Origin of the sequence: Bradyrhizobium sp. URHD0069, from assembly GCF_000701345.1 — a bacterium.
GTDB lineage: Bacteria > Pseudomonadota > Alphaproteobacteria > Rhizobiales > Xanthobacteraceae > Bradyrhizobium.
The window spans coordinates 1-110,224 of sequence record NZ_JNIJ01000017.1 but is presented as its reverse complement, the minus strand read 5'-3'; the positions used below and the strand labels follow the sequence as shown (position 1 = coordinate 110,224).

Genomic DNA, 110,224 nt, shown 5'->3' with positions numbered 1-110,224 from the left:
AAAAAGCCGGTGAGGCCGCCCACGCATACGGGCAGCCACGCCGAAGCGATGGGATGCATCAACTCAGCCTTGCTCAAATCCTCAGTTACTTTCGACAAAACGTAGAGCAGAAAGCCTGCTCCCACGCCACTTAAAACCATCTTTTGCACGCCGCCGAAGCGGAAGAACCGCAGGCTGACGGCGGCGGCCAGCATGACCATTGCAGCCAGCAAAAATGGCTGTGCAATCAGCTTGTGGTACTGCAACCGATACCCAGCAGTGGCGAATCCGGAGCTTTCTGAGGATCGGATATAGCTCGGGAGTTGCCAAAAAGACACAGTTTCCGGCGTGGAGAAGCTGTTGCGGACCTGCGCTGGCGTCAGGCTGGTCGTGAGGGAGAAGCTGTCCTGGTCAACCGGCGGTCCGTCCAGAGAGTAACGGCGTGCGTTTTTGAACAGCCAGTGTCCTTCCTCAAGGGTCGCCTCGCGCGCTTCGATTCGTTCCTTGAACTGGTAGTCGGTATCGAATCGGAACACGGTCAGCCCGGTCAGCCGCACGCCCTGCTGCTCGCTGCGGGCGGCATTGATGATGGCCTGGCCATCGCTGTTCACCTGATTGATCCAGAAGCCGGATGCGTCCTGAATGCCGCCGCCGGGAGCGGAGCCGAACAGCTCCGCCTCCATCCGCTTGGAGAGTTCGCGCAAGTTGGCGGAGATCGGGTTGTAAGCGGTCGTTGCCAGGATTCCGAGTACGAGCGCGCTTGCCAGCGCCGGCGCGATGAACTGCCAGGCGGATACGCCCGCGGCGCGCGCCACCACGAGTTCCAACCGCCGCGAGAGCGCCAGATAGCAGGTCATCGCCCCGATCAGAATGCAAAACGGCATCATCTTTTCGAGCAATTGCGGCACACGGAACAGCGAGGTCTCCGCGACCGTGATGGCCGAGGCCGAAACCAGCCCCGAAGTCTTCCGGACCATTTCGATGTAATCGACGAGCACCAGCAGGACGAAAATGCTGGCAAACACGCCCACCGCCGAGACCACGAAGCGGCCGGCGAAGTATCGCCCAAGCGTGTTGGTCATCATGCTCATGCTGTGGCGGGCCGCCCGAAAAGCCGCAAAAGACGCGCGTTCGATTTGTTGATCGCTTCCATCAGCGCAGCCGGCGGTTCGACCACGACGCTGCCGAGGATGATCCAAAGGCTTGCGCCGATGGCAAATGCCAGCATGAGATATTGAACGAGGGGAGCGAGCGGCGATTTCACCGCCACGACGGAGCAGGCGAAACCCGCCATGCGCAGCCCGAACACGGCGAGGATGGCAGTAGAGATCGAAAAGTTGCGGCTCTGGCGCGTCGTGCGCGGCGCGCCGAGAAAGGCAAAGGTGAGCGCCGCGAATGCAAACGGGTAGATTGGCGCCATGAAACGGTCATGCAGCTCGGCGCGGAACTGTCCGGGCAACTGGGCGTAGACCGCATCATCGGCAGGCGGCGAAAGCAACTCCCAAAGGTAGCGTTCGCGAATGCCCAACGTGACGTCGCGGCCTTGATTCGAGAATTTCGACATGTCGAATGCATAACGGCCGAACGCCACCAGCGCGGGGTCGCGCTTGCCGACTTCGAAGCGTTGGAGATTTCCGTCCTCGAGGATCAGAAACGAGCCGGTCTCGTTCTTCATGACCGTTCCGTGGTCGGCGATGATGCTGACACGTTCCTTGGGATCGCGGCGGTCGTCGACAAAGATGCCGACAAGCACGCCGCCGGGTTGCCGCTCTCGAATGCGGATGGTCAGGTTCTGATCGAGCTGAGCGAAGCGGCCGGGCTGCAGGATATTGGCCAGCACATCCGCGGTGATTTCGGCATCCCATTGCTTCAGGCGGCGCATGCCATCGGGCGCAAGATAAGAGGCGATGAAGGCAACCATGATCGCCACCACCAAGGTGGCATAGAGAAACGGACGGAACAGCCGGAATGGCGAGAAGCCGGCCGCGTTCATCACGATGATCTCAGAGTCGGTCGCGAGCTTGTTCAGCGTGTGCGAGATCGCGATCATCAGGGCGATGGGCGAGATGATCAGCACCAGCGCCGGAATGACCAGACTGGTGACGCCGAGGAAGGTGAGGATGGTCTGACCCTGGCTGGTCATCAGGTCGATGCCGCGCAACGCCTGCGTAATCCAGATCACCCCCGTCAGGCTGACCAGAACCAGCGCAAACGACGCGAGCGTCGTGCGAAAGATATACCTGTCGATCGACCCCATCGTTACCGCACGATCCCCGCCCCCTGCGAGCTGAAGCTGCGGCTGGCGACCAATCCCGAATTGGGGATCCCCCTTGGTCGCGCCGCCATTCGTCCAGCCCGCTCCGTCTATCACTAGCATCCCTTTGATCCATCAACAAAATGGCTGGGCCATGGCGCCCGCCGGATATGGTTAATATTCGAGCTATGTGGCCCCCCGGCCACGACCGGCGCTTGGCAGGGCAGCCGCCGACAGGTCATAGTGTCCGGGACCTGCTCTGGACGGACGTGAATCACAGCCGAAGAGAACATTCAAAGCCGCCCGCCGGGTTCCCGACCAGCGACAGCCCTGATTTTGGAGGATTGCCTATGCCCGACGCCGTCAAGGTCGGATTCGTTCCGTTTTCCACCGCCCCGCGTGGGGTTCTGGTGGTATTCTGCGACGATACGTTGAAGTTCGGTGCGGCGACCCGCGAGACGCTGGGCGGGGCGGCCAATCTGGTCAAGCGCGCCGCCGACACCAACCAGTTCAAGGGAAAGAGCGGGTCCACGCTCGATATTCTGGCGCCGGAGGGCCTCAAGGCCTCGCGACTGATCGTGATCGGCGCTGGCAAGCTTTCGGCCATCAAGGACAATGATTTTCTCAAGTTTGGCGGCGCGGCGGCCGGCAAGCTGCGCGCCGGCAACGGTGTCGTGACGATCATTGCGGAATTGCCGACAGGGGCGATGACGGCCGATCAGGCGGCCGCGGTCGCATCGGGCATACGGCTGCGCGCCTATAAGTTCGACCGTTACAAAACCAAAAAGAAGGACGGCGATGAGGCCGCATTGCGCGCGGACGTTTCGCTCGCGGTCGATGATGTGGCGGCTGCGCGAAAGGCGTTCGCCCCTCACGCTCACATCGTCGATGGCGTCGTCATGGCGCGCGAACTGGTGAACGAGCCTCCGAACGTCCTTTATCCGGAGGAATTCGCGCGCCGCGCCAGCCAGCTGCGCAAGCTCGGCGTCGATGTCGAGGTACTCGACGTCAAGGCCATGACCAAACTCGGAATGGGCGCGCTGCTCGGTGTCGCCCAAGGCTCGACGCGGCCCGGCCGCACCGTGATCATGCGCTGGAATGGCGGCAAGCGCGGCGATCAGCCGGTTGCTTTTGTCGGCAAGGGCGTTTGTTTCGATACCGGCGGCATTTCCATCAAGCCCGCAGGAAGCATGGAGGATATGAAGGGCGACATGGGCGGCGCAGCTTGCGTCGTCGGACTGATGCATGCGCTGGCCGCGCGGAAGGCCAAGGTCAACGCGGTTGGCGCCATCGGCCTTGTCGAGAACATGCCCGACGGCAACGCGCAACGTCCCGGCGACATCGTGACGTCGATGTCCGGGCAGACCATCGAGATCATCAACACCGACGCCGAGGGTCGATTGGTGCTGGCGGACGTGCTCTGGTATGTGGCGAAAAAGTTCAAGCCGAAATTCATGGTCGATCTGGCAACGCTGACCGGTGCGATCATGGTCGCGCTCGGCACCGAATATGCCGGCTTGTTCTCCAATAACGATGAACTGGCCGAACGCTTGACCAAGATCGGGCTTGCAACGGGAGAGCGGGTCTGGCGCATGCCACTTGGCCCGGAATACGACAAGCAGATCGATTCGCAGTTCGCCGACATGAAGAACACCGGCACCCGTCATGGCGGTTCGATCACCGCCGCGCAGTTCCTGCAGCGCTTCGTCGACGACACCCCGTGGGCGCATCTAGATATCGCGGGAACCGCGATGGGCGCGCCGAAATCCGACATCAATCACAGCTGGGGTTCGGGTTACGGTGTTCGCCTGCTGGAGCGGCTGGTCGCGGAGTACTATGAAGCCAAGCGATGACCGAAGTTCTGTTTTACCACCTGCAAAACATGTCGCTTGAAAACGTTTTGCCTTCCTTGCTCGAAAAATCGCTGGAGCGTGGCTGGCGGGTCGTGGTGCAGTCGACATCGCAGGAGCGCACCGATGCGCTCGACGCTCATTTGTGGACCTATCGCGACGATTCGTTCTTGCCGCATGCCACCTGGCGCGCCGGCGATGCGCAGGATCAGCCGATCGTGCTAGCGGTGGAAGAGGGCAACCCGAATGGGGCCAATGTCAGGTTTCTGATCGACAATGCCGGCTTGCCCGCGGATTCGCACGCCTATGATCGGATGGTTTTGGTCTTTAACGGCGACGATGGCGAGGCGCTGGCCGCCGCGCGGGGCGCCTGGACGGATTGCAAGGCGCGCGGATTCGAGGTCACCTATTGGCAGGCCGACGAGCGCGGCCGGTGGCAGCGGCGGGAATAGCAATGTCCGGCAATTAACGATAATTTGCAGTTTCGGTCCATGCACTTGCAGCTAGCCACGGTCGTGCCGCAAAGTGATGGTGGGACAAGCGCTTAGGCGACGGGGTGGGAACTTAAGTAATCGTGCGAGACAAAAACTCTCATCGAAAACAACTGTTTGCGTTGCTTCTGCTTGCCCCTGCCGTCGTGGGCTGTTCAGGCGCGTCCGACCTTATGTCGAAAGATGCGGAATGGTTTTCGCGCTCCGGCAGGCTATTCATCCGAAACGTTTCGATTGAAACTCCGCCGCTAAGCCCCAGCAAGGCGGTTACTGCGGAAGATATGGTCAGTGCCGATGGGCTTTGCCCGGGGATGACGCCTGCCGGCGGAGCCGCAGACGCGTTGACCGACGGCGCCGCTGGTGCGCCACCCCCATCGACATCGGGATCGGTGGCACTTGGTCATACCGAATGCGACGTCGTGCGCGGCATCGGCGCACCTGACAGCGTCAATCTCTCCACCAACCCCCGCGGCGATCGGGTGGCGGTGATCAATTACTCGAAGGGGCAGCGCGCCGGAATCTACACCTTCACATCCGGACGGCTGAGCTCGATCGAGCGTGCACCTGAGCCGGTCGCGCAGCCCAAGACTGCAAAGCCCAGGAAGAGGCAGGACGCGACGTAGCCGTTCCCTGCATTCTTGCAGTGAAATTCGCTTAGCCCGCCGCTTCGTCATATTGCGAACTTGCCGCCAGCCATTCTTCCTCGGCCCGCTGCAAGGCGCTCGCCGCACCGGCCCGCGCCTTGCTGAGCTGGGCCGCCTGCTTCGGGTCCCGCTTGAACAGATCCGGCAGCGCGAGCGCCGTGTCGATTTTCGAGATAATGCCGTTGATGCGCGCGATCTCGGCCTCGGCCTCTGAGATTTTCTGCTTCAGCGGAACCCGCTTTTCACCCTTGTTGCGCGCGGCCTTGTCGCGGCCGTTGCCGCGTTCGCGGTCGCGCGAATTCGTGCGCATGCCGCGGGCCGACAATACCATGCGCCTGTAATCGTCGAGGTCGCCGTCATAGGTCGTGACGGCATGGTCGGCTACGACCCACAATTGATCGGCGCAGGCTTCGATCAGATAGCGATCGTGCGAGACCATGATGACCGCGCCGGGAAATTCATTGATCGCCTCCGCCAGCGCCGCGCGGCTGTCAATGTCCAGATGGTTGGTCGGCTCGTCGAGAATGATCATGTTGGGACCGAAGAAGGTCGCAAGGCCCAGCAGCAGCCGCGCCTTTTCGCCGCCCGACAGGCTTTTCACGAGAGTGTCGCCGGCCTTGCCCGAGAAGCCGATCGCCCCGGTGCGGCCGCGCACCTTGGTTTCGGGAGCGTCCGGCATCAGCTTGCGGACGTGATCGTAGGGCGAGCCGTCTTCGCGCAATTCGTCGAGCTGGTGTTGCGCAAAATAGGCGATAGAAATCTTCTCGGCGCGCGTGATCGTGCCCGAAAAAGGCGCCAGCCGGTTGGCAAGCAGTTTGACCAGCGTCGATTTGCCGTTGCCGTTGGAGCCGAGCAACGCGATGCGGTCGTCGGTATCGATCCGCAAGGTGACGCGGTTCAGCACCGGGCTTTTCGGATCGTAACCGACCGAAACATCGTCGACCGCAATGATCGGCGGCGACAGCATCTTTTCCGGTGCAGGGAAGGTGATCTCCCGCACGTCTTGCGTGACTAGCGCTGCGATCGGCTTCATCTTTTCCAGCATTTTCACGCGGGACTGGGCTTGGCGCGCTTTCGACGCCTTGGCTTTGAAGCGGTCGACAAAGGCCTGCAGGCGCTTGCGCTCCGCGTCCTGGCGCTTGGCGTGCTTGGCGTCGAGCATCTCGCGCGTGGCGCGTTGCTCCTCGAACGAAGAGTAGGTTCCGCGGTAGAGCGTTAGTTTGCCGCGGTCCAGATGAAGGATCTGGTCCACCGACGTATCCAGTAGATCGCGGTCATGACTGATGACAATGACCGTGCGCGGATAGTTCGCGAGATGGTCTTCAAGCCACAGCGTGCCTTCGAGATCCAGATAGTTGGTCGGCTCATCCAGCAGCAGCAGATCGGGAGCTGCAAACAGCGTCGCGGCGAGCGCCACGCGCATCCGCCAGCCGCCGGAAAATTCCGAACATGGCCGCGCCTGATCTGCGGTCGAGAACCCGAGGCCGCTCAGGATCGCCGCGGCACGGGCGGGCGCCGAATGGGCGTCAATGTCGACAAGCCGTGTCTGGATTTCCGCGATCCGGTGAGGATCATGGGCGGTGTCGGCTTCGCGTAGCAGGGCATCGCGCTCTAGGTCCGCCTTGAGCACGACCTCAAGCAGGCTTTCCGGCCCGTTGGGTGCTTCCTGTGCCAGACTGCCCACGCGCCAGCGAGGAGGGATGGTGATGGTGCCGGTCTCTGTCGGCAGTTCGCCGCGAATGGCGTGGAACAGCGTCGATTTACCGGCGCCGTTGCGACCGATCAAACCAACGCGCGCGCCGGGGACGATCTGCGCGGAGCCATGATCGATCAGAAGCCGTCCGGCAATCCGGACCGATATGTCGGTGATTGAAAGCATGCGGGGTTGTCACCGGACCCGGCGCCAAACGCAACCCGTTTATGAGCGAAATTTGCCCCCGCCGATCGCCTATGCCGAAAATTCAGTCAGCTAATCCCAGCATCGGTCTTCGCCGTCCCGCCTGCGCAATTCGTCCATCAGACCCTGCAAATGCGGTGACAGGCGCGAAGTTTCGGGGCGCAGATCTTGCTGCAGCCGTTCACCTATCGCGTCGCAGATCGATCGAGTCGTCCTGTGATCCATTTGTTCGCTGTCGTCGGTGATTCGGCTGTTCATCACGCTTCCGTGCACTTCCGCTTCAAGGAGATCGCACCGGACCAAGTTACTAGGATGCAAATTGTTTCCCCTTGGTGGTCAATTGCCTGCCTTTTCCAGCCAGAATGGAACGAAGGATGCCGGATGGTTCCTCCTTAATGACTAAAAGGAAAGCCCCGGCCACAAGTGGGCCAGGGCCTTTTGACTTCGGAGCGCTTTTGACTTCGGAGGGCCTTTGACTTCGGATGGGGAGTTCAGATCAATAACAGCGATTTACCGAGCGCCATCTGGGCCCCCACGGGGTTGGGACCAATCGCCGCATATAGCAGCCGCCGTTACCATAGCCATAGGCCGGGCCGCCGACGAAGAAGCGGGGACCGCCCCAGCCATGATGCCATCCGCCCCGCCAACCGTGACCGCCCCAGGCGGAGGCGGAGGTCGGCGCCAGCGCCGCCGCACCCAGCGATGCCGCGGCAACTGCAACAAGCGAGAGTTTGCGTAACATGGTCGTCTCCTCAAGGTTCGGCGCTGTGTCGGCGCCTTCGGAAAGTGCTGCCGTCCCCCCAATCCGCGAGGCGTTCGGCTGATTGAAGCCTATCCTTGAGAAGGTGAACGAGATCGGGATGTTGGTTTCAGAGAAGGTTCATCTTTGTGAAATTGTTGCAATTCGAAGGCTTCGGTTGGCCGCCGAGACAGCCCGAGTCTTTCGCTGATCGCTTGCCGTTCGCCGACAGCGCCGATATAAGCGCCGCAACTCCCATCCAGCCCTGTTCAAGGACGAAATCATGGCGATTGAGCGCACCTTTTCGATTATCAAGCCCGACGCAACCGCGCGTAACATAACGGGCGCGATCAATGCGCTGATCGAGAAGGCGGGGCTTCGGATCGTTGCCCAGAAGCGCATTCGCATGACCCGCGAACAAGCCGAAACCTTCTACGCCGTCCACAAGGAGCGTCCGTTCTTTGGCGAGCTGGTGGATTTCATGACTTCCGGTCCCGTCGTGGTGCAAGTTCTCGAAGGCGAAAACGCCGTGCTTAGGCATCGCGAAGTCATGGGCGCGACCGATCCTGCCAAGGCGGCCGATGGTACGATCCGCAAGCTGCACGCGAAATCGATCGGTGAAAACTCGGTGCATGGATCGGATGCGCCTGAGACCGCCGCAATCGAAATCGCACAATTTTTCTCAGGCAACGAAATCGTCAGCTGATTGATACGGGCAGCGGCAAGCAAGCCGCGCGGAAACGGCCTCCGGCCGAGGGGAATTCACTGTGAATTGGGTGCTGCAAATTTTCGATCCGGCGACGATCACAACATTCATCGCGCAATTTCAAAGCGAGATGCAGCAGCCCGCTTTTTGGGTCGCGCTCGGCAAGATCATGTGGATCAACATCCTGCTGTCAGGTGACAACGCGCTTGTCATCGCGATGGCATGCCGCGGCCTGCCGCCGCGCCAGCGGTTCTGGGGCATGATCCTTGGCGCCGGCGTCGCCGTTTTCCTGCGCATCATTTTCACGGGCATCGTCGTGACGTTGATGGCGCTGCCGTTCCTCAAGCTGGTCGGTGGATTGGCACTGCTGGTGATCGCGGCAAAGCTGCTGGTACCTGAACACGAGGGCGAGGGCGACGTGGACGCGGCTGCGCATCTGTGGGCGGCCGTGCAGATCGTGGCGATCGCCGACATCGTAATGAGCCTCGATAACGTAATCGCAGTCGCCGCGGCCGCCAATGGCAGCATTCCCCTGCTTGTCATCGGGCTTGCCATCAGCGTTCCCCTGATCGTCGCCGGAGCTGCGCTGATCATGGCGCTGCTCACGCGCTTGCCCGCCCTGGTATGGGCCGGCGCCGGCTTATTGGGCTGGGTCGCCGGCGAGGTGATGGCGACCGATCCCGCGATTGTTCCGCATCTGCAGGCGTTCTTTAACGGCCCGGTCGGCGTTACGCTCGACGCATTATTCGCGCCGCTCGGCGTGATGCCGCACTTTGCCAATGACGGTCATGGCGGCGAGGTGGTCTTCGGGATCCTCGGCATCATCATCGTGCTGGTGGCGGGATCGGTCTGGCGGAAGCGCAAGCTTTCGCAGATCGGCCAGCATGCAGCACCCGCGGCTTAGCCTCTAACGCCGCACGATCGATCCGGAGCGGCCGACCAGCCGTGCCAGCTGCTTGAAACGGCTGCCGACGCGATCCGCAACGAGATCGACCATCCGGTGCTCGAACACCAGCATCAGCTTGCGGTCGCGGCTTCGAAAGTGGGTTGCCGGCAAAACACCCGGCCGCGCCGCCGATATCAGATGGGCGACGCGGAACGCCGCCCCGAGCACGCGGGCACGCTCGACCATGGATGGCGGCACCAGCTTTTGAATAATCGCCGGCGGTTCATTCTGTTCGTTCAAACCCGCATAGCGATAATATACCGACAGCGCGACAAACGCCCGGCCTTGATGGCTGATCGCGCCGAAATTTCCGTTGGTGATGAGATTGAGTGTCTGCTCGCCGCGGTAATCGGGATGTACCCGCCATCCGATGTCCGACAACAGGCACGCGGCATGGCGCAGGCGGCGATCTTCCTCGGTTTCCCGCAATCTTACGACCCGCACCAAACGATCGGTCCATTCGATCAGTTCTTCGGCATGGCGCGCGGATCGCGACAGCAACTCGTTGAGCGTCTGCGCGGCGCAAATCAATCCATCCTTGGAGCGCTCGGCCTGCGGCAACATCGAGTAAAGCAGGCCTTCGCGCACCCCGAAGGTCGAAAACACAATGGTCTTCGGTTTGGCGACACGAATGATGTATTCGAGAACAAGCGCTGCATAGGTCAGTAACGGCCGTCGTGCATCGGCGACGACTTCGATATTGGCCAACATGTTCGCCGAGACGAGGCGGCGCAGGCGCTGTGCGAAATCGAGCGCGTCCGCTGCCGGTATCGAATAGCCGTGCATCACCCGCAACGGATAGCCGCTTTGGACGATGTGGATGCGCGCCAGCGCCCGCCATGTCCCCCCGACCGCATAAAACGCGCGGCCGCGGCCGGCCCTGAGCTGGGCAACTCCGGAAAGATCGGTTTTGACCATCCGCTCGGCGCGCTTCAGCGATTTCTGCGATGCGTCCTGTAACGCCAGACTGCCGAGCGGCAGCGTCACGCCGCGGCGAACGCGGTTGCCCTGAACGTCAATCAGTTCCAGCGAGCCGCCGCCGAGATCGCCGACGATGCCGTCGGGCTTGTGAAGGCCTGACACAACGCCCAGCGCGGATAGTGCCGCTTCGCGCGGACCCGACAGAATCTCGATTGCGACGCCGCAGATGCGTTCGGCCTTGGCGATGAAATCGGGACCGTTGGTGGCGTCGCGGCACGCGGCGGTGGCGATCGCGTGCACGCGGCCGACTTTCATGATCCTGCACAACGCGCGAAAACGCCGCAACGACGTCAAGGCCTTGGCGACGGCGTCGGGCGCCAAAAGCCCCGTGGTCTGAACCTCGCGCCCGAGACCGCAAAGGGTTTTCTCGTTGAAGATCGAGACCAGGCTCCGCGCCATCGATTCATAGACGACGAGACGCACCGAGTTCGAACCGATGTCGATGACCGCGACGCTGGATGGGCGTTTGCGCGGCCGCTTCACCGGAAAGCTTCCTTATGACGAATGCTGACGCTCGGTGCGGCGTGTGAGGCGGCGCGGCGAAGATTCCTTAAGCGACTTTCCACGGCCTGACAGACTCGGATTCGTCATGAAGTAATCATGCAGGTTGAAGGGCTCTTCGCCCTGAACGGTCTTCATACGCGTTGACGTCCCGTCCGGCAATAACCGCCAGCTTTGCTCTGTATCCTTGAGATTCGCGACCATGATTTGTTCGAGAACCTGCTGATGCACCGTAGGATTTTGCAGCGGACAAAGGATTTCGACCCGCCGATCGAGGTTGCGCGGCATCATGTCGGCGGACGAGATATACACAGCAGCTTTTGAGCTTGGCAGGCCTTGGCCCATCCCGAAGCAGTAGATGCGGCCATGCTCGAGAAAACGGCCAATGATCGATTTGACGCGGATGTTCTCGGAAAGTCCGGGAACGCCGGGCCGCAGGCAGCAGATTCCGCGCACCACCAGCTCGATCGACACGCCGGCCTGCGAGGCTTCATACAACGCATCGATGATATCCGGATCGACCAGCGAGTTCATCTTCATCCAGATCGCGCCCGGCCTGCCGTGCCGGATGTGGTTGGTCTCGCCGCGAATATGCTCGATGATGCGCTTGCGCAAAGTGAGCGGCGATACCGCCATCTTCTCGATATCGCTCGGCTCGGCATAGCCGGTGATGTAGTTGAAAACCCGCGCGGCGTCGCGTCCGATGATTGGATCTGACGTGAAGTAGGAAAGGTCGGTGTAGATGCGGGCCGTGACCGGATGATAGTTTCCGGTGCCGGTGTGGACATAGCTCGTGAGACTGCCGCCCTCACGGCGCACGATCAGCGACAGTTTGGCGTGGGTCTTCAGTTCGAGAAATCCGTACACCACCTGCACGCCGGCGCGTTCGAGATCTCGCGCCCAGCGGATATTGGCTTCCTCATCGAACCGCGCCTTGAGCTCGACCAGCGCGGTCACGGATTTTCCGGCCTCGGCGGCCTCCGCGAGCGCCCGCACGATCGGCGAGTTGTTCGAGGTGCGATAGAGCGTCTGCTTGATTGCGACGACATCGGGATCGCGGGCGGCCTGTTGCAGGAACTGCACGACGACGTCGAATGATTCATAGGGGTGATGAACGATCAGGTCCTTTTGTCGGATCGCAGCGAAGATATCGCCGCCATGATCGCGCACGCGTTCGGGATGACGGGGCACGAAGGGCGCGAATTCGAGGTCGGGCCGGTCGAGCCGGGTCAACTGCGACAGCTCGTTCATCGCCAGCACGCCGTCGACCAGCAGGACCTCGTCGTCGGCGGTCGAAAGCGCCCGCTGCACGAAGGCGCGGAGTTCTTCCGGCATCTTGGCTTCGATTTCGAGCCGGATCACCGAGCCCCGCCGCCGCCGCTTCAGCGCGGTTTCAAACACCCGCACCAGATCTTCCGCCTCTTCTTCGATTTCGATTTCAGAATCGCGGATGATGCGAAACGCACCCTGACCCTTGACGGTATAGCCGGGGAACAGCCGACCGATGAACAACCCGGTGGCTTGTTCGAGCGTAATCAATCGCACGGCGGAATCCTTGCCCGCGGGCAGGCGGATGAAGCGATCGATCTTGCCGGGCATACGGATGAGCGCGTTCATCGGTTTGCCGTCGGAAATCCGTGCGAGATGCAGCGCGACGGTAAAGCCGAGGCTCGGGATGAACGGGAAGGGATGCGCGGGATCGATCGCGAGCGGCGTCAGCAGCGGGAAAATGTTATGGAGGAAATGATCCTCGATCCAGGCTCGCTCGGTCTTGCTGACATCGCGGCCGTCGACCAGAATGATGCCGACCTCGGACAGGATGCCGCGCAGATCGCGCCAGATGGACTGCTGGTCGTTGGCGAGTTTTGAAACGGTCTCGTTGATGAGGACGAGCTGTTCCGCAGGGGTCAGCCCGTCCGGACTGCGCTCGGCAATGCCCTCCCGCACCTGGGCCTTGATGCCGGCGACGCGGACCATGAAGAACTCATCAAGGTTATTGGCGGAAATCGACAGAAATCGCACCCGCTCAAGCGCGGGATGGCCGGAATTGACCGATTCCTCGAGCACCCGGCGATTGAAATGCAGCCAGGAAAGTTCGCGGTTAATGAAGCGTTCGGGGCTGGCGCCGATGCTTGGGCGGGTCTCGGCTTCCGATTCTTTTTCTTTAATTACAACGGCTTGCGCGGATTCCATCAGAGTTTGATCCATCCCAAAATTAGACACGGCACCATCCGGCTGAGAGGGCACGAAGCATGTGTTATCGCGATGACGTTTCAATGACATTGATGTTCCCAGCGCTTGCGCCGTCAAGATGCGAGACGGGCCGCGGGATCAGGCATTGCGCAGCAATTCAGCCGCCAGCGCCCGGGTAACCGGCCGGCCCAGCCGCAAGGCCTCGGTGTCCAGGAGCTCAACGGCTTGCCGCGCGGCAGCATAAGAGCGCTCGATCCGGGTTGCGAGATAGCTCACCACGGTTTCATCGACAGCCAATTGGCGGTCTGCGCAAAACTTGACAACCAGGGCGCGAAACAGCTGATCGTCAGGCGGCAACAGCGACACCGTCGGTGCCGCGCGCAGACGTGACCGGAGATCGCGCAGCTCGATCTGAAACGCCGACGGCGGCTCGCGCGCGGTGATCAAAACGAAAGCTCCATCCTCCCGCGCCAGATTCATCAGGTGGAACAGCGCCCGTTCATCAAAGTCCGCGGGCTTCAAATCTTCCACGACCAGCGCCCCGGTCGCCAGCGCGCCCGGCACTGCGTCAGCGGTCAGCGCATGCGCTGATGTCGAGCGTGCACCGGCGTGTTCGGCCCAGATGGCGGCGAGGTGGCTCTTTCCGCAGCCCTCCGGTCCCACCAGCAGCATGATGCGGTTTGGCCATTCGGGCCAGCTGTCGACCAGCACCAGGCCTGCCGCATTGGCCGGTCCCTCGAGAAAATCGTCGCGGCCAAGGCTCTCTGCATGCGGAAGAGCAAATGCAAGCTGACGAGGGTGAACGCGGGTCGCCACGCAGTTACTCCATGCCGGGACGGCGCACGATCTATCTTGCTTCGATCGTGCTCATGTGCCGCACCCACTCCACGAGATAGAGCGATACGGAAACCAAAGTAAAGACCGTGACAAAACCCATCAGGATCAGATCATACGGCGCTGGCTTGAAGCCGAAGCCGAGTGCCGCAAGCACCAATGCCGCGAACGCCACCTGTGCCACCGTATTGAGCTTCGACACCATCAACGGCTTCATCGGGATCGGCCTGTCAAACAGCCATGATACGATCACGGCGGCTACAATCATGATGTCGCGGGAAACCACAAGGATGACGAGCCACCGCGGCACCGCCCCCCAGATCCCGAGCGCCACGTAGATCGAGACCAGCAGCGCCTTGTCGGCCAGTGGATCGAGCAGCGCGCCCAATTCACTGGCCATGTTGAACCGCTTGGCGAGAAAGCCGTCGACCGCGTCGCTGACGCCGGCGATGACGAAGATCGCGAACGCGATTTCCATCTGGCTGGAGGCAATCGCCCATACGATGAACGGCACCAGCAGGATGCGGCCGAGGGTAATGATGTTCGGAATACTCACGGGGCGCTTCCCGGCTACCGGCCTGATTTCGCGAACGATCCGGCCCTTGGCAGGGTGAACCGGTTCCTGTCTACATAGTTTATTCTGAAAGCCGTTTCGTAGGCTCTCACCGAACTTCACAGAATTTCAGAAACGTAGGCATTGCAGGTATTTCTTGCATTTTTCCTCTCCATTGCATCTCATCGGCTATCGCTCAATCTCCGACAAAATGATGCCCCGGTGATGCCCCGAGATGCCCGGATAGGTTCATATATAGTTTCCAGACAGGAACGATAGCAGATGCCCCGCCAACCTGAAAAAGCCCTGACCGACCGCAAGGTCCTATCCCTCAAAGCCGCCCCTAAAGGCAAGCGCTATCAGGTCATGGATGCCTTGGTCCCCGGCTTCGGGGTCCGCGTCACCGACACGGGCGTCAAGACCTACATCTTCCAAGCCCGCTTCCCCGGCTCGACCTTCCTGTCCCGCCGGGAGATCGCCAAAACCACCCTGGAGGCGGCCCGCCAGACCGCGCGCGAATGGTCGGACCTTATCAAGCAAGGGGTCGACCCAAAACAGGTCGAGGACAAGGCGAGGGAGGAGCAGGCGCAGATTCGCGCCAATACGTTCGGCGGCATCGCAGGCGACTATTTCGACCGCAAGTTGGCCAGGCAGCGCTCGGGCAGGGCGGTCAAGAAGCGGATCGAAAACAACCTGTTCCCGATCTTCAAGGACACACCGATTGCCGAGATCACCGATCTGGATATTCTCGGGAAGGTCGTGAACCCGAGGGCCATCGAGACGCCAGCGATGGGCCGGCAACTGTTCAACGATTTGGGCGGGTTCTTCTCGTGGGTGATCGATCAGCGCATCTATGGCCTCAAGATCAGCCCGTGCGCCACCATCAAGATATCGAAGATCGTCGGCAAGATCGAGCCGCGCCAACGAATCCTCAATGACGACGAACTGCGTGCGCTGTGGATCGCGGCAACGCGGCTGCCGTATCCGATTGGCCCGCTGTACCGTGGCCTTGTGCTCTCGGCATTGCGGGTTCGCGAACTGTCGAATACCGACCGCCCCGAATGGAATATGCGCGGCAATTCTTGGGAGTGGACGATCCCGGCATCGAGGATGAAGGGCAAGATCGCCCATGTGGTTCCGATTACTGCCGACCTGCGCAAGATTTACGACGCCTGCCCGAAGCGAGGCAAGTTCCTGTTTTCGTTCGACGGCGGCGAAACCGCCGTCAAGGTGGCCGGGCGGATGAAGAAGCAGATCGACGCGGAGATGCTCAAGGTGCTGCGCGAGATCGCGGTCGAGCGCGGCGATGATCCCGATGAGGTGGTGCTGGCGCACTGGACTAACCACGACATCCGCCGCAGCGTGCGCTCGCGCATGTCACGGCTGAAAGGAATTTCACTGGACGCCCGCGAGGCGGTCCTCGCCCATGTGAAACCGGGTATCCAAAGGGTCTATGATTTATACGAATACTTCGACGAAAAGCGCGAAGCCTTGGAGTTGTGGGCTGGTTATCTGCAGCAGATCGTCGAGCCGCCAGCGGCACCTAACGTGGTGCCGATCCGCGCGAGCGCCTAACGCTGGTCGGGAAGAAAGCGGGCTGGGTCGGGCGTTTTTCCGTTCGCACGAGATGACGAACGACCGATCAATTCGGCGATATCATCACCGTTCAGAACCGGACGGCTCAGAAGCGCTTTGGCTACCGTGTCAATCGCGGTCCAATGCTCATCAACGAGGTTGCGAGCCTTCTCGCTGCAATGCTGGAACAGGTCTGCCGCAAACTCAGCCTGATAGGCGGTTAGGCAGCACTCGAAGTTTTCATCGAGCCGGCGCAGATCGATTCCGGTTGCGACGAGCCCTGCGCGCGCCGCTAAACCGCTTGCCGTCTCGATATCGTCTTTCCACTCGTCAGGTTCTTTCTTTTTTGGCCGGCGGTGCTTTGCCTGACTGTGGGGACCCGCCAAACAGACGATGACGTCTTTCCTGATCGCCTCGAGTTGCGCCGGATGATCGGCATCCCGGGCCAAATACGTCGCGCTGTGGGTCAGCGCGGCTGAAGCATCCTCAAGCGTCGTGACATATTTCACCGCAATGCCGAGCGCATGAGCGATCACAGCATGTCCGGCCTCGTGATAAGCCAACACAAGTTCTTTTTGTTCTTTTTGCATCCTTGCCGCTCCAATTGCCGCGCCACCCACTTGATTTGGTTCTATCTGCCCCGCATGGCGCTTCTCCCCGCGCTATGCCGCCTTCGGCTTCTCGTTGGTCTCTCAGTTCGTGGCACCGGCGTCGCGTTCGGCGACCCGCGCGGCGATGTAATCGTCGATCTCCGCTTCGACGTAGGCATAGCGGGCAGGGCCGATGGGCACGCGCTTGGGGAATTTGCCTGCTCGCTCCAGCCGCCACAGGTGGGGCTTGGAATACGGCACGCCCTTGGCCTTCAGATCACGGTAGGGAATCAAAACCTGCGCTTGTGGCATGGGAATTCTCCGTTACGCACGAATACAAAGCTCATCGTAGGTTATCGTCTCACGTTCGGAGAATTTGTCGCGAAGCAATTTCGTTCCTTGGTGTTATCCACACCCGTGTTCACAACGCTGGTCATAGCGCAACATTATGCGACGGTTTTTCCGGCGAGCCGTGTCTCGGATTGAACACCGTGCGCATTTATTTTTCAGCAGCGAGTCCCATCGCTGCGCGAAAATTTCCGCTTTAAGTTTTACTTGCCGCGCACGATCAACTGCTGGTCAATGCGCACGATGCTTGCAAAAAATAATCTGGCGACATGTAACGCCGCGCGCCAGGACGCGCGGCTTTCCGGTCGCCGTTGCAAGTTACGGCCGGATTTTCGCGGAAACTGAGCCTTTGAATCCTGCGTTACAGGTGCTTGCAAATTCTGCAGGAAATGACTGCGGCGCTGGCGCTTCTATCATCGCGCGCGGCGTGGCCCTTGCATCGATCGTCGGCTTGCATCAATTTTGGCTGGAAAAACGAGAAGGCCACCCCGGAATAAACCGAGGTGGCCGCGCCGGCTAGAGCAATACCCGCCCCGCAAAGGCGGAACGATCCCAATGGAGCACCAAGGAGAACGTGCTGTGAGTAGTAATGCCCAGCATACTGAACCGCAAGCGCCATCAGCATCCCCAATTGCACATGTGACCGTCGTCGATCTCAGGACGCGCGACCGATTCATGATCGCGGCCAGCGAGGCCGGCATGCCCGACAATGTGTATCGAACCGCAACCCGGCTTGCTCTGCATTTCAATTGCAAGACCCGCCAATGCAATCCCGGCTACGCGATGCTGGCCGACAAGCTCGGCGTTTCACTCCGCACGATCATGCGCTGCATTGCCGCGCTCGAAGACGAAGGCTGGCTCCGGCGCAAGCGCGGCGGAACCTATGATGCGGTCAGCTTCACGCTCAGCATTCCGGCCGCGCCGGCAACCACGGAAGACACCTCCATAGATGACATAACTGTGTCACCTATGAATGGTGATCCATACGTGACAAAAACCGCATCCATAGGTGACAAAAACGGCATCCGTACATGCCACCACGCTGTCAGACATAACACAGGAACAGAGGAACAGAGTAGCGCGCCTCCGGCGCGCGCTCCTCGACTCGTTGATAGTCCTGTACCTGTAATCATCGACGCCAGAGCGCGCGCTTACAGCGCGCTGGTCCAAGCCTATCCGAAATACCCTCCCGACTGCTCCGACGACGACTGCCGAGAAATATTTGACCTAAACCTGCACCCCTGCCAAGCCTCTTGACTTAATGGGGTGTGTCGCAAAATCGGCGTGTGCGTGCCCGCGATCCGATCTCGCGGTATTGTCCGGAGCATGAACGAGACAACGTCAACATCTGATCGTGGCGATCACCGCGATCAACACGGCCGTTTCTTCGCGGGCAGTACCGGAAACGGCGGGCGGCGTCGGGGAAGGGGCAGCAGTCTGTCTAAGAGGCACCGCTATGACCGCGCGGAGCGCCTTGCGTTGAGCGGCAGGGATGTCAGGCGGGGAAGTGTGACGGCTAAGGCAAACGCACCATCGGCCTCCGGGGGCGAGTTGGGCGAGATCGAACCGGCACCGGTTCGCTTGCGCAGGAGAAACTCCCGGAGGTCAAGTAAGGAAGCCTGAGGTGGTGTGGGTCATTCCGGCGATCAGGCCACCATGTAATTCGCGTTGCTAACTTCCACCACTAAATTCTGGGCGGTGATCTGCAGCCCCGCGACGTCACGGCGCTCGCCACGACGCAAGTTAATTAGCCGCGGCAACATAGTTGCCCACCTCCGTTGTATGCTTGTGGCGGCCAATCGGCGCGCTCTCGACGTATGCTTAGAACCAATGCGCGGGATATATTGATCCAAATTAACCCCAACAACGACATCAACAGGTCGATCCCGCAATGACGAGCGCCGGTCTGACGCCGTGTGATCCGCGGTCGGTCGTATCAAATCATTCTTCGCAGAGACGCTAGTTTCCGCGGCTGCACTAAATCGTTGTGCGCGCCTCAAGTGGCAACGCATTTTTTGATGCAAAAAAATTGTTCTCTACCTGCCGAATCCAAGAGTCCAAGTTGTGCCTGTGCCGCAGTCGTTTGTTGGTGCTCGCTCTTTGTTGGTGTTCTCTTTTGAACACGTTGACATCTGGAAATGAACAGATCAGGTTTCATCGCGACTATTCAGCAGCCTATCGACACCAAGCATTGAGGATCAATCGCATGGCCTCCATGAAAGAGGGCGAAGTTGTTATTTCCGCTCGGACACGCGAAAATATTGACGGCTGGTTTGAGAAGCGGGCTCGCTATAGCGGGTCGACTGTTCCGGCAGAGATCAGCAGCGCCGTCCTCAAGAAAAATGGGCAGGAGTGGGAAGCACGGGCGGCCAAGCAGCCCGCGCTCGCACCCGCCGGGGCGTGACTCCAATGGAATTTCATCCGCTTGCGAATATTTTCCCGATGATGATCGACGAAGAACTCAACGATCTCGGCGATGATATGGTCGCGCATGGTCAGCGCGAGCCAATCTGGAGTTATGAGAGCAAAATTCTCGATGGCAGGAACCGCTACCGTGCGGGCCTGCTGAAAGGAATCGAACCTCGCATCGTGGAATATCTGGGTATCGATCCCCTCGGCTTCGTGATCAGCATGAATCTCAAGCGTCGTCACCTGGATGCAAGCCAGCGGGCGATGGTGGTGGCGGGTATAGCAAACCTGCCGAAGGGGTCTCATCCGCCAATTGGCGGATCATCTGCGACGCAGCAAGTCGCATCAAAGCTCTTGAACGTCAGCGTTCGCAGCGCCCAGCGAGCTCGTTATGTCAAAGATCACGGCGTACCTGGTCTGGTACACGCTGTGGAACAGGGAGACGTGAAGGTTGCTGCCGCAGCGGAGTTTACGAAGGCCATCCCACCGCAGGATCAGGCCCGGTTGATCGATGAATATGGATCACCTGCATCTGCCGTGAAGGCCGCTGTGAAGGCCAAGGCTGACAGAGCCTCTGTCTGGAAGCCAAGGCCGGTCCCTGATCCCAAAGCGGCCGCCGATCGAGCTGAGCGCCGGAGTCAGCGCCACCGCGAGAGATACATGCAGCTCAAGAGATTGCTTGAGGCATGCTGGGCTTTGTCTCAGAGCGGAAATCCCGCCCAAGTAGCGCGGTCTATGCTTCTTCTCGAAGCTCGCGAGGCAAAAAGTATTATCTCCCGTCTGCGGGAGGTCGCAACGTTCGCGAACGACGTCGCGATCTGGATGGAAGGTGCGGACACCAGTGCAGTACTTCCACAAAATCCAGACGCACACCACGCAGAGGGTGATGTGACCCCATAAGCCTTGCTGACGTCCCATCTCGAATTGAATTCGAACAACCAACCTGAACAGGACAGGCAGATGACGACCGTCGTAAACAAAGAACAAGCACCAGAGTTGGCCACCGAAGAATGGCTCGCGATCCGAAAGGAGGCCGGTTTTCGAATTGACCCTGCGACCGCTAAGGTGACCTGGTGGTGGGCACGAGTAATGGACCCCTACGGTGTCCTGCCGCATTGCCCGGAAGCCGACTGTGTTGGGAGACAGTATTTCGCTCGCTCTCCGGACGGAGATGTTTGGGTCAGCTTCCACGATATTCCCCAGGCGACGGTAGATGCCCTGAGGGAAAGAGCAGACGCCATCGATGATGATCACGATCTGCCTTTCTAGCGTCCGAGTAACCCTTGCGCCGCACGTTCAGTATTGAGCGCCAGCGCCTCAGCATGAGGTGCCCATCTATGCAGCCCACCAACGGAAACTCCACACCCAACGAGCCGGCTCAATATCTCACATTGGGCTGGCAGTTTCTCAAGGTCGCCCGCCATCGTCGCGACGGCTCCGGGCCCTCCCTCATCAAGCTGACGCGCGCCGTTCGCTATGGGCGGTCGGCATTGGACGTCTGGATGGCGGTGCACGACCATGCAGCGACGCAGCACGCGAAGTAACAGTAGCCGAGGTGCATCATGTCCAATTCAATCAAGATGTCACAGAGGGCCAAGCTCATTGTTGATCGTTGCCACGACGACGGCCAACGATTGTGCAAGTCCTTCCGCATCAAGACCACTGGCGACGCCGAGGTCATGTACGTGCTGGAGCCGAGCGGCAAGAGAGTCGGGCCGAAAGGTGCGCAGGAAGCTATCGATACGGGACTCTTGAAGGCACTTGATGACGGCTTGTTCGGTGCGTTGACCGCGCAGACGTGGATCGCATGAACGTCACTTCTGGAGGTTCGTGCGCACGCAGCACCGCGATGAGGATGATGGAGGACTGATCGTGCACCTAAGTCGAAAAGCATGGCACCGGCAGCAGCTCGAAATTCTCATCAACGAGGCCGAGACCCTTGATGATCTGAAGGTGCAGCAGCTTCCTTCGTACCGCTTAATCAAATGTTCAAGCTGCGGTCACGTCGGTCGCGCAAGCATCCCGCACCAAACCAAGGCGCCGTCGTTCAGGTGTTCACGGTGTGCGCGGCGAACTTAAACACGCGTAAACGCTTACGCGCGAAGTGTATGGAGGTCTAGATTGCCCATCGATCAACCAGACTCGCGCGTGACCTTCGGCGCCGTGCAGTCCGGCACCGTCATTCCATTCCCGCAGCACACCGCCGTGCCTTCATTGATCGTCATGCCCGCCTCATCGCGACGATGAGACCGGAGGTCGGCGAACGTTACCTGGATCGTCAGCTCCAGGTCCAATTCGAAACCCTGCAGCGCCGTGGCATCGATCTCGAGATCATCAACCGGGAGATCGTCGCGATGGATGCTGCTATTCGCGCAGCGCTCTGGCGCGCCGTCATTACGCGGGGACAACGCTGATGCCCCGCAAAGATAGCCCGAGGGAACGCGGGCCTCGTCACATCCGGCTGCTGGAATACATGCTCGATTCCGAGGCGTGGCAATCGCTCGATCCGGTAGCGCGCGCATTGTATATCGAAATCACCCGCCGGTACCGGGGGCCAAATTCAAACAATGGAAAGATACCTTACAGCGTCCGGGAAGCAGCAACCGCTTTGAATGTCAGTCGGAACACGGCAGCCCGCGCATTCCATCATCTTGTCGAGCGCGGTTTTATCGTCGCCAAGAAGCGCAGCGGCTTTAACGTCAAGGGTCGCACCTCGACCGAATGGCTGTTGACGGAGTTTCCCGATGACACGCTGGCCAGCGTCAACACCGCGACCAAGACCTTCATGAGTTGGACGCCAGCACCGCCGGTGCGAAGTCCCACCAGGGAGACGCAAAATTCATTCAACAGTCCCACAGGAGAGACGCACAGTCCCATGAGAGAGCCAGTCGTGGCTCCGAGGCGGGACCATGTTGCTCGATAGCAACGTTTATGGCGCTCTGGTGGGACTGTGGAGGCCCTCAAATTCATTTCACAGTCCCAAGAGAGTGACACTATACAGTATGCCATACCCCCTGCGTATTGAGCGGCACCCAGACGACCGCGCCGTGCCGGATGAGACCAAGACGTTCGGGGCAGTCATCGACCCTGGCGTTGCGCCGGAGCATGTCGAATTCGCCGACAGCATTAGCCGGCGCGGCCAGCCCGCTGCCATTCACCGAGCCAAGTCAAGGTATCGGCTGAGGAGCCGTCGCGCTTCTTCGCTGCAGCTTTGCTGGACATTAGACGCGCGCTCGTTGCCGGCGCGTCTGGGCGCTTCATCGATCACGACGACTTGTCGATGTCGAGACCCAACAACGACACATGCTTCACCTCTATCGAGAGCAAGAGAGCAGGCCCCCGACCAACCTGAAAGGACACTCAGATGAAGACGGTTGAAAACAAAGAACAGACTCCAGAAATGACGACCGAAGAATGGCTCGCGATCCGCAAGGAGGCCGGTCTAACAATCGATCCCGACACCGCCGAGGTATGCTGCTGGTATGCACAAATGGTAGACCCCTATGGTGTGTTCCCGGAGCTTGCGAAAGAATACGACTGCATTGGAAGAGAATACTTCGCTCGCTCTCGGGAAAGTCACGTTTGGGTCTGCTTCTCCGACCTTCCCGAGGCCACGCGAAACGCGTTGTGGCAAAACCGCGAGCAAAAAGGCGAAACGATTGATGAGGACATTCCGTTCTGATCGCCAGCAACAACGCGCGCCGGTAACGCGGGCCGGCGTGCATGGCGCACCAGGCCAAAGCGGCGCGATTTAGGTGCTCCCGGTGTGGGCGGCGCACCGGCAGCACTTGCCGCGACTTACGTCGTTCGCTTTTCTCTGCAATGTCGGTTATCGTTCCAAATGTGCTCGTGAAGAATCTCCGCGAGCAATCGTGCAATTGGCCATCCAAGCTTAAGCCAACGCGTGCCAGGCAACCGGATAGTACCCTGCAGCCCATGCCAGCACTCGCCAACGTCAGACATGAACGTTTCGCCCGCGCTTACATCAAGAGCGGCAACGCTGCAGCGTCTTACCTCAAAGCCGGCTATGCGCCATCAACGCGGGAAAGTCTGGACCCGGCCGCGTCGAAGCTCACAAGATTGCACAAGGTCGCAAGCCGAATACGGGAACTACAGAAGCAAATGGCCGCGAGAAACCGGATATCGGTGGACACGCTGCTGGAAGACCTCGCAGCCGACCGCGCACTCGCCCGCAGGCTTGGCCAGCCGAGCGCGGCCATCGCGGCGACGCAACTGAAAGCAAGAATCTGCGGCTTGCTCGTCGACCGCAAGGAGACTGGCCAGCCGAGAGACTTCGTGGGACTACAGTCCGAGGCCGAGGTGCTAGCGCTGATCCGGCGCGAGCTGGGAGAAGAGGCGGCAGCAGCCCTGGCTACCGCGCTGGCGCAGCAGGACGCCGCGCCAGTAACAGAGCGGAAATCTTCCAAAAATTAGACCGGTGATCCTGCAACAACCCGCTGCACAACACTGGTGCCGACACCAACTGTGCGGCCGATCCTCAAGACGCCCATGCCGCCGGCCCTGAGCTCGCGTATGCGCGCTTCCACTGAGGGCTTCACTCTGTTGCGACCGAGCTTCGTACCCGTCGCTCTGGCCCGCGCTAGCCCGGCGTTGATACGTTCGCGGATGATGCCGCGCTCGAATTCAGCGAATACGCCAAGCATCTGGAACATGGCCTTGCCGGCGGTGGTCGACGTATCGAGCCCTTGCTGGTGCAGGAACAGATCAACGCCTTTATCGTGCAGGCCCTGCAGGATGCCGAGCAAGTCGGTAAGTGATCGGCCTAAACGATCCACCGACCAGGCGGCAACCATATCGAACTCGCGTGCATTGACGGCCTTCAGCATAGCGTCGAGCCCAGGCCGCTTGTCACGACCTTTAGCGCCGCTGATGCCCGCATCCTCGTAGACCTTGACCACGTCCCAGCCCGAGCGAGCGGCCACCGCCACCAGCTCCCGGCGCTGGTTGTCCGTATCCTGTTTCGATGTGCTGACTCGCAGATAGATTGCGACGCGTTTCATTTTGAAGCCCCGTTGCTCGATTACCTCATCAAGCATCCTACGGGAAACATCTGATTGCCGTATAATTTATATGCGCTCAGAAAGCCCAGCAAACGCGCGCTTTGTGATCGGCGAATCCGAATAGGTTTTCGGTATAGGTCGGGCAAACTTGCCGGATTGCCAACTTGGCGGCAGTGTTATCCGTCGTGACGCTGGGCGATGGCGGTAGCGCGCTATGCTGAGACAGCTATGGCGCAGGACTTCGCGGCGTGGCCGAAACTGTAACGGACCCTATCACCCCCCGGGGGGGCCGGGATCGGCCTGGGCTTTATTTTAATTCAAACGCCCTTCGTCTCGTATCTACAAAAATTTTTTCGGGAATTTTTTCGAACCGGCAGCGGACTATTCGCGCCATCGCGGCTGGATGGGCCGTTAAACCGTGCGCGGGGCACCAAGGTAGCGTCGCGTCCACGGACAGGTTGACAGAGCGGCACGTCCTTCCGCGCGTTTCCTAGTCGCCCAACTACCGGCCCCACCGCCCCGGGTTCGCGTCCTTCACACCAGCAAATAGACCTTCCGGTTTCCAAGGGTAATATGTCCAGAAAGAGAACCAACCTCCCAGAATATGAGATAATTTGCCCACCCGCTATAGGCCCCTCCCGCTGTTGGCGCACGGACGCGTGCAGGCCGTCGTGATCACGCCGGGTTATCGACTACATGCCGCATCTGAATGACGCTTGAGCGCCGTCGCCGAATACCATGCTGCCGTGTGAGGCAGAAGGGACGGATGATGGCCACGACGATTGCAGACCCTGTTGGAAGTCACGACAACGGCTGGACGTCTGCAGAGACTGCTGCCGGGCGCAACGTCGGCCTCTCCCTTTGGAGGGGCGTTCGAGGAAGGTGCCCGCGCTGCGGGCGCGGTCGCCTGTTTTGTGCGTTCCTTAAAGTCGACGACCACTGCTCTGTCTGCCGCCTCGATTTTACCAGCCACCGGGCCGACGATCTGCCGGCCTACTTAGTGATCGTCATCGTCGGACACGTCTTGGTTCCGGTAATTCTCTGGGTCGAGGTGGACTATGCACCGTCGCTAGCGTTTCAGCTTGGCGTCTACCTTCCGATTACGGCCTTGGCCTCGATAGCTCTCCTGCAGCCGGTCAAGGGCGCCGTCGTGGCGCTGCAATGGTCGCTCAGGATGCACGGCTTCGGCGCGCATCCGCCCGACGAATTTCAGGCTTGAGGCGGAAGGTGCCTCAACAGAACGGCGGCCGAGAAGCGGGCGCAAGCGCCAGCAATTTCATTCGCAGCATCATAGCGTCGGACGTCGAGGCCGGCCGCACGCGTATCGTAGTCACGCGCTTTCCACCCGAGCCGAACGGCTTCCTCCATCTGGGGCACGCGAAGTCGATCGTGCTGAATTACGAGCTCGCGAAGGAATTTGGCGGCCGCTGCAACCTGCGCCTTGATGACACGAACCCGGCAAAGGAGAGGGTGGAGTACATCGATGCGATCAAGCGCGACGTGCAGTGGCTCGGATTCGACTGGGCACAGGGCCTGCGCTTTGCCTCCGACTACTTCGAGCAGCTCTACGCCTGGGCCTGCCATCTTGTCCGCATCGGCAAGGCATACGTGGACGACCAGTCCGTCCACGATATTAGAGAGGGCAGGGGGACATTGACGAGCCCGGGCCGGAACAGCCCGTTCCGCGACCGCAGCGTGGAGGAAAACGCCGAGCTGTTTGCGCGGATGCGCGCAGGCGAGTTCAGGAACGGCGAGCGGGTGCTCCGCGCGAAAATCGACATGGCGTCAGCGAACCTCAACCTGCGCGACCCCGTCATCTACCGTATTCTCAACGCCAGCCATCCGCGCACCGGCGCGGCCTGGCACATCTACCCGAGCTATGACTTCGCGCACGGCCAGTGCGACGCGATCGAAGAGGTGAGCCACTCGCTCTGCACTCTCGAGTTCGAGGACCACCGACCTCTGTACGACTGGTTCCTCGACAACCTCCCGGTGCCATCGCGACCCCGACAGTACGAGTTCGCTCGCCTGGGCATTACGCATACCGTCCTCTCAAAACGCGCGCTGACGGAGCTAGTGCGCGACGGCCACGTGGCGGGCTGGGACGATCCGAGGATGCCGACGCTTGCGGGCCTGCGCCGACGCGGCGTGCCTCCCGAGGCGGTGCGCCGGTTCATACGCGGCGTCGGTGTTTCGAAGGCCAACAGCACGGTCGACGACGGCGTCCTAGACGCAGCGATCCGGGATGTCCTCAATGTGCGGGCTCCGCGACGAATGGCGGTGCTCAAGCCTCTCAAAGTGACAATCGAGAACTACCCTGCGGGCCGGATAGAGGAGTTCGACGCACCAAACCACCCGGCGGACCCGGCCTTCGGGACGAGAGTCGTCCGGTTCTCCCGCGAGGTGTACATCGAGCAAGACGACTTCCACGAGGCGCCACCACACAGTTTCCGGCGCCTCGCGCCGGGCCGCGAGGTGAGGCTCCGCTACGCCTACCTCGTCACTTGCCATGATGTCGTGAAGGACGCAGCAGGCCGTGTGGTCGAGCTACGCTGCGCCTACGACCCCGACAGCAGGGGTGGCGCCGGCGCTGGCGGGCGAAAAGTCGGGGCGACAATCCACTGGGTGAGCGCCGTCGGCGCGTTGCCGGCCGAGGTCAGGCTCTACGGCCGGCTCTTCTCAGCAGCGATTCCGAGCCCGACGGACCTCGCACCCGACCTCGACCCGCATTCCATGCATACGCTACGCGGCTGCCTCGTCGAGCGCGCAACCGCCTCTGATCCCCATGGCCAGGCATTGCAGTTTGAGCGCCAAGGCTACTTCAGCCACGACGATGATTCCCGCCCCGAACGGCTGGTCTTCAATCGAACCGCCTTGTTGCGCGACAGCCCGGGAAAGCCGCCGACAGCGCACCCCGACCTTCTCAGGAAATGAGACGGTGCTTTCCGAAAGCACGCGATTATCTGAAGAAGCGAAAGCCCGTACTTCCACTCACGAGCATCGAGGTCACGTGGAGGCTACAATGAATAGCGTTTGTCGTTGCGGAAACGCTGAGAATAGTCAGTCGGCTTGCGCGAGGCGCGGCAGCGCAGGCTCGTCGAGCGGTGGCAGGCGGCGGCGACCTCGGATCGATCGCGCAAACGAATGCCACAGTTTACCACGACGCACCAAGGGCGAGCTGAGCTTCAGCCGTTCGGCCGCACTGCGTCGCTACTATTGAAACCCACGCGCAGCGTGCGTCAAAACCACGGTCCCCGGGACGCCAGCTTCTCGCGTAGCAGGGCGTTCTCGGCCTTGAGCGCTTCCATCTCTCGCTTCAGACGCGAGTGCTCCGGCCGGCTTCATTCTGTCGGGCGCGACCTCGGAGATCGTCACCAGGACGCTCCCCGGTTCGAAGTCGGCAGCGCTCGCCACCGCAGAGGCGACGGCGTCGCGTAGCGCCGGCCCGCGGGAATGCCCCGCGTCGGCAGCGACGAAGCCATGGACGAAGATCTGGTGGCACTCCAGCGGCGTGCCGTGCAGCCAGAGCATGCCGACGAGATCTCAAGCACGGTTGCTTGCGTGAGGTCGCGGGGCGCACCGGTCGTTTTCGCGTGCGCGTCCTTGACCGCCTCCGGAAGCGCGGCCTTGCGCTCATCGGAAAGCTGGCCTCCCGGAATCTGTATCGTGTAAGTCGCCATCCGTCCTCTCAATCCTCTGTGGAGGTCTCAGGTCCGCTCGTCCCGCGGGCGGGGGGTCCACCCGGTGCGCATAAGCATCCTGGCTGACCGCCTCGTCGACGATCCGCCCGATGCAGGCCTCGATCTCCTCCTCGTAAGGCGACACCGGACTTGCGTGCTGATCGTCGTCTGCCACGAACCGCGGGACGTGCCGGGACGCCCTGCGCAGGCGCGCCAGGAGAGCGTCGGCCGCCTCTTGCGTCGGCTCGAGTGCCAGGACGTGTGCAAGCAGCGTCTGCACGACCGAGGTGAGGGCCGGCACATGAGCCCCAGTGGGTGTGTATTCGTCGCTTTGCGGCATGCCTGATCCCGTCGTGGTGGCGGCCTCTTAGAGACTGAGTACCACGACGGTCCGTGACGATCTCATCCCGGCCGGTTATCGATTGGATGCCCGATTTCTATGATCTCACCACGGCGGCGACCGCTACTCTCGCGCGGCGGCTCTGGCCGGTCGGAGGAGACCTAACATGACGACGGAGAAGGCGGTGCTGGCCGGCGGATGCTTCTGGGGCATGCAGGACATGTTCCGCCGCCTGCGAGGCGTAGTGTCGACGCGAGTCGGTTACACCGGCGGCGACATCGCCAATCCGAGCTACGGCAACCACCAGGGGCACGCCGAAGCAATCGAGATCGTCTTCGATCCCGCGGTCGATGTTGTACAGGGGATCGGCGCCGCCGCCGCGGCAAACGAGACCACCAGGGAGACTACCGCAGATAAGAATGCCAGCCGGAGCATTCCGCCCCGGTGAGCCTGGTTGATCACTGGTGCGACGTTTTGCATCGAGCTGTGCATCCGTCGTCTCCCGGAGAATTCGGGCGCACAGGTCCAAAATCTCCGACCAGGTAGTTTCACCACGTGGCGGTGATCGTCGACGCCAGTCTGAAGAGCGGCTCCATCGCTGAGAGCTGCCGTGGCGCATATACGTCAGGCGGGATGTCGCACCGCCGTGCCTTGATTATTGTCGATTATGTACCGCCAGAACCCATCCGCGCCGCGCCGCATGATGTCGCTCGCTGTGCCGTGCATGTGCACGATCTTGCCGTCAGGACCTGTTCCGTCAATTGACCAGTCCAGCACAATCTGGGCGGTGTCGCCGCCGACGAACACATGGCGCACATTTGCCTTCAGCGGCAGGCCGAGCTTGATATCGTGCTCGAGTATGGCCGTGAACTCGGCGCGATCAGTGATGGTTCGCCCGTCGTTCGCGACGAATACCGCCTCCGGGGCGTACAAGGCCATCATTGCCTCGATCTTTCCGGAGTTAAATCGCTTGAGCAGAGACGGGATAACGCCTTCGGGTTCAGTAGGGAGTGAATAGGACTCGGACATCATTGATCTCCTGTTCGTGTTGGTTGAAACGGTTGCCCTGGGCGTTACTCGATGAAATCTGCGACAGTGGTAGCTATTGATCGCAGCGCGGGACGAAATTTTCCAATAGCCGGCACGTATCGTTTCGATAGCGGCGGGGAATAGCGCTGCGACAGTCCTCACTGCCGTTCGTAAATCAAAGCAAGTTGCGCAGGCCGTCGCCGGGCCTGCTGACGATGTAGTCGATGATGGCCCCGGACTCGGCGATGATCCGATCGCCTTCGGTGATCACGGGCGACTTGCCGAGCGGGTGGATCTCGCGCAGCTCCACCGGCACCAGATTGGTGCGCGCGTCGCGCTAGTAGAACGCGACCTCGTAAGGGGCCCGCAGCTCCTCCAGGAGCCACAGGATGCGCTGCGACCGCGACTCGTTCAGGTGGTGGACGACGATCATCAACTTGATCCTAGAGGGGATTACGGCAGTCGATGGCCGCGCAGTTTGCGATCTGCTGGAGGGCAGAACAGCTCGCCCCTCCCGAGTCCTCACGGACGAACATCGGCAACGTCTCGACCCTCGACGACGCCGTCGCCGCCTTCAACCCGCTGTGCGCCTGTCAAATCCCGAACGCGTCGCGACTGGCTCCTCAGGCGCGTTAAAGACTGACGTCGTGAGCAAAACAGCGGCAGCGAGGACCCAGTAGTACCAGGCGTCGAGCCCAGCGAATTTGAAGGCAAACGGTGCGATGACAAACGCCACCCCGACGGCGCGATCGACCCAAAGGTGCAGCCAGTAGGGAATGATGCGGACGAGCCCGGTGGGATGGTCGGTCAGGGCGGCCAAGAGCAGCGCGGCCACACCGACAACAACCGAAAGCCAGATTGCGACCGGTCCGCTCTGGCCGAGCTTCAGCACGAACGGCCCCGCGATCAAGACGATCGCGACGGGATAATCGATCAGGTAGGCGTGGATAGACTTGGTGATGAAGCGGAACGACATCGGTGACTCCTACGTGCTTGGTTGCTCGAGCGGGTCCTTGCGACGCGGAGATTGCATTTACCCAAGAGGACGATCACGCCACCCTATGCTGGCACGCACTCCGCACAACCGTCACGGGTCAGCCCGGTTCGACGCTCAGAAAGGCTATGCCGACACGCCAACGATTAGAAATGCCCGGTCGTTATCGTTTCCATTCCACTCGCCCGGCGCCATGGAAGCGGGTTGGTGTGGCGTCGAGCGTCGACCGCCAGTCCAAGGGCGGAGTGAACTTCAGGCGCACGACGCGACGGTGGTTCAGTGTCCGGCGGTCGAGGTCAGGGAACGCTTGGGAAGATCGCCCGGGCCGTGCCATACGACATCCGCTTCCTTCCTAGGCACCCCACAAGATTCGGGACGGTTGCCGTGCGTTATGCCGAGGGGCAGCATTCGACGTTCGGTGTCGCAGCTGTCAGGCGACCTCCTCGATCACGAGCTCCCGTCCGTTGAACGAGATCGCGTCACCGGCGCACTTGCCCTCCAACTCAGCATAGATCGGTGCCTGGGTGGAGATGCCCATGATCTCGTTGCCGTCGCACACAAACTTGCTTGTCGACACGGCAATAACGAAAAACCGTCCGCCTAGCTTCACCACTGCGCCTTCCTCGACCTTGCTCTTCGGCCCGAAGTCCATCGCCGAGAGCTTCTCGATCTTGTCGGAGTGCGAGTGAACGGTGTCGTCGAACGCTTCGGACAGGTCGCTCGCGAGCTCTGCCTGCGCTTGCTCGTCGTCTTCGATCGGCTCGCTTCTATCGAGCCGGGCGCTCCCGACATATTCCAGGTATTTCTCTCTCGCGCTCTCGAGGTCGCGCGCCTCAAGCAACAGCATTGTTTGCTTCACGATCTGTTTGTTCATCTCACGTCCTTTGTAAGAGGCGCCGCGGGGCCGGGGCTGTGGTGACACCACCAGCAAGCCTGACCATCGCGCGCTCATTCGTTGTCGGGCACGTCGGCCCCGTGGTAGGGGACTCTCTCAAGCCTAGAATCTCGCAGGATGCTGGTGACCAGCCAGACGTAGGATTGCTCCGCCGTGTCGAACCCGAGCATCGAGAACGACTGCCCGAACGGGCACGGGGGGAAGTCAGGAAACCCGATGCGCAGTACAAACCGCTCGGGATCCCCGTCGAATTCCTCCTTGAAGACCTTCCGCAGGCCATAGCGGCTCGCTATTTCGCCTCCGTTGTCGTGACGTGTGGGGCGGTTCGCGTTTAGCTGTTCGTAGAGTTCTCGCGAGCACTCCTGGTCCAAGGCATCAAAGGCGTCGATCAACAGGCCGTTGCTGCCGGCCTTCCGGTCGGCGATCGCGTAGATGTTTGAATCGTCCCCCGCATCAGGCGCGCTCTCGAACCTCATCGCGGCATCCACGTGCACGTCGCCGATGGCGACAGGCTGGTCGGCGGTCAGGTCGTAGAGCTGGCCGTCCCGTATTCGATACTCGTGATCGTAGCCGCGTCGGCGGAGATCCGAAACCGCCTCGACCATGTCCCCGACGTCGAGGTTCATTTGCACTCTCCTGGATTTCGCTGCGCTCAGGCCGCTGCGACAAATGCATCGGTCAACACAGGGGCAAACCTGCGGACGCGACCGTCGCACGACCGGTGGACCCGTAGACACGCCACGCGAAACGCTATGTTTCGTGCAAGGCGTTGGGAAATGCCGTGCTGTTATCGTTTCCATTCCCGCAACTGCGGCAGGCTGAGACCCGGCTGCGGCCTAGCCGTCTGTCGCGGGGTAGGCGCTGCCCGAACAAGGCTGCCAGCCCGCCGACACTGCCCCGGAAGCCAACGCGGCCAGCAGAGCCGGCGCGGTCGCTCCGCGAGTCGCCGCCAGGACGGCGCTGGCGCCGGCGAACGACGCGACAGTGGCCGCGAGCGAGGTCGCAAGCGTGCGAACCTGCTGCCGGTCGTCGCTCAAGCCAATCTCGACGCGGGGCAGCCGCTTAATGTTGCAGCCGACGGCGCCCGCACAGGACGCTGCAATCTCCTCCTGCGCCAGGAAGCTTATGCGAGCGCGGTCGATCCCCGCGGCTCCCAACTCTCTTACAGCAGCCTCGAATTCAACTTCGCTTTGCAGCGCGCCAATGACCTCTCGCAACTCGCTCACTAACGGCATCATCTAAACTTGCTTTCCTGCCTTGAAGGCCTCGGCCCGAGCCGCGCACCGCGCCCGCCTCTCACGAGTAGTCACCGCCGCTCTGCTGAGTGAGGTTGCCGAGGTAGTCACGCTTCCCGATCTTCGCTCCGAGGTGCCGGAGGATCGCGTGCGCAATCGAGATGTGGAAGAAGAAGTCGGGCAGAACCAGGAGCCGGATGTAGTCGTCGCCGCCGAACCACCCGCGCACGATAGGCGGCGTCAGCTCGTATGTGTGGGACTGCGCGCCGGCAATCTCGTCCGGCTGCACGTTTTGCAGGAAGCCGCGAGTCTCAAGAAGCCGTCCCTTCAATGCCGGATACATCATCGGGGTGTTGCGGGGCGCTGGCGGGTCGCGCTGCATCAGCTTCGCCATGTGAGCGTCGACCTTGTTGCAGCTTACGGAGAACTGTTCTCCGAAAGTCAGCATGTCGGGCGCGAGCCGCTCGCCAAGTATCCTCCCAGGCTCAAACCCCTTGGTCCGCTCGAGCGCTTGGGCGTGGTCGAGATAGTCGTCCATCACGTTCAGTCCATGTACCATGACAGGGACTGTGATGTCATAGACCGAGAAGGACACGCCAACCTCCATGCGCTCGTTTGTAGTCTGAACGTCGGTCGGACCCGAAAGGTCGCTAACCGAAACGATTGGTCACAATAAGCCCTTCAATCTTCTGGCTTGCCGCACCAGCTTGCCGGACTCGACATTGGCCTCCGCGAAACCGCGGCAAGAGGAGAGCGCCTAGCATGCGGCCGCCTAGTGACGCAGGACGGGATATCCGTTCGCGTAAATCCAGTCAGTGGCCTTGGCGGGCACGTGGCATCCCTGGCAGTCCGAATGGTAGTCCGTCGAGGTGGTCTTGAGCGGCTTGTCCGCGTCGAACCACGACCATCCCCATCCGTCGCCCCACAACGGGTTGCCGGGGTGCGTTCCCTTGCTGTCTCTTACCATAACGAACCAGCCCTTGAGGTTGTCTGCGTGGCTTACCGTGCCGGTGGTCATCTCGTTTGTCGAGGTCGCGAAGACCTCCTTCACCAGAACGGCGCCATCCGGGAAGTGTCCCGTCTTCCGGTAGGCGTCGATCGCCCCCGGGGATGCGTAGACGGCGTGGATTTCCTTCGAGCCCTGGCCGCTGTCGGCGGCAATCGCCCAGCTCCCGAGCGCTTGGTAGAGGGTTCGGTAGTCTGCCGGCACGCGCAGGTGCCCGGCGGCGTCCACCACGTTCGCGGTCGGGCTGGCCGGAGCCGCTCCGCTGATCTGAGCGATCGCCACCACGGTGCCGGCGACCAGCGAGACGGCAACAGCCAGGCCGACAGTCCTCGGTAATTTCATGGGGGTCTCCTTTGCTGCTCGCGCGTGGCACGGTGACTCGGCGCAACGGCTTCAATCGCTGTCGAGGCGGCCGCGCGTGCTCGGCCGGCCCAGCGGACCCAAAGATGGGACACAGCCGACGAAATTAGAAATTCCCTTTGAACATGCATTCGATAGTCATGGGGTATCGTCGTCCAAAAGCGCTGTGCGCGCCAGCGGCCCGTCCGTCTGCAATCAGCCGCCGTTGTTCGGGTGGTGCACCACGATCATTGCGGCTCTCCGTGGGTTGTTGTTCTTGCCGCCGTCGCGGACCTCACTGGAGGCGTTCGGCGATCCTGCGGCGGAGCGTCTGCAGGTCGTGCGCGAACACGCGAATGCCTTCGGCCAGCTTCTCGGTCGCCATCGCGTCCTCGTTCATGATCCACCGGAAGGTTGTCTCGTCCATCGGGCCCGCGGGGTCCGGGCGTTTTATGTCGACGGCGTCTCCGCTCACGAACCAGTGGCAGATCCCGTCTTCCGGCGTCCGGAGGGAGCGCGGCTCTGCGGCGGCCAGCGCCAAGACGCGTTTGAGCTCGCCCCCCTCGGACGTAAGCGCGTCCATAAGGGCTGGCGCTATCGTAAGCCGATCGCATCCGGCCAGCGCCTCGATCTGGCCGGTGTTGCGAAACGACGCGCCCATGACGATCGTCTCGATGCCGTTCGACTTGTAGTACTCGTAGATATCCCGCACGGACCGGACCCCTGGGTCCTCGTCGGCGGTGAAGTCCTTTCCAGCAGACTTCCTGTGCCAGTCGTAGATGCGGCCCACAAACGGCGAGATCAGGAAGGCGCCGGCCTCAGCGCTCGCGACCGCCTGGGCCCGGTTCAGCAGCAACGTCATGTTGCACTTCACGCCTTCGCGTTCGAGGATCTGTGCAGCGCGTATTCCCTCCCACGTCGATGCGAGTTTGATGAGCACGCGCTCGGGCCCGACGCCTCTCTGTTTGTAGGCGTCGATGATCTGGCGGGCCCTCGCGACCGATGCTGCGACGTTCAAGGACAGGTTGGCGTCCACCTCAGTCGACACGTAGCCCGGTACAAGCCGCAACAGCTCGACGCCGACGGAGACTGCGAGTCGGTCGGCAGTCGCGGCAGCGACGCGTGCAGCGTCGCCGCTCTGTTTTCGTCCCGACGCCAACGCCTCGTCGACGGCATCCCTGTACTCGGGAGCGTCGACCGCCTTCAGGACGATCGTGGGATTCGTCGTGCAGTCTACCGGCCTGAGACGCGCGACCGCGCCAAGATCACCCGTGTCGGCGACCACCGTCGTCACTGCGCGTAGTTGATCCAGCTTCGACGCCAAGGCCTTTTCCTTTCGATGTCGGCCCAAGCCCCTTGACGGCGGCATGCGGTGGAAAATCGCTTTCTTGCCGCCGGTTCGCGCTCTTCTATGCCTCGCGCATGGCCAGGGTCATCGGGCCTGCTTGTTCAGACGGGCTTTCCCGACTGCTCCTCCTCGAATGTCACCGCCACAGCCGCGTTCGCAGAAAGACGAACCCTCTGCCCCTCGACGTCGGCGACAAGTCCAAGGTCGATGAAATGCGCGTGGCCTTTGTGCTGGCCCTCGCCGCTGTCGCGCTTCGCGAGCCTGATGCGACCGTTGGCGACACCGTCGACGGTGCCGACGTGGACGCCGTCCGCGCCGATCACTTCCATGTTCTGGTCGATCTTGTCCGTGGTCATCTGGTCTCTCCTTGTTGTTTCACGCGATTGCGCTGGAGCTACACGTCCACCGCCAAGCGGAGTCCCGCGAATTGCCAACGCGTGTGCGCCAAGAAACCGCGGTCTCGACCGACACCGGGGCAGGGTCGCGGTAGGCTGGTCGGATCGGGTTTTGCGCGAACAGATGGAGGATGTCCGTGAGCAGAAGCTCCTGGTGCTGCTGCTCGTGGTGGCATCCGAGCTCGATCAGCTCAGCGACCTCCCGGGTCGGCCGCGAGCCAAGCAGCCTGGCGATTGCCTGGTCAACATGCGCCCGGTATGCGTAGACTTCGTCCAATGCCGGCCGCGTGATCATGCCGCGCCGAGGACGCGGCTGCCGCGCCCCGAGTGTCTCGTAGTAAGAATTGAACAGGAACGTGAACCGCTCATCGAACGGCCTGTAGCCCTTCAGGTGAGGCGAGAGAACCATCGCCTCAAAAAACCAGGTCGTGTGCGCGAGGTGCCACTTTGCAGGGCTCGCATCGGGCATCGACTGCACCGTTGCGTCCGCGTCGGAAAGAGGTTCGCCGAGCCTCTCGCTCGTGTGCCGGACCTCGCGGTAGAACCGCTCAAGGTCGCTGAGCGCGAGCGCCGACTGGAAAAGATGCGCGGGGGCCATTGCAAGTCCTCACGATGAATTTGGAATGGGCTGTCGCAACGGGCATGGCACCGCGCACGCCAAACGATATGCAATAATCCAAGGTCGAGAATCTCAAAGCTGCGTCCGGCCGTCCAAACCTCGCCACCTTGTCGCGTTGTGAGCGACTTCGCGGGGGCGGCGAGGACACTTGGCAAACATCTTACGACACACACGCCGTGAGGCTGCGCCTGCCGCAGGCCACGGAGACCGCGATCGCCGTCAGGCGGCGCTCCTCCCCGGCAACTTCCACTGCGGGCGGACGAAGTGGCAGGTGTAGCCGTTCGGGTAGTGTTCCAGGTAATCCTGGTGCTCGGGCTCCGCCTCCCAGAAATCGCCAGCGGGCGAGAGCTCGGTCACCACCTTGCCCGGCCACAGCCCTGAGGCCTCAACGTCGGCGATGGTGTCTTCGGCGACGCGGCGTTGTTCCTCGCTCGTGTAGAAAATCGCCGACCTGTAGCTTGCGCCCCGGTCGTTTCCCTGCCGGTTGGGCGTCGTAGGGTCGTGGATCTGGAAGAAGAACTCCAGCAGGTCGCGGAAGCTCGTCTGGCTCGGATCGAACGTAATCTCGATCGCTTCCGCGTGCGTACCGTGGTTGCGGTACGTGGCGTTCTTGACATTGCCGCCCGAGTAGCCGACCCGCGTCGAGACGACGCCGGGCAGGCGCCGCACCAGCTGCTGCATTCCCCAGAAGCAACCCCCTGCCAGGATCGCGCGCTCTGTAGTCGCTGCCATCGTCAGGCCTCCTGCTTTGCGAAGAGCTTCGCGTACTCGCCGTACCCCTCGCTCTCCAATTGGTCGCGGTGGATGAATCGCAGGGAGGCCGTGTTCATGCAGTATCTCAATCCGCCCTTGTCGCGCGGCCCGTCCGGGAAGACGTGGCCAAGATGACTGTCGCCGTGCTTGGAGCGGACCTCGGTCCGTGTCATTCCGTGCGAGCTGTCAACGTTCTCGACGACGTTCGCGGCTTCGAGGGGCCGCGTGAAACTCGGCCATCCCGTCCCGCTGTCGAACTTGTCGAAGGATGCGAAGAGCGGCTCGCCGGAAACCACGTCGACGTAGAGGCCAGGCTCCTTGTTGTCCCAGTATTCGTTGGCGAAGGGGCGCTCGGTTCCGTCAGTCTGCGTGACGCGGTACTGCTCGGGAGTCAACTTCGAGACCGCTTCTGGGGTTTTCCTGTAGGTCGGCATTCGCGGAACTCCTTTTTGTTCTGCATTGAAGATAGGCACGGGGTGGGCGACCGTCCAATCACCTCCGGCTATCGAAACGATGCCGTGAGTGTCGATACTTGAGGTGTTTCAATCTGCCGGGGCCGATTCAATTGCCCCAGGCGACGGGTCTGACATTGCTGGAACAGGACTTTGAATCGGTGCTCGCTGCGATACCGAGCGGCTACGGCGAGGGCGTGTACGAGGGGCTGCGGTACGGCGTCACCGTGAGGAAGTCTCGCGACGGAAAGCGGACCACCCTGTTCGCGCGAGCGCTCGCGGGCGGCGACTTCGTCAGCTTCAACCTTTACCGGCTGAGGTCGGGCGAGGACTCTTTGCGTCCCTGCGAAATGCCGGCCGAGAAGGTCGTCGCGTTTGTTCTCGGGTATGTCCCCGACCTTCCTAAGGCTTGAGCAAGGCTGCGCGGTCTCGTGCGACGTCTGCGTCGCTGCCCGCTGAGCGAGCCCCGAACTCAGTTTGCCCGGCGACGTTCGGAAGGCTCATTGCCGAGCCGGGCCAGTGCCATCGACGCGGCGGCCACGGCGAGCGCCGCCGCGGTCCACATCACGCGCCGGTACGCTTCGACAACCGCGACCGACGCGACGTCCGAGGCAGACGTGCCGCCAAACGCGAATCCGAGCGCGGCGACCGCGACGAGGCCGCCAAGCCGTGCGGCCGCATTGTTCATCCCGGACGCCGAGCCACCCAGGTCGCAGGGCGGCGCCACGCACGCGGTCATGCCGATTCCGGTCAACACAAGGCCAGGCAGGAACCCGAGCCAGTACTCGGGCCGCTCGGCGGACAATGCGAACACGGCGTAGCCGGAGGCGGTGACCAGGCTGCCGGCCGCCAGCATCGCCCGGCTCCCGATGCGCTGCGCAAGACCTCCAGCCGTGCGTGAGCCGGCGGCCATAATGGCGGAGAACGGCAGGAATGCAGCCCCGGCCGCGGCGGCAGAGTAGCCGTACGTGTAAATCAGCACGCCGGTTGACGCCTTTGACTGGAATTGCCCGCATAGCACATCACGCCGCGCTTCACCGAGGCCGAGTTGACGCAAGCGCTCGAGCCGGTCAGGTAGCGCATCCTAGACCTGGAAAACGAGGTGAGGGCGCTCCGCGCCGCCAGCTTCTCCCCCGGTCAGCGCGGCGAGGAGGGCGCAGCTGAGGACGAAGTCCGGGACACGTGACATTAGTGCGCCGGTCGGTGCTCAGCCGATGACCTGCCGTTATCGATTGCATGATCAAGAAATATGATCGCCGCGTCGCGACCCGCCCTAGTCTTCGAGGCAGTCCAGTGGCCACCACTGGCTGAGACGGTCGGCGTCAGTGACGGCCTGCATCGTCACCAACCGAATAATCGTTTGCGGTCTACGGCAGGAGGATCAAATGCCCCGTATTGCCATTCCGAAGCGCGAGGACGCCCCCGCGGAGTCCAAGCCGATCCTCGACAACGTCTACAAGGTGCTGGGCTTCGTGCCCAACCTGCAGCGCCTCATGTCGATCAGCCCGAACGCGCTCTCCGGCTGGGCTAGCCTGATGGGATCGCTTGCAAAGACGCTGGACGTCAAGACGAGAGACGGGATCGCGCTGGCGGTGTCGGAGGCGGACGGGTGCGACTACTGCCTGGCCGCGCACAGCTTCATCGCAGGCAAAATGGCCAAAATCTCGGCGGACGAAATCGAGCTGAACAGGGAGGGCCGCTCGAGCGATCCCAAGCGTCAGGCTGCGGTTGCCTTCGCGAAAGCGCTCATCGAGACGCGCGGCAAAGTTTCCGACGCCCAGTTTGCAGCGGTCAGGGATGCGGGGTGGACAGACGCCAACATCGTCGAGATGATCGCGCTGACTGCTCAGTTCCTCTTGACCAACTTCATGAACAATGCGGTGCAGACCCCGATCGATTATCCCGAGGTCAGTCCCGCGAAAACAGCCTAACGCGAGGTGCCCTCCTTTGGAGAGGGGAGGGCTAGAGAATCCAATGTCTCGACGGTCCCCGCGGCCTGGTGTCAAGCGCGTCTACGAGCCGCCCGAGGCCTCGGACGGCACGAGGGTGCTCGTCGACCGCATCTGGCCGCGCGGGCTCACGAAGGAGCATGCCAGCGTCGACGTGTGGCTGAAGGACATCGCCCCGAGCGCCGGCCTCAGGACCTGGTTTGGCCATGACCCGAACCGCTGGCGTGAGTTTCACAAGCGATACTTCAAGGAGCTCCGCGCCAATCATGTCGCAGTCGATCACCTGACGGATCTTCTATCGGCGGGCAAAGTGACGCTGCTCTTCGGCGCGCACGACACCGAGCGCAACAACGCCGTGGCGCTCGCGGACTACCTCGCGGTACACTAGTCGGGGTCGATGTTCGGGATCGGAAGCTCGCTCAAGTCGTCGTCATAGCTTGCCGCCCGCCCGACGCTGACATTGTCGTTCGTGCGGATGTCGGCGCTGAGGCCGAGCGTCCGCCCGACGGGACACATGTTCGCGGCCTGCATCAGTTGGGCGCGCTCCTCGTCGCCAAGGTTTCCTTCGAGCCTGATGGAGCGCTCGAAGGAGTCGCGGCCGCCATCCGCGCCATGGTGGTACGACACAGCTACCTCGACGCGGGAAAGCGGAAATTTCCGCCTTCGCGCCTGCAGCCGTATCGTCATCGCCGTGCACGCGGCGAGCGAAGCGCTCAGCAGCTCGTAGGGGTTCGCCCCCGCCTCCGCGCCGCCCCTGCCGTCGGGGCCGCCGATCGAGAACTCCGATGTGCCGGCACGGCCGTTGAGCGTGCCGGCGCCGTCAAGATCGCTGGCCACCACAGCCTGTGGGCGGGGAGCGCCATCGTCGTTCGAATTCGTCATCGTGCTTTCCTTTCAGATTTTGACAGGGCTTTTGGCTGGCCCGTCAGAGCGGGTCGCGGCAGTCGATCAGTTTACACGCCATCTTTGCGGGAGCCTCCGCGCGCATCGGCGCAGTCTCACGCTCGCTGATGAGGATGAGCACGTAAGCGCTGATCACCCACTGGACGTCAGCGAAGGACGCTTCGAGCGACCGCCCAATCGAAGGCAGCGAGACCGCTACGATGTTCGAGCCGAACATGATGAGGGACGAGACGAGCGACGCCGTCAGCAGAACCCGGAATTTCGGCGACGCCTCGACGCCTCGCTCGTCCACCGCGCTCGTCATTTCGGCGGGTCTCCTTGATCGTGTGTCGTCACTGCCGCTTCGCGAGATCGACCCTGTCTCCTCCACGGCTCGTGCCTGGGCGAACGCAGGTCGAACTCGCAGCAGGCCGGCCCTTCCCGACGGAGTGTCAGGCGTGGAGGGTCTCGCCGCCCTTGGCGTCTGCGTAGTACTGAGGCGCCTCGCGACGGTCGTATTTCCCGTAGTCGCGCACGATCCGCACTCTCCGGACCCTCGCCTTGTCATTCGGCGCGGAAGCTTCCTCGTAGGCCTGCGCTGCAGCGGCGTCCTTCCAGGATATGAGCAGAATCAGGTCGCCGGGCGTGAGCAGGGCGTCGAAGATGTCCCAGGACGTGCTGTCGGCGGCCCACGGGTTCAGGCCGAGCCACTCGGCGCAGTCGTACGGGTTGTTGGTCTGCTTCCACTCCGCCGGGTGAGTCGCGTTGATCAGCGTGACCGTCGTTCCCTCGCCGACTTCGGTCTCGTCGAGCCGCTGCTCCGTGAGGGCGTATCCCGCGGGCACCTGATTGTCCGCAGTGATCTGGCCGACGCGCAGGTGGTAGTCTGCGAGGATTTCGTCGCGGCCCTTCTGCTGGACCTCGTGATGGCGCATGCGGGTGCGCCAGCGGACGAGCGACTTTTCGTCCCGCCAGTTCGAAAGCGAAAGGATCCAGCCCTCGCGGGTCAGGCTCTTGTAGCGGATGCTGTCGACGAAGCCCTCGACCTGCTCCAGCTCGGGGCGCAGCATCTCGGCGCTGTCGAGGTAGTCATCCCAGTTCTCTTTATTGGGAAGGACTTCGAAAATCACTGAAAACATGGTCGTATCCAGCTCCTAGAATGATGGCACGTAGTCGATCTCGATGTCTAAGTGCCCCGGCCAGGCGTGCCGCCTTCCCGGCAGAAGACCTTCAAGCCGTCGACAACGATCGTCTTGGACAGCATCCGCGTGGCTCCCGTTTCATTCACCGTTGCGTGTTCTTGCATTCAACGCGACCGTAATTGCCGCAGGCCGCGCGGATAATCTGGCGTTTGCGAAAACTATCCTCTCGCAAAGCGAGAGGGATCGTCTCTCAAGCGCCGTAGCGTTCGGTCTTGATCGCCCTCGCTTTCAGTCCCAAAGCGAGCGCCGTGTCCGCCGCGATGTCGACGAAGGCGTTCGACCCGCACACGAAGGCGCAGCCGGGGGACACAGGCAGCCGCGCCGCGACGTCAGCGACCATCCTGGCGTCGATCCGCCTGCTGAAGTCGGTGCGGCGCGTCGCCGGCTCGCGTGTCAGCGCCAAGGCGAGCGCGAAATCGGGTAGCGACCTCTCGAGCTCGAGGAGCTCGTCCCTGAACAGCACGTCACCCCAGGTCCTGGAGGAGAGCAACAGCGCAACAGGCATTGGCTCGCCGCTGGCCTTCCGATACCGGATCATGGCCATGAGCGGCACGACGCCGGAGCCGGCGCCGATCAAGAGCACTGGTTTGTTGGAAGGCCCCGGCCAGAGAAAGTGTCCGCCAAGCGGCCCGCGAAGCTCGATCGTGTCGCCTGCTTGGGCGACGTCGTGGAAGAACGGGGAGACCTCGCCGTCCGCGAGGCGCTCGATCGCCAGCTCGATCACCTTGGAATCGCTCGGGGCCGAGGCGATCGAGTAGCTGCGCATGGCAGTGTAGCCGTTGGGCGCAGTCAGCCGCACGTCAACGTGCTGTCCGGCCGTGTAGTCGAACGTTTCGGAGAGGCGGACAAAGAAGCTCTTGATAGCCGGCGTTCTCGCCACGACCTCGAGAATCGCGCAGCTCTGCCAACGCGCGGCTGCGGCGGACGCGTCAGTCATTCGTATACCGCTGCTCACGCCACGGATCGCCGTATATGTGGTACCCGCGCAGCTCCCAGAAGCCGGCCTCGTCACGCTCCGTGAACTGAAGCCCGTTCACCCACTTCGCCGACTTCCAGAAGTAGAGATGCGGCACGAGCAGGCGCGCCGGCCCCCCGTGGTCGCGCGGGAGCGGCTGGCCTTCGTAGTTGAGCGCGACCATCGCCTTCCCCGTCGCGAGGTCCGCGAGCGGCACGTTGGTGAAGTACCCGTCGTAGCAATGCGCGAGCGCAAACGGAGTGGGTGCGCTAAGGTCAGCGTCGGCGAGGATGTCGTCGACGGCCACGCCCTCCCAGGCGGTGTTGAGCTTCGACCACGAGGTCACGCAGTGGATGTCTCGCGTCATCCTGGTTCGTGGGAGCGCGTTGAACTCCGACCAGCTCCACGCTTTGACCGGACGAGGTCCCACCTTCAGCGTGAAAGTCCAGTCCGCGGGCTCGATCCGCGGCGTGGGGCCGGCCGTAAGTACCGGGAAATTGTCGACGAGGTGCTGTCCCGGGGGAATCCGGTCCGATAGTTCTGATCCGGATTGGCGGCCTGTGAAACCGCGAGTGACCATGGCGGATTTCCTCCGTCGGCGGGTGAAAGGAGCGTCGTCCCGCACAATACGCTAAGTTGTTGTGCGCTGGATGAGCAAGGTACCGTCGAAGTATGGAGTTCCGCGCGGCGAATGGGAAATGACGTCACGCCATGAAGTCGATAACCGCGCGTTATGACGGCCGTCCGCCTTCCGCATCGGACTCGCGTGCACCCGACGCCGACTGCTCCAGCAACTCGGTCAGCATCCTGACGGCCTCCGTTAGCTTCAGGACTTCGCGCTCGCGCAGTTGGTCGATCTTCTCATGCAGCAACTCTATCTCGAGCTCCGCCTTCACGTTGATCCGGTAGTCGTTCTCCGCGGCCTTGCGATCGATTTCCTGCTGCCGGTTTGGCTCATCATGATGACTGGCGCGGCGTAGGCCGCCTGGAACGAAAGCGCGAGATTGAGAAGAATGAACGGGTAGGGGTCCCAGCCCCTCATCGCGCCGACCAGGTTGGCGGTTGACGTAACGCCAAAAGAGCACGTGCCTGACACGCGGCGTTGCCGGCTGGAACAGAGGGCGCGAACGGACAGCCGCAGACTCGGGAAAACGACTGAGCAATGTCTGGACTTACCGCATTCGAGCTCCTACGAATTCAGTCCGACTTCACGATACCGTTTCATCTTTGCTACGACGCCTATCGTCTTCGCTCGAAATTATTCGCCGTGAACTTCCCGATGGACGTCGGTTCGGAGGATAGTCATGGCGTACCAGTTCGTCCCGCTCCATGGTTGGCTTTTGCCGCCTCATCCTGTCGCTCGGTATGCGGGAGCACGGGCGCGGTGACTATAAGAGTCATCGGTCGCGGCCTCCTCTACGGAAGGGGCGCCTAGTGCTTCGTTTGCCCCGCGGCACATCGCAATATTTGGGGCCGCCGACTATTCCTAACGATTATTCGTCAACGACTACCATTCCAAAGTTGAATTTTCGTTTTCCAGAACGCACGGTCACCATGCAAGAAACATACGCGGACAGGTGACCGCGAGGGGCACCGTTGGGGGGGGAGAACTAGAATGGACGACGAAGTTTCGAAGGGGCGCCCGGTCAGTACGCCGATCGAAGCCTCCGCGGAGACCTTGAGCGGCTTTCGCACGCTGGACATCCAAACCGACCGGCTGCTTTCATCATGGCTGCGAGAGGCGGGCGTTCCTGACGGCGCCCTGAAGGCGAACGAACCTGCCCCCGATTTCCTTCTCCCCGAGGCAAATGGAAAGCTCGTTTCATCTTTGGAATTGCGACAAACTGCACCGTTGATCGTCACCTTCGTTTACGGGACTTGGTCCCCATTGTGCGCAGCTGGACTACGCGCTCTTCACGGGGCCACCCCTAGTATCCGCGCTGCCGGCGCCAGAGCAATTGCCATAACGCCCGAGACTGGAGACTTGCCACGCAATTTCAAACGCGATCACCGACTGGATCTGGAAATCCTCTCCGACCTAGATCTTGGGGTGAGCCTTTCGTTCGGCCTGGTGTCCGTGGTGCCGGCGGAGATAAAGAGCCGTCTCTTGCAGCGCGGCCTTGATCTCTCCGCTCCCCATGGCTTCTCCTTTTGGATGTTGCCAATGCCGGCCACCTATGTCCTCGACCAACGAGGGATCATCCGTCGAGCGTGTGTCGGGCCGGACTCCATTACGGGAGCGACGACCGAAACCGTGCTTGCTGCCCTGTCCGAATTGGATGAGCCTAAGCCTCGCCCTTAGAGTCTGACCGAAAATGAGACGAGTCAATTCAAGAGGCTACGCGTGGCGACTGCAACTGCGTCATGACCTGACTTGTCCCGGCCATCCACGACTTCGCGTCACTTCAGCAACGACGGTTGGATGCCCGTGACAAGCTCGGGCATGAGGAGGCGAGACCTGGGCCCGTGATTTGGATCAAGGAGCCTGCACCTTGTGCGTCAGCCTTGCGAACATTGTCCTTGTTCGAGGCAGGGGCAGATGCGCGGCGGAGTTTGTCCAGCGCACTCGTCCAGTCGCGAACACGAGCAACCTTGATAAAGGCGTCAAGCGCCGGCGAATACTGCCTCCCCGCCACGGCCAAAAGCTGCACCTCGCGCCGGACGGGGTCGCCCTCAATTGGAATAGCGGCGAGCGACGGCAGCCTGGGAGCGTGCTCTGGCGCCAGGATGGCCCCAAAACCGGCGGATGCCATTTGCTGAAGATGCCTTTCCTGAGCGCTCCTGTGCACAACTTTAGGGCCTGGATGGTCGGCAAAACAAGCCTGCTTGAATCGGCCTGCGACGTCGCATCCGACCCTTTCGAGAAATACCGCCTCATGCAAGTCTTGGAGCGGGATAACGGTTTGCCTCGCCATCGGATGTTTCCGAGACAGGACGAGCACGTACCGCTCCTCGAACAGCGGCCAGCGGTCGATACGCTCAGGTAGCTCCACGGCGTCACCGACGAGTGCGGCATTGATCTCGCCATCCAAAAGCATCGCAACGAGCCCGTTGGCATCCGCCTCGCGCAGATCGACTCGAAGGTCAGGGATGATCCTGGCGAGCTCCAAAAGCAATTCCGTGATGAGTGCGGCGGAGACTGACGGCACCAGCCCGATCTTGAGCGGGGCGATTGTCTTCTTTTGATAGCCTCGCGCCTGAAGCCGTACCGCCTCAGCGGCGGCAAATATTTTCTCCAGCGTGGGCAAAATCATCTTGCCCAGCTCAGTGAGCTGGGTGAGGTGACGTTCACGGTGAATCAACGCGCCACCGAGTTCTTGCTCCAGCTTTTGTACCGCCTTTGTCAGCGCCGGCTGCGTCACATTGCATTGCTCCGCAGCCCGCGTAAAATTGAGTGTCCTTGCTAGGGCTAAGAAATATCGCACCTGATAAAACTGCAGCTGCATACTCATCCTCGAAAGATTTGCCGTGGTTCGGACCGTTCCAGTTCGTTGCCATAGTAGGCAGGGGCGATGGTCAAGCGGTTTGTCGCGGAGCTTCCGCGGAAACAGAGATTGTGCGCCGGCTCGGAATTGTCGACCCGCGTCTAGCGGAAAGTGTTCTCACCGACGCTGTTTCCTATTAACGTCGCTGTTGCGTAGAACATCCTAGGCGAGACCAGCAATAAATGTCAGGGTTTGCATCGGGATCAGCTTGGCCATCTTTTCATCAGGTGTTTTTTGCTCATTTAGGATCTCCTAAGGTCTCAGTTCTGGACGGTTGGAATGAGGGCCGCGGCAAGCGCGGTACGCTCACGCTCGTCAAAGAGATTCCCAGCTTCCGCCAGGCCGCTGGTCATGGCGAGCAGATGCGCACCGTCCTAGCCATAAAGCAGTACCAAGATTTGCAATTCTGAGTGCACCATCGCGCGATGACTGCGCTCCCCATCGACCGCGTTGTCCTGTCCCAAGACTAGGACACCAGCTCAATCCGAGGGTCCGAAAGACATGTCCGATCGTCCAAATCTTGCATTGCCTCGGTCCGATCTCGATGTGCTGATGGCAACCTTGGATGTCGACGTCATTGGGCTCGTCGAGTGTTTGGTCAGTCCAGGTTGGCGCCTGTCATTCGGGAGCGCGGACGCGCCGGCTATCCACTACAATCTTTCCGGGACCGGACGAATGGTCGTGGGTGGTTTCTCCGCATTTCCTCTGGTGCCTCACACCCTTGTGATCACACCGGCCAAGAAGCCGTTTCACATCGAGGTCGATGACCGCACAGCGGCCACGACAGTGAATGTGGTGGAAGCGCAATGGGATCCGCGCTTCGGCGATCGTGTCCAGCGATTCGTCGCCGGGGACGTCGACCCGATGGTCATGCTGATCTGCGGGTACTTTCGCGCCACCTACGGCTCGTCGATCGACCTCTTTGCAGGCCTTTCCACGCCGATTGTCGAGCGCTTCGAACCCGCCGATGAACTGGGGTCAAAGTTGCAGGCTGCGTTGGCAGAAATCAGCGGCCGGCAGGTTGGAATGCGGGCGATAACGACCGCCATCCTGAAGCAGGTGCTCGTCACGCTCGTCCGTCGGAGTCTGAATTCGACCAGCGTTTGGCTGGAACGCTTTTCTATCCTGAGTGACCGTCAAATCGCTCTTGCGTTCGCCGATATGGTGGCGCGACCATCGGCCGATCACTCTGTCATGGCCTTGGCGCAGAAGGCCGGCTTGAGCCGATCCGCATTCATGGCGCGCTTTGCGCGCGCAATCGGATGTTCGCCAATGGTCGCGCTCCGGCAAATGCGGATGAAGCGTGCAGCCGATATGCTCGCCGCGAGGACATTTTCAGTTGAGCAGATCGCGCGGGCGGTCGGTTATAGGAGCTGCAGCAGCTTTCTCCGTGCCTTTCGCCAAGTGCATGGATACGTCCCGGCAGAATCTGAGGGTGATGGACAGAACTCCGATTGAAGATACGGCGAGGTGGCCACGGCAGCCGCAGCAGGCAAGGCCGCCGCGATGCGATCGCGCCCGAATTAAGGTCTATGATAAATGGTTATCGGATAGATAGTCACAGGGCATTTCCCTTTATCCGGCGGCGGCGACATCCTCCAACTAATTCGCAGTATGCGTTTAAGGCCGCTGTGCTGTGGCACTCAGCCTCGGGTGGGTCGGCCGACGCCAGAGTTGGAGGAATCCCGTGGAGAGAGCAACTTCGTTAGCTCGACGAGAGGGGGCGGATGTATGCGACCGATCGCGGCGGACCGTACTGAATTGGGCGGGGGCCACGCTGGCCGGGGGCTGCTGCGTTCGGCTTTGACCCGCTGTCGCTTCGACTCACGGAAGCACTTGCCAAAAACGGTGTGGTCGACCTCGGCACCGGCGACATCGCGCTGCTGAACTATGCATATGCGCTCGAGCAACTTGAAGCCGCGTTCTACACGGCCGTCATGGCATCGCCGTATTCGGGCATGACTCGATACGAGCGTTCGGTGCTGAGCGATGTCAAAGGTCACGAGATTGCCCATCGCGAGTTCTTTCGGAAGGCGCTCGGCAGCAGCCGCATTCCGGAGCTCGAGATAACATTCCCATCGGTCGATTTCGGCAATCGCGGCAGCGTGCTGAGAACGGCCTCGATGTTCGAAGACCTGGGCGTGTCGGCCTACAACGGCGCCGGTGCGCTGCTGACTGGCGCTGAGCATGTGGCTGCAGTTGGCACCCTCGTTTCGGTCGAAGCCCGGCATGCCGCGATCCTGCGGGACCTGTTGTCGCCGGATTCGGAAGCGTTCGCTGGTGCCGCCGTTGTCGATGCCAATGGGCTCGATGTCGCGAATCGGCCGCATGCGGTCTTAGCCAAGGCAGGGGCGTTCTACAAAATGAAAATCAGCGCAGCACACCTTCCCTGAGGTTTCGCCGCATGCAGCCAGGAGCGGCCTCAGGAGCAGACTTCACGAGCAGCTTTCAGGAGCAGTCTTCATGACCGAGAGTCACGTTTTCGACGCCATCGACCCCGACCTCGCCTCCCGCGTCGTCGCGCGACGTGATCTTTTCCGTAGCAGCGCGCTCAGGCTTGGCGCGTTGGCCTCGGCACCAATGATGCTCGCTAGTGTATCGAGCGAAGCATTCGGACAAAGTTTACCACGTCAGATCGTCGATATTCTAAACTATGCACTGACGCTAGAGTACCTCGAAGGTTCTTTTTACCGTGTCGCTCTGGATCAAGCCGATCTCATTCCGTCGCACGCGCTCGCGGTTTTCCAAACTATTGGTAAGCATGAGGCCGCTCACGTTTCGACGCTGAAGAATGCCTTGGGCTCGGCAGCCGTTGAGACACCGAATTTCGACTTCACAGCCGGCGGAAAATACGCTGACGTTTTTCAGAACTACGAGACGTTCATTGGTGTCGCTCAAACATTTGAAGACACTGGCGTGGCGGCCTTCAAAGGGCAGCTGCCCAGTTTGACCGGGCACGGGGAGGTGCTCACGACGGCACTTAAGATTCATTCAGTCGAGGCTAGGCACGCTGCCGAGGTGAGGCATCTGCGTGCCGAAAGGGCCTGGGTCGGCGCGTTCGACAAGCCAATGACAAAGGAGCAAGTGCTGGCCGTGGCAAAACCCTTCTTCGCGCATTGATTGATAACAAGCATTGGCCAGGCATGTCGGCCACACCTCAACGAAAGGCATCAAAATGCGAGCATCTGCTTATCTTGACATTGCCGAGAGAACATTCGGATCACGTGGATCTCTTGCCTTTCTCCGCTGGGCGCTTGCGATCGTGTTCCTTTGGTTCGGAGGAATGAAGTTTACGAGTTATGAGGCTCATGGCAATGCGCCGCTCATCGATCACAGTCCTATCATGAGCTGGCTTAACGTCCTGTTCGGCGTGCAGGGAGCAAGCTATGTGATCGGTTCGATTGAGTTGTCGACAGCGGTGATGCTTATACTTGGGGCTTTTAATGCAGCCGCGTCCGCGCTCGGGGCGGCGATGTCCAGCGTGACATTTGTCATTACGCTTTCGTTCTTTCTGACCACACCGGGAGTAGCGGAGCCAACCGCAGGTGGGTTCCCGGCGATATCCGCGCCGATCGGGCAGTTCCTGCTTAAAGACCTTGTGCTTTTAGCAGCCTCCGTCAATCTTTTACTCGCCTCGATCCGTGTTCACCCGAAGTAGGTGCAGGATGTTGGAAGTGAATCAAAGGTTCTTACCCCGTGTCTGATCGTGTACCGGTCCGGAATGCTTTGACTTCATCGCGCTGTGGCGAAATATCATCGTTCGGTGACGAAGCTGTTCGGACATCACAAGCGAAAATGTTGAGCTTGTTCACTGTCGGAGGGGGCGGGTCGGGGGAAGTGCGAAAGCACAGTATGCGCCGGTTTGACTATCCCCTTCGGGAGTTTGGGAAGCGGCCACCAGTTTTGTGCTGGCTGAGGCTGTAGAAATACTTCGTACGATGGGGTGCGATCCTGTCCGCCCGGCTACGACAAAATCCCTGGAGAATGTTGGATTCCAGTTCCTCTCCCTCCGCCAGCTCCTGACAAGCCCCTGAGCATCGAGAGTTGCTCCGGCTGATTGGGACATTGGTGGAGTGTGATCTTTCCTTGGAACGTGGAACGCGTGCGCGGATCAAATCGCACGCAAAGAGTCACATGCTGAGGCCGAAATTCAGGCTTTGCCGATCGAGGACGAATTTTGGCTCTCATGTTCTTGTCGACCAATCTGACGGGTCCAGGGTGCGGGCTAGCGACACGAGCACCGATTGGCCGGTCGAAAAACTGCGCAACTCCTTGAGACTTGGCTGATGGTCGCGTAAAGGCCGCGAACAAGCCTCGCGGGCCAGATTTTCCTGCATCCCGTGAGGGCTTTGGAGTGGGCCGGCAAGCGATGGTCATGGCTACCGCGCTGATGATGACATTTATGTTTCCATTCTCATTCTAGGCGATTCGAACCCAAGCGCGCGCGGGCCGTTCGGGGCGCTATTCGCGCAGCCTCTCTTCTTGTCCCTTACTCGCCAGATTTTGAATCAGATCGAGGAGGTCTTCGCCAAGCTTTTGCGAAGAGCCGACGATCGAACATTCGACGGCTGTTCTGGCACCGCATCGGACAACTCCTCCGTGCTTCACCCCGCAGCGTGCGCCGCATACCTCCGAAATGACGGATATGCTTGAATCTAATCTGGTACGACTCTAGCGCCTGGATTCGGCGAGAGCCTGCAATTGCTCGCTCAGTAAAGCATCCGTTTGGCGGATGCGTTTGACGGCGTCTTGAGCCTTTCGGAAGATGCGGGATTTGTCATCGACACGGCTCGCCCCGTGGGCCGCACGGCGCCGGTTCCCCTTGACGTGCCGTCGTCATGGCATGCAGCGCGATCGTCGATCTGAGCATGTGCGTCCTTGAGTTTATCGTTTTGCCGGGTCCCCCGCCTGGTCGATGCGGCCATCCACATGCACGGATTGCGGTGCTTGACGGCTACTTTGTTCGAGCGTCGCAGTGGCGGCGTAAGGCAATGCTGCGCCGTCGGTCTTGGCAGCGGCCCGCGATAGGACGCACTTTGCCATGTCCTCGATGCGCGAGCCGGTGACTCCCGTGATCAGTCGCGTTCCGCGCTGGAGCGTCAGGTAGTTCCATACCCAGTTCATCGCCACGATGGTGCGATTGCGGAAACCGATCAGGTAGTAAATGTGTGCGACGCTCCAGACGAGCCAGCCTAGCACGCCCGTGAGCTTCAGCCGGTGCATTTGCACAATTGCGCTCTTGTGCCCAATCGCTGCGATCGAACCGAGGTCGCGGTATCGAAATGGCCGGAACGTCTTCGACTTGCTGCGTGCGATCAGTAGCTTCGCGACATATTTGCCCTGTTGCTTGGCGACCCCTGCGTCGCCGGGCATCGGCTTGCCGTTCGCGCCGAGCATGAGTGCGGCGTCGCCGATGACGAAGATGTTCGGATGTCCGGGGACCGATAGGTCCGGCTCGACCATGACGCGGCCGGCGTGATCGTGCTCTGCGCCGAGCCATTCGGCGGCAGGGGTTGCCTTGACGCCGGCAGCCCAAATAATGGTGCGGGACTCGATGCGTTCCGAGCCGATCGAGACGCCGCTGCTATCGCATTCGGTGACGCCCGTTCTGAGACGCACCTCGACTCCGAGCTGCCCGAGTGAGCGCCGCGCCGTCTCGGAAAGTGACGGGTCAAAGGTCGTCAGCAGCCTTGGCGCTGCCTCGACCAGGACGATGCGGGCGGAGCGCGGGTCGATGACGCGGAAGTTCGACGCAAGCGCCCGATTTGCGAGTTCCGCGATAGAGCCCGCCAATTCGACGCCGGTCGGGCCGCCGCCCACCACGACGAAATTCAACAGCCGCCGCCGCTCGTCCGCGTCCGGCTCGGTCTCGGCGAGCTCGAAGGCGATCAGAATTCGGCGACGAATGTAGGTGGCGTCGTCGATGGTCTTGGGGCCGGGTAAGAAATGCGCCCAGTCATTCCCAACACAGGCATTCTCGGCGCCGGTGGCGATGATCAGGTCATCGAACGGAATACGGCGCCCGTCGGCCAGGACTTCCCGGCGCGGGAGATCGACGCCGGACACTTTGGCCAGGATGACCCTGATGTTGTCGACGTTCCGAAGAATGCCGCGAATGGGAGAGGCGATGTCGGCCGGTGACAGGCTAGCAGTTGCCACCTGATAAAGCAGCGGCTGGAACAGGTGATAATTGTTTTGATCCACGACGGTGACGTCGAGCGGCGTGTTCGCCAGCCGTTTGGCGGCGGTTAGGCCACCAAATCCGGCTCCGACGATAACTATCCGTGAGTGAGACTCTGTCGGGGCCTGAGACATCGCTCCTCGCTCACGTTCCATTGGCGTCGGCCCTGCCCATCTCCCCATTCGGGGCGATCGCGGCGATTGCCAATGAACCCTGCCATGCTGGTGGCCACTGCGTTGACGACCCTGATCTCTTCATCCGTTTTTTGGCGAATCGAACCCAAGCGCGCGGAGTCGGTTGCAATGTAGTCGTAGCTGGCCGTGGAAACGATCTATCGCGCACCGTTTGGTAGGTAAGGCACAAAATCATAAAATGAATAAGCCGCAATTATTTTTTCCCGTCTGCATCTTTTTAAATTTGTAAGACGCCATGCGTCGCGATGTCGATGTGGCGACGAATAAGTACTAGTTCATGCAGGTTGCTCAGGTCGTGCACTGCGTCATCGTTCTTTGACTCCGTCACGACCTTTTCTCCCTCCCTGATGATCGGGAACCTGCCGAGGGGATGCACCGCCTTCAATTCAGCCGGCGCACCGTTGGTCTTGGGGGCCCTCTGGTAGAACTTGATTTCGTAGGGCAGCCCCAGCTCCTCCAGCAGCCACAGAATGCGCTGCGATCTGGAGTTATTCAGGTGGTGCACCATCGCGGGTCTCCTTTTTGCCATTGCCGCTCGCGCCGTCGGCGCCTCACCAAAAACGGTTGCTTATCGTGGCGCAGACGGTCCGGCTGATCCCTTGCGAGAACGCGAACGCGCCGCCAGAAGATCGCCGACTTGTAGCTGACGCCGCGGTCGGGGCCCTGACGGTTTAACGTCGTCGGGTCGTGGATTTGGAAAAAGAACTCCAACAGGTCATGGAAAGTCATCGTGTCGGGGTCGAAGACGATTTCGATTGCCTCGGCGTGTGTGCCGTGGTTGCGGTAGGTCGCGTCCCTCACGTCGCCGCCCGTGTAACCGACACGGGTTGACACAACGCCGGGGAGCCGCCGCACCAGCTGCTGCATGCCCCAGAAGCAACCGCCCGCCAAAATTGCGCATCAGTCTTCGCAGTCATCGCTAGGCCTCCTTCGAAAAAAGCTTCACATACTTACCGTACCCCTCGCTTTCGAGCCGGTCGCGGTGGATGAAGCGAAGTGAGGCAGAGTTCATGCAGTATCGTAGGCCGCCCTTGTCGCTCGGGCCGTCGGGGAAACGTGGCCCAGGTGACTGTCGCCGTGCTTGGAGCGAACCTCGATGCGCGTCATGCCGTGGCTAGGCTCGTGAACACCTCTTCGCGGTCGCCGAGAGTTCCGCTCCGGCGAGGCGGCGTAGAGGGAAGCGCCGCACTCCCGCCGCAGCGCGCCAAGCGTCTCTCAGCTATTCCGATAACGGTCGGCTATCGACTCCATGGCGAGAGGTGATTTTCCTTTCGACCGTCATAGGCTCAATCTTCGAGCCATCGTCGCCCGCCCTCGTGTACGGGCCGAAGTCGGCGTTCCGTTGAACGATCGCGGGCCAGGAGGTCCGACATGCAGATCAAAGAGACACTCGACGTTTCCTTCCCCGGCGCGGTCGAGAGCCCGCCGCTGGAGGACGTCGTCGTGCTCGCGGACAGCGCCGGCGTCGCGCTTGGAGTACAGCGCACATTCAGCGCGAGGGTGCGGAGCGTCCGCGATGACGGCAGCGGCCTCATTGCGTCCAGGTGCGTGGAGATCCCGCTCGTCGGGCGCGACGGCGAGATCTCCGGGGTCCTGTGCCGGGCCGCTCCACGGTCCGACACGCGCGGCGGGCTCTCCTCCGGCGGGCCGGAGAGGGTGAGGGCGATAGCGGACGTGGCGCAGTTCGTCGTCCACGACATCAACAACCTTTTCGCTGTGATCGGCAGCGGCCTGCGGCTGCTTGAGTGCCAGAGCGACGCCGCATACCGAAAGGCCATCGTCAGCAAGATGCAGCACGCGATCACGCGAGGAGCGTTGCTCAGCCGTCAGCTCCCCGACGCTGCGCGACCGTGCCCCGAGTCGATCGGCGGGTTCGTCGCAGGCAGTCGCCTCGCAGCGCTGGCGGGCACGCTAGAGCAGGCGTTTCGTCCGAACATCACGGTCCGCACCGAGATCGCCCCTGACTTGTGGGCCTTCAATGCCGACCCGGAAGAGCTGTACTTCGCTTTGCTCAACCTCTGCCGAAACTCGGCCGATGCTATGCCAGACGGCGGCGCGATCACCGTCGCGGCGCGGAATGTCGAACCTTCCGCTGGCACGGCCCGGGGGTTCGTCGAGATCGTCGTCGCCGACGACGGGGAGGGCATGCCCGAGGAGGTCCTCTCGCAGGCCTTCACGCCGTACTTCACGACAAAGGCCGCGGGCAGCGGCACCGGCCTCGGGCTCACCCAGGTCCAGCGCTTCGCCGAAGGACGAGGAGGTGCGGTTGGTATAGAGAGCGAGCAGGGTGCCGGCACGCTGGTGCGCCTCTTCCTCCCGCGCGTGCACGCAGCTGGGCTCCCCAGCAGCATCGTCGGCACGGAGATCGCGTACACGCCGTCACCCAACGGCGGCGTATTCCACGTCGTCAACCCAGCGACAGTGGCGCCGACGTCGTAGCAGGCGCGAACGCGTGGAGACCGGTTCAGCGATGGAGCAAATGATTCCGCCCGGCCGGCTCGACCGTCCGGTCGACCACGCAACGGAGCACGTGCTCGGCCCCGCCGATGCCGAGATCACGCTCGTCGAGTACGGCAGCTACGCGTGCCCGCACTGCAGGGCCGCCAACGAGCGCATCGCGCAAGCACGCGACCAACTCGGCGACCGCGTCTGCTACGCCTTCCGGCACAGGCCGCTCACGGACAACAGCCTTGCGTTTCGGGCCGCCGAGCTCGCTGAGCTGGCCCGGACGCCCGAGGCGTTCTGGTCCGCGCACATCAAGCTGATGACAAAGTCGATGCAGCTCACAGAGGATGACCTCGTGGCTGTGGCCACCGACCTTGGCGTGAGCGCCGACTTCGCACTCGGCGACAGCGATGACGTGCGGCGCGCGAGGGCGAGAGTGGAGGCGGATGTCGCAAGCTCCCGCGCCAGCGGCGTGCGGTTCACACCCACCTTCTACATCAACCGCCGGCGCTATGACGGACCCTGGGACGAGAGCTCTCTCGTCGACGCGATGCTTGGCACGCTCGGCCACCGCGTCCGTACGGCGGCCCTGGACTTCGCGAGCTGGGGCCCGTCCGCCGGCATTTTGCTGGTCCTCGCGACCGTGGCGGCGATCGTCGTGACGAACTCTCCGATCGGGCCGGCGTTCGAGGCGCTCTGGCGCCAGGAGTTCGGCGTGAGCTTGGGCGCCGCAACCTTCCGGATGTCCATTCTCCATTGGGTCAACGACGGCCTCCTGACGGTCTTCTTCCTCGTCGTGGGCTTGGAAGTGAAGCGGGAGATGACGGTCGGCCACCTTGCGAGCCGGCGCTCCGCCGCGCTTCCGCTCGCGGCCGCTCTCGGCGGCATGGTCGTGCCGGCACTTCTGTATGCGCTGGTCGTTCCTGTGGGGCCGTGGTCACACGCGTGGGGCGTCCCGATGGCGACCGACACTGCGTTCGCGATCGCCTTGATCGCCGTGATGGGCGCGCGCGTCCCCGTGGAGCTGCGCATCTTTCTCACCGCGGCGGCCATCGTCGACGACATCGGTGCGATCGTCGTCGTCGCTGTGTTCTACTCCGGCGAGATCCATCCGGGCTACCTTGCCGCGGCCACGGCGGTCGTCGTTGCACTGGCGCTGCTGAGCCGGTCGAGGGTCTACCTGCTGTCGCCTTACATCCTGTTGGGCGTCGCGCTGTGGGCGTTCGTCTACGCGGGCGGCCTTCACGCGACGCTGGCCGGCGTGGTGCTCGCGCTGTTCATTCCGACGCGCCCGCCCGCCGACTTGGCTGCCCTGATGACGCAGGCCAGCACGATCATCGCCTCCGAGGCCCGCCACGAGGGCGAGGTGCTCAGGCACGGCCCCTCCACGCCGGCGCTGCACGCGCTCGACGCGATCTACGACAGAATTGAATCGCCGGCCGACCGGCTGCTGCGGCACGGCGGCGCGCGGTCGAGCTACGCTGTCCTTCCCATCTTCGCACTAGCTAATGCGGGCGTTGCAATCAACCCAGGCATCTTCGTTGGGCATGGTTGGCTCATGGCCGCAATCGTCGCAGGTCTCGCCATAGGAAAGCCGGTCGGCGTCTTCCTCACGGCCGCCGCGGCCGTGCGCGCAGGCGTAGCCGTCAAGCCGGCGGAGTACACGTGGCGGCAGTTGGCCGGGGCGGGGGCCCTCGCCGGCATCGGCTTCACGATGTCGCTCTTCATCGCGGAGCAGGCGCTTCCAGGCGCCACCGACTTCTCGGCCGCCAAGATCGCCGTGTTCGCCGCGTCGGTTCTTTCGGCCGCCGTCGGGACTGCTCTGCTCTGGGGAGCTTCGCGCCAGGAGCTTTTCGAAGAGGCATCGCAGAGCGTCGGTACGCAAGTATCAAAGCCCGCCGGCGTCACGCCGGACCGTGAACAGGAGGTTTTTCGATGATTCTACCTACCGGTGCGACAATAGCAGTCGCTGACGGCGAGACGGTCCGCCTGTTCCGCAACACGGGCGTGAAGCCTGGGGTGCACTTGGTCGAGATCACGGCGGCTCCGCCCGCGTCCGTCCATGCGGGTTCGGGGGCGCGCCACCACACCGGCTCCGCCAACCCCGACAGCAGGCGGCTCGTCGAGGATGACTTCGCGGCAGCGACGGCGGCGTTCCTGAATAAGCTCAGCTTGGACGGGACCATAGAGCACCTGGTCCTTGTCTCCGATCCCAGGACCCTGGGCGAGATGCGCAAGCACTTCCACCGCGACCTGAGAGGCAAGATCATAGGCGAGTTCGCCAAGGACTTCAGCCGGCGTCCGCTCGCGGACATCGCCTCACTGATCGCAGACGCTTGAAGTCTCTCACTTTCTCCGCAGACATCGCATCGTTTGAGAGATGCGATGCCCGATCCCAGACGGTATAGGTTGAAACTGACAATGTCTGTTCCGGCCAATTCTCGCCCAAACAGGCTGTTGCGTCGTCCATCGTCGGATCGGCGAAGGCTCACACCATATCGCCGTCCCTCGTAGACCCCTTCGCTGTAGCTCTCAGGGAGTGCTCCTAGCGCCGTCTCGAAATCATTACTCTCCACCCACCAACGCTCCCTTTCGACGTGAGAAGCATATGTTTGTACCGCACCTTTGATTTTCGCGCGCTGCGTCGATGGCATCGATTCGATAGCCACAGGTATTTGGACCATCGAGTTTCGCGGTCGCATTATCGATGGTCTGCAAAAGGAATTCGAAAGATGACGACATACCACACACAAGGAGGTGGACGATGAAGGCGATAGTGGTGACGGACCAGGCTGCGGGAACGGCGGGGATGATGTTGGTGGAGCGGCCGAAGCCGCAGGCAGCGATCAACGACGTCGTCGTTCAGGTTCATGCGTCCGGATTCACGTCGGGTGAACTGACGTGGCCCTCGACCTGGACCGATCGCCTCGGCCGTGACCGGACGCCGGTGATTCCCGGGCAAGAGCTGGCCGGAGTGGTCAGCGCCCTTGGCTATGGTACGAGGGGGCTGTCGGTGGGACAGCGGGTGTTCGGCCTCACGGACTCGTATCGCGGCGGCACCCTGGCGGAGTATGTGGCCATCGAGGCGCGCAACCTCGCGCCGCTGCCGGGCGACGTCGACTTCACGGTGGGCGCGAGCGTGGCGATGCCGGGCCTGACCGCATGGCAGGGACTGTTCGAGCACGGCCACCTTCAGGCGGGGCAGAGCCTCCTCGTGCACGGCGCGGCCGGCGCAGTCGGTTCGATGGTAACCCAGCTTGCACGTGAGTTCGGCGCCTACGTCATCGGCACCGGACGCGCTGCCGACCGTCAGAAGGCGCTCGACTTCGGCGCACAGGAGTTCGTCGACCTCGAGAACGACGCCCTGGAAGACGTCGGCGGCGTCGACCTGGTGTTCGATGTCCTCGGCGGCGACATCGCGAAGCGGTCTGCAGGCCTGGTTCGAGCCGGAGGAACGCTCGTGACCATCGCCGGGCCGACCGACGCGCGGCCCGCCGCCGGCTTGACGGTCGACTTTGTTGTCCTGCCCGATCGCGCCCAGCTGAGTGAGATCATCCAGCGGGTGCGCGATGGACGGCTGCGGACGAACATCGGCAACGTCTCGACCCTCGACGACGCCGTCGCCGCGTTCAATCCGAAACAGCGGATCAACGGAAAAACGATCATCCGCGTTCGTCCGTGACCCACGCGCGCTCATTGATCCACGCAGCTGGCCGGCGCTGTCCAGGTCGGCCGGCTGCATCCTATCAGCCCCAGCCACAAAGAGGCATCTATGGCTTTCACGTTGAAGATAAACGGCACACCCCACAAAGTCGATGTCGACGGCGACACCCCGCTGCTGTGGGTGCTGCGCGACGTGCTCGGCATGACCGGGACCAAGTTCGGTTGCGGCCAGGCGCTGTGCGGCGCCTGCACCGTGCATCTCGACGGCCAGCCGGTCCGCTCCTGCCAGACGCCGGTCGATAGCGTCGGCGACAGTGTGATCACCACGATCGAGGCGATCGGCAAGACTCCGCAGGGCGCGGCCTTGCAGAAGGCGTGGCTGGAGCTGGAGGTGGTGCAGTGCGGCTACTGCCAGTCCGGCCAGATGATGTCGGCGGCGGCGCTGCTGAAGGGCACGCCGAAGCCGACGGATGACGACATCGACACCGCCATGTCGGGCAATGTCTGCCGATGCGGCACCTATCACCGCATCCGCGCCGCGATCAAGCACGCTGCAGGAGTGTGAAATCATGGATGAGCTTATTCTGAGAGAGCAGATTGTCGATGAAACAGCGATGTCGCGGCGCGCCTTTCTTCAGGGCACAGGTTTGCTGCTTGGTTTTGCGCTGACCGGTGCAAGCACGGAGTCCGTCTTCGCGGCACCTGCTTCGCAGGTGGTCGAAAACGAGGTCACGGGTACTTTCGCGCCGAACGGATTTATACGGATCAATCCAACCGGCGCCGTCACCCTGGTCATTCCGATGATCGAGATGGGACAGGGGGTTTACACGTCGCTCTCGATGCTTCTCGCTGAAGAACTGGAAGTGAAGCTTGACCAGATTCAGCTTCAGCATGCGCCGCCAAATCATGCGCTTTACGTCAACTCGATCATAGGCATTCAAAATACAGGTGGTTCCGCCTCTGTCCGCGCCTTCTGGACACCGCTGCGTCAGGCGGGGGCAGTAGGTCGTAATCTGCTGATTGCGGCAGCCGCAAAGCGCTGGAATGTCGATCCAGCGACTTGCCGCGCCAAGGACGGCGTCGTGTTCGATGCGTCAGGCTCGAAGCATCTGAGCTACGGTGAACTTGCGAAGGCCGCGGCGAAATTGCCTGTGCCGCCTGCGGCAAACGTCAAATTGAAGGATCCGAAGGATTTCACCCTGATCGGCACGCGTGCCAAGCGCGTGGATTCAGCAATAAAGGTCGATGGGCGCGCGCTCTACGGCATCGATACGCGACTGCCGGGTATGAAGGTTGCGGCGGTTGCTATTTCGCCCGTGCTCGGTGGCAAGGCGAAAACGGTGGACGAGAAGGCCGCGCTGGCAGTGAAGCGCGTCCGGCAGGTGGTCAATATCGATGAAGTTGTCGCCGTGGTAGCGGATCACATGGGTGCGGCGAAGAAGGGGCTCGAGGCCGCCGCCATCACGTGGGACGACGGGCCGAACGGCAAAGTCAGCAACGCCGATATCGTCAAGCAATTGGAGGAGGAATCCAAAAAGCCAGGCGTGGTTGCCCGTAACGTCGGTGATGTGGGGAAGGCACTTGCGGGGGCAGCGCAACGGGTTGACGCCATCTATCAGGTGCCTTTCCTGGCCCATGCGGCCATGGAGCCGATGAACTGTACCGTTCATCTGCAGAAGGATCGTTGCGACATTTGGGTCGGGACACAGGCGCCTACGATCACGCAGTCTCAGGTGGCCGAACTCACCGGCCTGCCAAAGGATGCGATCAAAATTCACAATCATCTGATTGGCGGTGGCTTCGGCCGAAGGCTGGAAGCCGATGGCACGATCCTCGCCGTCAAGATCGCCAAGCACGTCGACGGCCCGGTGAAGGTGATCTGGAGCCGCGAGGAAGACATCCAGCACGATATGTATCGGCCGTACTATCTCGATCGGCTGTCGGCCGGACTTGATGCGGCCGGCAAGCCGGTTGCCTGGACGCATCGGATCGCCGGCTCCTCAGTCATGGCTCGCTATTATCCCCCTTACTTCAAGGACGGATTGGACCCCGATGCCGTAGAAGCGGCGGCCGAGCCGCCCTATGCACTGCCCAATATCCACGTCGACTATGTCCGGGTCGAGCCCCCCGGTGTCCGGACGTCTTGGTGGCGCGGTGTCGGACCGACTCACAATGTTTTTGTGGTCGAAAGCTTCATAGATGAGCTCGCGCATGCCGCGAAGCAGGATCCCGTCGCTTATCGCAAGGGATTGCTTGGTCATAATCCGCGAGCGCTTGCTGTTCTGTCGCTTGCTGCAGAAAAAGCAGGGTGGGGATCACCACTTCCCGCACGGCATGGCCGCGGGATTTCGGTACAATTCGCATACGGAAGCTACACGTCGCAGGTCGCCGAGGTCGAAGTGGCGGCCGATGGCTCTGTCAAAGTCAAGCGGATCGTCTGTGCGATTGATTGCGGTATGTACGTCAATCCCGATACGATCGAAGCACAGGTTCAGGGTGGAACGCTTTTCGGGCTGACCGCTGCGCTCCATGGGTCAATCACTTTCAAGGATGGACGCGTCGAGCAGAGCAATTTCGACACCTATCTGCCGATGCGTATCGACGAGGTGCCGGTGGTGGAGACGCACTTGATTAAGAACGCAGAAGCTCCAGGTGGCGTTGGTGAAGCTCCGACGGCCATTGTCAGTGCCGCAGTCACTAATGCGATCTTCGCCGCCACCGGCAAGCGCCTGCGCAGCCTGCCGATCGATACAAATTCGCTGAAGTCGTCGTCTTAGTCCTTGCCCGGAGCCGAGTGGCCCGAACGGGAAGATTCCGTGAAATGCACTATTCGAGGGATTGAGCTCAGATAGTGCGGCGCTGCGAGGGTTGTAGAAGGGAGTTGGTCCAGGAGCACTAGATGGCCGACGATGTTTTCCGAGACATCCTGGAACGGTCGATAGATGAGTTGCCCGATGATCTGCGCATCGTGTTGGTGGCCTGCGTAGTCGACGGCATGACGCCGGAGCACTTTGCCGAGTTGTTTGCACTCACATCGGAAATCGTAGAGGCACGTCTGCACAACGCCCGAAATTTGCTGGTTGAAGTGCTTATACGCCAGTTCGGTCCCGCCTTCGGTGGCGTCTATCAGCTTGACGATTGTCGTTCCGAGCGCATTACGAACGCAGTAGTGGACCGCCTTTTCCCGCGCCGGTGAAGCGCCGAAACATGAAAGCGGCTAAGCCGGCGCGTCGATTCTGTCGCAAACCCATCGCGAGGACAGTTGGCTCGGAGACGGGACTGTTCAGGCAGCAAGGATTTCGAACTGCTCGGCGAGCGATGGTACCGGAGTGAAGGTGTACCTCGCTTGTCCTTTGCCCATCACGGGGTTCATCTCCTGCCGGTGACCATGCGCTTTCGCCTGGTGAACCGCTTCAGCAACAGCGGCAAGAACCGGACTGCCCAGCGGTGAAACGTGGAATGGTCGACGCGCATACCGCGCTCGGCCATCATCTCTTCCAGGTCGGGAAAACTGAGATTTCAGGCCAGCGTACGCACAGCAGGATCACTGACGGACGAAATGACGGCCTGAAAACATGGAACACTCCTGATCACGAGGAGCGGCATCCATGTATCAGGCTTCGTTGACGTCGAGTTTGCGATAGAGCCATCACACGCCTTCATGTTCATGGTCGTTCGGCAATTATCTGCCGCTATGGAAACTATACATGCCAGGTATTGGAAAACTTCGTCCCGCGCTGCGATAAATGAGTACCATCATCGCAGATCTCATCGAGTAACGTCGAGGGCAACCTGGGACGCATATCACTCAATGGCGGCTGCAAGCTTTCCGGCAAATAGACAAATAACCGAGGAGACAATTCCCATGAAACTGACATGGTATGGCCATTCCGCATTTCGCATCGAGGTGGGCGCGGCCAAGATCCTGATCGATCCGTTTCTGTCCGATAACCCGTCCTGGAAAAGGGGGTGGGAGGAACCCGCCGAGGGTGTCACGCATGTGCTGCTCACGCACGGCCACAACGATCACGTCGGCGACGCGCTCGCCATCTTGAAAAAGACTGACGCCATGCTGGTCGCCAATTTCGAGATCTGCAACTATCTGGCCGGGCAGGGCGCCAATGGTGACAAGGTCAATCCCGGACTTCACGGCGGCACAGTGGACTGCGGCGGTTTCACCACTGCTTTCGTCAATGCCTTGCATTCCTCGTCATTCGGTATGAAAGACGGGCAGAATGTCTATCTCGGCAATCCGACCGGCCTAGTCCTCCATTTCCCCGATGACAAGACGCTCTATCACATGGGCGACACCGACATCTTTGGTGACATGGCACTGATCGAAGAACTGCATAAGCCGGACGTCGGAATCGTCCCCATCGGCGATCGCCTTACCATGGGCGGCGCAGTGGCTGCACTCGCCTGCCGCCGCTATTTCAACTTCGACAAAGCGATCCCTTGCCACTACGGGAGCTTCCCCATCATCGATCAGACCGCGGAGAAATTCGTCGAAGGGCTGAAGGGCGCGTCGACCGAGGCCGTGGTGCCGAAAGTCGGCGAGACAATCTCCGTCTAGCGCGATTTATGCGCCATCCAGACATAGGCGAGTGGAAGTGGGCGCCAGCTTCCACCACAGCGCTCAGGGCGAAAGAGATCGCTCGAGCGCACTCCCATGCTGGAGGGAGAACTCAACGCGCAACAGCGCGCGTTCTTCCTGGAAGCGGCAAACCTCTGCCCCGTTGGCGTAATTCTCGGCATTACTGCGGATATTCATATACGCCCGGACGCCACCGCTTCCGGCCACAACGCAAGCACTCAGGCTAGCTATGAGGATGATCTGGCCGAGCTCCAGATTCCGAATATCGATCCGGATTGAGATCAACATCCTCAGGGCCGGAATGCGGCCCGCGGTGAGAGAGCCGATTACGGCCTCTGTGACCCGCGACTCTCGGTGGCTGCCTAAGCGGACAACACCCCTTACCCCTTCCTCCGTCGAGGCGGACAGTCGAAATCACGGAGTAGTTCTATTTGACGCTGCCTAAACAAGTGAGACTCCTTCCGTTGGGTTTCCCCCTTACTTCCTGGGCTTTCGCTATCCGAATCTGGCTAGCGGCAATCGTTGCATTGTATGTGAGCTTCTGGCTCTCGCTCGAAGCGCCGTCGACGGCGCTAATAACAGTTGCAATCGTCGCCGAACCAACTCGTGGCCAGGCCCTGGAGAAGGCAGTCTTTCGTGTGATTGCGACGATCATTGGCGTTGCAGTTTCCATTGCAATAACGGCGCTCTTCTCCCAGACGCGCGATCTTTTGCTGATAGCCTATGCCGGCTGGATGGGCCTGTGCGTGTACGTCGCAGGATTGCTCGACGGCAATCGTGCATACGCAGCGGTCCTCTCAGGCTTCACGGTGGCGTTGGTTGCGATCCAGCAAATCGACAATCCGGAGCACGTGTTCGAGGCGGGCATGATGCGCGGTGCAGGAATCCTCGTCGGAATTGCATCCCTTACAATTGTCAGCGATCTACTATGGGCGCCTAATCGTCATACGAAGCTAGTGGAGCAGCTGGCTGACATCCGTCGTCGGATCGGCAACTACGCGAAGTCGGCTATCATTGGTGAGGCCACGCAGCCAATGGAATCCGCTGCTCTGCTCGCTGAAATTTCGGCGCTCCGGCCGGAAACGTCTAGCCTGGCGTTTGAGTCGAGCAGCGGCCAAGCCAGAAGCGTAGCGGGCGACAACGCGGCAGCTGCGCTTGTGGCGCAGCTTCATGCCGCGCGGAGTCTCAACGTGCTTCCGGTCACCGCTGATAAGGCGACATCCGAGAGGATAGCGCGCGCGCTTGAGCGCAACGAAAGCGAACTCCCGCCGCCGACGGTCGTGTGGCGTGCCGACCCGCAAGGGGACGCAGGCACGACCGCCTCGCTGGCGTGGACACTCAAGGAATTACTCAGAAGAGATGAGCAGGTTCGACAGAATCTTGCCGCCCTACGCACTGATGGACGTCCTCCATGGCATTGGCGTCCGCTGATCTATCGATTCCACCGAGCTGCTGTTGAAGGTGGCATTCGAGCAGCGATCTGGGTTGCGTTGGCGGGGATGTTCCTTGTGTATGCGGGCTGGCCTGCGGCAAGCACTTCCCTTGCCCTCATTGGAGCCTTCGTCGGCCTTGGAGCAATGACGCCCAACTCGCGCGCGACGACCGCCCTGGCGCTGTTTGCGGCACCCATTGCCGGTTTTCTGGCTGGGCTTCTCGAGTTCGTCGTCCTCGATGGCGTTGACGCCTTCACGTTGCTTGCAATCGGACTTGCTCCTCTCGTGATCGGCGCCGCACTCGTGATATCGTTGCCCAACCGGACAGTGTCGGCTGTCGGTCGATTTATCCTCATACTCGGCGTGATAATATTCTCTCCGGCCAATCCGCAGACCTACGACGGACAGTCGTACGTTATCTTCTTTCTTTTGGCTTGTGTTGCTCCCGGCGTGTTGTTGGCGACGCAATTTCTTGTGCCTCCAGTCTCGCAAGAGCGGCGGAGACGCTGGATGTTGATGTCTGCTCGCGAAGAGTTCGCTCAGGGGCCATCCCGTGATCGGCGAGATGAGCCCGAAGAGGAGATGTTTCGTGACGCCGTCAGGATTGGTCAGATCCTGTCCGCCGGAGGGAACGCTCCGAATAGCGCGGAGACAATCGAGGAGGTTCTTTCCTATTTCGACCAATCTTCGATTATCCGGTTGTGCGACGACAAGCTGAAGATGCTCGCCGGCGGACCGTTAACGGCGTTGGCTGAAGAGGTGCGCGCTTCGTTCAACAAGCACGAGCCGCAGGCACTTCGCGCCGCGTCCCAGGTATTATGCAAGGCGTCGCCGTCAGATCATATTGTGGCCGATCTCTCTGCTGCGCTCATGGTCGCGAGCTACCACATCGAGGCGGCGCTCGGACGACCCGTTCATCTCGACGAGGCCGCGTGATGGCGCATACCTTCCGCGAATTAGTCATCGGCGGCGTTTTGGTTGCGCCGTTCATCACCCATGCGGTGGTGGCTCTGTTTGTCGTGCTTCTGATCAGGCCGCTTCTGCGTTTTGTTGGATTTTCGCGGATCTTCAGCAATGCGGCGATTGCCGAGCTCAGCCTCTACGTGACCATTCTGGGTCTGCTTGTCTTGCTTTTTTGAGGGAAATTTCCATGCAGGCTGTCAGCCAAGATCAGGCGATCGATCGAGAAGAACAGCAGTCGGAGTCCTCGTCGGGGCCGACCCAAAACGAAGCGTTGCCCGAACTCAGTGCGGTTGCGCGTGCGAAATCCAAGCAGCCTTCACCATGCGAGCAAAAGCCGTCCGTACTATCCCCCAAACCACCGGTCGCCTGGCGAAGAGCCATCGGGCAGTTTCTGTGGTCGATGTCGCGGAGGCTTGCGACGTTCGCGATCTTCCTCGTCGCCGTGCTCGTCTCAATCGTGGCATGGGACCAGTATGTAATTGCGCCGTGGACCCGCGACGGCAGCGTCCGTGTCCAGGTCGCAAGCGTCGCACCTCAAGTGTCCGGCCAGATTACGCAGCCGCGGGTCGCCGACAATCAATTCGTTCACAAGGGAGACGTCCTTTATCAGATTGAGTCTTTTGATTTCGACGTTGCATTGCGGTTGAGCAAAGCGCTGTTGGAGCAAAGGGAAGCCGACAGGTACGTCAAGGAGCTGCAGTCCGAACGGCGGAAGCGGCTATCCGATCTTTCCACCTCGCGGGAAGAGCAGCAGGTATTCGAAGGCAGTGCCCTACAGGCGAAAGCCGCGGTCGACGCGGCGCGTAAACAGGTCGCCCAGGCAGATATTAATCTGAAGCGAACGGAGGTTCGTAGCCCGGTGAACGGCTACGTCACGAATCTTCTGTTACGAGTAGGCGACTACGCGCATGCGGGGGTCAGCAACATTTCGATCGTCGATACCGATAGCTTCTGGGTGGATGGCTATTTCGAGGAGACAAAGTTGGCGCAGGTGTGCATTGGGGATCGTGCCGAGGTCAAGTTGATGGGTTATTCTACCCCGATCATCGGCCACGTGACGACGATCACTCGAGGTGTCAGCGTGTCCAACGCGGCGGCCGGCGCTCAGGGTCTCCCCAATGTTGATCCCGTCTACACGTGGGTACGGCTGGCACAACGTGTTCCGGTCAGAATCGCCATCGATCGGGTACCGCCTGGCATGCCGCTCGTCTCCGGTATGACGGGAACCGTAACGTTGCGCGACGACTCTCACGCTGAGGAGAAAACATGGCTTTATCGCGCGAAGGCTGTGCTCAGGACGAGTCTCTCCCACATAATAGGTGGGGTATCACCGCAACCTCGCTGCATCGCGTCCAAGACTTGAGTGAGATCGCATGTCAGTGGCCCGATTTTTGGAGCGCGATCCAGTTCTAAGAAGCCGGTGATACGCACCAAGTGTATCACGACCTCTATCGTCAAGAGCATCTCACCGAAACAGCCTCTCGATACGCTTCGCTAGGCAGGGAAGCGCATTGCGTAACCGCCGCTGCTCTCGAAGCGCACATGCAGCATACTCATAACGCGCATGGCGGTGAGGGTGTCAGGCAGAGGATCACGCAATTCGGACGCCTGGACACATTAGTCGGCGGTATCGATGTGTAGCCCCGGTTGGGCTAAACCTCGACGCGTTCATAATTCGTGAATTGATTTTAATTGATTTTGCCGCGGATCGGATCAGGCTTTGTTGTTGCGTGTGATCAAGTCGAAATCGAGCTAAAAGACGCCACGCTACGCATCTCGCTGCGCCTCCGCGCTACGCTAGGCGACTTGCCGCTTCGCAAGGGCGTGACACGCAACGGTTCGAGCCGAGCTGACACGGTTCGACACGGTTCCAGGTTCCAAGGGTAATGTCAGTCCCACCTTGACATTTTTTCACGGCACGTCAGCGCCTTTTTCACGACACGTCAGTGCCGCTGCGTGAATCCGCCGCGGCGGGTGCGAACATGCCATTTGACGGTGCCTGAGCGCGGCCATGACGGATCGCCGCCGTCCAGGCGCAACTCCAGAAGCAGGGAGTGTCGTTCCATGCTCAAGACCATTCGCCGGCTATCGATCCACTTACTGCGGCAGCGGACAAGCGGGGTGGTGCTCGCCGCCCTGTCTGTGGGCGCGGTCACCGCGGTCACCATGGCTGTGGGCGCGGTCACCATGGCTGCTGAGCAGATCGAGCAGGATCCGTATATCCCCACGAGCTCGTCCGACCCGTTCCGTCGTCCCGAACAGCTCTCGGTCCCCATACCCTCTGCCGCAACCTCCCGAATATCGCCAAAGGGCGCCGGCATTCAGCCGCTCCACATCGAGCAGCGCGGCGTCATGGACGGCCCCGGTATTGACATCAACCCCAACCCGGACAAGCTCGGCGATCCCATCAGCGGCCAGCGGGTCTACCGCTACGAGACCTTAGGCAACGAGACGTTCTGGACGGACGCGATGCGCTTGGTGGACGGCTTCAAGGCCGCCAAGGTAACGCCGATGGATGGCCTTCGCGCAGGCTTCCTCTACAACACGGAGCGGATCCAGCCGGACCTCCTCGCGAAGTTCATCGCAGAGGCGAAGACCGATTTATCACCCGAGAACGCCCCGACGCTGAACGACCCCGCCACTTTCATTCGCCTCCTAGAGATGAACGCGGTGAACGGCATGCCGGCCGTCGACGTCAACGGAGACGGACGCATCGACCTCGCGAAGGGCGACAAGGTGGGCGTCGCCTGCTCGATCTGCCACGCCGTCACCGACGCGAGCATCCTCGAGTTGCCGGATGGCGGCTCCATCGGCCGGCAGATCGACGGCCCGTCGGCCCTCGTCATGGACATGGGCCAGTTCCTTGCCTGGGCCGCTAACAGCAAGGCCTACTACCCCAACCTCCAGGTCGAGATGCCTGGCGGCAAAACGATCGGCCGCGCGCCGAAGGGCCTCACGCCCGACTCCTCCGAGGAAGAGTTCGACGCCTACCTCCTCAACAAAGAATACTATCCGCGCGGCACCTTCGACGAGACACAGGACGGCATCGGCAACTCGGTGGTGAACATGCCGCTGTTCCGGCAGGACCTTGCCGCGCCCTGGGCGAGCTCGGCCGAATTCCGCTTCCTCGACAATATTTCGAACGGCTCCTTCACGCAGAATCTCGACCCGACGACGCTGCTTACGGAAGCCGGGCGCCACTTCCTTGAGGAGGAGGCGAAGCACCTCGGCCTCGCGCTCCGAGCCAATTACCAGGCCGTGATCGACAAGATAGGTGTGAAAGGTTACCCATTCGTCAAGGGGACAAAAAGTGGAAAGGGGGGGCCGGAGTACGCCCAAACCGGCATACGCGTCGACAACCAGCTGCTCTTCGACCTGAACGCCTACATGCACAGTCTCCCGGCACCGAAGGGCGCCAAGGTGGACGAGGCGGCGTTCCGGCGCGGGCGTGAGGTGTTCCGCGCCAACTGCACCGCGTGCCACAACGTCGATCAGTCAAAGCCCGTGCCGCCCCTCATCGTCAGCCTTGAGAACCTGTGGCCCGACTACAAGCCTGAAGTGATCTTTAAGCGCGACCCGCCCTACTCCCCGGTCCAGAACTCGCCGGGCACCTTCGACGACAAGATGGTGATCTCCGACGGCAGCCAACGCGGCGATCCGCGCGGCGTGCCGATCCCGCTCCTGTTCGACCTCGCGCGCAAGAAGGTGTTCCTGCACGACGCTTCGGTGCACGGGCTAGACTCGCTCTTCAACCCCGAGCGCGGCGCGAGAGAGCCGCACCCGTACTACATCGCGGACGCGCAGCAGCGTTCCGATCTCATCGAGTTCATACGCGGGCTCGACGAAAACACGAAGTAGCGAGGGACGTACTCTTCAAATCACGCAGGCAACTGACCGGCGGAGCGCAAGAGTGGTCGCGAACAATATGGGTTGACAGGATCGGAGGATGCCATGGCCTTCACTATCAACTCAACCTCAGACGCGGAGCGTCGATGTCGACGGCGACACGCCGCTGCTCTGGGTGTTGCGCGACGTGCTCGGCATGACCGGCACCAAGTTCGGCAGTCATTATCATTTCGCCGAGACCAATTCGGCTCTCGCTTTTGATCGACAGGCTGCTCTTGGGTATCGCCTAAACATTCCGGCGGGAATGGCTGTGCGCTTCGAGCCGGGCCAGTCCCGTGAAGTTTGGCTGATCCCTTACGGGGGCGCGCGCTTGGTTTATGGCTTCAACACGAGCATCGAGCAGGTGGCAGCGGTCCTAGCGCGAACTTACCCAAGCACGGTGACAGGAGATAGGCATCCGCGGCATTGAGGACCCGGCATCAAGGACCCGAAGCGATCCCCGGACACGCAGCTGCGCGCGAATCGTAGTAGGCGGAAGGCTTCATCCGGCCGGAATCATCAAATTGTTCGAAGGTAGCTTCAGCCGAAGCTTCCGCAGAGACTGGTCATCTCCTGAGTGATCTTCGAATGCGTTGGCGCGCAAAATGACCAAGTCGTCCAAGAGGCGCTAGATCGTGAAATGCGTTTGAGTTATTCATGCGGATCATGAATGACCCACAGTGCCCTGCGCGCTTCTTGCCGTTCTCGTGCACCATGTACGAGCTTCTCTCGGGGCTCACGGCCCGAACCTCGCCGCACCAGTTGTGCAAACTGCGACGGCATTGATTGCCGATACAGCGACTGAACGCGGCTTAGACTTCTCCGCAGAATAAGGACGTCGGTTTCGAGGTGCGATGCGGCTGGTGGCATTCCTCGCTACGGCATCACGCGGCGCGGCGGCAATAACGATCGCCTATCGACTCTATGGCGAGAGGTGATTTCCCTCGCCGGCGTTGCAAGGTCATTCTCGTCGGGTGGTTGATTGTCATTTTTAACACGAACAGGAGCTACCATGAAGATTCAAGTCCGCAGCCTCGCGATTGCGCTCGCAATTGCTGTTCCTATCGCAGTGGCCGCCACGGCCAAATCGTCTGCTGCGCCGATCAATGGCACGTCGATCAAGGCGGCGGTACCAGCCGTGATGACGGACGTGCGCTATCGGGTGCGTCGGGATTATCCCTACCCTTCGTACTGGGGCTATCCCACCTATAATTCGTATTGGGGCTATCCGACGTATAATTCATATTGGGGCTATCCGACCTATAATTCATATCGGAGCTATCCGACCTATAACTACTCCTATCCCGGCTACGCTTACGGCGAGTGGTGACTCAAGCATTGGCAGCGTGCGGCTCCCTCGAGCCGCCGCTAGCCAACATGTATTTGAGAGATTTTAGCGTTCCTCGGTCATGCGCACGTCGCTCTTGGGTCAATCGCTACCGACCGCGCGCCGCCGCGTAGGACGCGAAGTCCGCTTTGGCTCGTTACCCACCTGATTCCAATGCCTAATCCGGTGGCACATGCTTCTCGCCTCTGTAACCGAGCCGAGGAGTATGACCATGCAAGATCAAGTGAATGCGACCCCAGCATCCCAAAGCCGAGTGCCGTGGAACAAAGGCAAACTAACGGGGGCAAAGCTGCCGCTACGACCCAAGCACGTCTGGTCGATTCGGACGAAGCTCCAGATCGAAGGCCGCGCTCGCGACCTCGCCATGTTCAATCTGGCGATTGATAGCAAGCTTCGTGGATGTGACGTTGTCGCCATTCGGGTCGAGGATGTCGCCGCCGGCGGTTACGCTGCCGACCGCGCAACGGTTCGTCAACGGAAGACCGGGCGACCCGTTAGATTGAATTGAGCGAACAGACCCGCCACGCCATCGATGACTAACTAAAGGTCGACAATAAAAGGCCGGGCGAGTTTTTGTTCACAGGTCGTTGTGGTGCGAACACCAGCATGACCACCCGCCAATATGCGCGCCTCGTATCGGAGTGGATCGGCGGCGTCGGGTTGGACCCGAGGCTGTTTGGGACGCATTCGCTTCGACGTACAAGAACCACCCTGATCTATCGCCGGACAGGAAATCTCCGAGTTGTCCAGCTTCTGCTCGGACATACCAAGATCGAAAGCACGGTCAGGTATCTCGGCATCGAGGTCGATGACGCCTTGGCAATAGCGGAACAAGTTGATGTCTGAAATACCCGGGCAGAGCGGACATGCTCTGCCCGTCCTCTGATCGCCGCTTTGGGCCAAGAGGCGACGTAACGCGTCCGGGTCAGCTCGGATCGAGTGGCGGGTCGGGGGACTTGGCTTCGTGCCACCACCAGACCTGAGTGTGCAAGAACAGCTTGGTCGTTACCCAGGTAACGCAATTCCGGATTTCCGAAATTTTTCTGTAGGCATCCTGCCCCATCTGCAAAATGGCGATGTCTTTCCCTCTCTTACCTCGGTCCGGCATCCGGTCGGCGACGTGGCGCACGACAAATCCACCGTAGGAGCGGCGTCATGGTCAAGGACGGCGGCGCGTTGGCGCGCGCAACCTCGATTGGTCCAAGGGCGGCAACGGGAGTCTCTGCAGATGCGGCTGGTGGCATTCCTCGCTACGGCATCACGCGGCGCGGCGGCAATAACGATCGTCTATCGACTCTATGGCGAGAGGTGATTTCCCTCGCCGGCGTTGCAAGGTCATTCTTCAAAGCATCTCGTACTGAAACTTTCAGTGCCGCCACCGAGACGCGATGCCAGATTGAGAAGCCAGGAGGCTGGATATGCAAAGCAACGACGTAAACGCAGCCGCAGTGAATGGTAAAGAGGCCGCCTATTTCGGTGTGCCGTGGGAAGATGCTTCCGGATACGCACAGGCGATCAAGGTTGGTGACACTATCTATGTCTCCGGCCAGCTCAGCCACGACGAGAAGGGGAACCTGATCGCGCCCGCTTCTCTCGATGAATCCGGCAAGCCGGCCGAGTTCTCGATGATGGAACAGCAGATGCGGGCGACCTACGCCAATGCCGTCAAGCTTTTGGCGCGCTTCGGGGCAACGCTGGACAACGTCGTCGAGGATACGCTCTATGTCCTCGATGTGGATTCGGCGTTTGCCGTCCTAGGCAAGGTGCGCAAGGAAGCCTACGGCACCGCGCGCCCTCAGTGCGCCAGCAATCTGATCGGTGTGACGAGACTGGCCTTTCCTGAACAGCTCATCGAAATCACCTTCAAGGCTATAATGTCGGGAGCAGAAGCGAAGCCGCGGTGATAAATCCCCGATGTCTGGAGTTAACGAAATCATGACACAAGGACCTGGAACCGCGAGGGCAATGCCCGACATCCTGATCGAGCCGAAGGATTGCGCCTTGGTGCTGGTCGATCAGCAAGCCGGACTTGCTTTCGGCGTGGGATCGATCGACCGCCAAATGCTTCTGAACAACGTGATCGCTCTAGCGCGCACTGCCACCGTTTTCGGCATGCCGATCGTGGCGTCCACGTCCGCCACCAAGGTCTACAGCGGTCCCCTGATGCCCACGATTCACGCCGCGATTCCCGAAGTGGTCGCGATCGACCGCCGCAACATGAACATGTGGGAGGACGACGCTGCGCGCGGCGCGATCGTGGCGACCGGACGGCGGAAGCTGATCTTTTCGGGGCTGTTGACGGAAGCGTGCGTGACTTTTCCGGTGCTTTCCGCTCGCGCGGCGGGGTATGAGGTACACGTCGTCGGCGACGCTTGCGGCGGGCTCACTCCGGTCAGTCACGATCTGGCGATGCGACGGATGGAAGCGGCGGGGGCGAAGCCGACGTCGTGGATCCAGGTCCTTCTGGAACTCCAGCGCGACTGGACCCGGCATGAGACCTATGACGGGGCGCGAGCAATCGTGGAGGCTCACGGCGGCGGATACGGTATCGGCCTGGCCTATGCACGGGATATGATCAAGCCCGCGTAAGAAACGCGCCGATTGTCCATCGGAGTTGTTCCTGCGCCACGTGCCCGGGCTGCAGCCCACGCTGCGCGAGAAAACGCGCGTGAAGTAACTTTGATCCCCGAAACCGCAAATCAGCGCGGTATCGGCAAGCGGAAGCTTGGTTGTCAGCATCACCCGCTTGGCTTCCTCGACCCTAAAGTCGGAAAGATATTTGTGCGGAGCCACACCGGTGGTTTTCTTGAAGGCGCGCGCGAAATGACTGGCCGTGAGTCGGCACGACAGGCATTAGCGAGCCGCGAGAGATCGCGGAGATGGCCGTGGTCCGAATTGGCCTACGGTAAGGCCGCCTCAGTTGGCGGCCTCTTCATTCCGAACGTCACCTGTTGGCACTTTTCGGACCTAGCGCGATGTCTGACTTGAGTCCGTAATGCGCCTCAAAGCAGACGTCGACTACGCGAACAGCTCCGCCCCGGCTTGCGTGAACGACAGGTAAGCGCCGGACGGATGCATGGTGAGCCAGCCGTGCGCGATAGCCGCTTTAACCGCCGAGCCATATTCCTCGTAGCTGCCGCCAGCATTCCGAAATTGCGTGTTGATGACGGCGACCGACAGGCGACCGGCGTGATCGGCTTCGACCGCGTTCGCCAGCTCAAGCAGTTTGCGCTCGGCGGCGTCGGGCGTAGGGAAGGGGCGTTCCTCTTTGAATTTCACTTTCCAAGCATCCTATCGAATCTGGCGAGCGCCTCTGCGCCAGGCCTCGGCATATCGATTAGAACGCAGAGTCGCTATAGCTGATCAGAACAGCTAACAGGTGATCCCGCCTGTTCTTCTGCAAGTGCGATAGCGCCAAGGTTCTTGGAAGCTACTGCGGCCAGTCCAGTGCAAGACCACTGCGGACAAGCCACTCCCCGAGATCAACCCCATTTACCGAACACGTGGCAACCGTGCAGGAAACCACGCTAGCAGACGCAGCATCACGCGCGGTCTTCCACGGGCTAAAGCGGGCACTCGACAAAAAAGAGTGTGACTGCAAGACTGCCTTCATAACCAGAACAATGGAGGAAACCATGGATATCGAGCGTCGTAAGCTGGCCTTGCCGGCGCTTGCGCTTGCACTCCTGAGCGTGGTTCCGGTGAGCGTGATCCCGGCCTTCGGGGCTTCGGCGGATGAAGATGCCGTCGCGAAGAATGTAGAGGCATTCCGTGCGGCTCAATTCGCCGCCGACGCCAAAGCACTCGACGCGCTCTGCGCGGCGGAATTGAGCTACAGCCACTCCGATGGCAAGCTCGAGGACAAGGCGATGTTTATCGCCAATGCCACCAGCGGAAAATCGAAGTTTTTGTCGTTAGAGTACAAAGACACCAATATTCGTGTCGTCGGCCCGGCAGCGGTCGTGCGTTTCCACTGGGTGGGCGAAAGTGAGGCCGTCGCCGATGGCAAGAAAAGTGCCACCAATCTCCACATCCTGATGAACTGGCAAAAACAGGGCGCGGACTGGAAACTTCTGTCCCGAGCAGCAACCAAGCTCTGATCGTGTGATCGTTTCGCTCGTCGCAATGACGGGGTAACTTACGCTTGGATTTTTTTCTGAGAGGCCGTCACCGCGATGGTGGCTTTCTGCTGGCCTGTCGTTGCGCCTTACGTCTGGGTGCATCCGGACGAGGAGCGATAAGAACGCGCAGCCGCTCTGGCAATGAAGCGTGGCAAGAGCGTCGATTTCACCGGGTACTGGCAAAAGAAGCGCCCCAACACGGGGGCGAGTTGAGGCCCGGTTTAGTTTCCGTGCCGGTGCTGATCGGCACAGTCCAGGACCTGCCAACCTAAAAACCGTTCCCGGCCCGTTGAACCCTTGCACGCTCTGCGCAGACACAACGGTACTGGGGGATTGTAATTTCCAGTTCGGTGACTGAGAGTGTTGGGCCGCCCCCGCCTGGTCAAACAGCGGTGCATCACATGCCTGAATCTTATAGTCGCCCCGAGCCATCGCTACTTCCGATCGAGCCGCCTCGTTGCCCCAAGTGTCACGACCACATGATGCTGGCACGAATCGAATATGGTCCCAACAGTTCCAATGTGCGAACGTTCGAATGCCCGCGCTGCGACCATGTGCAAAAAATGCTGGTCGAGTACCTGTTAAAGTCAGTGAACACCGGCTGGATAGCAGGCGGGCTCAAGCCGCCGAATTGAGACGCATTGATCAAGATCAATGTGCCATGTGATTTAACGATCGCATTTGATCGCGCTGCACTGCATCCAAGGCGGTAACTAGCGGGGAAGAAAACTTATTCAAATGAAAGAGCCAGCCGCGAATCCGATTGAGCATAAATGTCCGGCATGCAATGGCACTGGCTATCCCGTGGTAACGCAGCCAGTGCAGCCAGGCCGCAAAATCTATCCTGCACCGTGCACCAAATGCGGTGGTAAGGGGCGGATAACAGAGGCCGCCAACTGAGGCCCTTAATTTCTGTAGGACGCGATCGATCTCGTGTTCAGCAATCCTGATTGCCGAGGCCCGGCTTATCGGAGTCACACCGCTCGGAACAGGCCGGATTGCGAGATCATTTCGGCTTACGTTCCAGTCGGATTATCAAGCGTGCTCCGCTCCGAAGCTCTATGTCGTGACCATCAACTAGCTGCTTTGCCCACTCGATTGCGTCGGGATCGTTATCGCAGGAGAACGCTCGGGAGTTGATGAAATGCCCATCGTCGCCGATGGTGTACACACGGTAATCTGCCATTCCCACCTTTCCACCCGACTCTCTTTGGTCCGTGGTGGTATTCCAATTCCCTTCATTGAAATCAATGCGGCGTCTGGTCCCGGACTCAGATTCAATTTAGGCCGCTCCATGCTGGCGAAACCGCCGAGCAGAAGACGCGCGACCGAATACCTGCACGCCAGCCGCGCGGCTGCGATCTGGTTAATCCTTGGCGACGAAGGAGTTTGCACGATCCACACCGACAGCAAGACCACCAGCAATGGCTGCTCTAGTGGGATCACCAGTGCTATCGCGGCTCGATGGTGGATCGCCGCCATTCTTCAAAGGAACAGATCGAGGTGACAGTTCAGTTCTTCAGCAGTTGTTTGATCTGCCTGTCGAACTCTTGGAACGAGATTGCGCCTTTGATCCTCTCACCATTGATGAAGAAGGTCGGCGTCGCATTGACCTTCAGCACCTCGTGGGCGAACTTTTCATCGGCGGATAGCTTGTCGAAAAGAGCCTGATCCGTGATACAGGTCTCGACCGAGTGTTCGCTCGTGCCAGCCTGCTTACCGATCCGCTTCAGGGTTGCCATGGTCTTCACTACCCACTCATCCTGCTCTTTGAACAGCATGTCGATCACGGCGAAATATTTTCCGGCATCGTCCTTGGCGATGCAGCGCGCCAGCACCGAGGCCACTGCGGCCTTGATGTCGAGCGGGAATTCCCCGGAACACGTAACGCACCTTGCCCGTGTCAATATATTCCGATTTGATCTTCGGAAACACGTTTGCGTTGAATGCCGCGCAATGTGAACAACTCATCGATGCGTATTCGGTGATCGTTACCGAGGCGTTGGCGGGACCGAGCGCCATCTCCGGCAGCGATACTGGCTTGGCGACGTCGGACGCGCTTTGCGCCATCGCGTCTGCGATCAGGCGCAGCGGTGAGAACCCGGCGAGAGCGGCAAGCCCGATCAGCGACAGGGCGCTGGTAAAGACGCGGCGGGTGATGAACATCAGCCTGCTCCGAAATTCGGCGCTGGTCCACACGCACAAGCAAGAATCCAACGGTCAGAGGCTGCGTGCCCTCCGCATTCCAGCAAGGTCTTTCTAGACAGCGCGGTGGAGGCATCCATCGTGCACACCATCTCCAATGAATAGCTCAAATCGCGGCGAACAGATGTGAGCAGGTTCACATGGCGGCTGAAATGCCGATCATGCAGGAGCCTGCCGACTCCTGACACAGATCGGAACGGTGACATTCTGTTTCGCTGCTCGGAAAATGCCTAGACAGTGACTAATGGTCGCGAAGACGCGACACGATCAACTTCGTAATCGCTTCATAATCAAGTTTCGGAGTGGAGAGATCGCGTACAGCTTGCGCAGCTTCGGATTGCACGCGATCCAATCCGCAGCCAAATGAGACTGGCAGGGCGAGCATTTTCTCAGGGTCATCCCAAACTAGCGTCACAGTTGACCGCTTGCGGAGGAGATCGTGCGTCAGAGTCGCAACGCTCATTGATTCTGGCATCTATCCCTCCTGTTGTTTTCGAGTTTACAACATGGGAATAATCATGGTGCTTTGGGGTCATAACGCCAATTTGTGGAAGGATCGCGTTGAGTTGGGGAATGGTGGGGCGGCTCTGCGGCAAAATCGTGGGATTCTCTCTGTTTTGCGCCGCCCTGTAGCTGCTCCCAGCGAGGGTCATTTCGGGGCGGGACTGATGACGTGCAATCAAAACAGGCGACTGCGTAATCCACAGTAGGCTACGCGCGATCGAAACAGGCCATTACCCACTTCTCGGTCCGGCCGAATTAGGCCACTCGCGAAATCAAAGTAGGCCACTAATCGGAGGGAGGTTTTGGCTTCACCTTTTTAAGAGCCTTGTCGATAGCCCACACAACAAAGGTCTCGGCGAAGTCCCGTGTTTTAGTGCTGCCGGATTGGACGGTCTTTTCGTCCAGGCGGACCGTCCACTTCCAAGAGTCCGACCCGGAGCCTTGGACGATCGTGTAATGCTTTCCTCGATATTCCATGATGAACCAATCGGCGGTGCCCATATGGGTAATTAGAGAAAGAATCATCCTCGCCGTCTGCCCAGTTTGTAACACTGGAACTCATCAGAATCGCGACGCGCCCCAGCGTTCGCCGCTGCGGTCGCTACCCGGTAATACCGTCCAGCGGTGATGGCATCCTCAAGATCGGCCGGAAGCTCGGTATCGGCACCAGCGTCGTGCAGCGCGTTTTCAAGCAAGAGCCGCGGCCATCATGATAGGATGCGGCGGACTCGTGTACGCGGCGTCGTTGGTGTGTCGGCTACGACGCCGAAATCCGGTGGTCGATCAGCTCACCGACGTCTGCTCCCGCAAGGTCTCATAGCATTCGCAGGACAAGGCTTTGACCGCTTCGCGATCGATGATCTTAATGACGCCACGGGAATAGCTGATTGCACCTGCCGCCTGTATTTTATGGGCCACCTCGGTAACTGACGTGCGCCGAACGCCGAGCATCTCGGCGAGGAATTTCTGCGTGAGTTGGATGTTGTCACTCTCGGTTCGGTCGCGGGTTTGCAGCAGCCATCGGCAGAACCGCGCCTCGATCCGATGCAGGGCATTACATGCCGCGCCGATCCGCGCCTGTGTGAGCAACTCCTCGCTACAGCGTACACAAAGATCGGCAATGGCTTTGCTTGAGGATGCTGCCTTCCTCAATTCGGTCGAGGCGATCTTTCTGGCGAACATCGGCATTTGGGCGATGGCTCTCACCTGCCATTTACAGGGGGCAATTCCGGACATAGCGCCGACGGCGCCCTCGCGCCCCACGGTGCCGGTCTCGATGGCCTTGCCATCGCGCATGACGACCAGCAGCGAGACCGCGCCGGATAACGGGAAATAAGCGTGATCGACTTCGACACCGGGCTCGGCAAGGACGGCACCTTGTGCGAGTTGCACAGACGAGAGATGCGGAATTAGGAGCTGGAAGTCTTCGCGCGGAAGCGACGCCAGCAACTTATTGGTGCGCGGTCCCGGATCAATGCTGTGCACAGCGCAAGCCCCCGCGCGGTTTATTGGACATTGGTGACGCCCTCGAAGGAGCGTGGGCGTAATTCACCCCGGGTGATGAGATCGCGATCGTGCAGGGCAAAGTTGAGAGGCGTGCCGTCTGCGTGGCGGCGAGCGTCGGGATGGTGCTGAACACCTCGACGATAACGGGCGCCCCGGTCATCGCGGGCGTCGGCGATGTCGATGGGCCACCGCTGGCGGCATCCCCACGCTCACAACGCGGCCCAGGGGCGACATCGGCGATCTGGGGCATCAAATCAGCACAGCGATTAGCCGGGATCGCCGCTGCTGTTGCGGTCGTCGGAATGCTGCTGGTGGTCGATCGTTACTGAGGGGAGTGGGGGTGGTCGTCGAACGGACTTTCGTCCGTCGTACTTCTCTGCGAGGTCCAACAACCTGCGCTTGGTGAAGGGATCGGCGTTGCTGGCGATATTGCGGAGGCGCGCCGCGTGCTCTTTGAAATAGTCTTCGTTCATAAATTAACCTGAGATTTTATTCAAAGTGACAATATACTCCAGTTTCGCAAGTTGAGTATTTTTTTGTGACCTAATGGTTAAGCGTACCGACACCCGCGCGATCGAGGGCGCGACGCCTGCGAAGATGCCGGGCTTCATCAAGCCCCAACTGGCTAACGATAAGGGTGGTGACCGATTGTAACCCACCCGTATCAGCGACACGGCCCGGAAGCGGACATGCCCGCTGAGGCAAGGTCTACTGGACGCCTTGGCAACACCATCAGGCGCGGCGCCGACCGACATTCGCCGTCACCCTGTGTTTTCGCAGTTGCATTGAGTTGCACGACCACGACTGTTAGCCGCAAACCCGCCGCTGTGCCGGCGCGAGCGTATCGCGGCAATTCTGGGATCAAGAGGCAGGATGAGCGAATCAAAAACCGCATTCCCCACGATTGATGAGGTTGCTGTCGATCCGGCCGAGATGGCGGGCTACACTCGCGAATGGGATTTCATGGTGTTGGCCTCAGAGCTGCTGCGGGAAGCTACATCCTACGTCTGCGTGGCGGCGTGCACGCTCGGACCGGCACCGGCATGGACGCGCGATCAGGCGGCCGTAGGTGGCAACATGGTTCGGCTGTTCAAACTGCTCTCGGCATTTCTCGACCAGACCGTACAAAAACGGGCTGACACGAGCACGATCATCAGCCGGCTGGCGTTTGAGACCATCGTCAATGCGCGGTATTTGATCGCGAACTTCTCCCCGGAACAGGTTGACTCGTTCGTCCGCCACTCGCTGAGGCACGAGCGCAGGTTATGGGACACCATCCAGGCCAACGTTGCGCAGCGAGGGGGAGAAATGCTTCACATCGAGCAGCGCATGGTCAAATCGATCAGCCGAGCGGCGCGAATTGCCGGCATCGAGCTTGACAGTGTTGACCTGAAGAACAGGGCTGCCTGGGGCGGGAAAGACCTCCGTCAGAAGGCGGAAGCAGTCGGCTTAGACAGGGCGTATCTCGCCATGTTCGGCGGCATGTCACACAATGTGCATGGCGCCTGGCACGATCTTTATCAGTATCACCTGGAGGAGGACGGAAATGGCGCATTCACGCCGAAGCTCGAATGGGGCCGCCCGCGCCCGCAGCCGCTGTTCATGCTCGGCCTTCTTGCAGTGGATGCGGTCCACGATTTTTTTGGTTTCATAGGCGGTGACACAGCCCTGGATCAGTTTAGCGAAAAGCTGGTTGGGCTGAAAGTTCGGCTACACGCAGCGAACGACGGTCATGAAGCCTACCTCGTTGGGAAGACGTGGCCCGAGATCTAAAAAGCGTACCCTACAGATCTTCCCGCAGGCCCTCGAAGAACGGATGGCGCAATTTGCCTTCGGCTGACTTGGTGCGATATTCGATTTCCGCCCCCATGCGTCGCCCGCGATCTTTCTAAAACGGTTGGTCCCGTCGTTACCGCGCCGGAGGCAGGGTCTATCGGACACGGCACCGCCAACTCTGGTGGGTGAGAAGCGCGACGGGGCAGCTACCCATGGCCGTCGGCGGTTATCGATGGCCCGAGTTCAAGTGCTCCAGATGCAGGATGCCAAGGTCTATCGACTTGACGATCATCGAGCAGCGATTAGCCAGCAGGGAAACGTGAGCGTCCTCGCAAGGCGCCGTCGCTGAGGAGCGACATTGTGAATACTCCAACGCCGCCGAGCGCGAACAATGTGCCGACCCATCCGGTCGACGTCCAACCATAGCCCGCAGCAATAGTGAGGCCGCCGACCCAGGCTCCTAGCGCGTTTGCGACGTTGAATGCGGAATGGTTGAGGGCGGCTGCAAGCGTCTGCGCGTCAGCAGCGACGTCCATTAGCCGAGTCTGCAACGCCGGCACATGGGCAAAACCTGTTCCAATCAACAGCACGTTGATCACGGCAAGCCAAGCATGGCCAGCGGTGAAGATCAGGAGACCGAGCACGATTGCGTTCCAGATGAGAACGCCACCGATCGTGGGCAGCAGGGCGCTATCAGCGAGACGTGAACCGACAACGTTGCCGATAATCATCCCTGTACCGAACACGCAAAGCACGAAGGGCACGATGCTTTCGCGAATGCCGGCGACATCGACGAGCATCGGCGTGATATAGCTGTACACGGCGAACATGCCGCCCGACCCGATCGCGCCGATGCCCAAGGTCAGCCAGACTTGCAGGCGACGGAGAGCGCCAAGCTCGCGGAGGGGGCTGGCGTCGGCGTCGGTTGAAACCGCCGGAATGAAGCGCCATATCAACAGAATTGCCAGGCTACCAATGGCGCCGACGGCGGCGAAGGCTGCCCGCCATCCCAGGGTCTGCCCGAATGAGGTGGCCAGAGGCACACCCAGTAGAGTTGCGACCGTGAGGCCCAGCATCACGCGGCCAACAGCGCGGGCGCGCTGGTTCGGTTGCGCCATATCGGCGGCAACGAGCGATGCTACGCCGAAATAGGCTCCGTGCGGCAACCCGGTTAGAAACCGCAGCACGACGAGCCAGCCATAATCGGAAGCGAGCGCGCTCGCGAAATTGCCGGCTGCAAAGGCAATCATCAACGCAAGAAGCAACATTCGCCGCGGCAGCTTCGCGGCCAGAACTGCAATTACTGGCGCGCCGACCACCACACCGAGCGCATATGCGCTGATAACGTGCCCCGCCAATGGGATCGACACGCCGATGTCGCCGGCAACATCGGGCAGCAGCCCCATTATGCCGAACTCGCCCGTACCGATGCCGAAGCCACCGACGGCCAACGCGAGCCCCGCCAAGTGCACCTGACGTGTTGATCCAGACGCAGACTTACTCGGCGAGTGGCCGGGTGGTTTGAGCGCAACAGGTGCCATGAGAACGTCGCCAGCAACAGAAGAACAACAAGAAGGCGAGCCGCGTGCTCTCAATGCCTACCGCATTGCAAAATAATCCTTCGCAGGTGCAAAATTAGGCGGGTTACAGGAATGTGATCTCGTGAATTTCGCCGGCAATCGGTGCATCCCAGCGAAATGGCGCTTTGACCGGATTAGACCGGAGTTTCCGCCGTGGCGCGAGGCGGTGACGGTCGGCGTCACGGCGGCGACCAGCGTCGTGGTGATGAACGCGACGAGGATCACAGCGGAAGGCATCAGCCCAACCTCGGGGACGACGGCCGCGCGCCACGGCGGTGACGATGCTTAATTTGAAAATGAGAACATACGGGGTGCACAAAATGGTCTTAATTTATATCACCCTTCGGACATAGCGCGGGTGTAGCCTTTGCCCATCACCGCACCGTACCCGGCTGCTATCGGTGACTGAGAGTATTGCGCTCCCGCCTGATCCAAACAGGGAAGGAGGGGCCATGCTCCGCTCCATCTCACATCCCCATACATTCCAGGAACGATTGGCCGAACAGAAGGCGCGCCTTGAACAAAGGGCGCACCAGTTAAAGCCAGGGCCAGAGCGAGATGAACTTCTCAAGAAGGTCGGGCAAATCGACACTGCCACGCATGTCAATGAGTGGCTGAATTCCGGCCTCCAACCGCCGCGATAGCGGGCGGCGAACGTTTGATTGTCCGTAAGGCCGCCTCAGTTGACGACATTGATAGCCGTCAATGTGCACGGCGATTTGACGATTATGTTCGGTAGAGCATTAGCCGAGCGGTCCCGAGGGGGACGCTGTTCCGGTCCTTGTTAGGGGTCCTGCATCATCCTCTCCGGACCCCGCCTCAGTTGGCGGCCTCTTTCATTCTGGACGCTGCAAGCGTTTCTTTTTCGGTGCCAGCGCCTTGTCGATCGCGCGCTCCGCCAGCTTGACGCCGGCCGGGCGGCTGACCGCCATGCCTGATCGGCACTGCCCTTCAATTTCGGCGGACCATTTCCATTTGCCGCTGATGGTGAGGATCACGCTGTACTGCTTGCCGCGATATTCCATCGGTCACGCCGCCGCCTTATCTTCCTTGTCGGCGCCGCGCATGACGATCTTGAGCAGGTCGTCCGGCAACGGGCGCTGCAACGTTTTTGCTTCGTCCCATGGCGGGCGCATCCAGACGTCACGCTCCTCGTTCGTCGTCAAGATCACCGGCATAGCTTGGGGGTGCATAAGGGCCCTCGCGGGTGCCCTGATCGCGCTGTCCCTGTGCCGTCATCGTCATCGTTGCTGCCGCACTATTCAGCACACAATAATGCAAACTGAGGCGGAGTCCGGAGAGGGAGCCCGGACCCCTCACATTTACCGAGTGCCGGAACAGCGCCTCCCTCATGGCCGCTCGGTAAATGCTGTGCCTAAAAAACACATGCCGAAAAATGCTCCGCCGACTGAGGAGCCTTACTTATTCAGTTCAAAGGCCTCGGCAGAACCGCTGCGATCGGTACCGTGCAGAGTTCTCGCCCCGCCTCATCTGCGATCACGAGAGCCTCGGGGATCTCTCGCCTACCACTCTTGATCGCTTCGGCCAAAAGTTCACGCAAAGCTAGTAGCGCCTCGCGCTGGGCCGCGGAAAAATCCGGTAAGTCTGTTCCTTCCTCATCAGGGGTTAGTTCGTTGCCTACACGGAGGTGAAAATAAAATCGTCCCATGGTGAACTTCCCGTGTTCAGGATGGAACGCTATCCCACGGCGAGCATCAGCTTGAGCTGTCTACCTTTACAGGTATCCTGTGCGGTACGTGGCTCTACGGAGAACAATTAGGGTAGCCCCGAACCTGCGAACAATCCTTGCAGCGCATGTAGCGATCCAATTCATGGATGGGTGTCGCCTTCGGTCGACGGACGATATTCAGCGCGACCGTTTGGTGCGTGTTGCAGCCAAGGCATTTGACTTCGAGATACAGGTAGCCGGCGTTCAGCGCGTCACCCAGTGCCGGGGAGGGCTGGGCCGGTCCCTGAAAGCCGAGCATGCGCTTGTTCCAGGCCTCGCAGGCGAGCTGATCGGCTGCTTTCCGCGCTTCGGCCGCGCGCTCCGCCGATGCCCTGACCGATGCGCCGTAGATCGTCTCGCGTGACTTGGTGCCCATGCCGCGCAGAATGCGCCCGGCCGGGCGGTACCGGCAAGCCGCTACGGATTGCGTGTTGTCGACGCAGTTCCACAAGCCGTTTGCTGAAACCGCCGTGCCGGTCATGCCGGAAAGGCCCCGCCGGTCCACATGATCAAGCTGACCGAGACGCTGGAGATCACGCCGTACAAGGGGGCGCATCCGGATGAGGAGAGATGAACGCGATGCTTACTGCTCCAATGGACATCTAAAAAATTGGCCGGCCTGAAGTGACGTCAGAGGTCCATCGGGCGGAAGCGCGTGAACATGCACAAGCTCTCAATATCAACTAGGTTAGGGCTTTGCCCGCAGACGGGCCTTCGTGCTATTCCCCGGAGGAGCCAAGACGATCACCTTGAAATCGAGGAAGCCATCTTTGCCCTCGTAGATCGAGTACAATTCGGCAGCAACAGCGATTCCCTTCGATACCAAATCGCTGGTAATCTCTGCCGCAACGTCTCGATCCAGATAACCTATGTGCCACTGGCCGATGCTGCGGCTAAACCAGCCCTTCTGCTCCGCTACTCCAATAACTGCGATGGCATTGGTATCGTGCGGGTTATCCGGGCGGTGCTCAAGCTGAACACCATATACTAAACCCTTTACTTCGGCCCTTCGCGCTGCACGCGCAAAGGCGATAGCATTTGCTTTCCGATGATGAACACCGACGATGCTTTCGGCGAGCGTGGTTTGCACCCATTTGCCATCAGGCATATGTCGATCTTGCGCGTAGCGCACCTTTTGTGCCCCCCAACTGACGGTAAGGATGCTAGTCGCCCAAGGGCATCCTTGGGAAGTCGGTTATTTCTGAGCGCCTCGCTTGGGAGTTGGCAGAAGGAGGCCTATGCGACAGCCGGTGCCGGTCGGGTATGTCGATAAGTCGGGGCAATTCACTCCCGCGAGATCACGCCTTACAAGTGGTTGCACCCGGATGAGGAGCGGTGAGGGCGGCCGTTCACGCCAGCGGACCAGGTCCGCTGCCAAACGTCAGCCGAGGAAAGGCACCGCTCGCCCGACTTGGTCGTACACACCGTATCCGAATCTAACGTGGCGGGCCTTTTGGTCTTCCGGGGGGAGTTCAACGACGTAAATTTCCATGCCTGCGATACGTTGGGTAAATTTCGAGCTCATGTGCACGATCATCATCTGGAAATAACTCAGCATAGCTTTGGCAACTTCGTCCATGAGGTTCGAAACCGAACACCGTGGCAGCTTGCTCTTTCGGAAATTCAGCTCGATCGTCGGCGGGGCGACGGTGCCGTCTAGCTCCATTGCGAAATCCCGAACCGTCACCCCTGGCAGTTGATGTTCAAGACTGTCGCGCATGTTCAGGATGAGCACCAAAGTTGGCTTAATGCTCGCCACAAATTTCGAAAATTGGTCATCCTTCCCATAGTTTGCTTCCGCGATCTCTTGAAGTTTATCCCAATTGCTCGCTGCTGGATAAAACAAACGAACGATCGATAGCATCGCCTTGCCGAAGTGGTGCGCCCTTTGAGCAAATGTCTTACAATGACTCTCGACGTGTCCGACGGACGGAAGTCCGATTGATCTCGCCTGCTGCTTCGCTTGCGTGTGGTGTTCGACGGCAGCATTTTCCATGCTAGTGAACTCCCTCAGCGATTGGTCCATCGCACTGAACTCTTTGAGAGCTTCGATGGTCAAGGACATCGCAACGTTGACATCGACGATAGTGAAGCCTTCTCGGAATAGTGCCTTTCCTTGCAGCAGCGTCTTGCACAGCGCATCGGAGCTGGTTCCATAATCGAAAAGTTTGCGGCGGACGTTATGAGGCAAATCGGGGTTCGTCCGCTTTGGATCAATTTGATCGGCAAGTTGAACCTCATAAGTGCATTTCTCAGTAATCACCAACATACGATCCTTCAACGACAACATGTCCTTTATCGGGGTGCCGTCGTCTGGGTTATCCAATTGGACAGAGCCCGCTGCGTCTCGAACGTGCATGAAAGGGTGCTTGGTTTTCCCAGCCGCCACGACCGATCTTTCAAGGTTTTAACGGGAGCCCGACGCATCCCCGTCGAGTTCTTTGAGAACGCGTTCCATCGCCGCCATCACCGGACGAACCTGCGGTTGGGAGATTACGATCCAGACATCTTCGTTTTCGTCCCAGGCTTGCCGACGCCGGATAACAAGGTCGCCGGGCGGGGTTGGCATACACGGCGATCGCGTCTTGCTGTTTCACCATCACTGAGACGGTGTCATTCCACTTGAAGTCAGAACTGTCGTCGTCGGTCATGATCTTCCTCCTGCGAATCGGGCGGTCAGGGAAGATGACACGGAACTCTAGCGGCGATCCCGCGGATCGGAGCTTCTCCCGCTCTTCACAGGTCAGCGCACGCTGCTAAGGCCTTAGCCAAGGCCGGCACCGAAGCGCTCGCCAGATATGACCGAAAGCGTGGGAATGACCGCTGCCCAAATCTGCAAAATGATGCCCCGGGTGATGCCCCGGGGCTTTTTTGTGCGTCAAATCGCCCCATGAGAACGGGCAGTAAGTGCCCGTCCTCATTGAAGAAATGGCCTGTGCGGAAAGCTAAGTGGATGAATTTACATAGTATATGCGCGTGGCGCTTGCGAGCCATTGCACGCTGGCGGAATCCGACGTAACCAGCCGCCATCATCTGGAATCGGGCATGATCGACCGCAAAAACGGGCTCACTTACGCGGATTCGGGCGTCGATATCGATGCCGGCAATCATCTGGTCAATCTGATCAAGCCGATGGTTCGCGCCACCGCCCGCGCCGGTGCCGACGCCGAGATCGGCGGGTTCGGCGGGTTGTTCGATCTGAAGGCCGCTGGATTCAAGGACCCGGTTCTGGTCGCGGCCACCGACGGCGTCGGCACCAAGGTCAAGATCGCGATCGAGACCGGCCTGCACGGCGGCATCGGGGTGGACCTGGTGGCAATGTCGGTGAACGATCTGGTGGTTCAGGGCGCAGAACCGCTGTTCTTTCTGGATTATTTCGCCTGCGGCAAACTCGATCCGGAAGCCGCCGCAGCCATCGTCGCCGGAATAGCAGAGGGCTGCCGCGAATCCGGATGCGCGCTGATCGGCGGCGAAACCGCGGAAATGCCCGGTCTCTACAAGGATGGCGACTACGACCTTGCGGGCTTTGCAGTGGGTGCGGCCGAGCGCGGCACGCTGTTGCCGCGCCCCGACATCGCTGTTGGCGACGCAGTGCTCGGCCTGGCCTCGTCGGGCGTTCACTCCAACGGATTTTCGCTGGTCCGCAAGATCGTTGAAAGGTCCGGCCTCGGCTTCGATGCGCAGGCGCCATTTTCGCCGGTCATGACGCTGGGTGGCGCACTGCTGACGCCGACGCGGCTCTATGTAAGATCATGTCTGCGCGCGATCCACGAGACCGGCGCGGTCAAGGGTCTCGCTCACATCACCGGCGGCGGCTTCACCGACAATATTCCGCGCGTGCTGCCAAAGCATCTCGGCGTCGGGATCGATTTGGCGCGTCTTCCCGTGCTGCCGGTCTTCAAGTGGTTGGCAGAGCAGGGGGGCATCGCCGAACTCGAGCTGCTGCGCACCTTCAACTGCGGCATCGGCATGATCGCGATCGTGAAATCAGATGCAATCGAACAGGTCACCGGCATTCTCACCGAAGGCGGCGAGGGCGTGACGCTCCTGGGCGAGGTGATCCCAGCTTCGGATGAGCATCGGGTGGTCTATAACGGTCATCTCGATCTCACATGGTGAGGCCATGAAGCGCCGTGTCGCAATCCTGATTTCCGGGCGCGGATCGAACATGGCCGCCCTGATCCGGGCTGCGGCGGCAGAGGACTTCCCGGCCAAAATCGTCGTTGTGATATCCAACCGCGCCGATGCCGGCGGCCTCGAAAAAGCAAGGGCAAGCGGCATTCCGACGGCCACCATCGAAAGCAAGTCATTCGGCAAGGATCGCGCAGCTTTCGAGACGGCTTTGCAATCCGCCCTGGACGAACACAAGGTCGACCTGATTTGTCTGGGGGGCTTCATGCGGTTGTTCACCACCGGATTCGTACAACGCTGGTACGGCCGGATGCTCAACATTCATCCCTCATTGTTGCCATCGTTTCCCGGGCTCGATCCCCATGGCCAGGCGCTAAAGGCAGGCGTGAAAATATCCGGCGCTACCGTCCATTTCGTCATTCCTGAAACCGACGCCGGTCCTATTCTGATGCAGGGGGCGGTTGCGGTTCGCGATGACGATACGCCGGACGCACTGGCGGCGCGGATCCTTGAGGTCGAGCACCGCATCTATCCCGACGCGCTGCGGCTGGTCGCCGGTGGTCGAATTCGGCTCGACGGCGATACCTGCAAGACGGCCGGCAGCGCCGCTTCCGATGCTACCTTGATCTCGCCCGCGGCAGGCTAGCTGCGCGCGTCGGGTTTGCATGCACGGAGAGTAAAATGGCGAAAGTCGCGGTTGTCGGCTGTGGGGCGATGGGGTCGGTCTATGCGGCGCTGATGGTCGACGCCGGTCACGAGGTTCACGCCGTCACGCTTTGGCCTGACCATGCCGAGGCGATGGCTTCCAAGGGCCTGCGTTGTGAAGGTGCAAGTGGCGACCGCACCGTGCCCATTCACGCTTCCACGACGACGGACGGAATAGGCCGCTGCGATCTCGTCATCATTGCCACGAAAGCCTTCGACGTCGAGGCGGCGGCGCGTTCCTGTCTTTCGCTGCTTGGTCCGGAGACGATCGTCCAGACCATCCAGAACGGCTTGGGATCGCCGGAGATCGCAGCGCCGATACTTGGCGCTGATCGTCTTGCCGTGGGCGTTGTCGGCGGTTTCGGCGCTTCGATACGCGCGCCGGGCCATGCTCATCACAATGGAATGGAGATGATCCGGTTCGGCGCATATGCCGGGCTGCCGAAGCAGCTTCTGCAAGCCTCGGCCAAAATCTGGGAGCAGGCCGGCTTCAAGGTCGCCCTGTTCGACGATATCAAGCAGATGGTCTGGGAAAAACTGATCATGAACGTCGCCTTCTCCGGGACGTCCTGCACGACCGGGCTGACGGTCGGCGAGATCCTCGGCGACGCGGATGCCTGGAGCGTGGCCCGTGGCTGCGCGGAGGAAGCCATCGCCGTGGCGAAAGCCTCCGACGTCAGGCTGAACGTCGGTGATCCCATCGAGCACATCCGCAAACTGGGCGGCAAGATTCCCGACGCACGTCCGTCGATGCTGCTGGATTATAATGCCGGCCGCCGATGCGAGGTGGACGCCATCAACGGCGCGATTCCTCGTTTGGGCAAGCCGCTCGGAGTGGCGACAACGAGACGGTCGTCGGCATCATCAGGGCGCGCGAACGCCGGATGCTCGCATAGTCCTGGAACGAACGCTCAAAAAAATCCCCGGCGAGGGCCGGGGGGCATCAGGATTGCTTGCGCGGATCGTGACGAAGCTTAAGAGACCTTCAGATTTTCCGCGGAGGTTTTGCCGCGATTTTCCACAAGGTCATATTCGATAACTTGATTTTCGTTGAGGGTTGAGAGCCCGGCACGCTCGACCGCCGAGATATGGACGAACACGTCCTTATCGCCGGCCATCGGCTTGATGAACCCATAACCCTTGGTCGGGTTGAACCACTTGACGGTGCCTTTCTGCATCGCCTGTCTCCTGGTCTAGACGTAAAAAAGACGCGGCCACGCTCTTCGCGTGCCACGCCACAAACGGGCTTCCGGATGTCTGCTCAATTTCTTAGTCGCGAAACGCACAGTCGATCGGCCTAGATCCGATTGCACCTGATATTGCAACACGAATCTTGCTTGTTAGCAAGCTTCCGCCGCGGCGGAGATAGCGGAGCGCGTTATCAACTCGCCCCTCATGACCTGTGGCACCGGAACAACAGGCTCGGCTATTCGCCCTTTGCGAAGGACCAAGACCGATTGACGCTTCCTCAGGACTGGGAGCAAATCGACCCCGGCCGATGCAGATTTTGCAGTTTTGTCGGGCTGGCGCTCCCTTTGGAAATGGCATTCATGTACTGCTCATCGCGGCCTTCGCGAGCAAAGCAGATCGGTACCGGCCGCAGGCTTGTAAGGTCCATAGCAATCGTTCTTGTCCTGATCCTGGCCGTAGCCGGCACGTCGTCAGCACAGGCACAAGCGCTGCCAACGCCTACGCCTAATCCGACGCCGACCGCCATCAACTCCGGTCTGTCGGCCGGCTCGGCCCTGACCAACCTCGGCAGCAATTTCCTTGAGCGCCTTGGCAATCAGGCGAGCCACGGGTTCGGCAGCGCCTTGCGGAATAATCCGGGCGGTGGCGGCGCCTCGGAAGCCACAGACGCGCCGCGTTTCCGGGCCTGGGGCGACGCCTATGGAATTTCGGCAAGGGCCGGCGCGCAAGGCGATTTCGTCGGCGACCGGCGTCAGACCTGGGGCGGGGTCGCCGGCGTCGGCGCACAGGTTGCGCCGGGCGTCAATATCGGCATTTCGGTCGACCAGAGCCGCACCTCAATCGACGTTCCGCTGGCGTTGCAGTCGGCGACGCTAGACTTGACCCAACTCGGCGTCAACGCCTCGGTCGATAGGGGTCCGTGGACCTGGGCGATCGCGCTGGTGCATGGTTTCGGAAAAATCAATTCGAGCCGCGACACCGGGTTTGGTATCGCCAGCGCCGGATACAACGGCCGCACCGACGGCGCGCTGACCGAGCTCAGCTATTACTGGAGCATAGACCAGAGCCGCATCGTGCCGAAGGCGGCGTTCGAATATGTGCGCGCTGCGACCGGATCGTTACGCGAGTTCGGCGGTCTCGACCCGGTGATGGCGAGCGGTGCAACCGCGGAGCGTTCGCGGATCCTGATGGGCGCGGAAATCGGGCACTACTGGATCTTCGATCGAAAGATTTTCGATCTTTCCGCCTACGGCAAGTTCGTCGACAACGTCTCGCAGAATTTCAGTTCGATCACGGTGAGCCTCGGTACCGAGAGCATCACGGTGCAGGGCATCGGCGAAAGCAGATATGGCGCGGATGCCGGCGCGTCGGCGTCGCTCAGCCTGACCAATACGGCGCGACTCTATCTCAACTATGACGCCAAGTTTCGCGCCGTGCTGCAGTCGCACCAGGGCACGCTCGGCGTCGAGTTGAAGTGGTAGATTCAGCGTAGAACGTAGAGCCTTTTCCGTTTCGATAGAATGACGCGTTTTCTTGGCGCGAACCCGGCGCCACTTCGCTTGAAAACGCTCTAGTTTCGGTCGACCCCGACCACCCGGCCTTTTTCGATCGCGAGCGCCAGCTGGCCATGTTTCAGCGACAGCGCCGCCTCGCCGAACAACTCGCGGCGCCAGCCGTGCAGTGCGGCTACATCGGCATTATCGTCGGCCGCAATTTGCTCGAGATCGTCGACGGTTGCGATCACCTTGCTGGCGACGGCGTGCCGCTCCGACGTCATCCGCAGCAGAACTTTCAAAAGCTCCACGATCGCCGCGCCGTTTGAATTGCCGCGCGGCTTTTCGATTTTCGGCAGCGTCGCGGGATCGCGCGCGATGCCGCGCTGCACGGCGGCCACGATGTCGACGCCCCATTTCGAACGGTCAAAACCCTTCGGCAGCGAGCGCAAATTGGCCAGCCGTTCGAGGCTGGTCGGCGCATGGGTGGCGATGTCGCCGACCGCATCGTCCTTGAGAACGCGGCTGCGCGGAACGTCGCGGCTTTGCGCCTCCTGCTCGCGCCACGCCGCGACCTCGATCAACACCGCAAGCTCCTTCGGCTTGCGTACCCGCGTCTTCAGTCGCTCCCATGCCCGTTCCGGATGAAAGTCATAGGTCTTTGGCGAGGTCAGAACCTCCATCTCCTCGCTCACCCAGTCGCTGCGCCCGCGCTTTTTGAGATCGGCATCGAGCGCGGTGAACACATCGCGCAAATGGGTGACGTCGGAGACCGCGTAGTGCACTTGTTCTTCGCTCAGGGGCCGACGCGACCAATCGGTGAAGCGGTGGGTCTTGTCCGGCCGATGGCCGGTGATGCGCTCGACCAGCTGGTCGTAGGCAATGGAATCGCCGTAGCCGAGGACCATGGCCGCGACCTGGGTATCGAAGATCGGGTGCGGAACGATGTTTGCCTGATGCCAGACGATTTCGATGTCCTGACGGGCGGCGTGAAAGACCTTCAGTACCTTCTCGTTGCCCATCAGCTCAAAGAATGGTCTGAGGTCGATGCCTTCGGCCAGCGTATCGACCACGACCGCTTCCTCCGCGCTCGCCATTTGCACGACGCAGAGCAGGGGATAGTAGGTCGTTTCACGCAAAAATTCCGTGTCGACGGTGATGACCGGGTGTTTCGCGAGGCGGGCGCAGGCGGCAGCGAGTTCCGAAGTGGTGGTAATCAGATTCATGAATGGTCCATAGCGCTTCTGAAACGGCGTTCTGCCGAAAGCGCTGATATGTCAAGGGGGGTCTTGAGGCGAATTCGAGCCTTGCATTTCCGCCTGACAGCGACTTTTCGCTTGGACTCAAGCCACCGGCCCGCGCTGCTCGCCCGGCTCGATTTCGGTCGTTAAGGAGATCGACCCGTCAGTAATCGCCAATACGCCGGGCAGGCGGCCGCCGCGAAGGGACGGCAAGCACGACGACACAAAGCGCGAGCATCGCAAGTCCCAAGAATTCAAAAACCAACGCGTCCACGGCAATTCCCCCCAACAAACCGATAGATTTGTCGGTGAGCAATTGAACCTTTGTTAATTCCTCGCGGCGGGGGCGAACTGGCTGGCCAAATGTTGAACGGAAGGTTAACGATTCACGTCCCGCAAAACGTCTGCAGCACCCGCTGGTGCGGTTCGGGCGGCTCCGCATAGGCTGCCAACGCCGGCTGGTCTTCGTACGGCTTCGACAGCACCGTCAGAAGCTCCTCGAAAGGTGCGAAGTCGTCGCGATTCACGGCCGCGTCGATGACCGCTTCGATCCGGTGATTCCTCGGAATGAAGCCAGGATTGACCGATCGCATCGCGGTCTGCCGGGCGGCGGGATCTTGCGGCTCCTCGCTGATCCGTTGCCGCCAGCGTACCGCCCATTCGTCATAGGCGGTGGGATCGGCGAACAATTGCCGGACCTCGCTATCATCAGCCGGGGCGAGCGCGGCGTCGCTCAAACGCCGGAAAGTGAGGGTGAAGTCGGCGTGGTTCTTGGCCATTGCGTCCAGCAGGTCTTGCGCGAGCGCCTGATCGCCGTCGCGCGCCGTGAACAGTCCAAGCTTCTCTCGCAATCCCGCCTGATAAGAGGCGTTGAAGCTCTCAGCGAAGTCGCCGAGCGCCGCCTGCGCCTGTTCGATGGCCTTGCCCTGCTCATCAGCAAGCAGCGGCAACAGGCATTCCGCGAAACGCGTCAGGTTCCAGAGCGCGATCCGCGGCTGGTTGGCGTAGGCGTAGCGGCCCATCTCGTCGATCGAGCTGAATACCATCGCCGGGTCGTAGTGATCCATAAAGGCGCACGGACCGTAATCGATGGTCTCGCCGGATATCGAGGTGTTGTCGGTGTTCATGACGCCGTGGATGAAACCGACCAGCAGCCAGCGCGCGACCAGATCGGCCTGCCGTGCGATCACGCCTTCCAGCAACGCATGGTAGGGACGCTCGGCATTCGCCAGATGCGGATAGTGCCGGCCGATCACATGATCCGCCAGCCTCCGCACGCCGTCGGTATCGCCGCGCGCCGCAAAATACTGGAAGGTTCCAACGCGAATGTGGCTGGAGGCGACGCGGGTGAGGACGGCGCCCGGCAACGGCGTCTCGCGCAATACGCTCTCGCCGGTCATGACTGCGGCGAGCGATCGCGTGGTTGGAATGCCAAGCACTGCCATCGCCTCGCTGACGATATATTCGCGCAGCACCGGACCGAGCGCCGCACGGCCGTCGCCGCGGCGCGAAAACGGTGTCGGGCCGGAACCTTTCAATTGAATGTCGCGGCGGACGCCATCCGCGTCGATCACCTCGCCGAGCAGGATGGCCCGGCCGTCGCCGAGCTGCGGAACGAAATGGCCGAACTGGTGGCCGGCATAGGCCATCGCAATCGGGTCCGCGCCTTCCGGAATGCGTTTACCGGCAAGGATCTCGGTTCCCTCAGGGCTACTAAGCCGATCCGGATCAAGGCCAAGGTGCACCGCCAGCGGCCGGTTCAATTTGATCAGTCTCGGCGCAGTGACCGGCGTCGGCGAAACCCGCGCGAAAAAGTTCGCCGGCAGCGCCGCATAGGTGTGCTCGAAGGGGAAATGGACCGTCATAATACCAAGATAGGCATCGCCCGGGATTAGACAATTGGCTCGTGCTCCGGTTGCCCAGGGGGCGCATTGTTTTTCCGCCAGTTTTTCGGATTTTTCGTCATTTTCTAAGGGCAGGTTTAGGCCGCATTCGGTTGCCGCGCTGGTTCGCGTCGGCTAAACCCTCACCTTCTTTGCGGGGCAGTCCATGACCCCCGATTCGATCCTCCGACAGCTGTTTTTTGGAATATCCATGCATCGTTACCGGTCCCACACCTGCGGCGCGCTCCGCGAGAGCGACATTGGCCAGACGGTTCGCTTGTCGGGCTGGTGCCATCGCATTCGCGACCATGGCGGTGTGCTGTTCATCGATCTGCGCGACCATTACGGCCTGACGCAATGCGTTGCCGACCCGGATTCGCCGGCGTTCAAGGACGCCGAAAAACTGCGCTCGGAGTGGGTGGTGCGGATTGACGGCAAAGTCCGCCGCCGGCCCGAGGGCACTGACAATCCGGAATTGCCGACCGGCGCGGTCGAGCTTTACGTCAGCGAAATCGAGGTGCTGGGGCCCGCCGGCGAGCTACCGCTGCCGGTGTTCGGCGAACAGGATTATCCCGAAGATATAAGGCTTAAGTACCGTTTCCTCGACCTTCGTCGCGAGAAACTTCACCAGAACATCATGACCCGCGGCGCGATCGTCGATTCCATGCGCAAGCGGATGAAGGAACAAGGCTTCTTCGAGTTCCAGACCCCGATCCTGACGGCGTCCTCGCCGGAAGGCGCGCGCGACTTCCTGGTGCCATCCAGAATTCACCCGGGCCGCTTCTATGCGCTGCCGCAGGCGCCGCAGCAGTACAAGCAGCTACTGATGATGTCCGGCTTCGATCGCTACTTTCAGATCGCGCCGTGTTTCCGCGACGAGGACCCGCGCGCCGACCGCTTGCCGGGCGAGTTCTATCAGCTCGACGTCGAGATGAGTTTCGTCACGCAGGACGATGTGTTCGCGGCGATGGAGCCGGTCATCACCGGCGTGTTCGAGGATTTCGCCAAGGGCAAGCCGGTGACCAAGGGCTGGCCGCGGATTCCGTTCGCGGAAGCTTTGCGTAAATACGGCACCGACAAACCGGATTTGCGCAATCCGATTCTCATGCAGGACGTCTCCGAGCATTTCCGCGGCTCCGGTTTCAAGGTGTTCGCGCGGATGCTGGAAGATCCAAAGAACCAGGTCTGGGCGATCCCCGGCACCGGCGGAGGCTCACGTGCGTTCTGCGATCGGATGAATTCCTGGGCGCAAGGTGAGGGCCAGCCCGGACTCGGCTACATCATGTGGCGCGAAGGCGGCGAGGGGGCAGGACCGCTTGCCAACAACATCGGGCCGGAACGGACGGCGGCGATTCGCGACGCGCTCGGATTGAAGGAAGGCGACGCCGCGTTCTTCGTCGCCGGCGATCCGGCAAAGTTCTGGAAATTTGCCGGCCTCGCACGCACCAAGCTCGGCGAGGAGTTGAACCTGATCGACAAGGATCGGTTCGAACTCGCCTGGGTCGTCGACTTTCCGATGTACGAGTACAACGAGGAAGAGAAGAAGATCGACTTCTCGCATAATCCGTTTTCGATGCCACAGGGCGGTCTTGAGGCGCTGCAGACTCAGGATCCCCTGACCATCAAGGCGTTTCAGTACGACATCACCTGCAACGGCTACGAGATCGCCTCCGGCGGTATCCGCAATCACCGGCCCGAGGCGATGGTGAAGGCATTCGAGATCGCAGGCTACGTCGAGACGGATGTCGTCGAGCGCTTCGGCGGCATGTACCGCGCGTTCCAGTACGGCGCGCCGCCGCATGGCGGCATGGCGGCCGGCGTCGATCGTATTGTCATGCTCCTGTGCGGCACCACGAACTTGCGCGAAATCTCGTTGTTTCCGATGAATCAGCGCGCCGAAGACCTGCTGATGGGCGCGCCTTCGGAGGTCACGCCGAAGCAGTTGCGCGAACTTCACATCCGGCTCAATTTGCCGCAAAACTAAACACCAGCCGCCGAAGCCTTCAATTCGGGGGCGAGAAGCCCGCGGGGGAATCTATGTCATCCTACTCTGAAGATCTCCATTCCGCCGCGCTCGCCTATCACCGGCTGCCACGGCCGGGTAAACTTGAGATTCAGGCGATCAAGCCGCTTGCCAACCAGCGCGACCTCGCGCTTGCCTACTCGCCGGGCGTAGCAGCCGCCTGCACCGCGATTGCCGAAAATCCGGCGGAGGCGGCGTCGCTGACCACCCGCGCCAATCTGGTGGCGGTGGTCTCCAACGGTACTGCGGTGCTCGGCCTTGGCAACATCGGCCCCCTGGCATCGAAGCCGGTGATGGAGGGCAAGGCGGTACTGTTCAAGAAGTTCGCCGGCATCGACGTGTTCGACATCGAAATCGCCGCCGACACGATCGACCGTGTGGTCGAGACCGTGGCCGCGCTGGAGCCCACGTTCGGCGGCATCAATCTTGAAGACATCAAGGGTCCGGAGTGTTTCGAAATCGAGGCGCAGCTCAAGGCGCGCATGAAGATCCCGGTATTTCACGACGATCAGCATGGCACCGCCATCATCGTCAGCGCCGCGATCACCAATGCGTTGCTGCTGAACGGCAAGCAACTGCAAGACGTCAAGATCGTCACGTCAGGCGCGGGGGCGGCGGCGATCGCGTGTCTCAATCTTCTGGTTTCGCTGGGCGCGCAGCGCAAGAACATCTGGGTTTGCGACATCGACGGCGTGGTCCACGAGGGCCGCAACACGCTGATGGATCGCTGGAAGTCGGTCTATGCGCAGAAGACCGATAAGCGCGTGCTGGCGGAAGTGATCGGCGGCGCCGATATTTTCCTCGGCCTGTCGGCGCCCAATGTGCTGACGCCCGAGATGGTCAAGCAGATGGCGGACAAGCCGTTGGTGATGGCGCTGGCCAATCCGACGCCGGAGATCATGCCGGATGAAGCCCGCAAAGCGCGCCCCGACGCGATGATCTGCACTGGCCGCTCCGACTTTCCCAATCAGGTCAACAACGTCCTGTGCTTTCCCTTTATCTTTCGCGGCGCGCTCGATGTCGGCGCTACCGCGATCAACGAGGAGATGAAGAAGGCCGCGGTCGATGCGATCGCCCAGCTTGCGCGCGATCCGCCGTCGGATGCGGTTTCTCCCGGATTCGACAGCGGCGAAGCGCAAGGATTTGGCCCGGGCTCGCTTATCCCGAGCCCGTTCGATCCGCGGCTGATCCTGCGCATTGCGCCCGCGGTTGCGAAGGCGGCGATGAAGTCGGGCGTCGCCTCGCGTCCGATTGCAAACTTCGAGGACTATACCGCGCAGCTCGAGCGCTTCGCGTTCCGCTCCGGCCTCGTCATGAAGCCGGTGTTTGCCAAGGCGAAGACGCAGCCGGTCCGCGTGATCTATGCCGAGGGCGAGGACGAGCGCGTCCTGCATGCCACGCAGGTGGTGCTGGCAGAGAAGCTGGCGCGGCCGATATTGGTTGGACGTCCGTCAGTTGTCGAAGCGCGGATCAAGCGGTTCGGTCTTGCCATCAAGGCCGGCCAGGACTTCGATCTCATCAACCCCGAGGACGATCCGCGCTACCGGTCCTATGTGCAGTCCTACATCGACGTCGCCGGCCGCCACGGCGTGACGCCCGATGCGGCGCGCACGATGGTCCGCACCAACGCCACCGTGATCGCGGCGCTTGCGGTGGTCCGCGGCGAAGCCGACGCCATGATCTGCGGCGTCGAAGGCCGCTACATGAGCCATCTGCGCCACGTTCGCGAGATCGTCGGCTTCCTCCCGGGCGTCAGTGATTTCGCCGCGCTCGCGCTGATGATCACCAGCAAGGGTGCCTATTTCATCGCCGATACCCAGGTGCGGCCGAACCCGAGCGCTGAGGAGCTTGCGGAAATGGCGGCGCTGGCGGCGATCCATGTCCAGCGGTTCAGTATCAAGCCCAAGATCGCGTTCGTGTCGCATTCCGATTTTGGCAGTTACGACACCGACTCGTCGCGCAAGATGCGCCGCGCCACCGCGTTTTTGAAGCAGAACCATCCGGAAATCGAAGCCGACGGTGAAATGCAGGGAGATACCGCGCTCTCAGCGGCCGCGAGAAAGCTGATCCTGCCGCACTCAAAGCTGGAGGGCGAGGCCAATATCCTGATCATGCCGAATCTCGATACCGCCAACGTCGCCTATCAGATGATCAAGGCGCTGGCGGACGCGCTTCCGGTCGGGCCGATCCTGATTGGTCCCGCGCTTCCGGCACATATTCTCACGCCCTCAGTCACCGCACGCGGCGTTCTCAACATGACGGCCGTGGCCGCGGTCGAAGCCCAGGAGCGAGCCAGCCGCCAACAGCCGACCTTGTTTGGGTAGTTTGTGAAAATCGGCCGGGTTTAGGTTGCAACGCACCGGCGCGTCGGAGTCGATCTGGTTGTTTGAAAACCCGCAGCGAAACGCCCATAATCGCGCCGTTCTGCCGCCCGCGACCCGCATTTGCAGCATTCAGTGAGGCCGACTATGCCAGTATTCATTACTTTGGGGCGAATTTTGTTCGCCTTGCTCTTTATCTACTCGGGAACAACCAAGCTTTTCACCATTCAGGCCACATCGGATTCTATCGCAGCGAAGGTCGTCATTCCCGCGCTGTTTGCCCCCTATACGTCGCAGCTCGAAACCATGACGGGAATGTCCACGCCGCAAATGCTCGCCATTGCCATCGGAGGCTTCGAGGTGATCAGCGGCTTGATGATTGCGCTCAATTTCGGTGTGCGGTTCTTTGCAATTGTTTTGATCTTCTTCGTTGCCGCGACAACCTTCTATTTCCATGATTTCTGGAATCAGTCCCCGCCCGAAAATGCCACGACGCTGTTGGAGGCGCTGAAAAACCTTTCGATCATCGGTGCGCTGTTCATGATCGCAGGGTATGGCCGGGCGCCGCGGACGGTCGAAGCGGCCTATGGCGACGCATAGCGCGTTAGCCGGAAAATGCTCTATGCGGCGCGCCGCCAAGGCGTGACGCTGACACCATCGGCGGGGTCAAGGATTTGCGCATCGCCGGCTTTCAGGCCGTGTGCGGCCAGAACCTCCTGCGGTGAACGCTCGGGCACCCCGGGAAAGCATGGCTCGCCACCGGGCAGACGCACCCGCGGGGCCTGCGAGAGCCAGAACGTGTCGTAGCGGTCCATGAACATTCCGAACACGCTCGGCCCGCCGATGATCGCGACAGTGCCGGAACGTACGCCCGCGACATCGCAGGCGGCTTCGAACGCAGCTCCGGCGGGATTCCACAGCGTGGCTTTGGGATTGGACGGGTCGGGCGCAACCGCGCCGATCCGTCGGGTGACGATGATCCGCGTTCGTAGCGGCGAGTTCGGCTGGTCCTCATAGGAATTGCGGCCATGCACGATCAGGTCGGCGCGATCGAGCGCGGCGGTAAAGAATTTCTTGTCGCCTTCGAATTTCAATTCGTCCGGCATCACGCCATCGGCGTTCGCGAGCATGCCGTCCGCGGAGACGATGACATAGCCTTCGATGCGCAGCGCCGGCACGGGATTTGTCGCGCGCCGAATTCTATTCAGAAATCGTCTGCACCACGCTGGACACGGGCCGCGAACTTACGGTCGGTAACTTGGAGTCCTTGAGGATTTCGGCGTCATACTGCGCGAGGGTTTGCACCGGCGCCTTGGCCCTCATTTGGACGACCTTGTAACCGCCGGCCTTCAGCTTGTGCAGCAGCTCGGGGAGGGCTTCGGCCGTGTGCTTCTGAAAGTCGTGCATCAGGATGATGCCCTTGCCGAGCTTCTCGACCTTCCTCATTATGTTATCGATGACGACTTGTGGCTTGCTGGCCCTGAAGTCGAAGGAGTCGAGATCGCACGAGAAAATTCCGACATTGCGGGTGCCGAGGTAGGTCACCATTTCGGGCGGATGTTGCAGCGCCGGGAAACGAAAGAACGGTGCGGGTGAAGTGCCCAGGGCCCATTTGACCGCGCTGAAACCTTTCTCGATCTCTTCCTTGCGCTGATCCTCGGTCAGCTTCTTGTTGTTCAGATTGGCGTGCGACCAGGTATGCGATCCGATGGTATGGCCCGCCGCGGCCACCTGCTTGAGGATTTCAGGATAGTAGGTTGCGTGCTTGCCGATCGGAAAGAAAATGCCGGTCGTGCATTCTTCCGCCAAGGTCTTCAACACGGATGGTGTGTTGACCGGCCATGGACCATCGTCGAACGTCAGCACCACTTCATGGTCACGCAGAAAATCGAGCTGCTTGAAATGCTCGAAACCGAATCCGGGGCCGGCCGTGGTATCGATTTCGACGATGCGGCCGATCCCAAGCGCATTTGGATTGGCGCAAGGCGCTTTGGCGGGGGCGGGCGCTGCGGCAGGAGCGGGCGCCGGAGCCGGAGCTGCCGCGGCTTTGCTGGCGGCGGTCTGCGACCATGCTGAGCCTGACGCACAAAGCGAAACCGCGCTTGCAAAGATCAATCCTGCCGCAATACGCATTGTATTTCCCCTTAGCTGATCCCGGCTCGGCCTCGGTCTTGGCCTTCGCCCGAGCCATTTCTGCCCTTGGTCTGCCTTTGGTCATCGTAGCCTAGTTGGACCTGCGCCGCCACGGCAACGGCTTTTATCCACGGCAGCCGGATTGTTGGCCGACAGGTCAATTCCGGCGCCGTCAGGAGACCGCAAGCGCCCGTGCGATGGCGGTTTTGACGCGCGTATCTGACGGTTCGACGCTCGCGGGGAATACCTCGGCGATGTAGCCGTCGCGGCCGATCAGGTATTTGTGAAAGTTCCAACGTGGTACATCCATTGGCCGAGCATCGGCCGCCCATTTGTAGAATGGATGCGCATTCGCGCCTTTTACAACGGCTTTTGCAGTAATCGGAAAGGTAACCCCATATTGGTGCTGGGCGGTCTGCGCGATGTCGGTGGCGCCGCCCGGCTCCTGTCCGCCGAAATCGTTGGAGGGCACGCCGATAATCATCAAGCCCCGGTCGTGAAACTGGGTCCACAATTCCTGCAATCCGGCATATTGCGGCGTGTACCCACACAGTGAAGCCGTGTTGACGACGAGCAGCGGCCGGCCGGCATGGTCTGCCAACCTGATATCGCCGCCGGCCAAGGCAGGAAACGAGAAAACATAAGCGGTGATGCGGCTCATTGCGGCCTGTGCGATAGCCGTCCGCGCCGAGACCGCCCCTCCGATCGCGGAGAGCGTCCCCGCGATCATTGTCCTGCGGTTGATCATAGCCCCTCCTGCAAGAAATGACGCAGTTGCGATAATAGCCCAGCAGGCGCGCGCCCGCTTCTCAACAAGCCGTTATGGCCGCACCGCAGGATAGGCCCATAAGTGGCCTCCGGTGCAAAAGAAACGCCGGCCAAAAGCGCCAATGCCTAAAGCTGTCTAGCGCAGCGAAACGACGAAATCCGTACCTTCGCCGGTTTCACCCCCACTGATGCCTTGATCGGAAACGATGATCGAGCCGCCGGTCGAAAGCGCTTCGGCAATTCGTGCCATCGCATCCGCAGGGATGGTGAGGCGATCCAGAGCTTCGGCGGCGCTGTCCGCTACCGGCAACGCCTTCGCCTCGACCGCGCCGGCGATCTTGCGCCTGCGCGAGACGCGCTCGTCCTCATCGCGCCGCTCGGCGGATCCCGCCCGCACCGGGAGCGAGATCACCGACCAATGCAGGACATTGGCATCATCTTTGTCGACCCGCGCCGTGAACACGTGCGTTCCCAGCGGCCGGTCGCTCGGTGCGATCGTCACCGGCACGTCGAACAGCGGCGCGAAATTCTGCCGCACATAGAGCTTTGAATCCTTGCGGCTGATAAACACCGCGATCCGCTCGGCGCGCTTTGGCGACGCTGCGGTTGCGGTCGGATCGGGTTTCGAGGCGGCCGGCTTTTCGGTGTCGGGCAAGCGGGTCTGATCTGTTTTCGCATCCGGGGCGCTTGGGCTGATCTCCGTTACCGCCTGGACACTCACGTCCGTTTCCTTGCCGGCGTTGTCAGACCCCTTGGTCTCAGCAGGGTCGATTTCCGCCGTCGGTGTGTCAGACGATTTGGCGGTCGCCAACTCACCCTGCGATTTTGCAGCTTCGGAAACATCCGCAGTGGCCGAGGGTGCGCTCACGGTTGACGCGGCGGTCTCATCGCGCGGCGAGGCGTTGCTGCCTGATGGCGTTGCATCGGACATCATGGTGGAAGCTTTGGTGGCCAGCATATTGCCGCTGGCATCGGCGGTCTGGGTATGTTCGCGCAACCGCGCGGGGGCCGACGGTTGGTCCATGACGGGTTTTGCGCCGCCGTTATGGCCGACGGTGGCTCTCAGTTGAAGGCTGGCTTCCGAAATTGCGGGCTTGGCGGTTGCGTCAGCATTTGCCGCCTTGTCGGCCTTTACGGCAGGTGGCGCATCCGGCTGCGGCTCGTTGGCGGCAGCCGGTCGTGGCGCCACCTTCTGCGTGGCGAGCAGGGAATGCGAAAAAGTGGCAGGGGTCATTTCGCCCGGCGTGATGACGACCCGCGCGCCCATCTTGGTCCAATTCCACATCTTCATGGCAAAGGCCGTGGGCATGCGGATGCAGCCATGGGAGGCAGGATAACCGGGGAGTACGCCGGCATGCATGGCGATGCCCGACCAGGTGATCCGCTGCATGTAGGGCATCGGCGCACCGCTATAGATATTCGAGTGGTGCAGCTTGCGTTTTTGAATGACGCTGAATACGCCCATCGGCGTCGGATGGCCACGCACGCCCGTCGATATCGGAGTTTCCGCGAAAAATCCGTTGGCGTCGTAGATCTTGAGGTTCTGCTTCTGGATCGAGATCGCGATGATCAGCGGTCCCTGCGGCTTGGCCGATTCCCTCGCCGGCGCCTCGATCTTCTTGGCCTGATGGCGGCGTACATTGGGCTGCTGCCTTGGGACCGTCGGCCCTGGCTGATAATATCCTGGATCGAAATCCGACCAATAATAGCGCGCAGCTCTCGCCTCGGAGGTGGTACCGATCGCGGCGGCAGCCGTCAAAACGGCAATTCGCCAAAGCCGTCCGGTCGCAATAGAGGCCTCATGCCGGCTCATGCGCATCATCGTCGAATCCTCAGTCATTTGCTGTCTGGTGTTGCAGACGAGATACGCGTTCACCGGCGTAGCTTCCAATTCATATGACTTTCGACCGAACGCTAGCAAAAAAGTCTCACATTCGGTTAAACGGCCGAGGTCGCGCGCTCCGGCAACCTTCCTGCCGGGCTTCCCAGCACCTACATGGGTTAAAGCCCCGCCGACGGAGACATCCATGACACGCAAAGCCCTGATCCCCTGTGACACGAGATGGAAAGCTTGGGCTCTGCTGCTGACTTTAGCGTTGTGGCCGGTCTCCCAGGCATCAGCCGCCGACGAGCCGGATCTGATCTTCGGCCGCTCGACCGTATTCAAATGGATCAGTCCGAACGACAAGCTTGCGACCTATGGCGTCGACGACCCCGAGGTCGAGGGCGTCGCCTGTCATTTCACGGTGCCGGAGAAGGGCGGCTTCAAGGGCTGGTTCGGGCTTGCCGAGGAGGTTTCGGACATTTCGCTGGCGTGCCGCCAGATCGGGCCGATCCATTTCAATCGCAAGATGGAGCAGGGCGACGATATGTTTCGGCGGCGGCGCTCGCTGTTTTTCAAGAAGATGCAGATCGTCCGCGGCTGCGACGCCAAGCGCAACGTGCTGGTCTATATGGTCTATTCCGACAAACTGATCGAAGGCTCGCCGAAGAATTCAACGTCCTCGGTACCGATCATGCCGTGGGGAGCCACCGACAGCGCGGTTCAGAAATGCGGCGAATTCTTTCAGTGAGCTGATCTAAACCGCGCATCGCTAAATTACTGCTAACGGCGCTGGGGGCGAGTGGAGCCACGGCTCAGGCCGGACTTTGGGATCGTGGCAGTTCATCAGGTGCAGGAGCCAGGGCTGTTCCATCAACAGGACTGTTCCATCAACTGCATTCGACTGAAACCATTCGACTTAATGACGATTGTTTCGCCGGGCATCGAGCGACGAAACAATTCTCCGACGCGACGAAACCATTTCCCGCTTCGCCGCAGACCTCCGGAAACATCCGATAGTTATCAATCGGACAACAAAAACGGCGGGCAGCGCCGGCACCTATACCGGAGACAGTCAAATGCGAACCCTCAGTTTCATCCTGGCCTTCGCCTTCGTGCTGGCCGGCCCCTCGATGGCCGGTTCGTCGGACCGCGGTCTGCCGGGCATCGGCACCTTCGCCTATAGCGGCTCACCGATCGCCACTTCAACGCCTCGGACGATCGTTGTTGCCGCCAATTGATCCGCAGTTAAAATCCCAGAAAATTGCCGGTAAGGCCATCATGCCTTTTCGTATTTTCAATGCGGCGATCCTCGCGTCGTTCATTCTGGGTGGTTCGACGCAAGCCCAAATCCAGCAGAGTCAATTCCGCTCGCTGACGAAGCTACCCGATCCGCGCGGGGAGTTCGTGCGGCTGTGCGCCCCTCACATGCTGGGACGCTGGGCGCATCCGGAATCCATCTGCAGTTGCTTGCATGATTATGCGGCTGCCACCGTTGAAGACCCCGACCTCCGCGAAGCGCTGCTGCGCGGCATCAGCGAAACCGGCGTGCCGACCATCGAGACCGAATGGGTCCCGCCCTCAAAGCGATCCGAGATCGGCACAACTTTCACAAAGATTGCAAAGCCGACGCTGCAATGCATGTTCGAGCCGCGGAACTAGGCTCATTCCTCAAAATCTGATGTCTGTGCCCGGCTGGCGGCGACGCTCGCCGGTGTTCTTGCGTGCCCGTTTGCCCGTTTGCCCGCTGGCGGGCTGATGGCATCGGCACTATCGTTCGGCATCAACAACGACAAATCCGGGGGAAACCCATGACGGCAATTCGCAAAGACGACCGTCTCAAGGACAAGGTCGCCATCGTCACCGGCGCGGGCTCGCGCGCCTCGGGCATCGGCAATGGCCGCGCCACAGCGGTGGTTCTGGCGCGGCACGGCGCCCAGGTGACGCTGGTGGACAGCGTTGCGCAATGGGCGGAAGAAACCAAGCACCTGATCGACGCGGAAGGTGGCATTGCGCAAATCATCGAAGGTGACGTCAGCGTTCCCGCGTCGTGTCAGGCGATCGTCGCGCGTACGGTGGCAGCCTGGGGCCGGCTCGACATCCTCGTCAACAATGTCGGCATCACCGGGCCGCGCGGCAACGCCATCGAAGTCGATCCTGAGGCGTGGGACAGCGCGATGCGCGTCAACGTTGCCTCCATGATGCTGATGGCGAAGTATGCTATTCCGGAGATGATCAGGAACGGCGGCGGCTCGATCATCAATCTCAGTTCGGTGGCGGGCTTGTCGGGCGGCCATCCAAGCCTGCTTTATCCGGCGTCGAAGGGCGCGATCGTGAGTTTGACGCGTGCAATGGCGGCGCATCACGGCCGCGACGGCATCCGCGTCAACTGCATCGCGCCGGGCACGGTCTACACGCCAATGGTGGCATCGCGCGGCATGACGCCGGAGATGCGCAAAGCCCGCAGCGAAGGCACGCTGCTCGGCACCGAGGGTACCGGCTGGGATATCGGCTACGGCGCGCTGTTTCTCGCCAGCGACGAGTCACGCTGGATCACCGGCATCACGCTGCCAATCGATGGCGGAGCGACGGCAGGCAGCAGGGGATCGCCGGTGCCGCCAAGCGAGCCGGCGTGATCCCAGGAGTGAGCGCATGGCGCTTACGCAGGGATGACGGTCGCAACTATCTCTTCTTCGGACCCACGCGCGGAATGCATCTTAGCACGCGGAGGATTCCCGTGGCCGTCATCTTGGCGCCGGAGACTTCCTTGATTTGACCGGCGGGACACGATCCGTCGTCGACCAGGATGCGCTGACCCAGCCGCAAATCGGGGATGTCCTGCTCGCGCGACACCACCTGATCCGCCATTGCTGAGGCTGCGAACGCGGCCAGGGCGAAGCCGCCAAGCAGCGCAACCGAAAACTGCCTGTAGCGCGAGGCCTTCATGATTTGCGTAGGAACCTGCTTCACTTGTTCTGTATCTTCAGCCCGTCCGGACCGAGATTGATCTGCAGGCCTTCCGGTTCTTTCTTGGTCTGGTAAAGATTGTAGCCGAGCACACCCACCGCGATGATCAACGCGCCGATAACGAAATAGAGAATATTGCGGGTGCCGGGCATCCGTGTCTCCATGGGACGCGAAATTTGACGTTCAGTGTATTGGCAGGCTCGCGATTCTGAAAGCGACAACAGGAAAAGTGACGGAAATGAGCGCCATCGATACCAAGCAAAGGATCCTTGATGCGGTCGACGCCAATTTCGATGCGCAGCTTGCGACCACACGAGATTTTGTCGCGATTCCCTCTACCCGCGGTGCGGAGGGGCCGTGCCAGGACATGATCGGCGATCTCCTGCGGCAGCGCGGCTACGAGGTCGACGACTGGCATATCGATGTCAACGATCTCAGGGATCTGCGCGGCTATGGCCCGATTCTGCATGATTTTTCCAAGGCGCGTACGGTGGTCGGCACTTATCGGCCTTCACGCAACGCCGGAAAGTCGCTGATCGTGCAGGGCCATTGCGACGTCGTACCGGCTGGCCCGCTGGAGATGTGGGAGACGCCGCCGTTTTCGCCTGTCGTGAAGGACGGCAAGATGTACGGCCGCGGCGCCTGCGACATGAAGTCAGGCACCATCGGCGCGCTTTATGCGCTCGACGCGATCAGGGCCGCGGGCCTCAAGCCGACCGCGCGGATCCATTTTCAATCCGTGATCGAGGAGGAGAGCACCGGCGTCGGCGCGCTCTCGACCTTGCAGCGCGGCTATCGCGCCGACGCCTGTTTCATTCCCGAGCCGACCTCCGGCAAGATGGTGCGCTCGCAGGTCGGCGTGATCTGGTTTCGCCTGAAAGTGCGCGGCCATCCGGTGCATGTGTTCGAGGCCGGCTCCGGCTCCAACGCCATCACCGCGGCCTATCACCTGATTCATTCGTTGGAGAAACTGGAGGCCGAATGGAACGAGCGCGCGAAGAGCGATCGGCATTTCAAGGTTCTGACTCATCCGATCAATTTCAATCCCGGCATCATCAAGGGCGGCGACTGGGCCTCCAGCGTGCCTGCGTGGTGCGATGTCGATTGCCGGATTGCGATCCTGCCGGGCTGGTCGGTCGCCGATTGCCAGGCCGAAATCCGCGCCTGCGTCTCGGCGGCGGCGCGCGACCATCGCTTCCTTTCCAACAATCCGCCCGAGGTGGAATGGTCCGGCTTCCTGTCGGAAGGCTATGAGCTGAAGGATTCCGCCGAACCGGAAGCCGCATTCGGCAAGGCCTTTAATGCAGTCTATGGCGGCGCGGTGCAGGACCTCGTATTCACCGCTCTCACCGACACGCGCTTTTATGGGCTGAACTACAACATCCCAAGCCTGTGCTTCGGCGCCAGCGGAGCCGCGATGCACGGCTTCAATGAATATGTCGATCTGGACTCGCTGCGAAAGTCGACCAAGGCGACCGCGCTGTTCATCGCGGAATGGTGCGGGGTGGAGGCGATTTAGAACCCTCATGGTGAGGAGGCGCTCTTGCGCCGTCTCGAACCATCAGGCCACGGGCCTATCCCATCCTTCGAGACACGGCCAAGTGGCCGCTCCTCAGGATGAGGTTCAGGCAGTTATTGGCCACAGCGCCTTCACCGATCGCATCCAGCCCGTCGGTCAGGGCTGCCGGCCCAGGCTGCAGGATCAGCGGCGATGTGCGCGACGCGCTCAAAGCACTGATCGTTGCGAATGAGTTTTTGGAGTCGGAAGTCTGCGAGTTGATACAGGCTGTTTTCGCACGCCTATGCGTGGAAGGCCAAAACCTATACCGGCTGACACTCGATCGACCAGGAGCCAGGAACATGGCTGAGGTACTACGTTGCGCTGCTGTTCCAACAGGCAACGAGCATAAAGCGCGGGGTGAGGATGCCAACCATTGCCGAAAAGTCCGCGATGCACACCCGGTTGAATTCGCAGAACTTCGCGAGGAATAGTCAGAGCGGCTTAACTATAGGGGATGTCCTCATAAAGGCGTAGATGTCGGGTTTTGACGAAAGCGGAAATCTCACGATCAGTCAGAGCATTACCGCTCGTGATCCAGGAGCGACATGCGCATGATCGAGGAATCTCGCAAATACATGTTGGCTAGCGGCGGCTCAAAGGGAGCCGCACGCTGCCAATGCTTGGCGTCACCACTCGCCGTAAGCGTAGCCGGGATAGGAGTAGTTATAGGTCGGATAGCTCCAATATGAATTATAGGTCGGATAGCCCCAATACGAATTATAGCTGGGATAGCCCCAGTACGAAGGGTAGGGATAATCCCGACGCACCCGATAGCGCACGTCCGTCGTCACGGCTGGTACCGCCGCCTTGATCGACATGCCATTGATCGGCGCAGCAGACGATTTGGCCGTGGCGGCCACTGCGAGAGGAACAGCAATTGCGAGTGCAATCGCGAGCCTGCGGACTTGAATCTTCATGGAAGCTCCTGTTTGTTTTAGAAGTGACTGTTCACGAGGCGACGATGATGGGGCAGGATGCCTACAGAAAAATTTCGGCCGCCCGGAATTGCGTTACGTGCGTAACGACCGAGCTGTTCTTGCACACTCAGGTCTGGTGGTGGCACGAAGCCAAGTCCCACGACGCGCCACTCGATCGGAGTGGACCCGGACGCGTTACGTCGCCTCTTGGCCCAACTCGGACCTCTATTGAGGTCTGCGATTGCGCCGCTATCAGGGGCACAGCTGGACCCCACACGCGCCCCGGGAGATTTTCTAGGCGATTGGCTGAAGCGACGTTACTCCGCCGTTCGCGTTGTTGCACTAATGAAGGTCGCTGCCTTCACGCTGCTTCTGGCGTTTCTCGGCTTGGGTTCACGCTCAAAATTGCGGCGCTGAATGCGTCGACCGGCGCGGCAGCGCGTAGGATGGGTGGAGCGAAGCGATACCCATCATGTTTCGCAAACGCAGTGATGGGTTTCGCGAAAGGTTCAACCCATCCTGCGAGCTGAGTTCTTCTCAGTTTGACGGCGGGCTCAATTGGTCAGCGCAACACTCTAATCTTTTAGCAAAGATGGAGTGTGGGCATGAAACAGCGACGTCGCATTTATTACTCGACCGCTCAGCGGTCTGAGATCTGGGATCGCTGGCAGGCCGGCGAGCCGATGAGTTCGATCGGACGCCGATTTGACCGGGAGTCCTCGTCGGTCTTCTCTGTGATCTCGCCAACCGGTGGCATACGTCCTCCGGATCGGCACCGTGCCAAACAGGCGCTCGGCCTTTCTGAACGAGAGGAAATCTCTCGATGGCTCAGCATGCGCTGCTCGTTGCGGTCGATCGCGCGCCACTTGGGA

General features: G+C 60.9%; 118 protein-coding genes and 12 pseudogenes (1 of these 130 cut by a window edge). 66 read left to right on the top strand and 64 right to left on the bottom strand.

Features of this window, described 5'->3' with window-relative positions:
- Both lptG and lptF read right to left on the bottom strand, forming a co-directional pair.
- A protein-coding gene (gene lptG / locus N554_RS0111845) for an LPS export ABC transporter permease LptG (protein ID WP_029583657.1) crosses the window boundary here: on the bottom strand, window positions 1-1,070 show its 5' portion. The gene continues 28 nt to the left of window position 1, outside the view; only the first 1,070 of its 1,098 coding nucleotides appear in the window; the start codon lies at window positions 1,068-1,070; the stop codon falls past the left edge of the window.
- Window positions 1,067-2,236, bottom strand: coding sequence for an LPS export ABC transporter permease LptF (gene lptF / locus N554_RS0111840; protein ID WP_029583656.1), 1,170 nt, complete (start codon window positions 2,234-2,236; stop codon window positions 1,067-1,069). Before lptF ends, lptG begins: the two co-directional genes overlap by 4 nt.
- A gap of 347 nt (window positions 2,237-2,583) precedes the next feature.
- Between lptF and N554_RS0111835 the strand changes: the two genes are divergently transcribed.
- The 3 genes from N554_RS0111835 (at window position 2,584) to N554_RS0111825 (ending at window position 5,197) form a co-directional block, all read left to right on the top strand.
- Window positions 2,584-4,086, top strand: a complete 1,503-nt coding sequence (locus tag N554_RS0111835) for a leucyl aminopeptidase (protein WP_029583655.1) — start codon at window positions 2,584-2,586, stop codon at window positions 4,084-4,086.
- Window positions 4,083-4,535 (top strand): DNA polymerase III subunit chi, encoded by a 453-nt coding sequence (locus tag N554_RS0111830; RefSeq protein ID WP_029583654.1) that lies wholly within the window; start codon window positions 4,083-4,085, stop codon window positions 4,533-4,535. The genes N554_RS0111835 and N554_RS0111830 overlap by 4 nt, the downstream gene beginning before the upstream one ends.
- A 212-nt stretch (window positions 4,536-4,747) precedes the next feature.
- Window positions 4,748-5,197 carry a hypothetical protein gene (locus N554_RS0111825; RefSeq protein WP_245283578.1) on the top strand — a complete coding sequence of 150 codons (450 nt, stop codon included), beginning with the start codon at window positions 4,748-4,750 and terminating at the stop codon, window positions 5,195-5,197.
- Between the two features lie 31 nt (window positions 5,198-5,228).
- Here N554_RS0111825 and N554_RS0111820 read toward each other — a convergent pair whose 3' ends face one another.
- The 3 genes from N554_RS0111820 to N554_RS38220 form a co-directional block, all read right to left on the bottom strand.
- Complete coding sequence (locus tag N554_RS0111820) at window positions 5,229-7,097, bottom strand: ABC-F family ATP-binding cassette domain-containing protein (RefSeq protein ID WP_029583652.1); 1,869 nt, start codon at window positions 7,095-7,097, stop codon at window positions 5,229-5,231.
- A gap of 90 nt (window positions 7,098-7,187) precedes the next feature.
- Window positions 7,188-7,373 (bottom strand): hypothetical protein, encoded by a 186-nt coding sequence (locus N554_RS41920; protein WP_029583651.1) that lies wholly within the window; start codon window positions 7,371-7,373, stop codon window positions 7,188-7,190.
- Between the two features lie 238 nt (window positions 7,374-7,611).
- Window positions 7,612-7,857, bottom strand: coding sequence for a sulfur globule protein precursor (locus tag N554_RS38220; RefSeq protein ID WP_081851235.1), 246 nt, complete (start codon window positions 7,855-7,857; stop codon window positions 7,612-7,614).
- A gap of 280 nt (window positions 7,858-8,137) precedes the next feature.
- On the opposite strand from N554_RS38220, the gene ndk reads away from it, so the two are divergent.
- Entirely contained in the window at window positions 8,138-8,560 is a 423-nt protein-coding gene (gene ndk / locus N554_RS0111805; protein WP_029583650.1) for a nucleoside-diphosphate kinase, read from the top strand.
- 61 nt (window positions 8,561-8,621) lie between these two features.
- Window positions 8,622-9,464, top strand: a complete 843-nt coding sequence (locus N554_RS0111800) for a TerC family protein (protein ID WP_029583649.1) — start codon at window positions 8,622-8,624, stop codon at window positions 9,462-9,464.
- Window positions 9,465-9,467: 3 nt separating this feature from the next.
- Here N554_RS0111800 and ppx read toward each other — a convergent pair whose 3' ends face one another.
- From ppx to N554_RS0111780, 4 genes are all read right to left on the bottom strand, one after another.
- Entirely contained in the window at window positions 9,468-10,970 is a 1,503-nt protein-coding gene (ppx, locus tag N554_RS0111795) for an exopolyphosphatase (protein WP_029583648.1), read from the bottom strand.
- 12 nt (window positions 10,971-10,982) lie between these two features.
- Window positions 10,983-13,181, bottom strand: coding sequence for an RNA degradosome polyphosphate kinase (locus tag N554_RS0111790; RefSeq protein WP_029583647.1), 2,199 nt, complete (start codon window positions 13,179-13,181; stop codon window positions 10,983-10,985).
- A gap of 138 nt (window positions 13,182-13,319) precedes the next feature.
- A complete protein-coding gene (locus N554_RS0111785; protein ID WP_029583646.1) occupies window positions 13,320-13,997 on the bottom strand; it encodes a P-loop NTPase family protein in 678 nt (225 codons plus the stop codon).
- Between the two features lie 31 nt (window positions 13,998-14,028).
- Window positions 14,029-14,571, bottom strand: a complete 543-nt coding sequence (locus tag N554_RS0111780) for a CDP-alcohol phosphatidyltransferase family protein (protein WP_029583645.1) — start codon at window positions 14,569-14,571, stop codon at window positions 14,029-14,031.
- 279 nt (window positions 14,572-14,850) lie between these two features.
- Here N554_RS0111780 and N554_RS0111775 point away from each other — a divergent pair, with 279 nt between their 5' ends.
- Window positions 14,851-16,143, top strand: a complete 1,293-nt coding sequence (locus N554_RS0111775; protein ID WP_029583644.1) for a tyrosine-type recombinase/integrase — start codon at window positions 14,851-14,853, stop codon at window positions 16,141-16,143.
- Here N554_RS0111775 and N554_RS0111770 read toward each other — a convergent pair.
- Both N554_RS0111770 and N554_RS0111765 read right to left on the bottom strand, forming a co-directional pair.
- Complete coding sequence (locus N554_RS0111770; protein WP_051677457.1) at window positions 16,140-16,733, bottom strand: FtsH/Yme1/Tma family ATP-dependent metallopeptidase; 594 nt, start codon at window positions 16,731-16,733, stop codon at window positions 16,140-16,142. The two genes, N554_RS0111775 and N554_RS0111770, sit on opposite strands and share 4 nt — an antisense overlap.
- Window positions 16,734-16,835: 102 nt before the next feature.
- Window positions 16,836-17,045 carry a helix-turn-helix transcriptional regulator gene (locus N554_RS0111765; RefSeq protein WP_029583642.1) on the bottom strand — a complete coding sequence of 70 codons (210 nt, stop codon included), beginning with the start codon at window positions 17,043-17,045 and terminating at the stop codon, window positions 16,836-16,838.
- 615 nt (window positions 17,046-17,660) lie between these two features.
- Here N554_RS0111765 and N554_RS0111750 point away from each other — a divergent pair.
- The 10 genes from N554_RS0111750 (at window position 17,661) to N554_RS42685 (ending at window position 23,924) form a co-directional block, all read left to right on the top strand.
- Window positions 17,661-18,338: a helix-turn-helix domain-containing protein gene (locus N554_RS0111750; protein ID WP_197033552.1), complete on the top strand. Its 678-nt coding sequence runs from the start codon at window positions 17,661-17,663 to the stop codon at window positions 18,336-18,338.
- Between the two features lie 859 nt (window positions 18,339-19,197).
- Complete coding sequence (locus N554_RS0111740; protein ID WP_156041906.1) at window positions 19,198-19,485, top strand: hypothetical protein; 288 nt, start codon at window positions 19,198-19,200, stop codon at window positions 19,483-19,485.
- Between the two features lie 5 nt (window positions 19,486-19,490).
- A complete protein-coding gene (locus N554_RS37325; protein WP_156041905.1) occupies window positions 19,491-20,390 on the top strand; it encodes a ParB N-terminal domain-containing protein in 900 nt (299 codons plus the stop codon).
- A gap of 60 nt (window positions 20,391-20,450) precedes the next feature.
- A complete protein-coding gene (locus tag N554_RS0111730) occupies window positions 20,451-20,759 on the top strand; it encodes a hypothetical protein (protein WP_029583637.1) in 309 nt (102 codons plus the stop codon).
- Between the two features lie 68 nt (window positions 20,760-20,827).
- Window positions 20,828-21,034: a hypothetical protein gene (locus N554_RS0111725; RefSeq protein ID WP_029583636.1), complete on the top strand. Its 207-nt coding sequence runs from the start codon at window positions 20,828-20,830 to the stop codon at window positions 21,032-21,034.
- An 18-nt stretch (window positions 21,035-21,052) separates the two neighbouring features.
- On the top strand, window positions 21,053-21,301 hold the full coding sequence (locus tag N554_RS0111720) for a hypothetical protein (RefSeq protein WP_156041904.1): 249 nt from the start codon (window positions 21,053-21,055) through the stop codon (window positions 21,299-21,301).
- 432 nt (window positions 21,302-21,733) lie between these two features.
- Complete coding sequence (locus tag N554_RS42970; RefSeq protein ID WP_371259478.1) at window positions 21,734-21,904, top strand: DUF6074 family protein; 171 nt, start codon at window positions 21,734-21,736, stop codon at window positions 21,902-21,904.
- Window positions 21,904-22,413, top strand: coding sequence for a GntR family transcriptional regulator (locus N554_RS37320; RefSeq protein WP_156041903.1), 510 nt, complete (start codon window positions 21,904-21,906; stop codon window positions 22,411-22,413). The genes N554_RS42970 and N554_RS37320 overlap by 1 nt, the downstream gene beginning before the upstream one ends.
- A 441-nt stretch (window positions 22,414-22,854) precedes the next feature.
- Window positions 22,855-23,172: a hypothetical protein gene (locus N554_RS0111700; protein WP_029583632.1), complete on the top strand. Its 318-nt coding sequence runs from the start codon at window positions 22,855-22,857 to the stop codon at window positions 23,170-23,172.
- A 41-nt stretch (window positions 23,173-23,213) separates the two neighbouring features.
- Window positions 23,214-23,924, top strand: a complete 711-nt coding sequence (locus N554_RS42685; RefSeq protein ID WP_081851234.1) for a terminase small subunit — start codon at window positions 23,214-23,216, stop codon at window positions 23,922-23,924.
- Here N554_RS42685 and N554_RS0111690 read toward each other — a convergent pair.
- Window positions 23,921-24,511: a recombinase family protein gene (locus N554_RS0111690; RefSeq protein ID WP_029583630.1), complete on the bottom strand. Its 591-nt coding sequence runs from the start codon at window positions 24,509-24,511 to the stop codon at window positions 23,921-23,923. The genes N554_RS42685 and N554_RS0111690 overlap by 4 nt on opposite strands.
- Window positions 24,512-25,280: 769 nt before the next feature.
- Here N554_RS0111690 and N554_RS0111685 point away from each other — a divergent pair.
- Together N554_RS0111685 and N554_RS0111680 are read left to right on the top strand one after the other, a co-directional pair.
- Window positions 25,281-25,730, top strand: coding sequence for a DUF983 domain-containing protein (locus N554_RS0111685; RefSeq protein WP_081851244.1), 450 nt, complete (start codon window positions 25,281-25,283; stop codon window positions 25,728-25,730).
- An 8-nt stretch (window positions 25,731-25,738) separates the two neighbouring features.
- A complete protein-coding gene (locus N554_RS0111680; RefSeq protein ID WP_051677461.1) occupies window positions 25,739-27,445 on the top strand; it encodes a glutamine--tRNA ligase/YqeY domain fusion protein in 1,707 nt (568 codons plus the stop codon).
- 437 nt (window positions 27,446-27,882) lie between these two features.
- Here the strand turns inward: N554_RS0111680 and N554_RS42965 are convergent, their stop codons facing one another.
- Window positions 27,883-28,191 carry a tautomerase family protein gene (locus N554_RS42965; RefSeq protein ID WP_156041902.1) on the bottom strand — a complete coding sequence of 103 codons (309 nt, stop codon included), beginning with the start codon at window positions 28,189-28,191 and terminating at the stop codon, window positions 27,883-27,885.
- 506 nt (window positions 28,192-28,697) lie between these two features.
- On the opposite strand from N554_RS42965, the pseudogene N554_RS41910 reads away from it, so the two are divergent.
- Window positions 28,698-28,877 (top strand): annotated as a pseudogene (locus tag N554_RS41910) (peptide-methionine (S)-S-oxide reductase); the annotation flags it as partial.
- 278 nt (window positions 28,878-29,155) lie between these two features.
- On the opposite strand, the gene N554_RS0111655 reads toward N554_RS41910, so the two are convergent.
- The 13 genes and pseudogenes from N554_RS0111655 to msrB form a co-directional block, all read right to left on the bottom strand.
- A complete protein-coding gene (locus N554_RS0111655) occupies window positions 29,156-29,560 on the bottom strand; it encodes a YybH family protein (protein ID WP_081851243.1) in 405 nt (134 codons plus the stop codon).
- 193 nt (window positions 29,561-29,753) lie between these two features.
- Window positions 29,754-29,993: pseudogene (locus tag N554_RS35725) on the bottom strand (glutathione S-transferase N-terminal domain-containing protein); the annotation flags it as partial.
- A 141-nt stretch (window positions 29,994-30,134) separates the two neighbouring features.
- Entirely contained in the window at window positions 30,135-30,536 is a 402-nt protein-coding gene (locus tag N554_RS0111640; RefSeq protein ID WP_029583623.1) for an SPW repeat domain-containing protein, read from the bottom strand.
- A 448-nt stretch (window positions 30,537-30,984) separates the two neighbouring features.
- On the bottom strand, window positions 30,985-31,479 hold the full coding sequence (locus N554_RS0111635; protein ID WP_245283582.1) for a hypothetical protein: 495 nt from the start codon (window positions 31,477-31,479) through the stop codon (window positions 30,985-30,987).
- Between the two features lie 23 nt (window positions 31,480-31,502).
- On the bottom strand, window positions 31,503-32,075 hold the full coding sequence (locus tag N554_RS0111630) for a hypothetical protein (RefSeq protein WP_029583621.1): 573 nt from the start codon (window positions 32,073-32,075) through the stop codon (window positions 31,503-31,505).
- A gap of 210 nt (window positions 32,076-32,285) precedes the next feature.
- Entirely contained in the window at window positions 32,286-32,687 is a 402-nt protein-coding gene (locus N554_RS0111625; protein WP_029583620.1) for a hypothetical protein, read from the bottom strand.
- Window positions 32,688-32,745: 58 nt separating this feature from the next.
- Window positions 32,746-33,279 carry a DUF1993 domain-containing protein gene (locus tag N554_RS0111620; protein ID WP_197033548.1) on the bottom strand — a complete coding sequence of 178 codons (534 nt, stop codon included), beginning with the start codon at window positions 33,277-33,279 and terminating at the stop codon, window positions 32,746-32,748.
- 177 nt (window positions 33,280-33,456) lie between these two features.
- Entirely contained in the window at window positions 33,457-34,032 is a 576-nt protein-coding gene (locus N554_RS0111615; RefSeq protein WP_029583618.1) for a cytochrome P460 family protein, read from the bottom strand.
- 292 nt (window positions 34,033-34,324) lie between these two features.
- Entirely contained in the window at window positions 34,325-35,353 is a 1,029-nt protein-coding gene (gene tal, locus N554_RS0111610; protein WP_029583617.1) for a transaldolase, read from the bottom strand.
- 125 nt (window positions 35,354-35,478) lie between these two features.
- Window positions 35,479-35,733, bottom strand: a complete 255-nt coding sequence (locus N554_RS0111605) for a DUF2171 domain-containing protein (RefSeq protein ID WP_029583616.1) — start codon at window positions 35,731-35,733, stop codon at window positions 35,479-35,481.
- A gap of 19 nt (window positions 35,734-35,752) precedes the next feature.
- A complete protein-coding gene (locus N554_RS0111600) occupies window positions 35,753-36,370 on the bottom strand; it encodes a DinB family protein (protein ID WP_081851232.1) in 618 nt (205 codons plus the stop codon).
- A 240-nt stretch (window positions 36,371-36,610) separates the two neighbouring features.
- Complete coding sequence (gene msrA, locus N554_RS0111595; protein ID WP_029583614.1) at window positions 36,611-37,123, bottom strand: peptide-methionine (S)-S-oxide reductase MsrA; 513 nt, start codon at window positions 37,121-37,123, stop codon at window positions 36,611-36,613.
- Window positions 37,124-37,125: 2 nt separating this feature from the next.
- Window positions 37,126-37,578 (bottom strand): peptide-methionine (R)-S-oxide reductase MsrB, encoded by a 453-nt coding sequence (gene msrB, locus N554_RS0111590; RefSeq protein ID WP_029583613.1) that lies wholly within the window; start codon window positions 37,576-37,578, stop codon window positions 37,126-37,128.
- A gap of 98 nt (window positions 37,579-37,676) precedes the next feature.
- On the opposite strand from msrB, the gene N554_RS0111585 reads away from it, so the two are divergent.
- Window positions 37,677-38,009, top strand: coding sequence for a hypothetical protein (locus tag N554_RS0111585; protein ID WP_245283576.1), 333 nt, complete (start codon window positions 37,677-37,679; stop codon window positions 38,007-38,009).
- Between the two features lie 59 nt (window positions 38,010-38,068).
- Here the strand turns inward: N554_RS0111585 and N554_RS0111580 are convergent, their stop codons facing one another.
- Window positions 38,069-38,578, bottom strand: a complete 510-nt coding sequence (locus tag N554_RS0111580) for an MFS transporter (RefSeq protein ID WP_245283575.1) — start codon at window positions 38,576-38,578, stop codon at window positions 38,069-38,071.
- Between the two features lie 403 nt (window positions 38,579-38,981).
- On the opposite strand from N554_RS0111580, the gene N554_RS0111575 reads away from it, so the two are divergent.
- Together N554_RS0111575 and N554_RS0111570 are read left to right on the top strand one after the other, a co-directional pair.
- Window positions 38,982-39,527 carry a carboxymuconolactone decarboxylase family protein gene (locus N554_RS0111575; protein WP_029583610.1) on the top strand — a complete coding sequence of 182 codons (546 nt, stop codon included), beginning with the start codon at window positions 38,982-38,984 and terminating at the stop codon, window positions 39,525-39,527.
- A 43-nt stretch (window positions 39,528-39,570) separates the two neighbouring features.
- Entirely contained in the window at window positions 39,571-39,933 is a 363-nt protein-coding gene (locus N554_RS0111570; RefSeq protein WP_029583609.1) for a DUF488 domain-containing protein, read from the top strand.
- Here N554_RS0111570 and N554_RS37310 read toward each other — a convergent pair.
- The 6 genes and pseudogenes from N554_RS37310 to N554_RS35720 all read right to left on the bottom strand — a co-directional run bounded on the left by N554_RS37310 (window position 39,930) and on the right by N554_RS35720 (window position 43,626).
- Entirely contained in the window at window positions 39,930-40,427 is a 498-nt protein-coding gene (locus N554_RS37310) for an OsmC family protein (RefSeq protein WP_051677452.1), read from the bottom strand. The genes N554_RS0111570 and N554_RS37310 overlap by 4 nt on opposite strands.
- 43 nt (window positions 40,428-40,470) lie before the next feature.
- Window positions 40,471-40,752, bottom strand: coding sequence for a hypothetical protein (locus N554_RS0111560; protein ID WP_029583607.1), 282 nt, complete (start codon window positions 40,750-40,752; stop codon window positions 40,471-40,473).
- A gap of 127 nt (window positions 40,753-40,879) precedes the next feature.
- On the bottom strand, window positions 40,880-41,566 hold the full coding sequence (locus N554_RS0111555) for an antibiotic biosynthesis monooxygenase family protein (RefSeq protein WP_029583606.1): 687 nt from the start codon (window positions 41,564-41,566) through the stop codon (window positions 40,880-40,882).
- Between the two features lie 253 nt (window positions 41,567-41,819).
- A complete protein-coding gene (locus N554_RS0111545) occupies window positions 41,820-42,566 on the bottom strand; it encodes a ferredoxin reductase (RefSeq protein WP_029583605.1) in 747 nt (248 codons plus the stop codon).
- A complete protein-coding gene (locus tag N554_RS0111540) occupies window positions 42,559-43,164 on the bottom strand; it encodes a sulfite oxidase-like oxidoreductase (RefSeq protein ID WP_029583604.1) in 606 nt (201 codons plus the stop codon). The genes N554_RS0111545 and N554_RS0111540 overlap by 8 nt, the downstream gene beginning before the upstream one ends.
- A 151-nt stretch (window positions 43,165-43,315) precedes the next feature.
- Window positions 43,316-43,626, bottom strand: a pseudogene (locus N554_RS35720) (DUF1003 domain-containing protein).
- 573 nt (window positions 43,627-44,199) lie between these two features.
- On the opposite strand from N554_RS35720, the gene N554_RS0111530 reads away from it, so the two are divergent.
- The gene (locus tag N554_RS0111530) at window positions 44,200-44,886 is read left to right on the top strand and encodes a redoxin domain-containing protein (protein ID WP_051677451.1); all 687 of its coding nucleotides are present in this window, start codon (window positions 44,200-44,202) and stop codon (window positions 44,884-44,886) included.
- Between the two features lie 103 nt (window positions 44,887-44,989).
- Here the strand turns inward: N554_RS0111530 and N554_RS35715 are convergent, their stop codons facing one another.
- A complete protein-coding gene (locus tag N554_RS35715) occupies window positions 44,990-46,036 on the bottom strand; it encodes a LysR family transcriptional regulator (RefSeq protein WP_245283574.1) in 1,047 nt (348 codons plus the stop codon).
- Window positions 46,037-46,251: 215 nt separating this feature from the next.
- On the opposite strand from N554_RS35715, the gene N554_RS0111520 reads away from it, so the two are divergent.
- The 5 genes from N554_RS0111520 to N554_RS0111500 all read left to right on the top strand — a co-directional run bounded on the left by N554_RS0111520 (window position 46,252) and on the right by N554_RS0111500 (window position 49,727).
- Window positions 46,252-46,479: a hypothetical protein gene (locus tag N554_RS0111520; protein ID WP_156041901.1), complete on the top strand. Its 228-nt coding sequence runs from the start codon at window positions 46,252-46,254 to the stop codon at window positions 46,477-46,479.
- A 91-nt stretch (window positions 46,480-46,570) separates the two neighbouring features.
- On the top strand, window positions 46,571-47,527 hold the full coding sequence (locus tag N554_RS0111515; protein WP_029583600.1) for a helix-turn-helix domain-containing protein: 957 nt from the start codon (window positions 46,571-46,573) through the stop codon (window positions 47,525-47,527).
- A gap of 392 nt (window positions 47,528-47,919) precedes the next feature.
- A complete protein-coding gene (locus N554_RS0111510; RefSeq protein ID WP_197033546.1) occupies window positions 47,920-48,462 on the top strand; it encodes a ferritin-like domain-containing protein in 543 nt (180 codons plus the stop codon).
- 70 nt (window positions 48,463-48,532) lie between these two features.
- The gene (locus N554_RS0111505; protein WP_029583598.1) at window positions 48,533-49,189 is read left to right on the top strand and encodes a ferritin-like domain-containing protein; all 657 of its coding nucleotides are present in this window, start codon (window positions 48,533-48,535) and stop codon (window positions 49,187-49,189) included.
- A gap of 13 nt (window positions 49,190-49,202) precedes the next feature.
- On the top strand, window positions 49,203-49,727 hold the full coding sequence (locus tag N554_RS0111500) for a YkgB family protein (RefSeq protein ID WP_245283573.1): 525 nt from the start codon (window positions 49,203-49,205) through the stop codon (window positions 49,725-49,727).
- Between the two features lie 1,226 nt (window positions 49,728-50,953).
- On the opposite strand, the gene N554_RS0111490 is transcribed toward N554_RS0111500, so the two are convergent.
- The 4 genes and pseudogenes from N554_RS0111490 to N554_RS38210 all read right to left on the bottom strand — a co-directional run.
- A complete protein-coding gene (locus N554_RS0111490) occupies window positions 50,954-52,384 on the bottom strand; it encodes an NAD(P)/FAD-dependent oxidoreductase (protein ID WP_081851242.1) in 1,431 nt (476 codons plus the stop codon).
- Between the two features lie 376 nt (window positions 52,385-52,760).
- Window positions 52,761-52,952, bottom strand: a pseudogene (locus N554_RS41905) (glutathione S-transferase N-terminal domain-containing protein); the annotation flags it as partial.
- 113 nt (window positions 52,953-53,065) lie between these two features.
- A pseudogene (gene msrA, locus N554_RS0111475) lies at window positions 53,066-53,338 on the bottom strand (peptide-methionine (S)-S-oxide reductase MsrA); the annotation flags it as partial.
- Window positions 53,339-53,363: 25 nt separating this feature from the next.
- Window positions 53,364-53,560 (bottom strand): annotated as a pseudogene (locus tag N554_RS38210) (peptide-methionine (R)-S-oxide reductase); the annotation flags it as partial.
- 255 nt (window positions 53,561-53,815) lie between these two features.
- Here N554_RS38210 and N554_RS0111470 point away from each other — a divergent pair.
- The 7 genes from N554_RS0111470 (at window position 53,816) to N554_RS0111435 (ending at window position 61,748) form a co-directional block, all read left to right on the top strand.
- Window positions 53,816-54,883 carry a two-component system sensor histidine kinase NtrB gene (locus tag N554_RS0111470; protein WP_029583593.1) on the top strand — a complete coding sequence of 356 codons (1,068 nt, stop codon included), beginning with the start codon at window positions 53,816-53,818 and terminating at the stop codon, window positions 54,881-54,883.
- A 31-nt stretch (window positions 54,884-54,914) separates the two neighbouring features.
- Window positions 54,915-56,828, top strand: a complete 1,914-nt coding sequence (gene nhaA / locus N554_RS0111465; RefSeq protein WP_051677450.1) for a Na+/H+ antiporter NhaA — start codon at window positions 54,915-54,917, stop codon at window positions 56,826-56,828.
- On the top strand, window positions 56,825-57,229 hold the full coding sequence (locus N554_RS0111460) for a baeRF12 domain-containing protein (RefSeq protein ID WP_029583591.1): 405 nt from the start codon (window positions 56,825-56,827) through the stop codon (window positions 57,227-57,229). The genes nhaA and N554_RS0111460 overlap by 4 nt, the downstream gene beginning before the upstream one ends.
- Before the next feature lie 424 nt (window positions 57,230-57,653).
- Window positions 57,654-58,571 (top strand): NADP-dependent oxidoreductase, encoded by a 918-nt coding sequence (locus N554_RS0111450; protein WP_029583590.1) that lies wholly within the window; start codon window positions 57,654-57,656, stop codon window positions 58,569-58,571.
- A gap of 90 nt (window positions 58,572-58,661) precedes the next feature.
- Window positions 58,662-59,117: a (2Fe-2S)-binding protein gene (locus N554_RS0111445; RefSeq protein ID WP_029583589.1), complete on the top strand. Its 456-nt coding sequence runs from the start codon at window positions 58,662-58,664 to the stop codon at window positions 59,115-59,117.
- A gap of 4 nt (window positions 59,118-59,121) precedes the next feature.
- A complete protein-coding gene (locus tag N554_RS0111440; RefSeq protein ID WP_029583588.1) occupies window positions 59,122-61,329 on the top strand; it encodes a xanthine dehydrogenase family protein molybdopterin-binding subunit in 2,208 nt (735 codons plus the stop codon).
- Between the two features lie 122 nt (window positions 61,330-61,451).
- Complete coding sequence (locus tag N554_RS0111435) at window positions 61,452-61,748, top strand: sigma factor-like helix-turn-helix DNA-binding protein (RefSeq protein WP_029583587.1); 297 nt, start codon at window positions 61,452-61,454, stop codon at window positions 61,746-61,748.
- 179 nt (window positions 61,749-61,927) lie between these two features.
- Here N554_RS0111435 and N554_RS40945 read toward each other — a convergent pair.
- Window positions 61,928-62,129: pseudogene (locus N554_RS40945) on the bottom strand (IS6 family transposase); the annotation flags it as partial.
- 288 nt (window positions 62,130-62,417) lie between these two features.
- On the opposite strand from N554_RS40945, the gene N554_RS0111425 reads away from it, so the two are divergent.
- The 9 genes and pseudogenes from N554_RS0111425 (at window position 62,418) to N554_RS35700 (ending at window position 71,621) form a co-directional block, all read left to right on the top strand.
- The gene (locus N554_RS0111425) at window positions 62,418-63,125 is read left to right on the top strand and encodes a metal-dependent hydrolase (RefSeq protein ID WP_029583586.1); all 708 of its coding nucleotides are present in this window, start codon (window positions 62,418-62,420) and stop codon (window positions 63,123-63,125) included.
- A 96-nt stretch (window positions 63,126-63,221) separates the two neighbouring features.
- Window positions 63,222-63,425, top strand: coding sequence for a hypothetical protein (locus tag N554_RS0111420; protein WP_029583585.1), 204 nt, complete (start codon window positions 63,222-63,224; stop codon window positions 63,423-63,425).
- A gap of 152 nt (window positions 63,426-63,577) precedes the next feature.
- The gene (locus N554_RS0111415) at window positions 63,578-65,515 is read left to right on the top strand and encodes an FUSC family protein (protein WP_081851230.1); all 1,938 of its coding nucleotides are present in this window, start codon (window positions 63,578-63,580) and stop codon (window positions 65,513-65,515) included.
- Window positions 65,515-65,718 (top strand): DUF1656 domain-containing protein, encoded by a 204-nt coding sequence (locus tag N554_RS0111410; RefSeq protein ID WP_029583583.1) that lies wholly within the window; start codon window positions 65,515-65,517, stop codon window positions 65,716-65,718. The genes N554_RS0111415 and N554_RS0111410 overlap by 1 nt, the downstream gene beginning before the upstream one ends.
- 224 nt (window positions 65,719-65,942) lie before the next feature.
- Window positions 65,943-66,905 (top strand): efflux RND transporter periplasmic adaptor subunit, encoded by a 963-nt coding sequence (locus N554_RS0111405; protein WP_245283581.1) that lies wholly within the window; start codon window positions 65,943-65,945, stop codon window positions 66,903-66,905.
- A gap of 701 nt (window positions 66,906-67,606) precedes the next feature.
- Entirely contained in the window at window positions 67,607-69,400 is a 1,794-nt protein-coding gene (locus tag N554_RS0111395) for a c-type cytochrome (RefSeq protein WP_051677447.1), read from the top strand.
- An 88-nt stretch (window positions 69,401-69,488) separates the two neighbouring features.
- The gene (locus N554_RS0111390) at window positions 69,489-69,857 is read left to right on the top strand and encodes an urease subunit beta (RefSeq protein ID WP_156041899.1); all 369 of its coding nucleotides are present in this window, start codon (window positions 69,489-69,491) and stop codon (window positions 69,855-69,857) included.
- 582 nt (window positions 69,858-70,439) lie between these two features.
- Window positions 70,440-70,757, top strand: a complete 318-nt coding sequence (locus N554_RS0111380; RefSeq protein ID WP_029583579.1) for a hypothetical protein — start codon at window positions 70,440-70,442, stop codon at window positions 70,755-70,757.
- 223 nt (window positions 70,758-70,980) lie between these two features.
- Window positions 70,981-71,621, top strand: a pseudogene (locus N554_RS35700) (tyrosine-type recombinase/integrase).
- Window positions 71,622-71,700: 79 nt separating this feature from the next.
- Here the strand turns inward: N554_RS35700 and N554_RS0111370 are convergent.
- The gene (locus tag N554_RS0111370; RefSeq protein WP_156041898.1) at window positions 71,701-71,904 is read right to left on the bottom strand and encodes a hypothetical protein; all 204 of its coding nucleotides are present in this window, start codon (window positions 71,902-71,904) and stop codon (window positions 71,701-71,703) included.
- A gap of 26 nt (window positions 71,905-71,930) precedes the next feature.
- Here N554_RS0111370 and N554_RS39830 point away from each other — a divergent pair, with 26 nt between their 5' ends.
- The 3 genes from N554_RS39830 to N554_RS0111360 all read left to right on the top strand — a co-directional run bounded on the left by N554_RS39830 (window position 71,931) and on the right by N554_RS0111360 (window position 73,364).
- Window positions 71,931-72,212 (top strand): hypothetical protein, encoded by a 282-nt coding sequence (locus N554_RS39830; RefSeq protein WP_156041897.1) that lies wholly within the window; start codon window positions 71,931-71,933, stop codon window positions 72,210-72,212.
- Complete coding sequence (locus tag N554_RS0111365) at window positions 72,194-72,679, top strand: Rid family hydrolase (RefSeq protein ID WP_036052939.1); 486 nt, start codon at window positions 72,194-72,196, stop codon at window positions 72,677-72,679. Before N554_RS39830 ends, N554_RS0111365 begins: the two co-directional genes overlap by 19 nt.
- A gap of 61 nt (window positions 72,680-72,740) precedes the next feature.
- Window positions 72,741-73,364 (top strand): hydrolase, encoded by a 624-nt coding sequence (locus tag N554_RS0111360; protein WP_029583576.1) that lies wholly within the window; start codon window positions 72,741-72,743, stop codon window positions 73,362-73,364.
- Between the two features lie 42 nt (window positions 73,365-73,406).
- On the opposite strand, the pseudogene N554_RS42680 reads toward N554_RS0111360, so the two are convergent.
- Together N554_RS42680 and N554_RS0111355 are read right to left on the bottom strand one after the other, a co-directional pair.
- A pseudogene (locus tag N554_RS42680) lies at window positions 73,407-73,625 on the bottom strand (helix-turn-helix domain-containing protein); the annotation flags it as partial.
- Window positions 73,626-73,793: 168 nt separating this feature from the next.
- Window positions 73,794-74,054: a hypothetical protein gene (locus N554_RS0111355; RefSeq protein WP_029583575.1), complete on the bottom strand. Its 261-nt coding sequence runs from the start codon at window positions 74,052-74,054 to the stop codon at window positions 73,794-73,796.
- Window positions 74,055-74,410: 356 nt separating this feature from the next.
- On the opposite strand from N554_RS0111355, the gene N554_RS0111350 reads away from it, so the two are divergent.
- The 3 genes from N554_RS0111350 (at window position 74,411) to N554_RS39825 (ending at window position 76,403) form a co-directional block, all read left to right on the top strand.
- Window positions 74,411-74,875 carry a nuclear transport factor 2 family protein gene (locus N554_RS0111350; protein ID WP_029583574.1) on the top strand — a complete coding sequence of 155 codons (465 nt, stop codon included), beginning with the start codon at window positions 74,411-74,413 and terminating at the stop codon, window positions 74,873-74,875.
- A 759-nt stretch (window positions 74,876-75,634) separates the two neighbouring features.
- A complete protein-coding gene (locus N554_RS42960) occupies window positions 75,635-75,796 on the top strand; it encodes a zinc finger domain-containing protein (RefSeq protein ID WP_371259477.1) in 162 nt (53 codons plus the stop codon).
- Between the two features lie 244 nt (window positions 75,797-76,040).
- Window positions 76,041-76,403: a hypothetical protein gene (locus N554_RS39825; RefSeq protein WP_156041896.1), complete on the top strand. Its 363-nt coding sequence runs from the start codon at window positions 76,041-76,043 to the stop codon at window positions 76,401-76,403.
- Between the two features lie 4 nt (window positions 76,404-76,407).
- On the opposite strand, the pseudogene N554_RS35695 reads toward N554_RS39825, so the two are convergent.
- The 4 genes and pseudogenes from N554_RS35695 to N554_RS0111320 all read right to left on the bottom strand — a co-directional run bounded on the left by N554_RS35695 (window position 76,408) and on the right by N554_RS0111320 (window position 79,090).
- Window positions 76,408-77,062 (bottom strand): annotated as a pseudogene (locus N554_RS35695) (DsbA family protein).
- 280 nt (window positions 77,063-77,342) lie between these two features.
- Window positions 77,343-77,576 carry a hypothetical protein gene (locus tag N554_RS39820; RefSeq protein ID WP_156041895.1) on the bottom strand — a complete coding sequence of 78 codons (234 nt, stop codon included), beginning with the start codon at window positions 77,574-77,576 and terminating at the stop codon, window positions 77,343-77,345.
- Window positions 77,577-77,890: 314 nt separating this feature from the next.
- The gene (locus tag N554_RS0111325; RefSeq protein ID WP_156041894.1) at window positions 77,891-78,130 is read right to left on the bottom strand and encodes a hypothetical protein; all 240 of its coding nucleotides are present in this window, start codon (window positions 78,128-78,130) and stop codon (window positions 77,891-77,893) included.
- Window positions 78,131-78,388: 258 nt separating this feature from the next.
- The gene (locus N554_RS0111320; RefSeq protein WP_051677446.1) at window positions 78,389-79,090 is read right to left on the bottom strand and encodes a Crp/Fnr family transcriptional regulator; all 702 of its coding nucleotides are present in this window, start codon (window positions 79,088-79,090) and stop codon (window positions 78,389-78,391) included.
- Window positions 79,091-79,179: 89 nt separating this feature from the next.
- Between N554_RS0111320 and N554_RS0111315 the strand changes: the two genes are divergently transcribed.
- A complete protein-coding gene (locus N554_RS0111315) occupies window positions 79,180-79,440 on the top strand; it encodes a hypothetical protein (RefSeq protein WP_156041893.1) in 261 nt (86 codons plus the stop codon).
- A gap of 640 nt (window positions 79,441-80,080) precedes the next feature.
- Window positions 80,081-80,884: a DUF5677 domain-containing protein gene (locus N554_RS0111305; protein WP_371259476.1), complete on the top strand. Its 804-nt coding sequence runs from the start codon at window positions 80,081-80,083 to the stop codon at window positions 80,882-80,884.
- A gap of 10 nt (window positions 80,885-80,894) precedes the next feature.
- On the opposite strand, the pseudogene N554_RS42955 reads toward N554_RS0111305, so the two are convergent.
- Window positions 80,895-80,975, bottom strand: a pseudogene (locus N554_RS42955) (DNA ligase); the annotation flags it as partial.
- 214 nt (window positions 80,976-81,189) lie between these two features.
- Window positions 81,190-82,428 (bottom strand): MFS transporter, encoded by a 1,239-nt coding sequence (locus N554_RS0111295; RefSeq protein ID WP_029583566.1) that lies wholly within the window; start codon window positions 82,426-82,428, stop codon window positions 81,190-81,192.
- Window positions 82,429-82,549: 121 nt separating this feature from the next.
- On the opposite strand from N554_RS0111295, the gene N554_RS0111290 reads away from it, so the two are divergent.
- Window positions 82,550-82,756 (top strand): hypothetical protein, encoded by a 207-nt coding sequence (locus tag N554_RS0111290; protein WP_029583565.1) that lies wholly within the window; start codon window positions 82,550-82,552, stop codon window positions 82,754-82,756.
- Between the two features lie 547 nt (window positions 82,757-83,303).
- Here the strand turns inward: N554_RS0111290 and N554_RS0111280 are convergent.
- The 6 genes and pseudogenes from N554_RS0111280 to N554_RS0111255 form a co-directional block, all read right to left on the bottom strand.
- Window positions 83,304-83,492 (bottom strand): hypothetical protein, encoded by a 189-nt coding sequence (locus N554_RS0111280; protein ID WP_029583564.1) that lies wholly within the window; start codon window positions 83,490-83,492, stop codon window positions 83,304-83,306.
- A gap of 3 nt (window positions 83,493-83,495) precedes the next feature.
- Window positions 83,496-83,660 carry a hypothetical protein gene (locus tag N554_RS35690; RefSeq protein WP_156041892.1) on the bottom strand — a complete coding sequence of 55 codons (165 nt, stop codon included), beginning with the start codon at window positions 83,658-83,660 and terminating at the stop codon, window positions 83,496-83,498.
- Between the two features lie 233 nt (window positions 83,661-83,893).
- Window positions 83,894-84,136 carry a DUF6894 family protein gene (locus N554_RS42950; RefSeq protein ID WP_029583563.1) on the bottom strand — a complete coding sequence of 81 codons (243 nt, stop codon included), beginning with the start codon at window positions 84,134-84,136 and terminating at the stop codon, window positions 83,894-83,896.
- Between the two features lie 109 nt (window positions 84,137-84,245).
- Window positions 84,246-84,572, bottom strand: a pseudogene (locus tag N554_RS0111265) (hypothetical protein); the annotation flags it as partial.
- A 312-nt stretch (window positions 84,573-84,884) separates the two neighbouring features.
- Complete coding sequence (locus tag N554_RS0111260; protein ID WP_029583561.1) at window positions 84,885-85,304, bottom strand: HIRAN domain-containing protein; 420 nt, start codon at window positions 85,302-85,304, stop codon at window positions 84,885-84,887.
- A 273-nt stretch (window positions 85,305-85,577) separates the two neighbouring features.
- The gene (locus tag N554_RS0111255) at window positions 85,578-86,486 is read right to left on the bottom strand and encodes a hypothetical protein (RefSeq protein ID WP_156041891.1); all 909 of its coding nucleotides are present in this window, start codon (window positions 86,484-86,486) and stop codon (window positions 85,578-85,580) included.
- A gap of 755 nt (window positions 86,487-87,241) precedes the next feature.
- On the opposite strand from N554_RS0111255, the gene purM reads away from it, so the two are divergent.
- The 3 genes from purM to N554_RS35685 are packed head-to-tail and all read left to right on the top strand — an operon-like array spanning window position 87,242 to window position 90,010.
- On the top strand, window positions 87,242-88,315 hold the full coding sequence (purM, locus tag N554_RS0111245; RefSeq protein WP_029583559.1) for a phosphoribosylformylglycinamidine cyclo-ligase: 1,074 nt from the start codon (window positions 87,242-87,244) through the stop codon (window positions 88,313-88,315).
- A 4-nt stretch (window positions 88,316-88,319) separates the two neighbouring features.
- Window positions 88,320-88,973 (top strand): phosphoribosylglycinamide formyltransferase, encoded by a 654-nt coding sequence (gene purN / locus N554_RS0111240; protein WP_029583558.1) that lies wholly within the window; start codon window positions 88,320-88,322, stop codon window positions 88,971-88,973.
- A gap of 35 nt (window positions 88,974-89,008) precedes the next feature.
- Entirely contained in the window at window positions 89,009-90,010 is a 1,002-nt protein-coding gene (locus tag N554_RS35685) for a ketopantoate reductase family protein (protein ID WP_081851227.1), read from the top strand.
- On the opposite strand, the gene N554_RS0111230 is transcribed toward N554_RS35685, so the two are convergent.
- Window positions 90,007-90,210 (bottom strand): cold-shock protein, encoded by a 204-nt coding sequence (locus N554_RS0111230; RefSeq protein ID WP_029583557.1) that lies wholly within the window; start codon window positions 90,208-90,210, stop codon window positions 90,007-90,009. The genes N554_RS35685 and N554_RS0111230 overlap by 4 nt on opposite strands.
- A gap of 372 nt (window positions 90,211-90,582) precedes the next feature.
- On the opposite strand from N554_RS0111230, the gene N554_RS0111225 reads away from it, so the two are divergent.
- Window positions 90,583-91,704 (top strand): autotransporter outer membrane beta-barrel domain-containing protein, encoded by a 1,122-nt coding sequence (locus N554_RS0111225; RefSeq protein WP_029583556.1) that lies wholly within the window; start codon window positions 90,583-90,585, stop codon window positions 91,702-91,704.
- Window positions 91,705-91,793: 89 nt separating this feature from the next.
- Here N554_RS0111225 and rnd read toward each other — a convergent pair whose 3' ends face one another.
- Both rnd and N554_RS0111210 read right to left on the bottom strand, forming a co-directional pair.
- Complete coding sequence (rnd, locus tag N554_RS0111220; protein WP_029583555.1) at window positions 91,794-92,942, bottom strand: ribonuclease D; 1,149 nt, start codon at window positions 92,940-92,942, stop codon at window positions 91,794-91,796.
- A gap of 401 nt (window positions 92,943-93,343) precedes the next feature.
- Window positions 93,344-94,822: a protein adenylyltransferase SelO gene (locus tag N554_RS0111210; RefSeq protein WP_029583554.1), complete on the bottom strand. Its 1,479-nt coding sequence runs from the start codon at window positions 94,820-94,822 to the stop codon at window positions 93,344-93,346.
- 229 nt (window positions 94,823-95,051) lie between these two features.
- On the opposite strand from N554_RS0111210, the gene aspS reads away from it, so the two are divergent.
- From aspS to N554_RS0111195, 3 genes are all read left to right on the top strand, one after another.
- Entirely contained in the window at window positions 95,052-96,824 is a 1,773-nt protein-coding gene (gene aspS, locus N554_RS0111205; protein WP_029583553.1) for an aspartate--tRNA ligase, read from the top strand.
- 53 nt (window positions 96,825-96,877) lie between these two features.
- The gene (locus N554_RS0111200; RefSeq protein ID WP_029583552.1) at window positions 96,878-99,187 is read left to right on the top strand and encodes an NADP-dependent malic enzyme; all 2,310 of its coding nucleotides are present in this window, start codon (window positions 96,878-96,880) and stop codon (window positions 99,185-99,187) included.
- 144 nt (window positions 99,188-99,331) lie between these two features.
- Entirely contained in the window at window positions 99,332-99,784 is a 453-nt protein-coding gene (locus N554_RS0111195) for a DoxX family protein (protein WP_029583551.1), read from the top strand.
- A gap of 20 nt (window positions 99,785-99,804) precedes the next feature.
- Here the strand turns inward: N554_RS0111195 and N554_RS0111190 are convergent, their stop codons facing one another.
- The 4 genes from N554_RS0111190 to N554_RS0111175 all read right to left on the bottom strand — a co-directional run bounded on the left by N554_RS0111190 (window position 99,805) and on the right by N554_RS0111175 (window position 103,925).
- Window positions 99,805-100,314: a dihydrofolate reductase gene (locus N554_RS0111190; protein WP_051677459.1), complete on the bottom strand. Its 510-nt coding sequence runs from the start codon at window positions 100,312-100,314 to the stop codon at window positions 99,805-99,807.
- 70 nt (window positions 100,315-100,384) lie between these two features.
- Window positions 100,385-101,317: a polysaccharide deacetylase family protein gene (locus N554_RS0111185; protein WP_029583549.1), complete on the bottom strand. Its 933-nt coding sequence runs from the start codon at window positions 101,315-101,317 to the stop codon at window positions 100,385-100,387.
- A 172-nt stretch (window positions 101,318-101,489) separates the two neighbouring features.
- Window positions 101,490-102,065 (bottom strand): glutathione peroxidase, encoded by a 576-nt coding sequence (locus tag N554_RS0111180; protein ID WP_029583548.1) that lies wholly within the window; start codon window positions 102,063-102,065, stop codon window positions 101,490-101,492.
- Window positions 102,066-102,221: 156 nt separating this feature from the next.
- Window positions 102,222-103,925 carry a L,D-transpeptidase family protein gene (locus tag N554_RS0111175; RefSeq protein ID WP_245283571.1) on the bottom strand — a complete coding sequence of 568 codons (1,704 nt, stop codon included), beginning with the start codon at window positions 103,923-103,925 and terminating at the stop codon, window positions 102,222-102,224.
- A gap of 187 nt (window positions 103,926-104,112) precedes the next feature.
- Between N554_RS0111175 and N554_RS0111170 the strand changes: the two genes are divergently transcribed.
- The 4 genes from N554_RS0111170 to N554_RS0111155 all read left to right on the top strand — a co-directional run bounded on the left by N554_RS0111170 (window position 104,113) and on the right by N554_RS0111155 (window position 106,543).
- Entirely contained in the window at window positions 104,113-104,658 is a 546-nt protein-coding gene (locus tag N554_RS0111170; protein WP_029583546.1) for a CreA family protein, read from the top strand.
- A 328-nt stretch (window positions 104,659-104,986) separates the two neighbouring features.
- Window positions 104,987-105,148 (top strand): hypothetical protein, encoded by a 162-nt coding sequence (locus N554_RS40940; protein WP_197033544.1) that lies wholly within the window; start codon window positions 104,987-104,989, stop codon window positions 105,146-105,148.
- Window positions 105,149-105,188: 40 nt separating this feature from the next.
- A complete protein-coding gene (locus tag N554_RS0111160) occupies window positions 105,189-105,569 on the top strand; it encodes a hypothetical protein (RefSeq protein ID WP_029583545.1) in 381 nt (126 codons plus the stop codon).
- 149 nt (window positions 105,570-105,718) lie between these two features.
- Window positions 105,719-106,543: an SDR family NAD(P)-dependent oxidoreductase gene (locus tag N554_RS0111155; protein ID WP_029583544.1), complete on the top strand. Its 825-nt coding sequence runs from the start codon at window positions 105,719-105,721 to the stop codon at window positions 106,541-106,543.
- A 46-nt stretch (window positions 106,544-106,589) separates the two neighbouring features.
- Here N554_RS0111155 and N554_RS0111150 read toward each other — a convergent pair whose 3' ends face one another.
- On the bottom strand, window positions 106,590-106,853 hold the full coding sequence (locus N554_RS0111150) for a DUF6719 family protein (protein ID WP_029583543.1): 264 nt from the start codon (window positions 106,851-106,853) through the stop codon (window positions 106,590-106,592).
- Window positions 106,854-106,873: 20 nt separating this feature from the next.
- The gene (locus N554_RS40935; RefSeq protein WP_197033542.1) at window positions 106,874-107,026 is read right to left on the bottom strand and encodes a hypothetical protein; all 153 of its coding nucleotides are present in this window, start codon (window positions 107,024-107,026) and stop codon (window positions 106,874-106,876) included.
- Between the two features lie 86 nt (window positions 107,027-107,112).
- Here N554_RS40935 and N554_RS0111140 point away from each other — a divergent pair, with 86 nt between their 5' ends.
- Entirely contained in the window at window positions 107,113-108,393 is a 1,281-nt protein-coding gene (locus tag N554_RS0111140; protein ID WP_029583542.1) for an ArgE/DapE family deacylase, read from the top strand.
- A gap of 668 nt (window positions 108,394-109,061) precedes the next feature.
- Here the strand turns inward: N554_RS0111140 and N554_RS0111135 are convergent.
- Complete coding sequence (locus N554_RS0111135; RefSeq protein WP_029583541.1) at window positions 109,062-109,352, bottom strand: hypothetical protein; 291 nt, start codon at window positions 109,350-109,352, stop codon at window positions 109,062-109,064.
- Window positions 109,353-109,957: 605 nt separating this feature from the next.
- On the opposite strand from N554_RS0111135, the gene N554_RS41475 reads away from it, so the two are divergent.
- Window positions 109,958-110,224, top strand: a 267-nt coding sequence (locus N554_RS41475; RefSeq protein ID WP_029586625.1) for a helix-turn-helix domain-containing protein, incomplete at its 3' end; no start/stop codon positions are given.

What these genes read in the sequence shown, in the direction of transcription:
- N554_RS0111615 (WP_029583618.1), bottom strand. Translation starts at nt 34,032, where the DNA reads ATGAAATTACCGAGGACTGTCGGCCTGGCTGTTGCCGTCTCGCTGGTC.
- N554_RS0111380 (WP_029583579.1), top strand. Translation starts at nt 70,440, where the DNA reads ATGAAGATTCAAGTCCGCAGCCTCGCGATTGCGCTCGCAATTGCTGTT.
- N554_RS0111625 (WP_029583620.1), bottom strand. Translation starts at nt 32,687, where the DNA reads ATGATGCCGTTAGTGAGCGAGTTGCGAGAGGTCATTGGCGCGCTGCAA.
- N554_RS0111655 (WP_081851243.1), bottom strand. Translation starts at nt 29,560, where the DNA reads ATGTCCGAGTCCTATTCACTCCCTACTGAACCCGAAGGCGTTATCCCG.
- N554_RS0111640 (WP_029583623.1), bottom strand. Translation starts at nt 30,536, where the DNA reads ATGTCGTTCCGCTTCATCACCAAGTCTATCCACGCCTACCTGATCGAT.
- N554_RS0111260 (WP_029583561.1), bottom strand. Translation starts at nt 85,304, where the DNA reads ATGCCTGATGGCAAATGGGTGCAAACCACGCTCGCCGAAAGCATCGTC.
- lptF (WP_029583656.1), bottom strand. Translation starts at nt 2,236, where the DNA reads ATGGGGTCGATCGACAGGTATATCTTTCGCACGACGCTCGCGTCGTTT.
- N554_RS39830 (WP_156041897.1), top strand. Translation starts at nt 71,931, where the DNA reads ATGGTCAAGGACGGCGGCGCGTTGGCGCGCGCAACCTCGATTGGTCCA.
- N554_RS0111830 (WP_029583654.1), top strand. Translation starts at nt 4,083, where the DNA reads ATGACCGAAGTTCTGTTTTACCACCTGCAAAACATGTCGCTTGAAAAC.
- rnd (WP_029583555.1), bottom strand. Translation starts at nt 92,942, where the DNA reads ATGAATCTGATTACCACCACTTCGGAACTCGCTGCCGCCTGCGCCCGC.
- N554_RS0111685 (WP_081851244.1), top strand. Translation starts at nt 25,281, where the DNA reads ATGGCCACGACGATTGCAGACCCTGTTGGAAGTCACGACAACGGCTGG.
- N554_RS0111325 (WP_156041894.1), bottom strand. Translation starts at nt 78,130, where the DNA reads ATGATTCTTTCTCTAATTACCCATATGGGCACCGCCGATTGGTTCATC.
- N554_RS41920 (WP_029583651.1), bottom strand. Translation starts at nt 7,373, where the DNA reads ATGAACAGCCGAATCACCGACGACAGCGAACAAATGGATCACAGGACG.
- N554_RS0111435 (WP_029583587.1), top strand. Translation starts at nt 61,452, where the DNA reads ATGGCCGACGATGTTTTCCGAGACATCCTGGAACGGTCGATAGATGAG.
- msrA (WP_029583614.1), bottom strand. Translation starts at nt 37,123, where the DNA reads ATGGCAGCGACTACAGAGCGCGCGATCCTGGCAGGGGGTTGCTTCTGG.
- msrB (WP_029583613.1), bottom strand. Translation starts at nt 37,578, where the DNA reads ATGCCGACCTACAGGAAAACCCCAGAAGCGGTCTCGAAGTTGACTCCC.
- N554_RS0111255 (WP_156041891.1), bottom strand. Translation starts at nt 86,486, where the DNA reads ATGTTGTCGTTGAAGGATCGTATGTTGGTGATTACTGAGAAATGCACT.
- N554_RS0111420 (WP_029583585.1), top strand. Translation starts at nt 63,222, where the DNA reads ATGCTGGAGGGAGAACTCAACGCGCAACAGCGCGCGTTCTTCCTGGAA.
- N554_RS0111725 (WP_029583636.1), top strand. Translation starts at nt 20,828, where the DNA reads ATGCAGCCCACCAACGGAAACTCCACACCCAACGAGCCGGCTCAATAT.
- N554_RS37310 (WP_051677452.1), bottom strand. Translation starts at nt 40,427, where the DNA reads ATGACGAATTCGAACGACGATGGCGCTCCCCGCCCACAGGCTGTGGTG.
- N554_RS39820 (WP_156041895.1), bottom strand. Translation starts at nt 77,576, where the DNA reads ATGCCAGAATCAATGAGCGTTGCGACTCTGACGCACGATCTCCTCCGC.
- N554_RS0111570 (WP_029583609.1), top strand. Translation starts at nt 39,571, where the DNA reads ATGTCTCGACGGTCCCCGCGGCCTGGTGTCAAGCGCGTCTACGAGCCG.
- N554_RS42965 (WP_156041902.1), bottom strand. Translation starts at nt 28,191, where the DNA reads ATGGCGACTTACACGATACAGATTCCGGGAGGCCAGCTTTCCGATGAG.
- N554_RS0111520 (WP_156041901.1), top strand. Translation starts at nt 46,252, where the DNA reads ATGTCAGGGTTTGCATCGGGATCAGCTTGGCCATCTTTTCATCAGGTG.
- purM (WP_029583559.1), top strand. Translation starts at nt 87,242, where the DNA reads ATGATCGACCGCAAAAACGGGCTCACTTACGCGGATTCGGGCGTCGAT.
- ndk (WP_029583650.1), top strand. Translation starts at nt 8,138, where the DNA reads ATGGCGATTGAGCGCACCTTTTCGATTATCAAGCCCGACGCAACCGCG.
- N554_RS35715 (WP_245283574.1), bottom strand. Translation starts at nt 46,036, where the DNA reads ATGAGTATGCAGCTGCAGTTTTATCAGGTGCGATATTTCTTAGCCCTA.
- N554_RS0111195 (WP_029583551.1), top strand. Translation starts at nt 99,332, where the DNA reads ATGCCAGTATTCATTACTTTGGGGCGAATTTTGTTCGCCTTGCTCTTT.
- N554_RS0111505 (WP_029583598.1), top strand. Translation starts at nt 48,533, where the DNA reads ATGACCGAGAGTCACGTTTTCGACGCCATCGACCCCGACCTCGCCTCC.
- N554_RS0111835 (WP_029583655.1), top strand. Translation starts at nt 2,584, where the DNA reads ATGCCCGACGCCGTCAAGGTCGGATTCGTTCCGTTTTCCACCGCCCCG.
- N554_RS0111440 (WP_029583588.1), top strand. Translation starts at nt 59,122, where the DNA reads ATGGATGAGCTTATTCTGAGAGAGCAGATTGTCGATGAAACAGCGATG.
- N554_RS0111395 (WP_051677447.1), top strand. Translation starts at nt 67,607, where the DNA reads ATGCTCAAGACCATTCGCCGGCTATCGATCCACTTACTGCGGCAGCGG.
- N554_RS0111365 (WP_036052939.1), top strand. Translation starts at nt 72,194, where the DNA reads ATGCAAAGCAACGACGTAAACGCAGCCGCAGTGAATGGTAAAGAGGCC.
- N554_RS40935 (WP_197033542.1), bottom strand. Translation starts at nt 107,026, where the DNA reads ATGCCCGGCACCCGCAATATTCTCTATTTCGTTATCGGCGCGTTGATC.
- N554_RS0111190 (WP_051677459.1), bottom strand. Translation starts at nt 100,314, where the DNA reads ATGCTCGCGAACGCCGATGGCGTGATGCCGGACGAATTGAAATTCGAA.
- N554_RS0111185 (WP_029583549.1), bottom strand. Translation starts at nt 101,317, where the DNA reads ATGCGTATTGCGGCAGGATTGATCTTTGCAAGCGCGGTTTCGCTTTGT.
- N554_RS0111765 (WP_029583642.1), bottom strand. Translation starts at nt 17,045, where the DNA reads ATGCCACAAGCGCAGGTTTTGATTCCCTACCGTGATCTGAAGGCCAAG.
- N554_RS0111225 (WP_029583556.1), top strand. Translation starts at nt 90,583, where the DNA reads ATGTACTGCTCATCGCGGCCTTCGCGAGCAAAGCAGATCGGTACCGGC.
- N554_RS0111405 (WP_245283581.1), top strand. Translation starts at nt 65,943, where the DNA reads ATGTCGCGGAGGCTTGCGACGTTCGCGATCTTCCTCGTCGCCGTGCTC.
- N554_RS0111360 (WP_029583576.1), top strand. Translation starts at nt 72,741, where the DNA reads ATGCCCGACATCCTGATCGAGCCGAAGGATTGCGCCTTGGTGCTGGTC.
- N554_RS0111730 (WP_029583637.1), top strand. Translation starts at nt 20,451, where the DNA reads ATGACGACCGTCGTAAACAAAGAACAAGCACCAGAGTTGGCCACCGAA.
- N554_RS0111470 (WP_029583593.1), top strand. Translation starts at nt 53,816, where the DNA reads ATGCAGATCAAAGAGACACTCGACGTTTCCTTCCCCGGCGCGGTCGAG.
- N554_RS39825 (WP_156041896.1), top strand. Translation starts at nt 76,041, where the DNA reads ATGCCCATCGTCGCCGATGGTGTACACACGGTAATCTGCCATTCCCAC.
- N554_RS42950 (WP_029583563.1), bottom strand. Translation starts at nt 84,136, where the DNA reads ATGGGACGATTTTATTTTCACCTCCGTGTAGGCAACGAACTAACCCCT.
- N554_RS0111160 (WP_029583545.1), top strand. Translation starts at nt 105,189, where the DNA reads ATGCCTTTTCGTATTTTCAATGCGGCGATCCTCGCGTCGTTCATTCTG.
- N554_RS0111170 (WP_029583546.1), top strand. Translation starts at nt 104,113, where the DNA reads ATGACACGCAAAGCCCTGATCCCCTGTGACACGAGATGGAAAGCTTGG.
- N554_RS38220 (WP_081851235.1), bottom strand. Translation starts at nt 7,857, where the DNA reads ATGTTACGCAAACTCTCGCTTGTTGCAGTTGCCGCGGCATCGCTGGGT.
- N554_RS0111490 (WP_081851242.1), bottom strand. Translation starts at nt 52,384, where the DNA reads ATGTCTCAGGCCCCGACAGAGTCTCACTCACGGATAGTTATCGTCGGA.
- N554_RS0111770 (WP_051677457.1), bottom strand. Translation starts at nt 16,733, where the DNA reads ATGCAAAAAGAACAAAAAGAACTTGTGTTGGCTTATCACGAGGCCGGA.
- N554_RS0111280 (WP_029583564.1), bottom strand. Translation starts at nt 83,492, where the DNA reads ATGGAATATCGCGGCAAGCAGTACAGCGTGATCCTCACCATCAGCGGC.
- nhaA (WP_051677450.1), top strand. Translation starts at nt 54,915, where the DNA reads ATGGAGCAAATGATTCCGCCCGGCCGGCTCGACCGTCCGGTCGACCAC.
- N554_RS0111630 (WP_029583621.1), bottom strand. Translation starts at nt 32,075, where the DNA reads ATGAACCTCGACGTCGGGGACATGGTCGAGGCGGTTTCGGATCTCCGC.
- N554_RS0111600 (WP_081851232.1), bottom strand. Translation starts at nt 36,370, where the DNA reads ATGGCCCCCGCGCATCTTTTCCAGTCGGCGCTCGCGCTCAGCGACCTT.
- N554_RS0111605 (WP_029583616.1), bottom strand. Translation starts at nt 35,733, where the DNA reads ATGACCACGGACAAGATCGACCAGAACATGGAAGTGATCGGCGCGGAC.
- N554_RS0111720 (WP_156041904.1), top strand. Translation starts at nt 21,053, where the DNA reads ATGTCCAATTCAATCAAGATGTCACAGAGGGCCAAGCTCATTGTTGAT.
- N554_RS40940 (WP_197033544.1), top strand. Translation starts at nt 104,987, where the DNA reads ATGCGAACCCTCAGTTTCATCCTGGCCTTCGCCTTCGTGCTGGCCGGC.
- aspS (WP_029583553.1), top strand. Translation starts at nt 95,052, where the DNA reads ATGCATCGTTACCGGTCCCACACCTGCGGCGCGCTCCGCGAGAGCGAC.
- N554_RS0111425 (WP_029583586.1), top strand. Translation starts at nt 62,418, where the DNA reads ATGAAACTGACATGGTATGGCCATTCCGCATTTCGCATCGAGGTGGGC.
- N554_RS0111530 (WP_051677451.1), top strand. Translation starts at nt 44,200, where the DNA reads ATGGACGACGAAGTTTCGAAGGGGCGCCCGGTCAGTACGCCGATCGAA.
- N554_RS42970 (WP_371259478.1), top strand. Translation starts at nt 21,734, where the DNA reads ATGAGACCGGAGGTCGGCGAACGTTACCTGGATCGTCAGCTCCAGGTC.
- N554_RS0111575 (WP_029583610.1), top strand. Translation starts at nt 38,982, where the DNA reads ATGCCCCGTATTGCCATTCCGAAGCGCGAGGACGCCCCCGCGGAGTCC.
- N554_RS0111820 (WP_029583652.1), bottom strand. Translation starts at nt 7,097, where the DNA reads ATGCTTTCAATCACCGACATATCGGTCCGGATTGCCGGACGGCTTCTG.
- N554_RS0111230 (WP_029583557.1), bottom strand. Translation starts at nt 90,210, where the DNA reads ATGCAGAAAGGCACCGTCAAGTGGTTCAACCCGACCAAGGGTTATGGG.
- N554_RS0111150 (WP_029583543.1), bottom strand. Translation starts at nt 106,853, where the DNA reads ATGAAGGCCTCGCGCTACAGGCAGTTTTCGGTTGCGCTGCTTGGCGGC.
- N554_RS0111175 (WP_245283571.1), bottom strand. Translation starts at nt 103,925, where the DNA reads ATGACTGAGGATTCGACGATGATGCGCATGAGCCGGCATGAGGCCTCT.
- purN (WP_029583558.1), top strand. Translation starts at nt 88,320, where the DNA reads ATGAAGCGCCGTGTCGCAATCCTGATTTCCGGGCGCGGATCGAACATG.
- N554_RS0111140 (WP_029583542.1), top strand. Translation starts at nt 107,113, where the DNA reads ATGAGCGCCATCGATACCAAGCAAAGGATCCTTGATGCGGTCGACGCC.
- N554_RS0111775 (WP_029583644.1), top strand. Translation starts at nt 14,851, where the DNA reads ATGCCCCGCCAACCTGAAAAAGCCCTGACCGACCGCAAGGTCCTATCC.
- N554_RS0111350 (WP_029583574.1), top strand. Translation starts at nt 74,411, where the DNA reads ATGGATATCGAGCGTCGTAAGCTGGCCTTGCCGGCGCTTGCGCTTGCA.
- N554_RS0111560 (WP_029583607.1), bottom strand. Translation starts at nt 40,752, where the DNA reads ATGACGAGCGCGGTGGACGAGCGAGGCGTCGAGGCGTCGCCGAAATTC.
- N554_RS0111450 (WP_029583590.1), top strand. Translation starts at nt 57,654, where the DNA reads ATGAAGGCGATAGTGGTGACGGACCAGGCTGCGGGAACGGCGGGGATG.
- N554_RS35685 (WP_081851227.1), top strand. Translation starts at nt 89,009, where the DNA reads ATGGCGAAAGTCGCGGTTGTCGGCTGTGGGGCGATGGGGTCGGTCTAT.
- N554_RS42960 (WP_371259477.1), top strand. Translation starts at nt 75,635, where the DNA reads ATGAAAGAGCCAGCCGCGAATCCGATTGAGCATAAATGTCCGGCATGC.
- N554_RS0111700 (WP_029583632.1), top strand. Translation starts at nt 22,855, where the DNA reads ATGAAGACGGTTGAAAACAAAGAACAGACTCCAGAAATGACGACCGAA.
- N554_RS0111135 (WP_029583541.1), bottom strand. Translation starts at nt 109,352, where the DNA reads ATGAAGATTCAAGTCCGCAGGCTCGCGATTGCACTCGCAATTGCTGTT.
- N554_RS0111445 (WP_029583589.1), top strand. Translation starts at nt 58,662, where the DNA reads ATGGCTTTCACGTTGAAGATAAACGGCACACCCCACAAAGTCGATGTC.
- N554_RS0111390 (WP_156041899.1), top strand. Translation starts at nt 69,489, where the DNA reads ATGCCATGGCCTTCACTATCAACTCAACCTCAGACGCGGAGCGTCGAT.
- N554_RS0111825 (WP_245283578.1), top strand. Translation starts at nt 4,748, where the DNA reads ATGTCGAAAGATGCGGAATGGTTTTCGCGCTCCGGCAGGCTATTCATC.
- N554_RS37325 (WP_156041905.1), top strand. Translation starts at nt 19,491, where the DNA reads ATGGAATTTCATCCGCTTGCGAATATTTTCCCGATGATGATCGACGAA.
- N554_RS35690 (WP_156041892.1), bottom strand. Translation starts at nt 83,660, where the DNA reads ATGCACCCCCAAGCTATGCCGGTGATCTTGACGACGAACGAGGAGCGT.
- N554_RS37320 (WP_156041903.1), top strand. Translation starts at nt 21,904, where the DNA reads ATGCCCCGCAAAGATAGCCCGAGGGAACGCGGGCCTCGTCACATCCGG.
- N554_RS0111515 (WP_029583600.1), top strand. Translation starts at nt 46,571, where the DNA reads ATGTCCGATCGTCCAAATCTTGCATTGCCTCGGTCCGATCTCGATGTG.
- N554_RS0111155 (WP_029583544.1), top strand. Translation starts at nt 105,719, where the DNA reads ATGACGGCAATTCGCAAAGACGACCGTCTCAAGGACAAGGTCGCCATC.
- N554_RS0111545 (WP_029583605.1), bottom strand. Translation starts at nt 42,566, where the DNA reads ATGACTGACGCGTCCGCCGCAGCCGCGCGTTGGCAGAGCTGCGCGATT.
- N554_RS0111690 (WP_029583630.1), bottom strand. Translation starts at nt 24,511, where the DNA reads ATGAAACGCGTCGCAATCTATCTGCGAGTCAGCACATCGAAACAGGAT.
- N554_RS0111295 (WP_029583566.1), bottom strand. Translation starts at nt 82,428, where the DNA reads ATGGCACCTGTTGCGCTCAAACCACCCGGCCACTCGCCGAGTAAGTCT.
- N554_RS0111410 (WP_029583583.1), top strand. Translation starts at nt 65,515, where the DNA reads ATGGCGCATACCTTCCGCGAATTAGTCATCGGCGGCGTTTTGGTTGCG.
- N554_RS0111200 (WP_029583552.1), top strand. Translation starts at nt 96,878, where the DNA reads ATGTCATCCTACTCTGAAGATCTCCATTCCGCCGCGCTCGCCTATCAC.
- N554_RS0111460 (WP_029583591.1), top strand. Translation starts at nt 56,825, where the DNA reads ATGATTCTACCTACCGGTGCGACAATAGCAGTCGCTGACGGCGAGACG.
- N554_RS0111555 (WP_029583606.1), bottom strand. Translation starts at nt 41,566, where the DNA reads ATGTTTTCAGTGATTTTCGAAGTCCTTCCCAATAAAGAGAACTGGGAT.
- N554_RS0111540 (WP_029583604.1), bottom strand. Translation starts at nt 43,164, where the DNA reads ATGGTCACTCGCGGTTTCACAGGCCGCCAATCCGGATCAGAACTATCG.
- N554_RS0111180 (WP_029583548.1), bottom strand. Translation starts at nt 102,065, where the DNA reads ATGATCAACCGCAGGACAATGATCGCGGGGACGCTCTCCGCGATCGGA.
- N554_RS0111210 (WP_029583554.1), bottom strand. Translation starts at nt 94,822, where the DNA reads ATGACGGTCCATTTCCCCTTCGAGCACACCTATGCGGCGCTGCCGGCG.
- N554_RS0111790 (WP_029583647.1), bottom strand. Translation starts at nt 13,181, where the DNA reads ATGGAATCCGCGCAAGCCGTTGTAATTAAAGAAAAAGAATCGGAAGCC.
- N554_RS42685 (WP_081851234.1), top strand. Translation starts at nt 23,214, where the DNA reads ATGGCGCACCAGGCCAAAGCGGCGCGATTTAGGTGCTCCCGGTGTGGG.